The 115,343-nt window shown below is 52.3% G+C and carries 112 protein-coding genes, 5 tRNA genes and 1 rRNA gene; 97 read left to right on the forward strand and 21 right to left on the reverse strand.

Annotated elements, in window-relative coordinates; genetic code table 11:
* Nucleotides 1-93 (forward strand): 5S ribosomal RNA (gene rrf / locus BUC02_RS11775); the annotation flags it as partial.
* Between the two features lie 240 nt (nt 94-333).
* Nucleotides 334-1,476: an FISUMP domain-containing protein gene (locus BUC02_RS11780; protein WP_139261141.1), complete on the forward strand. Its 1,143-nt coding sequence runs from the start codon at nt 334-336 to the stop codon at nt 1,474-1,476.
* A 365-nt stretch (nt 1,477-1,841) separates the two neighbouring features.
* Here the strand turns inward: BUC02_RS11780 and BUC02_RS11785 are convergent, their stop codons facing one another.
* Nucleotides 1,842-2,852, reverse strand: a complete 1,011-nt coding sequence (locus BUC02_RS11785; RefSeq protein WP_073322825.1) for a hypothetical protein — start codon at nt 2,850-2,852, stop codon at nt 1,842-1,844.
* A 153-nt stretch (nt 2,853-3,005) separates the two neighbouring features.
* Between BUC02_RS11785 and BUC02_RS11790 the strand changes: the two genes are divergently transcribed.
* Together BUC02_RS11790 and BUC02_RS11795 are read left to right on the forward strand one after the other, a co-directional pair.
* Nucleotides 3,006-4,208: an exonuclease SbcCD subunit D gene (locus BUC02_RS11790; RefSeq protein WP_073322827.1), complete on the forward strand. Its 1,203-nt coding sequence runs from the start codon at nt 3,006-3,008 to the stop codon at nt 4,206-4,208.
* Entirely contained in the window at nt 4,205-7,012 is a 2,808-nt protein-coding gene (locus BUC02_RS11795; protein ID WP_073322829.1) for an AAA family ATPase, read from the forward strand. The genes BUC02_RS11790 and BUC02_RS11795 overlap by 4 nt, the downstream gene beginning before the upstream one ends.
* A 76-nt stretch (nt 7,013-7,088) precedes the next feature.
* Here BUC02_RS11795 and dnaN read toward each other — a convergent pair whose 3' ends face one another.
* Both dnaN and BUC02_RS16295 read right to left on the reverse strand, forming a co-directional pair.
* Entirely contained in the window at nt 7,089-8,201 is a 1,113-nt protein-coding gene (dnaN, locus tag BUC02_RS11800; protein WP_073322831.1) for a DNA polymerase III subunit beta, read from the reverse strand.
* Nucleotides 8,202-8,354, reverse strand: coding sequence for a hypothetical protein (locus BUC02_RS16295; RefSeq protein WP_163414572.1), 153 nt, complete (start codon nt 8,352-8,354; stop codon nt 8,202-8,204).
* A gap of 63 nt (nt 8,355-8,417) precedes the next feature.
* Here BUC02_RS16295 and BUC02_RS11805 point away from each other — a divergent pair, with 63 nt between their 5' ends.
* Together BUC02_RS11805 and BUC02_RS11810 are read left to right on the forward strand one after the other, a co-directional pair.
* A complete protein-coding gene (locus BUC02_RS11805) occupies nt 8,418-8,699 on the forward strand; it encodes a hypothetical protein (RefSeq protein WP_073322833.1) in 282 nt (93 codons plus the stop codon).
* Nucleotides 8,686-9,516: a M23 family metallopeptidase gene (locus tag BUC02_RS11810; RefSeq protein ID WP_073322835.1), complete on the forward strand. Its 831-nt coding sequence runs from the start codon at nt 8,686-8,688 to the stop codon at nt 9,514-9,516. The genes BUC02_RS11805 and BUC02_RS11810 overlap by 14 nt, the downstream gene beginning before the upstream one ends.
* A 2-nt stretch (nt 9,517-9,518) precedes the next feature.
* On the opposite strand, the gene BUC02_RS11815 is transcribed toward BUC02_RS11810, so the two are convergent.
* On the reverse strand, nt 9,519-10,286 hold the full coding sequence (locus BUC02_RS11815; RefSeq protein ID WP_139261142.1) for a lysozyme family protein: 768 nt from the start codon (nt 10,284-10,286) through the stop codon (nt 9,519-9,521).
* A gap of 210 nt (nt 10,287-10,496) precedes the next feature.
* Here BUC02_RS11815 and BUC02_RS11820 point away from each other — a divergent pair, with 210 nt between their 5' ends.
* A complete protein-coding gene (locus BUC02_RS11820; protein WP_073058309.1) occupies nt 10,497-10,889 on the forward strand; it encodes a co-chaperone GroES in 393 nt (130 codons plus the stop codon).
* Between the two features lie 127 nt (nt 10,890-11,016).
* Here BUC02_RS11820 and BUC02_RS11825 read toward each other — a convergent pair whose 3' ends face one another.
* A complete protein-coding gene (locus BUC02_RS11825; protein WP_073322839.1) occupies nt 11,017-12,885 on the reverse strand; it encodes an ABC-F family ATP-binding cassette domain-containing protein in 1,869 nt (622 codons plus the stop codon).
* Nucleotides 12,886-13,038: 153 nt separating this feature from the next.
* On the opposite strand from BUC02_RS11825, the gene BUC02_RS11830 reads away from it, so the two are divergent.
* Complete coding sequence (locus tag BUC02_RS11830; RefSeq protein ID WP_073322841.1) at nt 13,039-13,770, forward strand: CAP domain-containing protein; 732 nt, start codon at nt 13,039-13,041, stop codon at nt 13,768-13,770.
* Here BUC02_RS11830 and BUC02_RS11835 read toward each other — a convergent pair.
* A complete protein-coding gene (locus BUC02_RS11835) occupies nt 13,767-14,084 on the reverse strand; it encodes an XRE family transcriptional regulator (protein WP_073322843.1) in 318 nt (105 codons plus the stop codon). The two genes, BUC02_RS11830 and BUC02_RS11835, sit on opposite strands and share 4 nt — an antisense overlap.
* A 160-nt stretch (nt 14,085-14,244) precedes the next feature.
* On the opposite strand from BUC02_RS11835, the gene BUC02_RS11840 reads away from it, so the two are divergent.
* Nucleotides 14,245-15,231, forward strand: a complete 987-nt coding sequence (locus BUC02_RS11840; RefSeq protein ID WP_073322845.1) for an alpha/beta hydrolase — start codon at nt 14,245-14,247, stop codon at nt 15,229-15,231.
* Between the two features lie 12 nt (nt 15,232-15,243).
* Here BUC02_RS11840 and BUC02_RS11845 read toward each other — a convergent pair whose 3' ends face one another.
* The 4 genes from BUC02_RS11845 to BUC02_RS11860 all read right to left on the reverse strand — a co-directional run bounded on the left by BUC02_RS11845 (nt 15,244) and on the right by BUC02_RS11860 (nt 21,635).
* A complete protein-coding gene (locus BUC02_RS11845; protein ID WP_083564583.1) occupies nt 15,244-16,197 on the reverse strand; it encodes a GDSL-type esterase/lipase family protein in 954 nt (317 codons plus the stop codon).
* 82 nt (nt 16,198-16,279) lie between these two features.
* Nucleotides 16,280-17,968, reverse strand: coding sequence for a hypothetical protein (locus BUC02_RS11850; RefSeq protein ID WP_073322849.1), 1,689 nt, complete (start codon nt 17,966-17,968; stop codon nt 16,280-16,282).
* 197 nt (nt 17,969-18,165) lie between these two features.
* Nucleotides 18,166-19,935, reverse strand: coding sequence for a hypothetical protein (locus BUC02_RS11855; protein WP_073323006.1), 1,770 nt, complete (start codon nt 19,933-19,935; stop codon nt 18,166-18,168).
* Nucleotides 19,936-20,126: 191 nt separating this feature from the next.
* Nucleotides 20,127-21,635, reverse strand: a complete 1,509-nt coding sequence (locus tag BUC02_RS11860) for a hypothetical protein (protein ID WP_073322851.1) — start codon at nt 21,633-21,635, stop codon at nt 20,127-20,129.
* A 554-nt stretch (nt 21,636-22,189) separates the two neighbouring features.
* Between BUC02_RS11860 and tuf (BUC02_RS11865) the strand changes: the two genes are divergently transcribed.
* From tuf (BUC02_RS11865) to BUC02_RS12020, 32 genes are all read left to right on the forward strand, one after another.
* A complete protein-coding gene (gene tuf / locus BUC02_RS11865; protein WP_073058390.1) occupies nt 22,190-23,374 on the forward strand; it encodes an elongation factor Tu in 1,185 nt (394 codons plus the stop codon).
* Between the two features lie 9 nt (nt 23,375-23,383).
* A complete protein-coding gene (gene rpsJ, locus BUC02_RS11870) occupies nt 23,384-23,692 on the forward strand; it encodes a 30S ribosomal protein S10 (RefSeq protein WP_073057019.1) in 309 nt (102 codons plus the stop codon).
* A gap of 5 nt (nt 23,693-23,697) precedes the next feature.
* Nucleotides 23,698-24,315: a 50S ribosomal protein L3 gene (gene rplC / locus BUC02_RS11875; RefSeq protein WP_072980618.1), complete on the forward strand. Its 618-nt coding sequence runs from the start codon at nt 23,698-23,700 to the stop codon at nt 24,313-24,315.
* On the forward strand, nt 24,315-24,935 hold the full coding sequence (gene rplD, locus BUC02_RS11880) for a 50S ribosomal protein L4 (RefSeq protein ID WP_073057022.1): 621 nt from the start codon (nt 24,315-24,317) through the stop codon (nt 24,933-24,935). The genes rplC and rplD overlap by 1 nt, the downstream gene beginning before the upstream one ends.
* Nucleotides 24,935-25,243: a 50S ribosomal protein L23 gene (rplW, locus tag BUC02_RS11885; RefSeq protein ID WP_073322853.1), complete on the forward strand. Its 309-nt coding sequence runs from the start codon at nt 24,935-24,937 to the stop codon at nt 25,241-25,243. Before rplD ends, rplW begins: the two co-directional genes overlap by 1 nt.
* 2 nt (nt 25,244-25,245) lie before the next feature.
* The gene (rplB, locus tag BUC02_RS11890; protein ID WP_073322855.1) at nt 25,246-26,076 is read left to right on the forward strand and encodes a 50S ribosomal protein L2; all 831 of its coding nucleotides are present in this window, start codon (nt 25,246-25,248) and stop codon (nt 26,074-26,076) included.
* Between the two features lie 3 nt (nt 26,077-26,079).
* Nucleotides 26,080-26,364: a 30S ribosomal protein S19 gene (gene rpsS / locus BUC02_RS11895; protein WP_072980626.1), complete on the forward strand. Its 285-nt coding sequence runs from the start codon at nt 26,080-26,082 to the stop codon at nt 26,362-26,364.
* Entirely contained in the window at nt 26,364-26,711 is a 348-nt protein-coding gene (gene rplV, locus BUC02_RS11900; protein ID WP_072799941.1) for a 50S ribosomal protein L22, read from the forward strand. The genes rpsS and rplV overlap by 1 nt, the downstream gene beginning before the upstream one ends.
* A gap of 5 nt (nt 26,712-26,716) precedes the next feature.
* The gene (gene rpsC, locus BUC02_RS11905) at nt 26,717-27,376 is read left to right on the forward strand and encodes a 30S ribosomal protein S3 (RefSeq protein WP_072980628.1); all 660 of its coding nucleotides are present in this window, start codon (nt 26,717-26,719) and stop codon (nt 27,374-27,376) included.
* 2 nt (nt 27,377-27,378) lie between these two features.
* The gene (rplP, locus tag BUC02_RS11910) at nt 27,379-27,792 is read left to right on the forward strand and encodes a 50S ribosomal protein L16 (RefSeq protein WP_072980630.1); all 414 of its coding nucleotides are present in this window, start codon (nt 27,379-27,381) and stop codon (nt 27,790-27,792) included.
* Nucleotides 27,792-27,983: a 50S ribosomal protein L29 gene (gene rpmC / locus BUC02_RS11915; RefSeq protein ID WP_072799944.1), complete on the forward strand. Its 192-nt coding sequence runs from the start codon at nt 27,792-27,794 to the stop codon at nt 27,981-27,983. Before rplP ends, rpmC begins: the two co-directional genes overlap by 1 nt.
* An 18-nt stretch (nt 27,984-28,001) precedes the next feature.
* Nucleotides 28,002-28,256, forward strand: coding sequence for a 30S ribosomal protein S17 (gene rpsQ / locus BUC02_RS11920; protein ID WP_072980632.1), 255 nt, complete (start codon nt 28,002-28,004; stop codon nt 28,254-28,256).
* Between the two features lie 21 nt (nt 28,257-28,277).
* Nucleotides 28,278-28,646 (forward strand): 50S ribosomal protein L14, encoded by a 369-nt coding sequence (gene rplN / locus BUC02_RS11925; RefSeq protein ID WP_072799946.1) that lies wholly within the window; start codon nt 28,278-28,280, stop codon nt 28,644-28,646.
* Complete coding sequence (rplX, locus tag BUC02_RS11930; RefSeq protein WP_072799947.1) at nt 28,646-28,945, forward strand: 50S ribosomal protein L24; 300 nt, start codon at nt 28,646-28,648, stop codon at nt 28,943-28,945. Before rplN ends, rplX begins: the two co-directional genes overlap by 1 nt.
* A gap of 9 nt (nt 28,946-28,954) precedes the next feature.
* Nucleotides 28,955-29,494 carry a 50S ribosomal protein L5 gene (gene rplE, locus BUC02_RS11935; RefSeq protein ID WP_073322857.1) on the forward strand — a complete coding sequence of 180 codons (540 nt, stop codon included), beginning with the start codon at nt 28,955-28,957 and terminating at the stop codon, nt 29,492-29,494.
* 9 nt (nt 29,495-29,503) lie between these two features.
* Entirely contained in the window at nt 29,504-29,689 is a 186-nt protein-coding gene (locus BUC02_RS11940) for a type Z 30S ribosomal protein S14 (RefSeq protein ID WP_072980638.1), read from the forward strand.
* Nucleotides 29,690-29,702: 13 nt separating this feature from the next.
* Nucleotides 29,703-30,098 carry a 30S ribosomal protein S8 gene (gene rpsH, locus BUC02_RS11945; protein WP_073057028.1) on the forward strand — a complete coding sequence of 132 codons (396 nt, stop codon included), beginning with the start codon at nt 29,703-29,705 and terminating at the stop codon, nt 30,096-30,098.
* A 2-nt stretch (nt 30,099-30,100) separates the two neighbouring features.
* Nucleotides 30,101-30,640, forward strand: a complete 540-nt coding sequence (gene rplF, locus BUC02_RS11950; protein ID WP_073323008.1) for a 50S ribosomal protein L6 — start codon at nt 30,101-30,103, stop codon at nt 30,638-30,640.
* 9 nt (nt 30,641-30,649) lie between these two features.
* A complete protein-coding gene (gene rplR, locus BUC02_RS11955; protein ID WP_072799951.1) occupies nt 30,650-31,021 on the forward strand; it encodes a 50S ribosomal protein L18 in 372 nt (123 codons plus the stop codon).
* An 11-nt stretch (nt 31,022-31,032) separates the two neighbouring features.
* The gene (rpsE, locus tag BUC02_RS11960) at nt 31,033-31,515 is read left to right on the forward strand and encodes a 30S ribosomal protein S5 (protein ID WP_072799952.1); all 483 of its coding nucleotides are present in this window, start codon (nt 31,033-31,035) and stop codon (nt 31,513-31,515) included.
* 13 nt (nt 31,516-31,528) lie between these two features.
* Nucleotides 31,529-31,708 carry a 50S ribosomal protein L30 gene (rpmD, locus tag BUC02_RS11965; protein ID WP_072799953.1) on the forward strand — a complete coding sequence of 60 codons (180 nt, stop codon included), beginning with the start codon at nt 31,529-31,531 and terminating at the stop codon, nt 31,706-31,708.
* A 1-nt stretch (nt 31,709) separates the two neighbouring features.
* A complete protein-coding gene (rplO, locus tag BUC02_RS11970; RefSeq protein WP_072799954.1) occupies nt 31,710-32,153 on the forward strand; it encodes a 50S ribosomal protein L15 in 444 nt (147 codons plus the stop codon).
* Nucleotides 32,153-33,514 (forward strand): preprotein translocase subunit SecY, encoded by a 1,362-nt coding sequence (gene secY / locus BUC02_RS11975; RefSeq protein WP_073322859.1) that lies wholly within the window; start codon nt 32,153-32,155, stop codon nt 33,512-33,514. The genes rplO and secY overlap by 1 nt, the downstream gene beginning before the upstream one ends.
* Nucleotides 33,514-33,732 (forward strand): translation initiation factor IF-1, encoded by a 219-nt coding sequence (gene infA, locus BUC02_RS11980; RefSeq protein ID WP_014546098.1) that lies wholly within the window; start codon nt 33,514-33,516, stop codon nt 33,730-33,732. Before secY ends, infA begins: the two co-directional genes overlap by 1 nt.
* Before the next feature lie 28 nt (nt 33,733-33,760).
* Nucleotides 33,761-33,877 (forward strand): 50S ribosomal protein L36, encoded by a 117-nt coding sequence (gene rpmJ / locus BUC02_RS11985; RefSeq protein WP_014546097.1) that lies wholly within the window; start codon nt 33,761-33,763, stop codon nt 33,875-33,877.
* Between the two features lie 9 nt (nt 33,878-33,886).
* Complete coding sequence (rpsM, locus tag BUC02_RS11990; protein WP_072799956.1) at nt 33,887-34,255, forward strand: 30S ribosomal protein S13; 369 nt, start codon at nt 33,887-33,889, stop codon at nt 34,253-34,255.
* Between the two features lie 11 nt (nt 34,256-34,266).
* Nucleotides 34,267-34,707, forward strand: coding sequence for a 30S ribosomal protein S11 (gene rpsK / locus BUC02_RS11995; RefSeq protein WP_083564584.1), 441 nt, complete (start codon nt 34,267-34,269; stop codon nt 34,705-34,707).
* Nucleotides 34,708-34,725: 18 nt separating this feature from the next.
* Complete coding sequence (locus BUC02_RS12000; RefSeq protein ID WP_072799957.1) at nt 34,726-35,700, forward strand: DNA-directed RNA polymerase subunit alpha; 975 nt, start codon at nt 34,726-34,728, stop codon at nt 35,698-35,700.
* Between the two features lie 2 nt (nt 35,701-35,702).
* Nucleotides 35,703-36,167 (forward strand): 50S ribosomal protein L17, encoded by a 465-nt coding sequence (rplQ, locus tag BUC02_RS12005; RefSeq protein WP_073322861.1) that lies wholly within the window; start codon nt 35,703-35,705, stop codon nt 36,165-36,167.
* Between the two features lie 145 nt (nt 36,168-36,312).
* Complete coding sequence (locus tag BUC02_RS12010) at nt 36,313-37,482, forward strand: polysaccharide biosynthesis/export family protein (protein WP_073322863.1); 1,170 nt, start codon at nt 36,313-36,315, stop codon at nt 37,480-37,482.
* Between the two features lie 6 nt (nt 37,483-37,488).
* Nucleotides 37,489-38,691, forward strand: a complete 1,203-nt coding sequence (locus tag BUC02_RS12015) for a Wzz/FepE/Etk N-terminal domain-containing protein (protein ID WP_073322864.1) — start codon at nt 37,489-37,491, stop codon at nt 38,689-38,691.
* A gap of 3 nt (nt 38,692-38,694) precedes the next feature.
* A complete protein-coding gene (locus tag BUC02_RS12020) occupies nt 38,695-40,038 on the forward strand; it encodes an O-antigen polymerase (protein WP_073322865.1) in 1,344 nt (447 codons plus the stop codon).
* Here BUC02_RS12020 and BUC02_RS12025 read toward each other — a convergent pair.
* Together BUC02_RS12025 and BUC02_RS12030 are read right to left on the reverse strand one after the other, a co-directional pair.
* Nucleotides 39,979-41,211: an oligosaccharide flippase family protein gene (locus BUC02_RS12025; protein ID WP_073322866.1), complete on the reverse strand. Its 1,233-nt coding sequence runs from the start codon at nt 41,209-41,211 to the stop codon at nt 39,979-39,981. The two genes, BUC02_RS12020 and BUC02_RS12025, sit on opposite strands and share 60 nt — an antisense overlap.
* On the reverse strand, nt 41,184-42,176 hold the full coding sequence (locus BUC02_RS12030) for an acyltransferase family protein (protein WP_073322867.1): 993 nt from the start codon (nt 42,174-42,176) through the stop codon (nt 41,184-41,186). Before BUC02_RS12030 ends, BUC02_RS12025 begins: the two co-directional genes overlap by 28 nt.
* Before the next feature lie 107 nt (nt 42,177-42,283).
* Between BUC02_RS12030 and BUC02_RS12035 the strand changes: the two genes are divergently transcribed.
* From BUC02_RS12035 to BUC02_RS12080, 10 genes are all read left to right on the forward strand, one after another.
* Nucleotides 42,284-42,363 (forward strand) — tRNA-Leu (locus tag BUC02_RS12035).
* Between the two features lie 40 nt (nt 42,364-42,403).
* Complete coding sequence (gene tig / locus BUC02_RS12040) at nt 42,404-43,663, forward strand: trigger factor (protein ID WP_073322868.1); 1,260 nt, start codon at nt 42,404-42,406, stop codon at nt 43,661-43,663.
* Nucleotides 43,664-43,675: 12 nt separating this feature from the next.
* On the forward strand, nt 43,676-44,266 hold the full coding sequence (locus BUC02_RS12045; protein WP_072799965.1) for an ATP-dependent Clp protease proteolytic subunit: 591 nt from the start codon (nt 43,676-43,678) through the stop codon (nt 44,264-44,266).
* A complete protein-coding gene (gene clpX, locus BUC02_RS12050; protein WP_073322869.1) occupies nt 44,266-45,579 on the forward strand; it encodes an ATP-dependent Clp protease ATP-binding subunit ClpX in 1,314 nt (437 codons plus the stop codon). The genes BUC02_RS12045 and clpX overlap by 1 nt, the downstream gene beginning before the upstream one ends.
* A 217-nt stretch (nt 45,580-45,796) precedes the next feature.
* Entirely contained in the window at nt 45,797-47,566 is a 1,770-nt protein-coding gene (locus BUC02_RS12055; protein ID WP_073323010.1) for a pectate lyase family protein, read from the forward strand.
* Between the two features lie 80 nt (nt 47,567-47,646).
* Nucleotides 47,647-49,983, forward strand: coding sequence for an endopeptidase La (gene lon / locus BUC02_RS12060; protein WP_073322871.1), 2,337 nt, complete (start codon nt 47,647-47,649; stop codon nt 49,981-49,983).
* A 68-nt stretch (nt 49,984-50,051) separates the two neighbouring features.
* Nucleotides 50,052-50,831 carry a YggS family pyridoxal phosphate-dependent enzyme gene (locus tag BUC02_RS12065; RefSeq protein ID WP_073322873.1) on the forward strand — a complete coding sequence of 260 codons (780 nt, stop codon included), beginning with the start codon at nt 50,052-50,054 and terminating at the stop codon, nt 50,829-50,831.
* A gap of 103 nt (nt 50,832-50,934) precedes the next feature.
* Entirely contained in the window at nt 50,935-51,495 is a 561-nt protein-coding gene (locus BUC02_RS12070; RefSeq protein WP_073322875.1) for a LemA family protein, read from the forward strand.
* A 177-nt stretch (nt 51,496-51,672) separates the two neighbouring features.
* Nucleotides 51,673-52,725 (forward strand): M48 family metallopeptidase, encoded by a 1,053-nt coding sequence (locus BUC02_RS12075; RefSeq protein WP_073322877.1) that lies wholly within the window; start codon nt 51,673-51,675, stop codon nt 52,723-52,725.
* A 195-nt stretch (nt 52,726-52,920) separates the two neighbouring features.
* The gene (locus BUC02_RS12080) at nt 52,921-54,045 is read left to right on the forward strand and encodes an AAA family ATPase (RefSeq protein WP_073322879.1); all 1,125 of its coding nucleotides are present in this window, start codon (nt 52,921-52,923) and stop codon (nt 54,043-54,045) included.
* A gap of 41 nt (nt 54,046-54,086) precedes the next feature.
* Here the strand turns inward: BUC02_RS12080 and BUC02_RS12085 are convergent, their stop codons facing one another.
* Nucleotides 54,087-55,376 (reverse strand): replication-associated recombination protein A, encoded by a 1,290-nt coding sequence (locus BUC02_RS12085; protein WP_073322881.1) that lies wholly within the window; start codon nt 55,374-55,376, stop codon nt 54,087-54,089.
* 3 nt (nt 55,377-55,379) lie between these two features.
* Nucleotides 55,380-55,787: an acyl-CoA thioesterase gene (locus BUC02_RS12090; protein ID WP_073322883.1), complete on the reverse strand. Its 408-nt coding sequence runs from the start codon at nt 55,785-55,787 to the stop codon at nt 55,380-55,382.
* Between the two features lie 88 nt (nt 55,788-55,875).
* Here BUC02_RS12090 and BUC02_RS12095 point away from each other — a divergent pair, with 88 nt between their 5' ends.
* From BUC02_RS12095 to BUC02_RS12180, 18 genes are all read left to right on the forward strand, one after another.
* A complete protein-coding gene (locus BUC02_RS12095) occupies nt 55,876-56,817 on the forward strand; it encodes a hypothetical protein (RefSeq protein WP_139261144.1) in 942 nt (313 codons plus the stop codon).
* A 232-nt stretch (nt 56,818-57,049) separates the two neighbouring features.
* Nucleotides 57,050-57,122: transfer RNA gene (locus tag BUC02_RS12100), tRNA-Thr, on the forward strand.
* A 10-nt stretch (nt 57,123-57,132) separates the two neighbouring features.
* A tRNA-Tyr gene (locus tag BUC02_RS12105) sits at nt 57,133-57,215 on the forward strand.
* Nucleotides 57,216-57,260: 45 nt separating this feature from the next.
* Nucleotides 57,261-57,332: transfer RNA gene (locus tag BUC02_RS12110), tRNA-Thr, on the forward strand.
* Between the two features lie 22 nt (nt 57,333-57,354).
* The gene (tuf, locus tag BUC02_RS12115) at nt 57,355-58,539 is read left to right on the forward strand and encodes an elongation factor Tu (protein ID WP_073322887.1); all 1,185 of its coding nucleotides are present in this window, start codon (nt 57,355-57,357) and stop codon (nt 58,537-58,539) included.
* Between the two features lie 12 nt (nt 58,540-58,551).
* Nucleotides 58,552-58,704 (forward strand): 50S ribosomal protein L33, encoded by a 153-nt coding sequence (rpmG, locus tag BUC02_RS12120; protein ID WP_072801172.1) that lies wholly within the window; start codon nt 58,552-58,554, stop codon nt 58,702-58,704.
* 12 nt (nt 58,705-58,716) lie between these two features.
* Nucleotides 58,717-58,789: transfer RNA gene (locus tag BUC02_RS12125), tRNA-Trp, on the forward strand.
* Between the two features lie 19 nt (nt 58,790-58,808).
* Nucleotides 58,809-58,997 carry a preprotein translocase subunit SecE gene (secE, locus tag BUC02_RS12130; protein WP_072980610.1) on the forward strand — a complete coding sequence of 63 codons (189 nt, stop codon included), beginning with the start codon at nt 58,809-58,811 and terminating at the stop codon, nt 58,995-58,997.
* Between the two features lie 3 nt (nt 58,998-59,000).
* Entirely contained in the window at nt 59,001-59,540 is a 540-nt protein-coding gene (gene nusG, locus BUC02_RS12135) for a transcription termination/antitermination protein NusG (protein ID WP_073322889.1), read from the forward strand.
* Nucleotides 59,541-59,569: 29 nt separating this feature from the next.
* The gene (gene rplK, locus BUC02_RS12140; protein ID WP_073322891.1) at nt 59,570-59,995 is read left to right on the forward strand and encodes a 50S ribosomal protein L11; all 426 of its coding nucleotides are present in this window, start codon (nt 59,570-59,572) and stop codon (nt 59,993-59,995) included.
* A 39-nt stretch (nt 59,996-60,034) separates the two neighbouring features.
* Nucleotides 60,035-60,721 (forward strand): 50S ribosomal protein L1, encoded by a 687-nt coding sequence (gene rplA / locus BUC02_RS12145; protein ID WP_072980606.1) that lies wholly within the window; start codon nt 60,035-60,037, stop codon nt 60,719-60,721.
* An 8-nt stretch (nt 60,722-60,729) separates the two neighbouring features.
* A complete protein-coding gene (gene rplJ / locus BUC02_RS12150) occupies nt 60,730-61,266 on the forward strand; it encodes a 50S ribosomal protein L10 (protein ID WP_072801177.1) in 537 nt (178 codons plus the stop codon).
* 51 nt (nt 61,267-61,317) lie between these two features.
* A complete protein-coding gene (gene rplL / locus BUC02_RS12155) occupies nt 61,318-61,689 on the forward strand; it encodes a 50S ribosomal protein L7/L12 (RefSeq protein WP_072980602.1) in 372 nt (123 codons plus the stop codon).
* Between the two features lie 131 nt (nt 61,690-61,820).
* Entirely contained in the window at nt 61,821-66,092 is a 4,272-nt protein-coding gene (gene rpoB / locus BUC02_RS12160; protein WP_073322893.1) for a DNA-directed RNA polymerase subunit beta, read from the forward strand.
* A 1-nt stretch (nt 66,093) separates the two neighbouring features.
* Nucleotides 66,094-70,539, forward strand: a complete 4,446-nt coding sequence (gene rpoC / locus BUC02_RS12165; protein WP_073322895.1) for a DNA-directed RNA polymerase subunit beta' — start codon at nt 66,094-66,096, stop codon at nt 70,537-70,539.
* Between the two features lie 66 nt (nt 70,540-70,605).
* On the forward strand, nt 70,606-70,995 hold the full coding sequence (rpsL, locus tag BUC02_RS12170) for a 30S ribosomal protein S12 (protein WP_072980597.1): 390 nt from the start codon (nt 70,606-70,608) through the stop codon (nt 70,993-70,995).
* A 12-nt stretch (nt 70,996-71,007) separates the two neighbouring features.
* A complete protein-coding gene (gene rpsG, locus BUC02_RS12175) occupies nt 71,008-71,484 on the forward strand; it encodes a 30S ribosomal protein S7 (protein ID WP_072980594.1) in 477 nt (158 codons plus the stop codon).
* Nucleotides 71,485-71,732: 248 nt separating this feature from the next.
* Nucleotides 71,733-73,448 carry a glycosyl hydrolase family 8 gene (locus BUC02_RS12180; protein WP_254794210.1) on the forward strand — a complete coding sequence of 572 codons (1,716 nt, stop codon included), beginning with the start codon at nt 71,733-71,735 and terminating at the stop codon, nt 73,446-73,448.
* A 77-nt stretch (nt 73,449-73,525) separates the two neighbouring features.
* Here BUC02_RS12180 and BUC02_RS12185 read toward each other — a convergent pair whose 3' ends face one another.
* Complete coding sequence (locus BUC02_RS12185) at nt 73,526-74,674, reverse strand: glycoside hydrolase family 26 protein (RefSeq protein WP_073323014.1); 1,149 nt, start codon at nt 74,672-74,674, stop codon at nt 73,526-73,528.
* A gap of 133 nt (nt 74,675-74,807) precedes the next feature.
* Between BUC02_RS12185 and BUC02_RS12190 the strand changes: the two genes are divergently transcribed.
* From BUC02_RS12190 to BUC02_RS12205, 4 genes are read left to right on the forward strand one after another with little or no spacing between them, the layout of a single operon-like run.
* Nucleotides 74,808-76,127 (forward strand): GntR family transcriptional regulator, encoded by a 1,320-nt coding sequence (locus BUC02_RS12190; protein WP_073322897.1) that lies wholly within the window; start codon nt 74,808-74,810, stop codon nt 76,125-76,127.
* A 44-nt stretch (nt 76,128-76,171) separates the two neighbouring features.
* Nucleotides 76,172-76,978 carry a hypothetical protein gene (locus BUC02_RS12195; protein WP_139261145.1) on the forward strand — a complete coding sequence of 269 codons (807 nt, stop codon included), beginning with the start codon at nt 76,172-76,174 and terminating at the stop codon, nt 76,976-76,978.
* The gene (locus BUC02_RS12200; RefSeq protein WP_073322901.1) at nt 76,965-78,110 is read left to right on the forward strand and encodes a hypothetical protein; all 1,146 of its coding nucleotides are present in this window, start codon (nt 76,965-76,967) and stop codon (nt 78,108-78,110) included. The genes BUC02_RS12195 and BUC02_RS12200 overlap by 14 nt, the downstream gene beginning before the upstream one ends.
* A complete protein-coding gene (locus BUC02_RS12205) occupies nt 78,107-79,453 on the forward strand; it encodes a hypothetical protein (RefSeq protein ID WP_073322903.1) in 1,347 nt (448 codons plus the stop codon). Before BUC02_RS12200 ends, BUC02_RS12205 begins: the two co-directional genes overlap by 4 nt.
* 1 nt (nt 79,454) lies before the next feature.
* Here BUC02_RS12205 and BUC02_RS12210 read toward each other — a convergent pair whose 3' ends face one another.
* Nucleotides 79,455-80,324, reverse strand: coding sequence for a hypothetical protein (locus BUC02_RS12210; RefSeq protein WP_073322905.1), 870 nt, complete (start codon nt 80,322-80,324; stop codon nt 79,455-79,457).
* Between the two features lie 141 nt (nt 80,325-80,465).
* On the opposite strand from BUC02_RS12210, the gene eno reads away from it, so the two are divergent.
* The 6 genes from eno (at nt 80,466) to BUC02_RS12240 (ending at nt 88,048) form a co-directional block, all read left to right on the forward strand.
* On the forward strand, nt 80,466-81,875 hold the full coding sequence (gene eno, locus BUC02_RS12215) for a phosphopyruvate hydratase (RefSeq protein ID WP_073057359.1): 1,410 nt from the start codon (nt 80,466-80,468) through the stop codon (nt 81,873-81,875).
* 295 nt (nt 81,876-82,170) lie between these two features.
* Complete coding sequence (locus BUC02_RS12220; protein ID WP_073322907.1) at nt 82,171-83,994, forward strand: ABC transporter substrate-binding protein; 1,824 nt, start codon at nt 82,171-82,173, stop codon at nt 83,992-83,994.
* A gap of 17 nt (nt 83,995-84,011) precedes the next feature.
* On the forward strand, nt 84,012-85,388 hold the full coding sequence (locus BUC02_RS12225; protein ID WP_073057292.1) for an ABC transporter permease: 1,377 nt from the start codon (nt 84,012-84,014) through the stop codon (nt 85,386-85,388).
* A gap of 2 nt (nt 85,389-85,390) precedes the next feature.
* Nucleotides 85,391-86,236, forward strand: coding sequence for an ABC transporter permease (locus BUC02_RS12230; RefSeq protein WP_072979824.1), 846 nt, complete (start codon nt 85,391-85,393; stop codon nt 86,234-86,236).
* An 11-nt stretch (nt 86,237-86,247) separates the two neighbouring features.
* Nucleotides 86,248-87,246 (forward strand): ABC transporter ATP-binding protein, encoded by a 999-nt coding sequence (locus tag BUC02_RS12235; protein ID WP_073057289.1) that lies wholly within the window; start codon nt 86,248-86,250, stop codon nt 87,244-87,246.
* Nucleotides 87,236-88,048: an ABC transporter ATP-binding protein gene (locus BUC02_RS12240; RefSeq protein WP_073322909.1), complete on the forward strand. Its 813-nt coding sequence runs from the start codon at nt 87,236-87,238 to the stop codon at nt 88,046-88,048. The genes BUC02_RS12235 and BUC02_RS12240 overlap by 11 nt, the downstream gene beginning before the upstream one ends.
* Before the next feature lie 124 nt (nt 88,049-88,172).
* On the opposite strand, the gene BUC02_RS12245 is transcribed toward BUC02_RS12240, so the two are convergent.
* Nucleotides 88,173-88,832 carry a porin family protein gene (locus BUC02_RS12245; RefSeq protein ID WP_073322911.1) on the reverse strand — a complete coding sequence of 220 codons (660 nt, stop codon included), beginning with the start codon at nt 88,830-88,832 and terminating at the stop codon, nt 88,173-88,175.
* Nucleotides 88,833-89,014: 182 nt separating this feature from the next.
* On the opposite strand from BUC02_RS12245, the gene BUC02_RS12250 reads away from it, so the two are divergent.
* The gene (locus BUC02_RS12250; protein WP_073322913.1) at nt 89,015-90,742 is read left to right on the forward strand and encodes a glycoside hydrolase family 9 protein; all 1,728 of its coding nucleotides are present in this window, start codon (nt 89,015-89,017) and stop codon (nt 90,740-90,742) included.
* A 138-nt stretch (nt 90,743-90,880) separates the two neighbouring features.
* Nucleotides 90,881-92,587: a DUF4832 domain-containing protein gene (locus BUC02_RS12255; RefSeq protein WP_073322915.1), complete on the forward strand. Its 1,707-nt coding sequence runs from the start codon at nt 90,881-90,883 to the stop codon at nt 92,585-92,587.
* Between the two features lie 17 nt (nt 92,588-92,604).
* Here the strand turns inward: BUC02_RS12255 and rpe are convergent, their stop codons facing one another.
* The gene (rpe, locus tag BUC02_RS12260; protein WP_073322917.1) at nt 92,605-93,276 is read right to left on the reverse strand and encodes a ribulose-phosphate 3-epimerase; all 672 of its coding nucleotides are present in this window, start codon (nt 93,274-93,276) and stop codon (nt 92,605-92,607) included.
* Nucleotides 93,277-93,353: 77 nt separating this feature from the next.
* Between rpe and BUC02_RS12265 the strand changes: the two genes are divergently transcribed.
* The 5 genes from BUC02_RS12265 to BUC02_RS16300 all read left to right on the forward strand — a co-directional run bounded on the left by BUC02_RS12265 (nt 93,354) and on the right by BUC02_RS16300 (nt 98,569).
* Nucleotides 93,354-93,830 carry a glycogen-binding domain-containing protein gene (locus tag BUC02_RS12265; RefSeq protein ID WP_073322918.1) on the forward strand — a complete coding sequence of 159 codons (477 nt, stop codon included), beginning with the start codon at nt 93,354-93,356 and terminating at the stop codon, nt 93,828-93,830.
* A gap of 170 nt (nt 93,831-94,000) precedes the next feature.
* On the forward strand, nt 94,001-95,263 hold the full coding sequence (gene lysA / locus BUC02_RS12270; RefSeq protein WP_073322920.1) for a diaminopimelate decarboxylase: 1,263 nt from the start codon (nt 94,001-94,003) through the stop codon (nt 95,261-95,263).
* A gap of 251 nt (nt 95,264-95,514) precedes the next feature.
* Entirely contained in the window at nt 95,515-96,684 is a 1,170-nt protein-coding gene (locus BUC02_RS12275) for a ribose-phosphate diphosphokinase (protein ID WP_073322922.1), read from the forward strand.
* 218 nt (nt 96,685-96,902) lie between these two features.
* Nucleotides 96,903-97,712: a hypothetical protein gene (locus BUC02_RS12280; RefSeq protein ID WP_139261146.1), complete on the forward strand. Its 810-nt coding sequence runs from the start codon at nt 96,903-96,905 to the stop codon at nt 97,710-97,712.
* Nucleotides 97,713-97,876: 164 nt separating this feature from the next.
* A complete protein-coding gene (locus tag BUC02_RS16300; protein WP_175549862.1) occupies nt 97,877-98,569 on the forward strand; it encodes a hypothetical protein in 693 nt (230 codons plus the stop codon).
* Between the two features lie 146 nt (nt 98,570-98,715).
* Here BUC02_RS16300 and BUC02_RS12290 read toward each other — a convergent pair whose 3' ends face one another.
* The gene (locus tag BUC02_RS12290; RefSeq protein WP_073322928.1) at nt 98,716-100,398 is read right to left on the reverse strand and encodes a putative transporter; all 1,683 of its coding nucleotides are present in this window, start codon (nt 100,396-100,398) and stop codon (nt 98,716-98,718) included.
* Nucleotides 100,399-100,419: 21 nt separating this feature from the next.
* Nucleotides 100,420-100,986, reverse strand: coding sequence for an FISUMP domain-containing protein (locus tag BUC02_RS12295; protein ID WP_073322930.1), 567 nt, complete (start codon nt 100,984-100,986; stop codon nt 100,420-100,422).
* Nucleotides 100,987-101,104: 118 nt separating this feature from the next.
* Between BUC02_RS12295 and BUC02_RS12300 the strand changes: the two genes are divergently transcribed.
* Complete coding sequence (locus BUC02_RS12300; RefSeq protein ID WP_073322932.1) at nt 101,105-102,007, forward strand: LysR family transcriptional regulator; 903 nt, start codon at nt 101,105-101,107, stop codon at nt 102,005-102,007.
* Between the two features lie 70 nt (nt 102,008-102,077).
* A complete protein-coding gene (locus BUC02_RS12305) occupies nt 102,078-103,934 on the forward strand; it encodes a hypothetical protein (protein ID WP_254794212.1) in 1,857 nt (618 codons plus the stop codon).
* Here the strand turns inward: BUC02_RS12305 and BUC02_RS12310 are convergent, their stop codons facing one another.
* The gene (locus BUC02_RS12310) at nt 103,935-104,387 is read right to left on the reverse strand and encodes a c-type cytochrome (RefSeq protein WP_088657993.1); all 453 of its coding nucleotides are present in this window, start codon (nt 104,385-104,387) and stop codon (nt 103,935-103,937) included.
* 220 nt (nt 104,388-104,607) lie between these two features.
* On the opposite strand from BUC02_RS12310, the gene BUC02_RS12315 reads away from it, so the two are divergent.
* From BUC02_RS12315 to pyrF, 9 genes are all read left to right on the forward strand, one after another.
* On the forward strand, nt 104,608-105,627 hold the full coding sequence (locus BUC02_RS12315; RefSeq protein WP_254794213.1) for a GDSL-type esterase/lipase family protein: 1,020 nt from the start codon (nt 104,608-104,610) through the stop codon (nt 105,625-105,627).
* Between the two features lie 147 nt (nt 105,628-105,774).
* Complete coding sequence (locus BUC02_RS12320) at nt 105,775-107,103, forward strand: GGDEF domain-containing protein (RefSeq protein ID WP_073322938.1); 1,329 nt, start codon at nt 105,775-105,777, stop codon at nt 107,101-107,103.
* Nucleotides 107,104-107,246: 143 nt separating this feature from the next.
* Nucleotides 107,247-107,633, forward strand: a complete 387-nt coding sequence (locus BUC02_RS12325) for a hypothetical protein (RefSeq protein WP_073322940.1) — start codon at nt 107,247-107,249, stop codon at nt 107,631-107,633.
* A gap of 46 nt (nt 107,634-107,679) precedes the next feature.
* Complete coding sequence (locus BUC02_RS12330) at nt 107,680-108,522, forward strand: TIGR02147 family protein (RefSeq protein ID WP_072800019.1); 843 nt, start codon at nt 107,680-107,682, stop codon at nt 108,520-108,522.
* Complete coding sequence (locus BUC02_RS12335) at nt 108,519-110,225, forward strand: carboxypeptidase-like regulatory domain-containing protein (RefSeq protein ID WP_073322942.1); 1,707 nt, start codon at nt 108,519-108,521, stop codon at nt 110,223-110,225. Before BUC02_RS12330 ends, BUC02_RS12335 begins: the two co-directional genes overlap by 4 nt.
* 138 nt (nt 110,226-110,363) lie before the next feature.
* Nucleotides 110,364-111,251, forward strand: a complete 888-nt coding sequence (locus BUC02_RS12340; protein ID WP_073322944.1) for a polyprenyl synthetase family protein — start codon at nt 110,364-110,366, stop codon at nt 111,249-111,251.
* On the forward strand, nt 111,251-113,119 hold the full coding sequence (gene dxs / locus BUC02_RS12345; protein WP_073322946.1) for a 1-deoxy-D-xylulose-5-phosphate synthase: 1,869 nt from the start codon (nt 111,251-111,253) through the stop codon (nt 113,117-113,119). Before BUC02_RS12340 ends, dxs begins: the two co-directional genes overlap by 1 nt.
* Entirely contained in the window at nt 113,116-114,366 is a 1,251-nt protein-coding gene (locus BUC02_RS12350; protein ID WP_073322948.1) for a TrmH family RNA methyltransferase, read from the forward strand. The genes dxs and BUC02_RS12350 overlap by 4 nt, the downstream gene beginning before the upstream one ends.
* Entirely contained in the window at nt 114,366-115,259 is an 894-nt protein-coding gene (gene pyrF / locus BUC02_RS12355) for an orotidine-5'-phosphate decarboxylase (RefSeq protein WP_073322950.1), read from the forward strand. The genes BUC02_RS12350 and pyrF overlap by 1 nt, the downstream gene beginning before the upstream one ends.
* Nucleotides 115,260-115,343 lie beyond the last annotated feature (84 nt).

Raw genomic sequence — 115,343 nt, forward strand, 5'->3', positions numbered from 1 at the left:
TCATACCCGTTCCCTTTCCGAACACGGAAGTCAAGCCCCTCATCGCCGATGGTACCTGGCCCACGGGCCCGGGAGAGTAGGTCGCCGCTGGATTCTCGAGGCCCCTCGCCTAACGGCGGGGGGCCTCTTCGTTTTATATGACCGCTCGCGCTATCGTAACGGTGCAAGTCCGACCGGCGCTCGCTCTCGCCGCCACGGCCTGTCAGTACAGGCCGCTTGCGGCTCACGGCCCCTTGCCGTAAACGGCGAGCGGGGCTTTTTTTTTATACCCGCGGGCCGCGGTTTTTATCTATATTGTCGGTGCCTGATTTTGGGAATCGTGGAGGTATTCTTGTGAAATTTCTTATTGCGTCGTTGTTCCTTTTGGCCCTGCTCGCAGCATGTGGCGATGAATCTAGTAGCTCCGCTCCCGATCCAATCGGTGAAATCTCGTCGAGTAGCAATGACGATAACGGTTCTTCGGGTAAAGATAAAGACGCATCTTCGTCTTCACAGAAAGATTCTAAAAAATCTAATTCCTCGGCTGCAGAAAAGAATTCTTCTAGTTCTGTAAGCGGTAAGAATAGCAGCTCGTCGGTGGTCGAGTCGAGTAGTAGCGAGGAAGAATTTCGAGTGTGTGATGATGGGGATACCCTTTCTAGCGATGAGGCTAGTGGTGTGTATTATTACATTTGCAAAGATGGATGGTGGGCTCTCGACCATGTTCTTAATAGGGACTCGCTTGATTCTCTTGCGGCTATCGAAAAAAATAAAGAACACCCGAATATGGATAGCTTGTTTGCGGGTTACAATGGAAAATATTTTGAATTCGAAGACCCGCGTGATGGTCGCAAGTATAAGTATTTAAAATTTGAAGGCCGTTCAGAAGATTTTGATGCGTTTACAACTTTTTATGTAATGGCCGAAAATTTGAATTATGGCAAGATGATTCCTAGCGGCACGACAAAATTTGACGATAGTGTGACCGAAAAACTATGCTACGTAGACGACGAATGGTTCTGTGACAACCACTTTGGTGGTCTATATACATGGGCCGAGGCTATGAATTTGCCCAAGGTCTGCGATTCTGTTGCTGTAGATAGTAATGACGCGTGCAAGGCCATAACGGAAAAACGAGAAAGCAATCCAGGTGAAGAGTATTTGAATATCATTTGGCAGGGAATTTGCCCCGATGGCTGGCATATTATGAACCAGAGGGAGTGGAGATACGCTCGTGGCGATATTCGTTCGAAAATTCTGTGGGAAAAGAATGCTGGACGAAATTCTGATGGCTTGGCTATTATTCCAACTGGGGATGGATATAGTGGCATTCATGAGTTTACGTATATGTGGCTTCCTATGCCAGAAGGAAAATATACGTATACGTCTAGTTTTACAAAAAGTTCATCTGAAACGTCTATTGTTAAATGGGGGAAGGATTCTTTTCAGTCTATTCGTTGTGTAATGGACGAAGATAATCCTTTGGCCAAAAACTAGTCAATTAACCAAAAATTTTAACAAAAAAATTAGGGCGTGAGGGGCAGCGGTAGGCTTCCCCTTTTTTTGTTTGGCCTGCTTCCGGGACCTTCTTTTTTACTTACAAATTAATACAGAGTGGAATATTCCAATCTGGAACTTTGACAAAATGTCCATTGCAATTTTGTATCGCATGGGTTTTTGTCTAGTGCATATTGTACTTTGATAAATGGTTGGCAAAGCAATAGGGTGCGCCCTTTGCAAAGCGAGGTGTGTTATGGAAAACAACGAAGTCAAAATCAAGAAACTCGGTCCCATTGTCGAAACTATTTGGGGCGTCGTTATTTTTGTATCAAGTCTTGTGCTGCTGTTTGTAGGCTGCTAGCTTAGTTTGATTTCCAGAGCGAGGGAATCGGGCTCTGGGCGTCGTAGATGTCTTCGGCGTCGCGCATGGGTTCTGACTTGCTCTTGAGCGGAAGCATGCGGTGTGCGTCCTGGTTTGCCGTCGGGTGATTCACGACGGCTTTCTTGTACCAGCGGAGTGCCAGATTGTAGATGTGTGCGCGTTCCAGGATGTTTCCGATTGCGACGTAGAGACCGGCGAATGCCGCATTGTCGCAGTCGCTGAACTTGGCGAAACGTTCGAATTCCTGTTCCCAGTATTCGATTTCTTCGTAGCAGGGCGGCACGGCCGATTCTGCCACGCTGATCTCTTCGACCATGGCTGTCGAAAGCTTGGGGTCGGACTTTACGATATTCTGGATGGCCTCTGCAAGGCCCTTGCGGCCCGTTGCGGTCGCAATCTTGATCCAGGGGGCATAATAGCGTGCCATGCCGTAGAGGGCGTTCATGCGCTCCAGGGAATCGTTTGCGCTTGCACAGCCTGCGGCCTTTGCCTTTTTGTACCATTCGGCGGCGTGTGCATAGTCGCCGGCATTTTCGCAGCTCTGGCCGAACTGGTTTGCAAGCGTGCCGTTCTGGGTTTCTTGCAGGGCGGCACTTTCGGCAGCAGTGGTGTCGCCGATTTCGAATTCGTTTGCCTTCTGGTACATTTCGTAGCAGGCTTCAAAGCTGTTGGCCTGTCTAAAGTACTGCGCAAGGGCGAGGGCGAGTTTCTTGGTAATAGGCGGGTTTTGCACCACGTATCCGGCCCATTCTTCGACTTCGCCTGCGGGCGGCACGGTGCCGGAATCGTTGCCTGCGTTCACGGCGTCGGCATGTCCCTTGGCCTGGTTCATTTTTTCGAGAGCCTTGAGGCCTGCCGGAGTAGAGGTATCCGGGGCGGGTGCGTTCACGATAATGTCAAGGAGTGCGCGTGCAATCGAAAAGTGTCCCTGGTTCTTGGCCATGACCAGGCGGCTGTAGTAGCTTGGGATGTTCGACGGTTCCAATTGCATTATACCCTCTTGTTTTGCATGATCCTTCTGGAAGGCATAATAGAAATTTTTGTTTATTCGCAAATGAACGAAAATCGAAAAATGTCATTTTTTGGACTTTACAGAATTCTATATTGAATCGATAATTGAGATAGAACGTAACGAGGAGTTTTTGTGAAGTTTATCCATACGGCGGACTTGCATATCGGCAAGAGCGTGTGCGAGCATTCGATGCTCGACGAGCAAAGGCATATTCTGGCCGAAATCCTGAATGCGGTAGAAACTGAAAAGCCCGATGCGCTCTTGGTGGCAGGCGATGTTTACGACAAGTCGGTGCCGAGCGCCGAGGCGGTTGCCGTGCTGGATGACTTTTTGGTGCAGGTTTCTAGAACGGGTACGAAGGTGTTCGTGCTGAGCGGGAACCACGATTCCGCAGAACGTATCGCCTTTGGCGGGCGGCTGATGGAGACTCGAGGTGTGTACATGTCGCAGGTGTATTCCGGTGCCTTTACGCCTGTCACGCTCAAGGATGAATTTGGCGAGGTGGATGTGTGGATGCTCCCATTCGTGCGTCCGGCCGCCGTGCGCGCATGCCTGTCTTATGACGAGGAACGCGACCAGGTGACCGATTACACGTCTGCCATGCGTATGGCGATTGCCCAGATGCATTTGACGCCGGGGCGTCGCAATGTCCTTTTGGCGCACCAGTTCGTGACCGGTGCCGAACGTAGCGATTCCGAAGAAAACGTGGGCGGCCTCGACAACGTGGATGCTTCGGTTTTCGAGGGTTTTGACTATGTGGCGCTCGGGCATATCCACAAACCGCAGAATGTGGCAAAGGATTCTGCCGGAGTCGCCCGTGTGCGTTACAGCGGAACGCCGCTCAAGTATTCCTTGTCGGAGGCAAACCACAAGAAGTCTTTGACGGTTATCGAGCTAGGCGTGAAGACGGAAATGGGGCTTGGTGAAAGCGCCCTTTCTGAAATTGCAGTTCGTGAAATTCCCTTGATGCCCAAGCACGATGTGCGCGAAATCCGCGGAACTTTTGCGGAACTCGTGTCGCCGGGTTTCCAGCGCAGGCAACTGGCCGACGGGCTCAAGCTGGACGATTACGTTTACGTGAAGCTCACGGATGAAAACGACGTGCCTGACGCCGCCTTGAAGCTGCGCGGCATTTACCCGAACCTGATGATGCTCGATTACGACAACGAGCGTACCCGCAATCAAAAGATTACGGTCGGCGAAGGCAAGGTGGAACAGAAAACTCCGATGGAGCTTTTCTCGGAATTCTTTACAGACATGACCAAGCGCGAAATGAACGAAGAAGAATGCGAATTCGTGCGCGATATGATCGATGGTATCTGGGAGGCTAAATGAGACCGACTAAACTGATTATTTCGGCTTTTGGCCCTTACGCAGAACGCACGCTTATCGATATGGACAAGCTCGGTGCGAGCGGGCTTTACCTGATTTCGGGCGATACCGGTGCCGGAAAGACGACAATCTTCGATGCGATTACGTATGCCCTGTTTGGGCGGGCGAGCGGCGACAGCCGCGACGATTCCAAGCTGTTCCGCTGCCTGAACGCAAAGCCCGAAACGAAGACCGAAGTGGATTTGACATTCGTGTATGCGGGAAAGGAATACCGCATTGTGCGCAATCCCGAATACATGCGCCCGAAATCCCGCGGCGAAGGTTTTACGAAAGAAGCGGCTTCTGTCACGTTCTATTATCCTGAATCTAGTGGCAAGCAGGGGCCCGCGAGCCGTTCTGTGAGTAAAGAAAAGGATGTTGCCGCCGCAGTGCAAGAAATCATCGGGATTGATCGCGACCAGTTTACCAAAATCGCGATGATTGCCCAGGGCGATTTCATGAAGGTGCTGCTTTCGTCGACTGATGAACGCAAAAAGATTTTCCGCAAGATTTTCAAGACGGACAAGTTTAACGCCCTGCAAGATGAACTCAAGAAGCGGGCAAACGAAATGGATCGGCAGTGCAGCGACAGCGAATCGACTGCATGCACGATGATTGCACAAATCCAGTGCGGCGAAAATTCGGCCCAGGCAGACGCCTTGGAGCAGGAAAAAAATTTGGCGGCCCAGAGGCAGATTGCGGACTGGCAGGGTGTTTGCGATATGACGCAGGCTATTCTTGACGAAGACAATCTGTCGCTCAAAAAAGTCCAGGCCGAACTTGAAGAAAGCGCCAAAAAGCTTGCCGACATGGACAAGGAACTTGGCCGCGCACAGAATGTTCAAAAGACGCGCGATGCGCTCAAGAAGGCAAGTGACGAACTGGAAAGGATTCTGCCTTCGCTTGCTCCGCTGAAAGAAGCGAAGCTTGCTGCCGAAAGCAAGCAACCCGAACGTGACAGCTTGCAAGAAAGCATTACGACGCTCAGGAATTCGCTTCCGGAATACGACAAGCTGGAATTGTTCCGCGGCGAAGCGCTGAAAAAGGAAGGTGCCGTCAAAGAGACGGAATTAAGACTGCAGAAGAATCGTCAATCAGTCGAAGATATCAAAGCGGTCATTGTCAATTTCGACAAGGAGTTGTCGGAACTTGGCGATGTGGGCGCAAGGAAGCAGGAATTGGTTGCCCAGCTCGATAAGCTTTCGGGTAGGCAAGATGACTTGGTGAAGGTGGGCAAAAACGTCAAGGAATTGTCTACGCTGAACGATGCGTTCGAGAGAGCGAAAAAAGCGTACCTTGCTGCCGATGCTGACTACCAGAAAATCAGTGACGATTACGAGGCGAAAAACCGGGCCTTCTTGAACGAGCAGGCCGGAATCATAGCAGAGACTTTGGTGGATGACAAACCCTGCCCTGTGTGCGGTTCTACGCATCACCCGCATAAGGCCTGCAAGTCACTGGAGGCTCCGAGCCAGGCGGAATTGGAACGACTCAAGAAGGCCGTTTCGACGGCTGAAGCGGATCGCAACGAAAAGAGTGCGGCAGCTTCGCAGGCAAAGGGAAAGTTCGAGGAAAAACGGTCGGCGGTGCAGTCGCTGGTACAGGAACTTTTTGGAGAATGTACTCTGGAAGAAGCCCGCGAGCGTGGCAATACGGAGTATGCCGAGAATCGCGACAAGATGGCTGCGCTGACATTAGCGGTTGCCAAGGAAGAAGAGCGTGAAAAGCGGAAGACTTTCCTGGAAAAGAATATTCCCGAAAAGCGTGCGGAATTGGAAAAGTTACAATCGGCTGTAACGGATCAGGAAAAAGAAATCTCGGGCTTGAAGGCCGAACTGGTTTCGTGCAGGAATGCCATCGAGGAATTGTTGAAGAAACTCGCCTTCGAAAGCAAGGCCGCGGCCGAGAAGCAGATTCGCGAAACGCAGATTGCGCTCGACAGCTCCAGGCGCGAACTGGAAAAAGCGACGGCCGACTATACTGAATGCGAATCGCGCGTGAATGAATTGAATGCGGGCAAGAATGCGCTTGCCAAGCAACTGGAAGGCGCTCCGGAGTATGACCTTGCTGCATTGCAGGCGGGCCGCAATCAGGCCGCCGAGGCGCACAATGCGCTTGCGCATTCGCAGAACGAAGTTTCTGCCCGTCTTGCGGGTAACAAGAGCGCGCTCGAACAAATCGGCAAGACGGTCGGTGCGCTCGGCGAGCAGCTCCGCAAGCGCGCCTGGATCAGGAATCTGTCCGATACCGCAAACGGCGGACTTTCGGGCTCAAGCAAGGTGATGCTTGAAACCTACGTGCAGGCATCTTACTTTGACCGCATCGTGAGTCGGGCAAATATCCGTTTTCGCCTTCTTTCGAACGGTCAGTACGAACTAGTTCGCCGCAAGGATGCTTCCAATAACAGGAGCCAAAGCGGGCTTGACTTGAACGTGCTTGACCATTCGAGCGGCAAGGAGCGTGAAGTGAAAACGCTTAGCGGCGGCGAAAGCTTTTTGGCATCGCTTTCGCTTGCCTTGGGCCTTGCCGACGAGGTGCAGAGTTCTGCCGGCGGAATCCAGCTCGACACGATGTTTGTGGACGAAGGTTTCGGCTCTCTTGATGATGAAAGCTTGAAACTCGCTATCAATACGCTACAAAGCCTTGCCGGCGAAAATCGCCTGGTCGGAATCATTAGCCATGTGAATGAGCTCGAACACAAGATTGATAAAATCGTCCGCGTCAAGAAAGACGAAAATAAAATCAGTCGCGTGACGATTGAAGTGTAATTTGAATTCCGGATTATCAAAAAAGTGGCTCGCTTTTCGCGAACCACTTTTAATTTGTTTACAACCCGTTCAATCCTTAGTCGGCAAGGCGGAGCGGCATCAGCAAGAAGCTGAAGCCCATGTCGTCACCAACCGGTTCGATGATGCAGGCGCCAATCGGGGTGTTCATCTTGAGCACCACTTCTTCGCTCTTGCACATGCCGAGGATTTCGTAGAAGTAACGGCCGTCAAAGCCGATGCTGAAGCTGCCTTCGCCATTATGGGTCACGGCCAAAGCTTCGCGGGTTTCGCCACCGACATCCGGGTCGGTAGCGGAAAGTTCCATGTTGTTGCCGTCCATCTGGAAACGGATCTGGTGCGTACGCGGGTTGGCCATCGGCAAGATACAGTGGACCTTATCCAACAGTTCGGTTGCGTTAGCCTGAACGGTGCGTTCGAAATTCTGCGGAATCACGGCGCGGTAGTTCGGATACGGGCCTTCGATAAGCTTGGAGATAATCTGCGTTGCGCCGATGCGGAACAGCACGTGGGTTTCGGTGGTGCAGATTTCGACGGAGTCTTCGTTCTTGGCGAGGCGGAGCACGAGCTGTAGGACCTTCGGGAGAACGATTACGCCGGATTCGAGGTTTGCGCCTTCCTGTTCGATGCTTGCGCGGCCCATGCGGTGACCGTCGGTAGCGACCATGGAGATCTTGCCGTCCTTGGCTTCCATGAACACGCCGTTCAGGTTCTGGCGGGTGTTATCGGTAGAGACGGCAAATGCGGTCTTTTCGACCAGGAATGCAAGTTCGCTGGCGGCAAGCGTAAGGGTGTTGCCTTCGACTTCGGGGAACGGAGGGAAGTCGCTGGCATCGAAACTCGTAATGGAGGCCTGGCCCTTTTCGCTCCACTTGATGCGGGTCAAGTGATCCTGCACGTCGATGCTCACGTTTTCGCAGCTAGGCACGAGGGCCTTCACGAGGTCGGAGAACTTGCGAGCGTTGATCAAGGCTTCGCCGTCACGTTCGCCTTCGACTTCTAGCTTAATCCTCACACCGAGGTTCAAGTCGGTAGCGCAAATTTCGAGAGTGTTGCCTTCGAGACGCAGCGAGTAGTCGTTGAGGATCTGCAGGGTGGACTTATTGGGGATGGCGCTGATAGCAATCTGGAGCGCTTCCTGCAATACGGATTTCTTGATATTGAACTTCATTTATGCGCCTCTTTGGATAAGCATGGTTCCGACGAAGAAGATAACGGCAAGAGCGCCAAGGACTGCAATAATCTTCGGGTCCAGGGCATTGGCCTTTTTGGGTGTAAATTGCTTCGCATTTTGCTTTGCGCGTCTACGATCGCTACGACTCATAGATATTCTCCATTTTTTATACGCGTAAAAAACTAATTTTTTTACGGACAAAAGGAATTAAGCATGGCTGAAAAAACGCTAAATAAGTTAAAAAATACGGCATTGAATTATGCGTCCACCGCCCTTTTAAGGGTGGAACTGGCTGCCGAGGAATCTAAGCTCAAAAAACACTTCCAGGCTCTTGGACAAAAGCTCCACGGAGCCGTTCGCGATGACCTTTTGAATACCATCAAGGACGATCCGTCGGTCGTCGAAATCCTGGGCGCGATTGAAGAAGAAAAGCGCGTCATTGAATCCTTGCGCAACCGAATCGATAATACAGGGTCTGAACGTGAAGAAGCTTGAGGTCCATGTATTCCCGACCAAGACCACGTCGGGTAAAAGTTACGAGTTCTCGCTGATTGGAGCCATTGTTGCCGTAGTGGGCGTGGTGGCCGCCATCTTGGGATTTATTCTCTTTTCGCCGGGGCAGATTTTAGACAACATAACAAGCGGGAATATCACCAACGTATATAAGCAAAACGCGGCCATTAAAAAGGAACTCAAGGAAATCCGCGCCTCGGTCGACGAATCTATTTTGAAAGCCGAGGAAACCCGCGTGCTCCGCGACAGCGCCTTGATGGTGGGCGGCCTTGGCTTTGTGCTCGAAAGTGTCACCGCGATGGATGATTCGATTTTGCAAAAGCGCAAGAGCGTGAACGAAGTGGAAATGACATTCAAGAAATTCCTGGCGGCCCTGGAAAGCGATTCCGCGGCGGCCGAAAAGATTCCCGTGCTGCACCCGATGCGCAACAACCATGCCGTCAAGAAGCGTTTCGAGATCGTTTACGACCCCTTTACCGACAGCGAACTGCCGCACAGGGGCATTGACTACGTGGCAGCCGAAGGCGATACCGTATTTGCGACCGGTGCAGGCTCCGTGAGCGAAGTCCGCAAGCATCGCGGATTCGGCCTTGCTGTAAAAATTGACCATGGCCACGACGTGCGCACCTTTTACGCCCACTTGGGTCAGGCCCTGGTAAAGCAGGGCGAACACGTTCATCGTGGGCAGCCCATCGCCTTGATTGGCGAAAGCGGCACGCAGTCAAGCATTGGCCTGCATTACGAAGTCCGCATCGATGGTGTTTCCATCAATCCGGAAAGTTTCTACTTAACGAGATAGCGTCAGTTGGCGAAACGGTTTAAACCGTTTTCGTGGTAGAATTCCACGTCCGAAAGCACTTGGTCGACCCAGCTCTTGGTAAGGGGCGACTTGCTCCAGTTTTCGGGCTTGGAATTGATTTCGGGATCCGGGTAGAACGTAGCCACGGCGTTTTCTTGGCTCACGCCCACCTGAAACATTTTGCCCAAGCGTTCCGCCCCGATAAAGATCTGTTCGATTCCTTCGCCTTCCTTGAGCGAAAGAATGCCCCTGGAATCCTTGCGACCGCGGTAGCTAAAGTTGAAATTCGAGACATGCTGTATCAGCGACATCAATAGGGCCGGATCCAGGTGGTGGATTTGCGCGGCCTCCATCACGGGAAGCGCCGTGAGCTGTTCGGTATCCCAAGGTTCGCCGTCGTAGGTCACGACGAGCGTGTGGCTTGAACCTTCGCTCACGATTTGCGTCTTATAGCGCTTACCCAACTTTTTCTGCAAAAGCCTGTTCAGGCGAATACCCCTGTTCTTGAATTGCCTGTAGCCACTCATGGTGAAATAGAGCGTGTCGTCCAGGCGAGTTACAATAGGGGTAGTGGGCTTTTCTACAATCTCGTTGTAGGCGCCAACTATTAGCGGGAGCACGTAGGCAAGTTCCGGTTCCGGGTGCTGCATATTGCAATCGTTATCGACCTTGAGTGCCCCCACCGAATCCAGTTTCATGACAGCGACAGCCGCATAATCTTCGAACAGGCTCCTTTCACTGATCCGCGTTTCGACGGATTCAGGAATCATAAGATACGTGACGACAATAGCGGCCACTAGCGCTATACTTGCAATAATGGTACGCCAGACCCTGGGGGCTTTGAAAATCAATTTAAGCCAACTGCGTACCCTGGGACTTCTCCCAAGGTAAACAGCCAGAAAGGCGAAAATGATTGTCCACAGGATAACGAATATCACGCCTTACATTATAGCAAAGCGCGCAAATTCTATCTTTGGGGTATGCTGGATCCCTTGAAGAATATCGTGGTCATTGGTGACCGAATCTTGATTAAGCCCCTCGAAGCATCGAACAAGACCGGGAGCGGACTCTATCTGCCCCCGAGCGTTCGCGAACACGACGCCGTGCATACGGGTATAGTGGTCAAGGTAGGGCCGGGGTATCCGCTGCCTGTGACGCAGGACAGCGATGCCGTATTCCGCGGGGAATCTCCCGACGAAGTCAAGTACTTGCCGCTGCAGGTAAAAGAAGGCGACGAGGCCCTGTACCTGCATGCCAACGGTCATGAGATTGAAGTGGCGGGCGAGCGCTATGTCATTATTTCGCAGAACGCCGTGCTCATGGTCATGCGTCAAGACGTCCCCGACGACGTCTCCGGAATAGAAAATCTTTAAACATCATAATTAATGTAATAGAGCCAAACGGTCTTTGTGAGTAACAAAGACCCTGTTATTAAACAGGGGCGGTTACGAGAGCGAGGCGATATCACATTTTATTTTATGAGGCAGAGCCGAACGGTCTTTATAGTTTCCACTTGTCTTTGGCAGCTTCGAGCTCGGCGGACACCTTTTCCCAATCTTCGTAGAGTTGGTCGACTTTCTTCTTGTTGTCGTCCATGTCCTTTGCGATTGCGGTGATGGCGGCTCCATCGCCGGTTTCGGAGGCGGTCACGAGCTTGGCTTCGAGTTCGCCGCCCAAGGCTTCGGCTTTTGCGATGTCTTCTTCGAGTTTGGCAAGCTTCTTTTCGAGCGGCTTGATAATCTTGCTGCGTTCGGCGATGTAGTCGGCGCGGGCCTTGCGGTCTTCCTTGGCGCGCGGGGCACTGGTGGGTGCATCCGTCTTCACGTCGATGTTTGAAACCTTGATGTTTGCGGATTCAGAACCGCCCGGCTTCTTTTCGCTCGCCCAGCCCACCTTTTCCAAGAAGTCGGCGTAGGTGCCTTCGAACACGCGGCACTTGCCGCCGTCGAATACGACGAGCCTTGTGGCGAATGCGTGCAGCAGTTCTTCGTCATGGGTCACCACCATCGCGGTCCCTTCGTAATCTTCGAGGGCGTCGATCAGGCTTTCGATGGATTCCATGTCCAAGTGGTTCGTCGGTTCGTCAAGCAGCAACATATTGCAGGGAGTTGCCAGAATCTTTCCGAGGAGCACGCGGCTACGTTCGCCACCGCTCAAGACTTTCACCTTCTTTAACGCGGCATCGCCGCTGAACATCATGAGGCCTGCAAGTCCGCGGGCGCGGCTCTTCTGCGAAACTTCGACGATGGCCGAGGCGATTTCTTCTTCGACGGTGTTGTCCAGATTCAGGCGGTTGATGTTCGTCTGTCCGAAATAGTTAATCTGCACGTTCGGATTCGGAGCGATTTCGCCCGCGACAGGTTTGAGCTCGTTTGCAATCAGGTTCAGGAGCGTCGTTTTACCGCGTCCGTTCGGGCCAATAATTGCGATGCGGTCGCCCTTGAAGACTTCCATGGTGAGGTCGGTAATGAGCTCCGGGCCGTTTGGATAGGCAAAAGTCAGACCCTTGATCTGCAGCATGCGCTTGCCGGGGAACCCTGCCTCGGTAAAGCTGAAATCCAGGTTGCGTTCGTGAGTGAGGCGCTCGCCGGTAGCAAGCTTTGCCGCAGCCTTAATCTTGGACTGCACCATGGCGGCTTTTGCGGCCTTGTAGCGGAAACGTTCGATGACCTGTTCGAGCTGCGCCTTCTTTTTCGCCTCGTTTTCCTGCGTGCGCTGGGCGACTTCTTCTTCTTCGGCGATGGTTTCGCGGAGCTTTTCTACCGTGCCCTTCACCTTGCGCATCTTGTGGCGGTGAATGCCCACCGTGTGCGTGCAGACTTCGTCCATAAAATGGTGGTCGTGCGTAATCAAGAGCACTTCGCCCTTCCAGCTGCGCAAGAATCGGCTGAGCCAACGCATCGACACGATGTCCAGGTAGTTGGTCGGTTCGTCGAGCAACAGCATATCGGGTTCGCTTGCCAAGACCTTCGCCAGGTTCAGGCGAATCTGGAAACCGCCCGAAAGGAGCGAGGGGCTCTTGTGCATGGATTCTTCGTCGAAACCCAGACCGAACAGAATCGCTTCGACCTTGTGTTCCTCGATCCAGCCGTCTTCATTGGGCTTTAACACGCTGCAGGCTTCTTCGTGAACCGTGGCGTGCGTAAAGTTCAGGTGTTGCTGCAGGTAACCCAGCGTGTATTTCTTGGGAATGTCGATGGAGCCTCCATCGATGCATTCCTGGCCGAGAATCATCTTGAAAAGGGTCGACTTACCGCAGCCGTTGCGGCCCACGAGGCCCACGCGTTCATGGTCGCCTACAAGCATGCTGGCGCCGTCAAGCAGCACCTGCTCGCCAAAAGACTTCGAAATGTTCTGAATCTGAATCACGGGGATAAAAGATAGAAATATAGTAGGAAGTAGACAGTAGGCAGTAGGGAGTAGAACGAAGGTTGCTCATGGTTAAGAGGGAGGGCGCTTGCCAAATTCCTTTCAGAATTATATTTTCAGATAAAGAGCGGGTTTTCCGCAAAAAGGAGTTTGATGATGACCAAGAAATTCTATTCGATTGCAGTGCCATGCGCGTTTGCCATGGCATTCGGCCTTTCCGCCTGTTCCGACGATTCTTCCTCGGGTGCAGACGCCAATATCGATACCGGCGACGAAATCAATATCCCCGTTTCGGACAAAGTGTCGAGTGCCACGGACAAGAGTGTTTCCAGTTCCTCGAAAATCGACACGCTTAGGGTAGAAGCGTATGATTCCGAGGAATCCGGCTCTTCTGCAGACGCCGAGTCGAGCTCTTCTTCCGAGACTTCTGCAAAGGAAGACGCTGGCTTTATTAACGAGGGCTGGCGCGAAGACTGCCTTGCCAAAATCAACGAGTACCGCGCTACCGAAAACTTGAAGCCGCTCACGCTCGCGGCACAAGAAAAGCAGACTTGCGCCGACAAGCAGTCCGCCGATGATCTTGCCTCGAACAAGGCTCATGGCCATTTTGGCGATTGCGGCGAATTCGCACAGAACAGCGGGCCGAATTTCAACGCTAGCTGGCAGAAAAACGCCACTGCCGTTGCCGAATACTACCTCAAGATGATGTGGGAAGAAGAAAAGGCGCTTGTTACGAGTGGCGAACGCGATCCGAACAAGAGCGAGGATTACCCCTATATTGGCCACTACCTGAATATGAAAAACACAAGCTACACCAAGGTCGCTTGCGGAATCACCCTTTCTGAAGATGGCAAAACAGGCTGGTTTAACGTAGACTTCTTCTAGTCTTTCCTTTTGCCGTTCCTGAGCCTATTTTTATTGACGTAATCCAGTCCCTTGCTCCTTTCGGCGGCAAGGGCCATTTTTTGTTTCTTGAGGAAGTCGATATAGAGGTTCGCGCCCTCGTTAAGGTCTACCCCTGCTGCATCGAGCATATTGAAGAATAGCATGATCGAGGGGATCCTGTCGCCTTTTCCGAGCCGTCTTATGTATTCTCTGGAAACATCGCAGAAAAAGGCTATGTTTTTCTGGGTAGTCTTCGTCCTCAAAAACGCAATAAGCTCTTTTATGGCATTTTTGTGGACGTTTTCATCGAACATGCTGCAATTGTAAAAACGGAACCACGAAAAACGTGCCAACGATAGTTGGCATTATCAAATAAAAAAAAGCTTTATATGAAAAATTTATGTTTGCCCGTGGGCGCAATAAATTATATTGCCTCATTGTATGAGATTGTGTAGTATCGTCCTTTTTTCAGTTTTGGCCCTTTTTGCAAAGGATATTACGTGGGAAACCGATAAATTCCTCGGTGAACCCTTCAAAATGCATGAATTTGAGGCGGAGAACTTTCATGCAACGCTTGTCGGTTACCCATTCGATTCGGTAAAAGATTCTGTTTCTTCACGTGTTCCAAAAGCTGCTGTTCTTTACATACACGGGTTTAACGATTATTTTTTCCAACAGGAACTCGCCCAACAGGTAGATTCCGCGGGCTATTCTTTTTTTGCAATCGATTTGCACAAGTACGGCCGTTCGTATCGCTCTGGCGAGACGATTGGGGAACTTCGCGACATTTCGGAATACTATGCCGAAATCGACTCCGCAATCTCCATGATTCGCGAAGCCGAGGGCGATTCTGTTCCGTTTGTGTTAATGGGGCATAGCACCGGCGGGCTTATCGCATGTCTGTATGCCGCGGACAGGCGAAATGGCGAGGGAATCGCTGCCGTTGTCCTGAATAGTCCGTTTCTCGAAATGAACTACGTTTGGCCTGTGCGTCGTTTAGCCGTTCCCGTGCTTTCCGCATTGGGGGGCGTGTTTCCGGATATCGGTATTCCGCGTAGTGAAAACCTGAACTACGACAAGAGTCTGCACAAGTCCGAGGGCGGAGAATGGGATTACGACCACAATCTTAAAGTCCCGGGTAGCCTGCCAATCGATTTGGGCTGGCTCCATGCGATCCACCAGGGGCATGTCCGTATCCAACAGGGTTTACACCTCATGCCTCCAGTTTTGGTGATGCATAGCGGTTGCAGTTACCGCGACGACGACTGGAGCGAGGAATATACCTACTGCGACGGCGTGCTGGATGTGAAACATATCCATGAATACGGGGCGAACCTTGGCCCGAATGTGAAGCTCGAACAAATTGAGGGCGGCCTTCATGACCTTATTCTTTCGCATAAACCAGTCCGTGACACCGTTTATCAAAAGATGTTTGATTTCTTGGATAAGAACGTGAAATAAAAGACGCCAGGCTTATTCAGCCTGTCTGCCTTTTACATCCACTTTATGACGTAGCTTGCGCAGTTTCGGCTGCGCCGCGTTTTTATTGCCCTTGGCGATGCCTGTTGACCCGCCCAAGTCAGTCACTTCGATTTCTTCGCTTACTAGCCAGGAATCGTTGTCGTTTTCGACCTTGACGAGGGCCTTGTACTTGCCTTTTTCGCTGAGCGAAAGCTGTTCCTTGTTGGCGCCTTCGATCATCTTGCCGTCCCTGTACCAGCGGATACCATAATGCGTGCCATTTACCTGCAATGCCGACGTATTCTGGGTTAAAGTCGGCTTTGCCATGGCAATATACTTGTTCACGATTTTGGCGAGTTCCTGGGCGCCTTTGGTGTTAGGATGGACGCTATCGGCAAGGAACCAGTCCGGTGTCTTGAAAAGCGTATGCAAGTCGATGATATTTACGCCTTTTTCTATCGCGGTTTCCTTGATGAGCGGATTGATATACTTGACAATCGAGGTATCCATGATGCCCCATTCCACGTTGTTGGAATAAGGCTGCAGCGTGGCATAGATTTCGGGACTTGTGGGCAGGTGGGCAAAGGTGTCGAGCAGGTCCTCGTAAGAGGGCTTCAACATGTCCACCGTGACATTGTAGTAGGTAAAGTAGAATAGCTTGCTGTCATTGGTGCCAAGCTCGATCACCACGATATCGGCGGGGAAGGCTAGCGCTTCCTTGATTTTTCCCTGTACCCAGTAAGATTCACCACTCTCCTTGTAGAACATCTTTCCCGATGTCCCGAAGTTTGCGACGGAATCGCCCGGCTGCATCAGGTCTTGCAAGTGGTCGGGGTATTTCTTTACGCCCCAGTCAATGCCGTAGCCCTCGGTAATGCTGTTGCCGACGCAGGCAACATTGGCGGCAATCGTGCCAGATGCAGCCAAGGATACAGCCAAAGATATGACTTTTAATTTTCCAAACATCCGAAAACACTCCTTTATGCTTTAAATATAAAAAAGCCCGTCGGCAAAAGCCAACGGGTGTTTCTCTCAGCTTAAGAAAAAATTAGTACTTGCTCTTAAGAACTTCGGGGCATTCCACTTCAGTGTAGTTGTGGGTCGGATTGCCTGCTGCTTCCATAAAGTTAGCAAGGAAGAGGCAGCCCTCCTTGGCCTGCGTGTCGCTGCCGAAAGAGGAGTTGCACTTTTTAATAAGGCATTCCTTGCGCTTGTTGGTGACATCGCCTGCAGTACCGGCTTCTTTTTCGCAATCGGTCAAAAGTCCGCCGTATTGGGCGCCCTGAGATCCCCAGTTGTAGCCGGAGGTACCATTGTAAAGGCCAACGCCGCCGCCCGGAATCATCACGTCGAACTGGCCCTGGTTCACATCGGCACCGATGTTTGTGACCATGATGATGAGCTTCTTGCCTTCGAGTTTCTTATGGTTGCCCTTGGTTTCGTACTTGCCCTTGCCGGTAAAGGTAAGCTGGAAGCACTTGCCGCACTGGCCACCGTTAGATGCAGGAACTGCTGCAAAGGCGAAACCGATGTTGTCGCAACCGTCAATCGTGAACGGAATCTGGCTTGTGCAGGTAGCGGCGCCACCACCGCTACAGACACTCTGTTCGTCGTAATTCGTGCTAGCCGTTTTGCCGTCTCTGCTGCACTGCTTTGCAGGGCCTGCGCTACCTGCATTGTTCTTCCAGGAACAGCTCGGTTTGCAACCGTCCCAATAGCGGCTTGCAAAGCCGGAACCGCTTGCGCCACCCTTAGTCTTGATGGTCGGGCAACCCGTTGTGACAACCTGTTTACTGCTGGAGGAAACCGGCTGGACGCTAGAGGAGGATTTTGCCTGCTGGCTAGAAGAGGATTTGGCCTGCTGGGAGCTGGAAGATTTCTGCTGTTGCTGGCTGCTGGAAGACTTGGAGGTGCTTCCGCTGCCGGCCTTGGTCACGGTAATCTTGAATTCGTAATCCTTGCCTTCGACCTTGAAGAATTCGCTCACTTCGCCGACTTCAAAGTATTCGGGCACGGTGATTGCCTTGATGGTGTAGGTGCCGTTGCTGTAGCTGGTTTCGAGGAAGTAGGCGTTCCAGGAGAGGCGAGTCGGTTCGTTGGAAAGACCGCTGAACTTGATTTCGCTCGTAGATGCCTTCTGGGCGACCGTCTGGGTCAGGCTACCGGTAATCGTGACCTTGCCGTCGGTAATGGGGGTCTGGGTGGCCGAAGAAGTCGCAACCTGCTTTTCTTCAGAAGATGAGCTCTTGTCGTTGTTTGCGGCCGTTTCGCTACTGGTCGGAGTGGTTCCAGTGCTGCTCGAAGAAACCGTCGGAGTCACGTCTGCAGACGAGGCCGGGGTTTCGATGGCTGCGGAAGAAGACGGCGGCAAGGCCATGGAGGCTGTTGCGCGGGTAACGACAGTGAGGTTATCCAGGGCGATGTTGTTCAAGATGATGGTAGAACCGTCGGCGGCAATCATGTTGCCGGTTGTATAGTTTTCATCGGTAAATACGAATGTCGCGACCGGATTTCCCTTGAGGTCCGTCACGATACCTGCGGGGTAGATGAGGTAGGGCTGGTCGGCGTTGATGAGCCAACAGGGATCGTCTGCCGGCATGGCACTTGGATCGTTTTCCGAAGGTTGATTAGCGTTGGGATCGAGGTTGCTGATGACGTCAGTAGCATCATCGGTGCAGTTCACGAATGCCAGAACGGATCCCAGGATCAGAGCGGACTTCAGGAATTGGTATTTCATAAGTGTCCTCAAATAAAACTAATGAGACTTTCATTTGAAAGTCCTTCCAATTCCATCCGACGCAAAAGATAGTTTAATTGTCAAGAAAATTCACGTAAAAAATTGAAAGTCAATCAATTATGCGATTTGGCTCACAAAAAAATAAGGCCCCGGCGCTTGCCGGGACCAAAAGTTTCAGCGTTTTGGCACCTATGGGATTAGTATTTCGCCTTGAGTGCCTGCGGGCATTCCACTTCCTTGTAGGTGTGGTTCGGGTTGCCTGCTGCTTCCATCCAGGTTGCCAAGAAGAGGCAGCCTTCCTTGGCTTCGGTGTCGTTTGCGAAGGCGCTGTTGCACTTCTTGGTAAGGCATTCCTTGCGTTTGGAGTATACGTCGCCGTCGTAGCCGGATTCGTTTTCGCAGTCGCTGAGGAAACCCCCGTATGTCGTGGTGTTGCTCGGGATATTCCAGCCCATCTGGGCGCATCCGTTAAAGGCTCCGAATCCGCCACCCGGAATCATCACGTCAAACTGACCGCCGGCTACATCGTAGCCGATGTTCGATGCCATCACCACAAGTGTCTTGCCCTTGAGTTTCTTGTGATTTTCCTTGGTTTCGTACTTGCCTTCGCCCGTAAAGGTGAGGGCGAAGCACTTGCCGCAGGTGTTGTCGTTACCGGGAGTTGCCGCGAATGCGTAGGCCAGCTTTTCGCTCACGATAATAGGAATCTGGCTGGTGCAGGTGGCACCCTGTCCGCCTTCTTGACAGATATTTTTGGTGCTGTTGTTGTCTATGACAGTCTTTCCCCCATTGGCGCTGCAAGTCCTAGCCGTGCCGCCGTGTGCGGGTTGTGCGCAGTGGGGCATGCAGCAGTCCCAGTAGCGGGTTGCCCATCCTGGTTGTCCTCCTACACCTGCGTTGAGGTACTTGGCTTCTTCTGCAGAGGCGTTGGTATTGGTGTTCTGCGAACTGCTGGACTTTACGCTGCTCGAAGACGGGGTGACGGAGCTAGAAGATTTTACGACAGAGCTGCTTGACTTGGGCTGCTGCTGAGAAGAGGATGACTGCACGCTGTTGGAGGACTTGGACGTACTGCTGGAGCTTTTTGCCGTAGCGGCGCCGTCAACGGTCAAGACGAAGGAGAACTTCTGGCCGCCGATAGTGATTTCTTCGGTTGCCTTGGCCTGGTCCCAGTAATCGGGGACAGAACCTTCCAGCGTGTAGGTCTTGGCGTTCTTGTCGTAGTTTGCTTGCAAGAAATGCAGTGTCCAGCTTCTTTGCGGTTCTGATTCCACGCCGCTGAAGGTGACCTTGCTGATAGATCCGCCCTTGGCGACAGTCTGGGTCAAGTTTCCGGTTACGGTGATATTGCCTACGGTCTGCTGTGTATTCGAGTTGCTGCTCTGGCTTTGCTTTTGGCTAGACGAGGAGTTTGCGGAATTGTTCACGCTCGAAGAAATGCCCGGCTGCACATCGGCGGAAGATGTCGGCTGCACGTTAGCCGAAGACGTTCCCGGCAGATCCGTTGCAGAAGAGAGCCCCGGCAGTACGCTTGCGGAAGAGAGCGGGTCGGGGGTAGTTGTTGCATTTGCCGAAGAGGTCTGGGTGCTTGTTGTCGCCGAAGATGCGGGAATACTGGTGTTACTTGCCTTGACTTGTTCAAGCGTGGTGATTTCCAGCAAGCTTACGTCAATGTTGTCGACGATAGGAGTGCCGTCCGGGGCGGTGATGCTTCCGGTGTGGCCGTCTTCGTTGAACGTGATTGTTCCGACGACGCTGCCGTTAGCGTCGGTTACGATGCCTGCAGGATAAATCAGGAGGTCTTGTCCGATATCGAGAAGCCAAGCCACGTCATTGGGCTGGACCTGTTCGGTTCCATTATCGGCATTCAAATTGTTGTTGATTGCGTCGGTTGCTTCTTCGGAGCAATTGACAAAAGCCAAAACTGCGCTCAAGGCCAGTGCGGACTTAAGGAATCGGTTTTTCATAAACATCCTCAAACGTGTTGAAAATAAGACTTCCGTATCGAAAGTCGCTCCAATTCCATCCGACCTATAAAATAGCTTATTCAGTCCCAAAAGACACGTAAAAAAAAATAAGTCAAAAGGGGAGTTGATCTGCTGAAAAAAGCCCCGGCGGCTTGCCGGGGCTAAATGTTTCAGAATTTCACGCTAGTGGATTAGTACTTTTTCTTGAGAACTTCGGGGCATTCCACTTCCACGTAATTGTGTTCGGGGTTGCCTGCTGCGTTCATCCAAGTGGCAAGGAAGAGGCAGCCCTTCTTGGCTTCTTCGTCGTTTGCAAAGGACTTGTTGCACTTTTCGGTCAGGCAACTTGCCATTTTGCCTGCGTTGTAGTTGTGTTCCTTTTCGCAGTCGGAGAGGAGGCCGCCGTATTGCTCGCCCTGCGCGCCCCAGCCCATATTGGCGCAGCCGTTGAACATACCGACGCCGCCACCGGGGATCATGATGTCGAACTGACCCTGTTGTACATCACCACCAATGTTTGTTGTCATGATGATGAGTTTCTTGTTCTGGTTCTTGAGTTTCCTGGTGTTGCCGTTCGTGGAACTATAGTGGCCTTCGCCAGTGAAGGTCAACTGGAAGCACTTACCGCAGTCGCCACCGTTAGAGGCCGGCACTGCCGCGAATGCAAAGCCGTATTCCTCGCAGCCGTCCACCGTAAACGGAATCTGGCTTGTGCAAGCTGCGCCACCGCCGCCGGAGCAGACGCTGCCGCTACCGTTACCGATAGGGTTCTTGCCTCTGGAATCGCACACCTTGGCTTGGCCGCCATGTTCGGGCCATGAGCAGTGGGGCATACAGCAGTCCCAGTAACGGGTGGCCCAACCGCTACCGCTTGCGCCGCCACTTTTGACCTTGATAGCCGGGCATCCGCCGCTTCCGCCGTTAGAAGAGCTGCTCTTTGCAGAGGAACTGCTGGACTTGGCGGAACTCGAAGAGGACTTTGCGGCAGAGCTCGAAGATTTCGTTTTCGAAGAACTGGACGTAGAATTCGTTTTCGAGGAGCTGGAGTTGCCCGGGTTCTCGACAGAGCTAGAAGAGGTGAGGACAGGGCCCGGACCCGGGTTGTCGTTGCTCGAAGAACTTTCGACTGGCACCGGAACCGGGTTCGTGTTGGGCTGGTAAATGTTGAGGTCATTCAAGTCGACGTTGCCGACGAGGACGTTTCCTTCCAGGTCGACGATATCGCCGACAGTCGTGGGGACGCCATCGGAACCAGTCTTGAAAATCATCGAGCCGATTGCTGCTCCAGAAGCGTCCGTGACGATAACGACGCCATGCTGGTTCATGGGGTGAATCACGTAGTTCTTGTCGGCGTGCAAAACCCACGCGGCTTCGGTAATGATTGTCGGTGACAAGATTTCCAGTTCGGCGAAATTGACGTTTTGCGCAATAATGGTCCTCTGGCTGTCCAGGGCCACAATCAGGCCGGTTGCAATATCGGCAAGCGCGATCGTGTCGCCGGCTTCGTTAGTCACAAAGCCGTAGGCGTCGATAATGTAGTTGGTGTCGCCATCTCTATACAAAAAAGAGGGCTGGCTGACAATGATGGGGCGACTGCTGTTACTGTTGTTGTCGGCATTGATTACGGCGTCGTCGCCGCAATTGCAAATCAAGGCGACCGCTGCTGCAGACAGCAATAGCGTAAAAAGTTTCTTCTTCATAAAGTTCCTCATGCTCCCATAAACACTCAAGGCACAAGATAGATAAAAAAATCAAAAAACGATGTAAAATTATATAGTACAATATATTAGTGTTCCTCGGCCGTTCCGAAACGTGAGGAGAAGTTTACAGGGACGTCTGCAATGTAAATTCTTGTTAAGTAAAAATCTTTTTACAAAAAAGTTGTTGATAAATCGAGGGTCTGTCTAGCTTAAGGGTGACGCTGTGTTTAAATTGTTGATAAGTTGGAGTTTATGTAGGATTAAAATATTGAACCTTTGAAATTGGGCTAAAAACGCCATTTTCTGTAAAAAGGGGTTTGAGGCTTGCGTTGACTTCCAGAAGGCCGAAAACGGCTCGATAATGGTCAAAATCCGCGTTTTTGGGCGAAAAACAAAAAAATATGCTTGAAAAATTCCTTGAATTTGCTAAATTTGTTCGGCAAAATTCGCAAAGTACCGCTTCCTATGCTTTGCGAAATAACAGGAATATGCGTTTAACCCGCGCCGTTCCTAGGATTCGAAGCGATAAACCTTCTGCTGAAGAAGAGGAAAAAATGGCAAAAGAACATTTTGACAGAAGCAAGCCGCACTGCAACATCGGCACCATCGGCCACGTTGACCACGGCAAGACCACTCTGACCGCCGCAATCTGCACGACCCTCGCTGCACGCGGCCTCGCCGCCGCCAAGCGTTTCGACGAAATCGACAACGCTCCCGAAGAAAAGGCCCGCGGTATCACGATCAACACCTCCCACGTGGAATACACCACTGCAAACCGTCACTACGCTCACGTCGACTGCCCGGGGCACGCCGACTACGTCAAGAACATGGTGACCGGTGCTGCCCAGATGGACGGCGCCATCCTCGTCGTGGCTGCTACTGACGGCCCGATGCCGCAGACCCGTGAACACATCCTCCTCGCCCACCAGGTTGGCGTGCCGAAGATCGTCGTGTTCATGAACAAGGTTGACATGGTGGACGACGAAGAACTCCTCGACCTCGTCGAAATGGAAGTCCGCGACCTTCTGTCCAAGTACGGATTTGACGGCGACAATACCCCGATCATCCGCGGTTCCGCCCTCAAGGCCCTCGAAGGCGACCCCGCCTACCAGGACAAGATCATGGAACTTATGGACGCCTGCGACAGCTACATCCCGCTGCCGGCCCGCGAAACCGAAAAGCCGTTCCTGATGCCGATCGAAGACGTGTTCACCATCACCGGTCGTGGCACTGTCGCCACCGGTCGTATCGAACGCGGCGTCGTTCACCTGAACGACAAGGTCGAACGCGTCGGTCTCGGCGAAACTGCCGAATACGTGGTCACCGGCGTGGAAATGTTCCGCAAGCTCCTCGACGACGCCCAGGCAGGCGACAACGTCGGTCTGCTCCTCCGCGGCGCAGAAAAGAAGGACGTCAGCCGCGGCCAGGTGCTCGCAGCCCCGAAGTCCGTCACTCCGCACGCCGAATTCAAGGCTGAAATCTACGTTCTTACTAAGGACGAAGGCGGCCGTCACACTCCGTTCATGAACGGCTACCGTCCTCAGTTCTACTTCCGCACCACCGACGTGACTGGCACGATCCAGCTTCCGGAAGGTGTCGAAATGGTGACTCCGGGTGACACCGTGACCATCCACGTGAACCTGATCGCCCCGGTGGCAATGGAAAAGCAGCTCCGCTTCGCAATCCGCGAAGGTGGCCGTACCGTTGGCGCTGGCTCCGTAACCGAAATCATCAAGTAAGGAATTATCATGGCTGGTGAACGCATTCGTATTCGCTTGAAGAGCTTCGACCATCGTATGATCGACCGCTCCGCTCAAGACATCGTGAATACAGCTAAGAACACTGGGGCACGCATTGCCGGCCCCATCCCTCTTCCGACGAAGATCCAGAAGTATACGGTGCTCCGCTCTCCGCATATTAACAAGACTTCTCGTGAACAGTTCGAATCCCGTACGCACAAGCGTCTTATCGACATCCTTGATGCTACGCCGCAGACTGTAGATTCCCTCATGAAACTTGACTTGCCGGCAGGCGTTGAAGTCGAAATTAAGGTTTAATAACAATGAACGGTATTCTCGCAAAGAAATTGGGAATGACCCAAGTGTTCACGGAACAGGGCGAACGCGTTCCTGTAACGGTTCTCGAAGCCGGTCCGTGCGTGGTCGTTTGCCATAAGACAGAAGAGAAGGACGGCTACACTGCTGTCCAGATCGGCTTTGGTCTCAAGAAAGAACAGCGTGCCAACAAGGCAGAAATCGGCCACTTCAAGAAGGCTGATGTCGCTGTTCGTGAACACCTCGCTGAATTCGATGTCGCTGATCTCGAAGCCTGGCCGGTTGGCAAGGAATTCGGTGCAGCTGACTTCGCCGATGTGAAGATGGTGAATGTCTCTGGCCTCTCCAAGGGTCACGGCTTCTCCGGTACCATCAAGCGCCATAACTTCCACAGCGGTCCTCGTTCTCACGGTACGCACAACATGCGCGAACCGGGTGGTACGTCCGCTCACTCTTATCCGGGCCGCGTTTTCCCGGGCAAGCGTATGGCCGGTCAGTTCGGTAACAAGAAAGTGACCGTGAAGCACCTCCAGGTCGTCAAGGTTGACGGCGACCGCAACCTGATCTTTGTCCGCGGCGCAGTTCCCGGTGCAAAGAACAGCATCATCGTGGTGAGGAAAGACTAATGGCTACAGCAAAGCTTTTCGCCGCTACTGGCGATTTCAAGAATGATATTCAGCTCCCGGCCATGTTCGATCAGGAAGTCAACAAGGTCTGCATGTACTTGCATATCAAGGCTATCCTGAACAACAACCGTCAGGGCACTGCCCAGACCAAGAACAAGTCCGCCGTTAGCGGTGGTGGTCAGAAGCCCTGGAAGCAGAAGGGCACGGGCCGCGCTCGTTCCGGTCAGAACACCTCTGCTGTGTGGGTTCGTGGTGCCAAGGCTCATGGTCCGAAGTCCCATGACTACTTTGAAAAGGTGAACAAGAAGGTCAAGAAGATCGCTTTCCGCTCTGCTCTCGCTGCTAAGGCTGCCGAAGGCAAGGTGCAGGTGTTCGAAGCTCTCGCTTTCAACGCCCCGAAGACTAAGGATCTCCTCGCCGTCCTCAACAAGGCCGGTCTCGAACAGCGCAACGCTCTCTTCCTCGTGAGCGAAGCTGACAAGAACCTTTACCTCTCTTCTAACAACATTCCTTGGTGCCGTTGCGCACGCGTTGCCGATGTCAACACTTACGACATCGTTCGCGCCAACAACGTCGTCATCTCCCAGGCAGCTCTCGCCGAACTGGAAGGAGGCCGCTAATGAGTGAACTTCACGAAATTCTCGTTGCACCGCACATTACCGAAGCTACCGCCCGTCTGATGGCTGCTGTGCGTAATGACGTGCACAAGTATGTATTCAAGGTTGCCAAGACCGCAACGAAGACCGAGATCAAGGACGCTATCGAAAAGCGTTTCGGTGTCAAGGTCGATTCCGTCAATACCCTTATCAACCGCGGCAAGATGAAGCGCGTTCGTATGGGCATGGTCGCCGGCAAGAAGTCCAACTGGAAGAAGGCCTACATCACGCTTAAGGCCGGGCAAAAGATTGCCGAGTTCGAAGGAGTATAATCATGGGTCTGAAGTCTTATCGCCCGCTTACCCCGACGCTGCGCTACAAGCAGATTGGTGACCGCAAGGAAATCACTGCGGAAAAGCCGTACAAGCCGCTCACCGAAGGCATCAAGCGTAGCTCCGGCCGTAACAACGCCGGTGAAATCACCTCCCGCCGTCGCGGTGGTGGTCACAAGAAACTGTATCGTATCATCGATTTCAAGCGTCAGTTCGCTGGCATCCCCTGCACTGTCGAAACGATCGAATACGATCCGAACCGTTCCGCTCGTATCGCTCTGGTCAAGTACCTGAACGGCAAGCGCTGCTACATCATCGCTCCGGCTGACGTCAAGGTTGGTGATGTGCTGAATTCTGGCGAAGGTGCCGAATTCCGCGTCGGTAACGCTATTCCGCTCCGCGATATTCCGCTGAACACCATTATCCACAACATCGAAATGAAACCGGGCAAGGGCGCTCAGATCGCTCGTTCCGCTGGTGCAGGTGCAGAACTCGTCGCTAAAGACGGCAAGCTCTGCCAGGTCAAGCTCCCGAGTGGCGAAGTTCGCTACATTCCGGAAGATTGCCTCGCCGTCGTGGGTCAGGTTTCCAATATCGATCACATGAATGAATCCTCGGGTTCTGCAGGCCGCTCTCGCTGGCTCGGCATTCGCCCGTCCGTCCGTGGTGTCGTTATGAACCCGGTCGATCACCCCCTTGGTGGTGGTGAAGGTCGTACCTCTGGTGGTCGTCATCCGTGCTCTCCTTGGGGTAAGAACTCTAAGGGTGCCAAAACTCGTAACAATAAGCGTACCGATAGGTTTATCGTACGTCGTCGTCAGAAGAGGGCCTAATTCATGTCCAGATCCCTTAAGAAAGGTGCTTTCGTGGATTCCCACGTTTTGAGCAAAGCCCAGGCGATGGCCGGTTCCGACAAGAAACAGGCTATCAAGACCTGGTCCCGTCGTTCCACCATCATTCCTGATATGGTCGGACTTACGTTCTCCGTCTATAACGGCAAGCAGTTCATCCCCGTCTACGTGACCGAAAACATGGTCGGCCACAAGCTGGGTGAATTCTCCATGACCCGCACTTTCCGCGGTCACCGTAAGACTGAAACCGCTGCTGGAGGAAAGAAATAATGCAAGCTGTTGCTAAAGTGAAAAACGTCCGTTACGGCGTTCGCAAGCTCCGTCGCGTTGTCGACCTGGTTCGCGGCAAGTCCGTTGCAGAAGCATTCGCAATGCTTTCTATTCTCCACACGCAGACCAAGGGTGCTCCGCTGGTCGAAAATGCTCTGAAGTCCGCTGTCGCTAACTTCAAGCAGAAGGCCGCTGGTGCCGTTGCCGCCGAAGAACTGGTCGTCAAGACCATCACTGCCGACGGTGGTACCATCATGAAGCGTATTCACCCGCGTTCCCAGGGCCGTGCTTTCCGTATCGAAAAGCCGCTCTCTCACATCACAGTCGTTGTGGCCAACAAGGAGTAATTAAAATGGGTCAGAAAACTCATCCGAATGGTCTTCGTCTTGGCGTTATCCGCGGCTGGGAATCCAAGTGGTATGCCGAAGACAAGTTTGCCGATCTTCTTTATGAAGACATCGTGCTCCGTCGCTACTTGATGAAGCGTTTTGAACATGCCTCCCTTTCCAAGGTCGGCATCGAACGCACCGTCAAGAAGGTGAACGTGAACCTCTTTACCGCCCGTCCGGGTATCGTGATCGGCCGTAAGGGCGAAGAATTGGAAAAGCTCAAGGGCGAACTCCAGTTCCTCACCGGTAAAGAAATCTATATTAACGTCCAGGAAATCAAGCGCCCGGAAACGGATGCCAAGCTGGTTGCCGAAAACATCGCTCGTCAGCTCGAAAAGCGTATTTCCTTCCGTCGTGCCATGAAGCGCGCTATCCAGTCCGCTATGCGCATGGGCGTTGAAGGTATCAAGGTGCAGTGCGGTGGCCGCCTCGGTGGTGCCGAAATTGCCCGCGTCGAAAAGTATGCCGAAGGCCGCGTGCCTCTGCACACTCTCCGCGCCGACATCGATTACGCGACTGCCATTGCCAAGACCGTCTATGGTGCCATCGGTATCAAGGTGTGGATCATGCACGGCGAAAAGATTGGCAAGGACGTCATGAACGATAACAAGAGAGAGAAGTAATTATGCTGAGTCCTAAAAGAACATTACATCGTAAGCAGATGAAAGGCCGCATGAAGGGCATTGCCTCCCGCGGCAACTCCATCGCCTTCGGCGAATTCGGCATTCAGGCTCTTGAAAAGTGCTGGCTGACTGCTCGTCAGATTGAAGCCGCTCGTATCGCCATGACCCGTAAGATCAAGCGCGGTGGCCGCGTTTGGATCCGCGTCTTCCCCGATAAGCCGGTTACCCGTCACCCTGCTGAAGCCCGTATGGGTAAGGGTAAGGGCGCCGTCGAATTCTGGGCAGCCGTTATCCTCCCGGGTCGCATCATTTTCGAAATGGGTGGTGTCGAACGTGAACTGGCCATGGAAGCTCTCCATGTCGCAGCACAGAAGCTCCCCCTCAAGTGCAAAATCATCGAAGAATCGGAGATCTAATGAAGGCACGTGAATTAAAGGAACTGGGCGTTGACCAGCTCAAGGAAAAACTGGCTCAGTTGAATCTCGATTTGTTCAATTACCGTATGGCTGCCAAGCTCGGTAACTTGGAAAAACCCTCTTCGATCCGCAATACCCGCAAGGATATCGCTAGGGTCAAGACCATCCTCACCGAAAAGGCCAAGGCATAAGCCGGGCAGGAGCAGGAAATGGATAGAAACCTTCGTAAGGTAAGACAGGGTGTCGTCAGCTCTGACAAGATGGACAAAACCATCACCGTCGTAGTTGAAAACCGTAAGCGTCACCCGGTGTACAACAAGATCATGACCACCACCAAGAAGCTCAAGGCTCACGATGAAAACAACGAAGCCGGTGAAGGCGACCTGGTGGAAATCATGGAAACTCGTCCGCTCTCTGCAACGAAGCGCTGGCGCCTCGTTCGCATTGTAGCTAAGAAGAAATAATCGTTTTGGAGTAAGGCGAATATGATTCAAGAAGAAACCAGACTCGTCGTGGCCGATAACAGTGGAGCCAAGGAAGTCGCCTGCATCCGCGTTTTGGGTGGCACCAACCGTCGCTATGCCAGCATCGGTGATGTCATCAAGGTTGCCGTCAAAGACGCAATCCCCCAGAGCAAGGTGAAGAAGGGTTCCGTAGCTGACGCCGTCGTCGTGCGCACTCGCAAAGAAATTGCCCGTCCGGATGGCACGTTCATCCGTTTCTCGGACAACGCCGTGGTTCTCATCAACAAGGATGGCGAACCTCGTGGAACCCGTATTTTTGGACCGGTGGCTCGTGAGCTCCGCGACAAGAAATACATGAAGATCATCTCCCTCGCACCTGAGGTTCTCTAATGGCAAACATCAAGAAGAATGATAACGTCAAGGTGATTTCCGGTGCCAACAAGGGCAAGACCGGCACCGTGATTAGTGTCAAGGGCGGTAAGGTGACCGTTTCGGGCGTGAACGTCCGCAAGCGTCATGAAAAGCCGTCTCAGACCAATCAGACTGGTGGCATCATCGAAAAGGAACTGCCGATCGACATTTCCAACGTGATGCTCCTCGAAGGCAACACTCCTGTCCGTACCCGTATCGTGCGCGAAGCCGGCAAGAAGGCTTCCCGCGTGAGCGTCAAGTCCGGCAAGGCTATCTAGAGGTAACACATGAACCAGATGAAGCAATTTTATCTCGAAAAAGTAGTTCCGGCCTTGCAGCAGAAGTTTGCTTACAAGAACGTGATGGAAATTCCCCGCCTCCAGAAGATCGTGCTCAACATGGGTGTCGGCGCTGCCGCCTCTAACCGCAAGATCCTGGATGAAGCCGTCGATACCCTGACCGCTATTACCGGTCAGAAGGCTGTCGTCACCAACGCCAAGAAGGCTATCGCTCAGTTCCATCTGCGCGAAGGTATCGGCATCGGTGCTAAGGTCACCCTGCACGGCGACAACATGTGGGACTTCCTCTTCCGTTTCATCAACATCGACCTCCCGCGTGTCCGTGACTTCCGTGGTCTCGCACGCCGTGGCTTTGATGGCATGGGTAACTTCACCCTCGGCATCAAGGAACAGACGATCTTTGTTGAAATCGACATCGACAAGATTTCTCGTACCTTCGGTATGGACATCTCCTTCGTGACCTCTGCAAAGACGGACGAAGAAGGCCGCGCCCTGCTTGAAGAACTTGGACTCCCCTTCAGGAAGTAAGGTAATACCATGGCAAGCAAAAGAATGATTGAAAAATGCAAGCGTACTCCGAAGTATACCGTTCGTGGGTACAACCGTTGCAAGCGTTGCGGTAGGCCGCACGCCTTTATGCGCCGCTTTGGCCTTTGCCGTATTTGCTTCCGCGAAATGGCACTCGCCGGCGAAATCCCCGGTATCACAAAGTCGTCTTGGTAAGGAGAGTATACTCATGGCAATGACAGATCCTATCGCCGATATGCTCACCCGTATCCGCAATGCCGCTTCGGCAAAGCTCCCCGTGGTGGACATTCCTGCCAGCAACTTGAAGCGTGAAATCGCTCGCGTGTTGCAGGAAAAAGGTTTCATTAAAAAGTTCGTCGTCGTCGATGACGGTAAGCAGGGCATCCTCAAGGTCCTCCTCCGTTACACGAAGGGCGAATCCGCTATCCAGGGCATCCAGCGCATTTCTTCGCCTGGTCTGCGTCACTATGTCGACGCTGCTAAGCTTCCGCGCGTCCGCAACGGCCTTGGCTATGCTATCATCTCCACATCTAAAGGCGTGATGACCGACCACGAAGCCCGCAAGGAAAACGTGGGTGGTGAAGTCATCGCAAAGGTATGGTAAAGATGTCCCGTATCGGTAAAGCTATTATCAATATCCCGGCCGGCGTGAAAGTCGCCGTCAATGGTCAGAACATCAAGGTTGAAGGTCCTCTCGGCAAGCTCGAGACCGACGTTCATGAACTGATTGCAATCAAGCTCGAAGGCAACCAGCTTTCCTTCTCCCGTCCTGACGATCAGAAGTTCACCCGTGCCATCCATGGCACTACTCGCGCTCTCGTTGCCAACATGGTCGAAGGCGTGACCAAGGGTTTCCAGAAGACGCTCGAAATCGTCGGCGTTGGTTACCGTGTGGAACAGAAGGGCAAGGACCTCAACCTGGTTCTCGGCTTCTCTCATCCGGTTGTCTTCAAGGCCCCGGAAGGCGTTGAACTCAAGGCTGTTGACCCGCTGAAGATCTCTATCAAGGGCATCGATAAGCAGAAGGTCGGCCAAGCTGCGGCAGAAATCCGCAAGTACAGGAAGCCTGAACCGTATAAGGGCAAGGGCGTCAAGTACGAAGGCGAAATTGTCCGTCGTAAGCAAGGTAAGAAGACAGGTAAATAAGGGTAAACTATGACTGCAATTGCTAAGAAAAGAATCCAGTCCAGAATCGCACGCCATGAACGTGTGCGCAAGTCTGTTGTCGGAACTGCAGAATGCCCTCGTTTGGCTGTTCGCCGTTCCTTGTCTCACATGGTCGCCCAGATTATCGATGACGAAAACAACAAGTCTCTCGTCCAGCTCACCACGACTGCCAAGGAATTCCAGGCTAAGTTTGGTGAAATGACGAAGTCGGAACAGAGCAAGCAGCTCGGTATCCAGATTGCTGAAGTCGCGAAGTCCAAGGGCATTGAATCCGTGGTCTTTGACCGCGGCGGTTACATCTATCACGGTCGCGTTCAGGCTCTCGCTGAGGGAGCTCGTGAAGGCGGACTCAAATTCTAGTGAGGTACACTTTGGAACGCGAAGCTCAAGTTTCTGAATTTGAAGACAAGGTTGTACACATCAACCGTTGCGCTAAGACCGTCAAGGGCGGTCGCCGTATGTCCTTCTCCGCTCTCGTTGTCGTTGGCAACAAGAACGGCAAGGTCGGTGTTGGTCTCGGTAAGGCTAAGGAAGTTTCCGAAGCTATCCGTAAGGGTACCGAAGCCGCCCAGCGTAACATCGTTGAAGTGCAGCTCCTCGACGGCACCATTCCCCATGACATCGAAGTCAAGAGCGGCGCAACCCGCATCCTCTTGATGCCGGCTGCCCCGGGTACTGGTGTTATCGCCGGTGCCGCTGCCCGTGCCGTTCTCGAACTGGCCGGTGTGCGCAACATCCTCACCAAGATTCACGGTTCTTCCAACCCGAGCACTGTCGTGAGCGCCTGCCTCGAAGGTCTCTTGGCTCAGAAGAACAAACAGGACTGCGCCGCTCTCCGCGGTGCCAATGCCTAAGGAGTAATACACGATGAAGAAAGTTCGTATTACTTTGATTAAGGGTACTGTCCGCCGTCTCCCGATGCACCGCGCTAACGTGGCTGCTCTCGGCCTCCGTAAGATCGGACAGTCTGTTGAACACGTTTTGACCCCCAGCATCCAGGGCATGATCAATGCCGTGGCTGACATGGTGAAGGTCGAGGAGATCTAAGATGGAACTCAATACTCTCAATCCTGGCAAGGCTGCCAAGGGCAAGAGCCGCAAGCGCATTGGTCGCGGTCCGGGTTCCGGTTGGGGCACCACCGCTGGCCGTGGCCAGAAGGGTGCCGGCGCTCGTAAGAGTGCACAGGCCGGTCGCGTCGCCTTCGAAGGCGGCCAGATGCCGATCCACCGTCGCATCCCGAAGCGTGGCTTCAAGTCTCACTTCGCCAAGGACACGCAGATCGTTAACCTCAAGAAGCTTGCTTCTTGCAGCGTGACGGACTTCGACGCCCAGGCAATGTTTGACCAGGGTTTCATCAAGAACATCGAACTGCCTATCAAGGTCCTCGCATTCGGTACCATCGACAAGGCAATCAATGTAAAGGTTAACGCCATCAGCGAAAAGGCCAAGGCCATGATCGAAGCTGCTGGCGGCAAAGTCGAGATCGTCTAATGGAAGCTCTCAAGAAAGCCCTTGATGCGTTCGCTAATGCGTTCAAGATCGAAGACCTGCGTAAAAAGCTCCTTTTTACGCTCGGTGTCTTGATCATCTATCGCCTTGGCGCACACATCACTATCCCCGGAGTGAATTCTGCCGTTCTGGCGGAGTTCTTCCGTAACTCGAATAATTTGTTCGGTCTGTATGACTCCTTTACGGGCGGTGCATTCGCTAAAGCGACTATCTTCGCCCTAGGTATCATGCCGTACATCAGCGCGAGCATTATCATCCAGTTGATGGGCTCCGTGATTCCCGCTATCCAGATGCTTCAGAAGGAAGGTCAGGAAGGGCGCGCCAGGCTGAACCAATATACCCGTTACTTTACGGTAGCTCTCGCTGCCTTGCAGGGATGGGGCATTTCTGTGTGGCTTTCGTCCCTTAAGGTGACAACCGCTACCGGTGCCGGAGTGTCTGTCTTGGCTGATGACTTCGCTACGGGCGCCGGAAACATCGGTTTCCGTTTACTAGCTACCCTGACCTTCACCGCCGGTACGATCTTCGTGATGTACCTGGGCGAGCAGATTACCTCGCACGGTGTGGGTAACGGTATTTCTCTTATCATCTTCGCCGGTATCGTCGGCGGCCTTCCGCGGGCTGCCCTTGCCGAAATTGAAATGTTTAAGGAAGATATCCAGCCTCTCGCCATCGAGATCTTTATTCTCGCTGTCGTCGTGCTGATTATCGGCTTTATCGTATTCGTCGAGCAAGCGAACCGTCGCATTCCACTCCAAAGTCCTCGCAGGACCGTAGGTTCCAAGGTCGTGGGCGGCCAGTCCAGCTATCTGCCTTTCAAGGTGAATACCGCTGGCGTGATTCCCGTGATCTTCGCAAGCTGCATCATGTTCATTCCGGCCATGATCGCTTCCTGGTTCCCGAACGTTTCTGCGATGCAGTCCTTTGCGGCTGCGTTCATCCCGGGTCACATTACCTATAGTGTGATCTTCGCTCTCCTGATTATATTCTTCACCTACTTCTACACGGCAATCCAGTACAACCCTAACGACATTGCCGAAAACCTCAAGAGAAGTGGTGGATTTATTCCGGGAATCCGTCCGGGTAACGAAACTGCAAAGTACATAGACCACGTTCTCACGAGAATTTCTTTGCCTGGATCGCTTTTCCTCGCTTTAATCAGTGTTGGTCCGCTCCATCTCAAAGACGCACTCAATATGAGTTTCTATATTGGGGGCACCTCGGTACTTATCGTGGTCGGTGTGGCGCTGGATACGCTCCGTCAACTCGAAGCCCAGTTGCATACCAAGAATTATGAAGGTTTCCTCAAGCATGGCCGCATTCGCGGCAGGATGGCGTCTTAGTGGCTAAAGAAGAAGGAATACAAGTAGAAGGTGTTGTGTTGGAAGCTCTTCCCAACGCCTTCTTCCGTGTCCAACTCGGAAATGGCCACGAGATTCTCGCTCATGTTTCAGGAAAAATGCGTCGGCATTTCATTCGAATTTTGCCGGACGACAAAGTGTTGGTAGAGATTTCTCCTTACGATCTCAATCGTGGGCGAATCACATACCGTTACAAGTAATAGGTATTTTCAAAGAAAGGTCAAACCTATGAAAATCAAAGCCTCCATTAAACCCAGATGTGAAAACTGCAAGATCATCCGCCGTAAGGGTGTATTGCGCATCATCTGTTCGAAGAACCCCCGTCACAAGCAGAAGCAGGGATAAGGAGATCGTATGGCACGTATCGCTGGTGTCGATTTACCGAAAAACAAGACTGTTGAATACGGTCTGACGGCAATCTATGGTGTCGGTCTGTTCACCGCTAATAAGGTCTGTGCTCAGCTGGGCATCGACAAGAACAAGAAGTGTGACGACCTGACTGAAGAAGAACAAGGTAAGATTCGTCATCTCCTCGAAGACGAATACTCCGTGGAAGGTCAGCTCCGCGCAGAAATCACCTTGAACATTAAGCGTCTGCAGGATATTGGCTGCTATCGCGGCATCCGCCACCGCAAGGGTCTCCCCGTTCGCGGTCAGCGCTCCCGTACCAATGCCCGCACTCGTAAGGGCCCCAAGAAGACTGTGGCTAACAAGAAGAAGTAAGGAGATTCATCGTGGCTGAAGAAGAAATTAAGGAAACTGCTGCCGCTGCCGAAGCTCCGGTCGCTGCTGCTACAGAAGAAAAGGTCAAGAAGGGCAAGAAGCGTATTGACATCCAGGGCATCGCCTGCGTGTTCGCTTCCTTCAACAATACAATCGTTTCTATCACCGATGCTCGCGGCAACGTGGTCGCTTGGGGCTCTCCGGGTAACTCCGGTTTCAAGGGCTCTCGTAAGAGCACTCCGTTTGCTGCCCAGCTCGCCGCTGAAGTCGCTGCCCACAAGGCTTTCGACCTCGGTATGCGCAAGGTAGATGTCCGCGTCAAGGGCGCAGGTGGCGGTCGTGAATCCGCTGTCCGCGCTATCAAGAATGCGGGCCTCGAAGTTCTCTCTATTCGAGACGTGACGGGCGTTCCGCACAATGGTTGCCGTCCTAAAAAGAAGAGAAGAGTCTAATTAAAAGAGGTATCGCCAATGATGTGGAAATCACTTCAGATGCCGCGCAGCTTCCAGAAAGTGGAAACCGGCGAAGATGGTCGCTACGCCAAGTTTGTCGTAGAGGCTTTGGAACGTGGCTGGGGTATTACCCTCGGTAACGCCCTCCGTCGTTCGCTCCTTTCCTCTCTGCAGGGTGCGGCTATTGTCTCCGTGAAAATTGAAGGCGTCGATAAGGAATTTTCGACGATTCCGGGTGTGAAGGAAGATGTCACTGATATCATCCTGAATCTCAAGAGCATCCGCGTGAAGCTCCTGTCCGACCACGACGAAACGCTCCGCTTGGACATGTCCGGCGAAGGCGAAGTCACGGCCAAGGACTTCATGGACAATCCGAATGTCGCCATCTTGACTCCGGACGTCCATATCGCTACCTTGAACGGTAACGCATCGCTCTCCCTGGAAGTGAAGATTTCCAGCGGTCGCGGCTACGTCACTGCCGACGAATTGAAGGACAAGGACGCTCCGATTGGCGTTATCGCCATGGACGCCAACTTCAACCCGGTGCAGAAAGTCGCGATGCACATCAGCGATACCCGCGTTGGCCAGAAGACGGACTACAACCGTCTGGAACTGGAAATCACGACTGACGGTTCCATCGATCCGGAAGACGCTCTTGCATACGCTGCAAAGCTCCTCATGGACCACCTGGAAATCTTCATCAACTTCGAAGGCGATCTCGAAAGCCCCGAAGAACTTGAAATGGATGAAGAACGTCAGCGTATCGCCCAGCTCCTGCGCACCCGCGTGGACGACCTGGAACTCTCCGTTCGCTCCAGCAACTGCCTCCGTATGGCTAACATCCATACCGTCGGCGAACTTGTGCGCAACAAGGAAAACGATATGCTTAAATACAAGAACTTCGGTCGGAAGTCCTTGGTGGAACTTAACGAGGTGTTGACCTCCATGGGCCTCTCTTTTGGCATGGACGTCGATGACTACTTGAAGGATTAAACATGAGACACGGTGTAAAAAACAAGAAATTGGGCGTGAATGCCCAGCACAAGCGTGCCATCCTCCGCGCTCTTACCACTTCTATTCTTGAGAAGGGCATGGAAGCCGAGCAGAGCAACCGCTACGTGCGCACTACTCTCCACAAGGCTAAGCTCGTCCGCAGCTGCGTGGATCGCATGATCACTTATGCAAAGAAGGGTGACCTTTCTGCACGTCGTGAAGCTTCTCGCTTCGTGATGAGCCCGAAGGCCGTGCAGGACCTGTTCGCAACGATCGGTCCTCGCTATGCTGGCCGTAACGGCGGCTACACCCGCATCATCAAGCTCGGCCCGAACCGCGCTGGTGACGCTTCCGAAATGGCTCTCGTCGGTCTCGTCGAAGACGAAATCGTCGTGAAGGCCAAGAAGGCTAGCGAACAGCCCAAGTCCGAAGCTGTGAGCATGGTCGAAGGCGAAAGCAAGGCATAATTGATCTTTGTGCAAAAGATTGGAGATGGGGGCCGATGTATGTCGGCTCCCTCTTTTTTTGATATTTGACCTTGGATAAAAAATCCTAGCAACTATTAACTATCGACTAGTATCTTTACTCTTTAATTTTGTATTTTATAGAGACATGCGTAACTTTATACTATTCATAGCTTTACTTTGCGTTAGCCTTTTTGCTGATGACGATCTTTTTGGCTCGGGACTTATTTCTTCGAAGAAGGGTGGGATCTCGTCGCGCAGTTCGGCCGTGATGCAGCCGGCTTCTGCTGAAGCCCCTGTTGATTCGAGCTACGTGCTTGGCCCCGGCGATTTTTTGGACTTGATGCTCGAAGACAATTATTTGACTGTACAGGTGTATCCGGATGGATCTGTCGCCATTGAAGAATGCGGTGGCGTTATTGTGGGTGGCAAGACGCTTGCCGAGGCGCGAGAACTGATTCTGGATCTTGCAGCCAAGCGTTACAAGCGTGACCAGTGTTTTGTGCAGCTTTCCGTGCTCAAGAAATTCAAGGTGAATGCCATGGGTGCCATTTCGGAAGTGGGCCAGCAGCTGGTGGAACCGCAGACGAGACTGAGTATGTTCTTGCGCAAGGTGGGCGGAACCCTTTTGAGCGCCGACATCGAAGATGTGCAGGTGATTCGCGGTAAGGATACGATTCACGTGGATTACAGCGCCATGGCGACGAAGGGTGAATTCGATAACGACATCATGCTGGAACAGGGCGACAAGGTTTATGTGCCGTTTGTGAAGATGGGCGAAAACGTTTCGTTGATTTTCCCGGGCTACAGGACCAGTGCCGCCTACCAGGAAGGTCGTACCTTGCAGGAATACTTCGACCTAGTCGGAGGCTACCGCTTGCATAACTACGGCTACAAGGCCGCTTGCGTTCGTGAACCGGGCAAGGCTCCGCGCTGGATCGATATTTCCGAAATGAGCAAGACGACTGTTGCTCCGAATACCGAAGTGGAATTTTCCGTGCAGGAAATGCTTGTATATGTGGGCGGTGCCGTGAACTACCTGGGTCGCTATCCTTACGACCCGTCGTGGCATGCCATTGATTACGTGGCGGCGTCTGGCATCAACACGATTACGGGATCGTGGAGCCAGGTCAAGGTATGGCGTGGCAAGAGCCCTGAACCTTTGAAACTGAGCGTGACCGAAGACCAGATTATGCCGGGCGACTATATCGAAATCCCGAAGAGCCATTATGAATCTTTCAAGGATTTCACGTTGTTCTTGGCGTCGCTCCTTACGGTGATTTCTTCGGCATTCATCATTTACGTCAACTATAAGTAGTTTTGTATGGAAAAGCAGGAATCTGTCGGTTTTATCGAAGTCTGCCTTCGCTTGCTGAATAACGACTTGAAGCATTTCAAGTTGTGCCTAGCGATTGTCCTTATTCCCACGATTGTCGCCTTTGTGCTTGTCATGTGGGTCATTAAGCCCGTGTATGCGGCGACGGCCGTGGTGACTCCACCGTCTTCGTCTCAGACGTCGTTGAGCGGTTTGAGTTCAATGCTCGGTGGCGCTTCCGGCATGGGCGCGCTTCTTGGGCTTTCCAATAGCGACGAAGATGAGAACGCTGTCTGGACGATTTTCAATTCGTGGGAATTGCATGACCAGGTGATTAGGGAATTCAATCTGGCGGAGCATTATGAATTCGATGGCGATTTCCATGCGGACTTGTTGAAGGAATTCCGCAAGAATTTTGCGGTAGAAGTCAACAAGGAGGACATGTTCGCCGTCTCCATGGAAGACGAAGACTTTAGGCTTGCCGCAAAGATTGTAGCCTTCATGCTTGAAAAGGCGGACTCCGCATTTAACGCCTTCAAGACGGCGCAGGCTAGGCAGTCAAGAATTTATTTCCAGAGCAGGCTCGATTCCTGTGAAATGGCTCTGGATTCCTTGATCAAGGAATTTGTGAAGTTCCAGGTGGATAACAATTTCTATGACCCTGATGTTCAGCTTGAATCGACAATCAAGTACTTGGGTGCCTTGCAGGCTAAGCGCGAAGAGGTGGCGATTGAAATGGCTTTCGAAAAGGCTGACCGCGGTGAAAAGAGCAAGCGCTATGACGAACTTACCAAGCGTTACCAGGGCGTGAATTCGGCCTTGCACGGTGCCTTGAAGGGTCGCCACGAGAACATGGGCATGGTCGCCCTCAAGAAGTCTCCGGAACTTGCCGCCGAATACATGCGCCGCGAAACAGAGATTCGCGTGCAAGAGGCCATGTACAAGTTGCTTCGCCAGCAGAGCGAACAGATGCGCATGGAAGAAGCGAAGATGCTTACGAACTTGCATGTGCTTGAACCGCCTTGGGAAAACGACAAGAAGATTTACCCTCTGAGAGGTGTCACCCTGGTGTTCGTGTTTTCTGTGGCCTGCATTATTGCGACTATTGTCAGCAACTTGCTTGGCTACCTGGCCAGCGAATCGAAGCGCGGGTCCTCGGTAGCTATGGAATGGAACACCTTCAAGGGATTCTTTAAAAAGAACAAGGGCTAGCCCGTGTTTTCGTGGATAGTAGAATATCCGGTCAGCGCCGCCCTTCTTCTGGTAGTCATTTTTTGCCTATTCCAGTCTTGGTGGTTCAAGAAGGATTTCTTTAGTCCGCTCAATGTCTATTGCTTTGCGCAGTGCATTACCCTCGCTATCTCATATCTGCAGATAAACAGGGCGATGAGCGACTTTAAGCTTTATACCTGGGGCGTGTGGCTTCTCGGATTCTTGTCGTTTGCAGGCGGCTGTATTATTGCGAGGCTTCACGCGAAGTCGAAGGGATTGCCGGTCAACGTTGCAGAGCCTGTGGCTCCCAGGCGTTATAACTGGACTATTCACCTGGTGCTTTCGTTCGGCGTGTTCTGCCTGTTCCTTGTGGGCGTTTATGGCGTATACTCGGTGGTGGGCAACCTGATCATATTCACGGATAGCCCGGCCAAGTGGATGACGAAAGATATCAACTACGGCTATTACACACTCCTGTTCAATAGCGGTCCGTTATGTGTACTGCTTTTCGGCGTAGCGTCTTTTAAGAAGTTCAACGACGTGCGGTGGGTACGCCATGTAGCCTTTGTCATGGTGTTTGTAACGATCGCCGTAAACCTGATGACGTACCCGAACAGAACGACTCTGTTTTTCAATGCGGGTTTCTTCTTGATTTTTGTGAACTACCTGTACAAGCGGATTTCGCCGATTGTCATTACGACACTTTTGGTGATTGCCATTGTGGTGTTCGTGTCGATTAGCAGTCTTCGTGACCAGTATGGTGGCAGTTCCGCTGAAGGCAAGGCGATGGATGTGGTGCTGGAACTGCCCTACAAGTACCTGGCGAACAACTACTGGAACCTGGATTATGCGCTGAACCCGCCGACCGACCGCGAAATACACCCACACACCTACGGTATCGACTTCTTTAACGGCATATTCGAATACGCAAGACTCACGGGTTCGTTCAGGACCAGTTTCCGCTGGGATGACGCCTTTAATGACAGAATCCAGAAGGTGGAAGGGTTCAATACGGTGAACTATCTATGGGAAGTTTATAAGGATTTCCACTTGCTCGGCGTGCTCCTGTTTCCGCTCTTGTGCGGAATCGGCCTCACGGTGCTTCATTTGCGTTTGTGCAAGCCCTTTACCCCGCGGCAGATTCTGATGTATACCTACTTCATCTACTTTGTGGGGTGGTGGTTCTTTACGGCGGGTTACAAGCAAGGCATTTTCTGCATCTGGGGTGCGATTATCTATTTCGTTTCTACCGTGTGCATGTGGCAAAAGCGCGGCACGGAAAAAGAATTACCAGCGGAACCTGCGGTTCTTGGCAAAGTAAGCGAGCAAGAACAGGCTCAGGCATAAATCGCCCGAAAGGGTGAGCATCGGAATGTAGGGCGCCTTGAGCAGGCTTGCGCCACCGATACAGACTGCAATATTTATCACGCCGCCAATGGTAATCATGATGCCGTAGAGCCATGTGCGTTTTTCCTTGAGCAAGGTCGAAATCATTCCCATGCGTGTCGCTTGCAGAATCAGGGAGCAGGCGAGAATGCGCAGGCAGTAGCAACTGGTTTCAAGGACGTCGGGTGTCCAGGGGGCGGCAAAGAAAACGATGCGGAGCGTGTATTGCGGGAACAGCCAGAAGGGTGTCGTGACCGCTACGATGAAAAGCGTGAATACGGCCTGGTCGCGCAGGTGGAGAACGCGTGTATCGGTCTGGTGCAAGGTAATGAGGCTTGACGAAATGAAGTGCACCATGAGGCTTGAGGCGAGAATGACAAGCTTGTGCGAGAAATTGTAGGCACCCAGGAACTCGGGCGTTGTAAAGTGCGCTATCGTGTAAAGGCCAACCGGTAAGTAGGCGAAGCTTGCGATGCTCGAAAGCGCATAGGGACATGCCGATTTGAACATGAGCTTGAAGAACTTGACCGTGTGCAAACCGATGCGGAAAATCTTGAAGGTGAACGCTTGACCGACACCGAACCCGAACGCAGGCAGGGCTGCAATCACCATGGCAAGCGCAATCAGGGGAATGGAATCGAGTTTGAGTACCCAGAGGGCGATTCCCATGACGGTACAGTAAGACAGTGTGTGGAGAACTTTTGAAATCAGGAGCTTTTTCCAGAAGTTTCCGCAAATGAAGTACCAGTCAAAAAACGCATGCTGAAGAAGCAGGCCAAGTGCAAGAACCAGTTCGCCTTCAAAGATATCGCTCCCTCTTCGGACGGTGAATGCGAAGACGACCATGGCAATGGCTGTCAGCGCCGTCATAAAGAGTCTCAGTTGCAAAACGTTGGTGAACAGGGTACCGTTTGTCGCGCGCTTGCCGAAAAAGGCTAGAATCAGCGTTGCCATGCCAAAATCGGCGAGGGCGCAGAAAATGGTGTAATCGCTTTGCAGGATTCCGAAGGATCCGAACTTGACAATTCCCAAATTGTTCGCGATAAGGTTCTGGACAAGGACAGAAACTCCCTGGATGAGGATATTGACCAGAGATATGAAAACGCCTATCTTGATGTTTCTGAGTGCTTGCATGATTTGATGCGTTTCCGGATAAAGACGGTGAGGGGGAGGATGATTCCGCAAGCGAATGTATAGAGCGCAATCTTTAATTCAGTGGAGGCGTCGGGCAGGACTCTTTTGACGACAATCGAAACGCACACGATGACGAGCCAGTGCAAAACGTAATAGGTCATGGAATCCTTGCCGATGGCTTGCAACCTTATTTTTTCGAGTAGGCGGATTTTGGCGATATGGTCGAGGATGACGATGCCTGCAAGCGATGCGGGGAACCATAAGAAATATAAACCGCTAGAGACATGGTGGAGTCGCATGTCTACTTGCGGGTTGTTGGAGGCAAAGATGGCGATGAACGTTACGATGGCGGCTATAAGGACGGGACGCTTGAATTGCTTGTCTTTTAAGAAATGTCCGGCAGCAAGGAAGAATAGACCTGCAGGGATGTTTCCGAAATAATGGGGCAGGTCCAGGGGCGCGTGCATAAAGGCGCAGGCGGCAAGGAATCCGATAATGGCGATGATGTGGTCGGGCAGTTTTTTGAAGAGAATGTTGAAAATGATTCTTGCGAAGAAAAGGCTGAACAGGAACCAAAGCGGCGGGTTACTTTCGAGGGCGCCGCCCATAAGGAGGGCGTGCAGGTTGTCTCGAATGAAGCCTACGGTCGTAAAGCCTTCGTGGCTCATTTTGGCGGCGTATTCGAGGCAGGCGCCGAGGAATGAAAATAAGGCAAAGGGAACCAGGAGCCTTTTGGCCGAAGCCTTGATTTCGACGAGGGTCGGTTTTTCGCGAAAGAACATTCCGGCCTTGAAGAAAAACCAGGGCATCATGAAAAATATCAGGCTGCACCAAAAAGTGTACAGGGATTGTTGCCCTTGCCACAGTCCCGCATGTTGCGTGATGTGGCCGAATACCATATGGATAATCAGAAAACCGCAGGCGATATCGGGGTAGAGTTGTCTTTTGGTCGGTGTGATTTCCATGACTAAAAATTAGCATCTTTCTTTTGCAAAATCGCCCTTCCTAACGATAAATAAGGTGAATGGAGGTATCGGTAAATGAAAAATTTTGTATCTTTGGGTGCAAAATCGCGAGAGTGGCGGAATTGGCAGACGCACCAGACTTAGGATCTGGCACTTCGGTGTGAGGGTTCGACTCCCTCCTCTCGCATGTTTTTCAATACTTTTTTTAACCGACTCTCGGAGTTCATATGAGCGTAGAAATCAAAGAAACAAGCGCAACCGTGCGCACCCTCGAAATCACCATCCCGCAGGCAGACCTCACGGCTCCCTTCGAAAAGAAACTGGGCCAGTACAAGAAGCAGGTCTCTATGAAGGGTTTCCGTCAGGGCATGGTGCCGAAGGCTATGATCCTGAAGCAGTTTGGCGGCGCTATCCGTCAGGAAGCCGTGGACGAAGTCGTGAACAAGCTCGTTCAGGAAGCGCTCAAGAATGCAAATATCATCCCCGTCGGCCAGATGAAGGTCGTTGACTTCAAGGACGACAAGGAAAACGACATCGCACTGAAGGTCGAAGTCGAAATGGACCCGGAAATCGACATCAAGGGCTATGCTGACACGGGTGTCACCGTTCCGGAAACCGCCGTTCACGAAGAAGAAGTCCAGGCCGAATACGATCGCTTGATCCAGATGTGGAGCAAGGATGAACACGTGGACCGTGCAGCCAAGAAGGGCGACGTGGTGGTCGGTAACTATATTGAAGTCGTGATCGACGGCGAAAAACAGGAACTCCCGGAAAACAAGGAATTCCGTAGCCTCCTTGGTGAATCTGCCTCTCCGGGATTTGACGAAGGCCTCACCGGTGCAACCGCTGGCGAAGTGAAGGAAATTAATTTCAAGTACCCGGATGACCACAAGGACGAACGCTACCGCGGCAAGACGGCCCAGTTCAAGGTGGAAATTACTGACGTGCGTGAAATCGTTCCGCCGACCATGGACGAAGAATTCTGCAAGCAGATTGGCGTGAAGGACGTCGAGGAACTCAAGCAGAACCTCGCCGAAGGTCTCGCTAACCAGAAGCAGGATGCCGCAAAGAACAAGGCTATCAACGAAGCTATCGACAAGATCATCGAACAGAACCCGTTCGAAGTGCCGAAGGCTCGCGTTTACGACCTCATCAAGTGGACCTTGAACCGCAATGCCCAGAGCGAAAAGGACGTTGTGGAACCGACCGAAGAACAGCTGAACGGTCTCACTCCGGAAGCTATCCGCGAAATCAAGAAGCACCGCATTCTCGACTTCGTTGCTACCAAGGAAAAGATCAAGCCGGCTCAGGCTGACGTCGATGCTCGCCTGAAGCAGATGGCCGACGCTTACCACGTGGACTTCGAAACCCTCAAGGGGCACTTCCGTCAGTCCGGCCGTATCAACCAGCTCCGCGACGAACTCCGCGTTCAGATGGCTGCCGACTTCATCGTTGGTATCCGCCCGGCTGCTGAAGAAAACAAGTAAGAGGTATACTGAATGATCATCCCTACCGTCATCGAGACCACCGGACGCGGTGAACGCGCTTACGATATCTATTCCCGTCTCCTTAAGGAACGCATTATCTTCTTGGGCACTCCGATTAACGACGAAGTGGCGAACAACGTCATGGCCCAGTTGATTTTCCTTGAATACGAGAATCCGGAAAAGGATATCACGCTGTACATCAACAGCCCGGGTGGTTACGTGTCGGCAGGGCTTGCCATTTACGACACCATGCAGCATGTTCGCCCGAATATCGCGACCATCTGCATTGGTAACTGCGCCTCGATGGCTGCAGTGTTGCTTGCGGCAGGTACCAAGGGCAAGCGCTATGCGCTCCCGCACTCCCGCATTATGCTTCACCAGCCGTCTGGCGCTGCTACCGGTCAGTCGACCGACATCCAGATTACCGCAAAAGAAATCGTGCGCACCAAGGAAACCCTGGCCGAAATCGTTGCCAAGCACACCGGCAAGTCGATTGACGAAGTCCGCGAAAAGACCGACCGCGATTTCTACATGGGCCCCGAAGAAGCGAAGGCCTTCGGTGTCATCGATGAAATCTTTGTTCCGCGTAAAGAGGGCATTTAATGTATCGTAGCGGGAAAAATCACCCGACGGTTACGTGTAGTTTTTGCGGCAAGCCTGCAGAACGTGTCGAGAAGATGATTACAGGCGCAGGCGTGCAGATTTGTAGCGACTGCGTTGCGATGTGCCACCGCATTATCGAAGAAGACCGCGTGCGTGCCAAGCAGGAATCTGCCGCTGCCGAAGCTTCCTCGAAACCGCTCCCGCTCCCGACCGAAATCAAGGCGCACCTGGACGAATACGTGATCGGCCAGGACCAGGCGAAGACCGCCCTTTCTGTGGCGGTGTACAACCACTACAAGCGCCTGCGTTACAAGCAGGCCCATCCCGACGCGCAGGAAGTCGAGAAGTCCAACCTGTTGCTGGTGGGTCCGACCGGTTCGGGAAAGACGCTTTTGGCGCAGACCATGGCTCGTTTCCTGGATGTTCCCTTTACCATTGCCGATGCGACCGTGTTGACCGAAGCCGGTTACGTGGGCGAAGATGTGGACAGCATTATTGTGCGCCTGTTGCAGGCTGCCGACTATGACGTGGCCCGCGCCGAACGCGGTATCATCTTTATCGACGAAATCGACAAGATTGCGCGTAAGACGGCGAACCCCTCCATTACCCGCGATGTGAGCGGCGAAGGCGTGCAGCAGGGGCTCCTCAAGCTTTTGGAAGGTACCGTGGCTGCTGTGCCGCCGAAGGGTGGCCGTAAGCACCCGGAACAGCCGCTCGTGCAGGTGAATACCAAGAATATTCTGTTCATTTGCGGTGGTGCCTTCGAGACGCTCGACAAGATTATTTCCCGCCGCGTGAATACGGGCGGCATGGGCTTCGGTGCCGACATCCGCAGCGCCGAGGAAAACTCGCTCAGCGAACTTTTCAAGATGCTCGAGCCCGATGACCTGATCCAGTTCGGCCTGATTCCTGAAATCGTGGGCCGCTTGCCTGTAGCCGTAGCTCTTGAAGAACTCGACGAGGCTGCGCTCCTGAATATTCTGACCCAGCCGAAGAACGCCCTTGTCAAACAGTACAAGAGCCTGTTTGAAATGGACGGTATCGAGCTCAAGTTCGAAGACGACGCCCTCAAGGAAATCGTCCATGAAACGATGGCCCGCAAGACAGGTGCCCGCGGGCTCCGCTCCGTGATGGAAAAGACCTTGCAGCGCGCCATGTTCGAGATGCCGGGCTCCGGCAACAAGGAATTCGTGGTGACCGCCGAAATCGTGAAAAACGGTCTCAAGGCTCCTGAAAAGAAGTCTGCTGATAAGACCGTGGTTCTCAATGCTGGTGTCGAAACGGTAAAGAAAACCCGCAAAAAGGCTTCGTAGCTAATTGTAAAATATATTTTTGAGAACATTTTAGAAATGGCGATTTTTGTTTAAAATCGCCATTTTCTTGTTTTATGTGCTAGAATAGCGAAAAAAGTGCATTTTATTTTTGAGGCACCTATTGACTTTTGGTTATTTTGATTATAAATTTTGAGAAGAAATTTGAGAACATTTTCGAGCGTGGTGGCTTGAAATGACAAAATAAGGGATGGATGATATGGTTAAAACACAGAAAAACTGGTCTAGAACTCTTGCCGTAGGCGCAGCATTGGGCGCAGCCCTCGCAACTTCCGCGATTGCGGCCACGTCACCTGATTTTCCGCTGACGGGCTGGGCGACCCAAAACGGCAGCACCACTGGCGGAGCCAATTACGGCACAGTCACCGTTGACAACGTCAGCGATCTTAAAAGCTACGCCAAAGCGGGCAACAAAACAATCTACATCAAGCCTGGTACTTATGCAGGTACCGTGGAAGTCGGTAGCAACGTTACCCTTTACGGCTATCCTGGAGTCACAATCACTCAGCCGTCCAAAGGAAGCGGTATCAAGATTTCCGGCTCCAAGAACGTGATTCTTCGAAACATTTCTGTGCAAGGTGTTGGTGCGGTTGATGAAGATGATGAAGACTGCTTACAAATAAACCATGAAGCAAAAAACATTTGGATTGACCATGTTCATGTCTACGACGGGCACGACGGTAACATGGACATTGTAAACCAGTCTGATTATATTACAGTCTCGTGGAGCAAGTTTACCTACTCGTCCAAATCTAAGAACCATCAATTTTCCAATCTTTTCGGCAATAGTGATTCAAAAACCGCAGATGCTAACGCCTTGAAGATTACCGTACACCACAACTGGTGGGGTGATGGTGTAAAGGAACGTATGCCCCGCGTGAGATTTGGCCAGGTTCATGTGGTCAACAACCTCTACACAAGCTCTGCCGCAAGCTATTGCGTTCGTGCCGGCATGAAGGCAAACATCCGTGTCGAAAGCAATGTGTTCATCGGCGTAAAAAATCCTTTGGATTACAACAATCAGTCCAAAGAAGATGCCAAAGTTTCGATGATTAACAACTATTACGAAAAGACCTCCGGCAACACAACAGGCCAAGGAACTGCGTTCACGCCGCCATACCAAATGAGCGTTACCGACGTGAGCACGCAGGCCAAGGCTTACGCGCTCCGCGATTCCATCCAGGCTTACGCTGGCCCAACGCTCCCGGCTCCGGGTAGCTCGCAGGTGACACCGGTTTCTTCTTCAAGTATTGTGGTGGCATCCAGTTCTTCGCAGGCGAAGTCCAGCAGCAGCGTTGTGCTTGCATCGAGTTCTTCTGCCAAGTCCAGCTCGTCGCAGACGCCTGTCGCGGGCGAGGCTAGCCTCACCAAGCACGGCTCGGGCAGCGCAAATCAGGAAGTGGCCCAAGGCGCCTCCATCGTGGAATTCTACTACACGATTGACGGTGCTACCGGTGCAACGGTAACGGGACTTCCGCAGGGTGTAACGGGCACGCTCAAGGGCCTTGACTACTACATTTCGGGCACGGTGGCATCTACTGCCGCGGCGGGTGCATACAAATTCACCGTCACCACGACGGGTGCTACGACAAATGTGTCTAAGAGTGGAACGATTACCGTAACGGGCGGCGGCAATATCGAACCGAAGTCCAGCTCTAGCGAAACGGCCGCCGTCTCTTCGAGCAGTGAAAAGTTGTCGAGCTCCAGCGAAGTGGCAGAACCGTCTAGCTCTTCTGAAACGGCGCAGGGCATTCAAGCTATCGTGCTGACTCGCGTAAATCTCTCGGTCTCTGGCAACGAACTTTCGATCATGGGCGCCATGGCGAAGCCGATTACTGTCTTCGATATGCAGGGCCGCTTGATCTACAGGAATTTCTCCACCAGCAATCAACATGCGGTAACGCTCCCTGGCGCGGGCGGCTACCTGGTGCGCGTGGGCTCCGAGAGCCACACTGTTCGAATTCGATAGTGACCTCCTAACCAAACCATAAGCCAGTTTGCAACTAAATGCAGACTGGCTTTTTTTTAAAGATACTATCTTTGTAATGTATGGCTTTAGACACTTCAAAAACGTATCCGTTGCTCCCTCTGAGGGACGCTGTTGTATTTCCGCACACGACCCGCCGCATTTTGGTCGGCAGGGATATTTCTTTGCGCGCTCTTGAATATGCTGAATCGCACGATGGACAAATCATTCTTTCGGCTCAGAAGAATATCGAGCAAGAAGAACTTGAAAACCCGATGCTCGACCTTTACTCGGTGGGCATTCTCGCACACGTAAGCAATGTAATGCCCTTCCCGAATGGTTGCGTGAAGGTGGTGCTCGAAGGGGACTGCGTGGTGGATTTGCGTTCCATCACGACTAAGGACAACTTCTTGATGGTGACTGTTTCAGCTCACAAGCCCGCGATTACAAATTCTGACAAGAGTCCTCGCTTTGAAACGGTTCTGACGCAGTTCAAGGAATATTCGCTGCACAGGAATATTTCGGAAGGCATGGTAGATGCCCTGTTTACCATGGACAGCCAGATTAACGCTTTTTATGGCATGATTCCGTTCTTGCAGATTTCGATGGACGAACGCCAGCGCTTGCTCGAAATCGGTGAAATCGATGAACTTGCGGAACGTCTGGTCGAAATCATGCAGGTGGCTGCCGATACCGACACCATGATGGTCAAGGTACAGCAGAACGTACGCCAGAAAATGGCCCAGCAGCAAAAGGAATGGTTCATTAGCGAACAGATTCGCCAGCTGCAAGATGAACTCGATGGCGAAAGCGGAAATTCTTCGGAACCGGATCAGCTGCTCAAGAAAATCAAGGCGAAAAAGTTCTCGGCCGCGATTCAAGAAAAGCTTGAAGATGAAATTGGCCGCATGAAGCTGATGCAGCCGACGTCTCCGGAATATGCCGTGAGTCGCAACTATTTGGACTGGTTCCTGACGCTCCCGTATGGCGAATACACCGATACCGTTCTCAACATGAAGAAGGTGAAGAGCGAACTCGATTCCAAGCACTTTGGCCTCGACAAGGTCAAGGAACGCATTATGGAATACGTGGCCGTGCTCAAGCTGACTGGCACCGAACGCCGCGCTCCGATTCTTTGCTTGGTTGGTCCTCCGGGCGTGGGCAAGACGACGCTTGTGGAGTCGATTGCGAATGCCATGCAGCGAAACTTTGTGCGTATTACTCTTGGTGGCGTGCGTGACGAAGCCGAAATCCGTGGCCACCGCCGTACCTACATCGGTGCCATGCCGGGTCGCTTTATCCAGGCGCTTCGCCGAGCCAAGTGCATGAATCCGATTATCCTGCTCGACGAAATCGACAAGATGGCGAGCGACTTCCGCGGTGACCCCGCCAGTGCCATGCTCGAAGTTTTGGACCCCGAGCAGAACCACGACTTTACCGACCACTTTATGGAAGTGGGGCTTGACTTAAGCCGCGTGCTGTTTATCGCGACGGCGAACAACGAGGCCGAAATTCCGGAAGCCCTACGAGACCGTCTCGAAATGGTGCGCCTGCCCGGCTACTATCCGCACGAAAAGTTGCAGATTGCAAGCAAGTACCTGGTGCCGCGCATTTGCGAACGCACGGGCATCGAAAACGGCAAGGATGTCGCTTTTGACGACGGCATCATTTCGAAGGTGATTCGCGAATGGACGCGTGAAGCGGGCGTGCGCGAACTGGAACGCACCCTCGAAAATGTAGTGCGTCACCGTGCAAAAGACAAGGTGATGGGCAAGAAGTACAAAACCGAAGTCAACGAAAAGACTTTGCAGGATTACTTGGGTGCTCCGCGTTATCTCGACAACCAGCTGCCTGCAGCGGGCCGCCCGGGTGTAATCGTTGGCCTTGCGTGGACAAGCGTCGGTGGCGAAATTCTGCCCATCGAATGCATGCTCTTGCCTGGCAAGGGAACGCTACTCATGACGGGTAAGCTTGGCGATGTGATGAAGGAATCGGCTCAGATTGCTTTGAGCCTTGTGCGCGAACGCCTGAGCCGCTTTGGCATTGACCCGAATATCGTGAAAAAGACGGACATCCATATTCACGTGCCCGAAGGCGCTGTGCCCAAAGATGGTCCCTCTGCGGGTATTGCCCTCACGCTCTGCTTGCTCAGTGCGTTTACCAAGCAGCCGGTTTCGCCCGAAATCGCCTTCACTGGCGAGGTGAGCCTCACGGGCGCATGCCTTGCGATTGGTGGCCTGAACGAGAAGGCTTTGGCTGCACTCCAGGCCGGCGTAAAGACCTTGCGACTCCCCGCGCAGAACCAGAAGGACGTGAACGAACTCCCAGCACCTGCGAAGAAGGGCCTCAAGATTTACACGCACAAGCACATCGACGAAATCATCAAGGTGCTGTTCAAGGAAACGAAGGCCAAATCGTAATAACTTGATTGCTGTCTACTTCCAACATCCAACTTCCTACTGTCTACTTCTATCTTCCTACTGTTACTATGGAATTCACACTCGAAGAAATGCGCGAGCACCTTGCAGCTCTCGAAGCAAGGATTAGCGAAGCCTGCAAGGTTGCGGGCCGTAGCCGCGACTCGGTTAAACTTGTTTGGGTGAGCAAGTTCCACCCGGCAGAAGCGGTGGTAAATGCCATTAGCCTTGGCGCAACCGATTTTGGCGAAAACCGCGTGCAAGAAGCCGAACTCAAGTTCTCCGAACCGCGTATTGCAAAAGACGGAAACCGCGTGCGTTGCCACGTGATTGGCCCCGTGCAGAGCAACAAGTTAAAGAAGGCGGCGATTGTCGCTGACTGCATCCATTCCATCGCAAGTATCGAAGCGGTAGAAAAACTGGAGAAGGTCTGCGCTGCCCAAAACAAGGTGCTTGATATCCTTTTCCAGGTGAATGCCGGCGAAGAAGAAACGAAGAGCGGGCTCGACGTGCATGAGGCCGAAGCGTTCCTGAACGGGCTTGCAGAAAAAGCGGGCGCCGCTTCCGACGGCAAGAGCGAAAACTTCCCGCATTTGCGTTTCCGCGGGCTCATGACCATCGGGAAGAACACGGGCAACGCCGAAGACAGCCGCGAATGCTTCGCATTCCTTCGTAACCTGCAGCAAAAGTTCTTGGCCAAGGGTGGCGTTTTCGCGAACTTTGACCAGCTTTCGATGGGCATGACGGGTGATCTTGAAGTCGCTATTGAAGAAGGCTCTACCATGATTCGCGTGGGAACGGCCCTCTTTGGCGAACGCGACTACAGTAAACCGGTCAATGATCCTGTCTAGAGTCAAAAGACGCTCTTTTGGGGCGTAAAAATGTCATCCCGGGTTTGACCCGGGATCTTTTTTTTATATAGATTTCTTACTAAGAAACAGAAAGGAGTAAAATATGACTATTGGAATTGTTGCCGGCATTGTCGTGGTGGTGCTAATCGCCTGGTTCATTTCGATGTATAATGGACTTGTAAAACTTCGCAATAACCGTGAAAATGCATTCGCAAATATCGATGTGCAACTCAAGCAGCGTTTTGATTTGGTGCCGCAGCTGGTGAGTACTGTCAAGGGCTACGCCACTCATGAAAAGGAAACGCTTGACAAGGTGACCTCGGCTCGTGCCGCCGCCATGAATGCAACGACTGTCGACGAAAAGGTCGCTGCCGACAAGGCGCTTTCCGGTGCGCTTGCCGGGCTCCGCATCTCGCTCGAAGCTTACCCCGAACTCAAGGCCAACCAGAACTTCTTGCAGTTGCAGAATGAACTTGCCGATATCGAAAACAAGCTCTCTGCCGCCCGCCGTTTCTTCAATTCTACCACTCGCGAATTGAACAACGCCTGCGAAGTATTCCCGAGCAACATCGTCGCCGGAATGTTCGGCTTCAAGCGTGCCGCCATGTACGAGGCCACCGAAAGCCGCGAAGACCTGAACAAAGCACCCGAGGTGAAGTTCTAGAGGTATGAGCGGTGAGGTCGGGCTACGCCCTTTGGGGGCGGCTTGCGATGCAAGCCTTTGAGCTAAAGTAGCGTGCTTTTGGTGCGGTTCTGAAAGCCTCATACCTCAAAGGGAACCCTGGAGCATAGCGATAGGGTGACCGTGCCCACACCTCAAAGCACCGAAGGTGCGACCTGTATGAAATACGTCGGACTCCAGACCCAGATTTGGCGGAACAACCGCAACAGCATCTTGCTGTTGTGCCTGTTTCCCGTTATTATCCTGGCGATGGTGTTCGTAGTCATTTTGAGTCTTGACTATTTCGGTGTGCTTTGCCCGATTGTCGAAGGCGGGTGCCCCGAAGGCCACGCCACCTACATGAAATACGGCATTTTGCACTGGCCCGAAGTGCGGCACAGCTTCTGGGAGGTGCTTCCTTACACTTTGCAGATTGTCGGCGTGTGGTTCATTATCGCCTATTGCGCGAATACCGCCATTATACGCCATGCAACGCATGCGAAACCCCTTGAGCGCAAGGATAACCTGCGCGTCTACAACATTGTCGAGAACCTCTGCATTGCAGGCGGAATCGAGATGCCGCAGATTAACATCGTCGAGGATAACGGCCTGAACGCGTTTGCGAGCGGAATCGACATTCCCTCGTTCACGATTACGCTCACGACCGGACTTATAGACAAATTAAACGATGCGGAACTCGCCGCCGTCGTGGGCCATGAACTCACGCATATCAAGAACCGCGACACGCGACTCATGGTGGTGTGCATCGTGTTCGTGGGAATTTTTTCGACCATTCAGATGGTATCGATGAAACTGCTTTCGGCAATGTTCCGCGGCCCCCGCAATCATTCCCGCAGCAGGCGCGGCGGGGGAAGCGGCGGAGTTATCATCATCTTTGTGCTGATTCTTGTTTTGATCTGGAGCACAATCGGCTACATTTTCAGCTGGCTCACGCGCCTTGCCATTTCGCGCTCCCGCGAGTACGTGGCCGATGCGGGCGGCGCCGAACTCTGTGGCGACCCGTGGGCGCTCGCTTCTGCCCTGCAAAAAATTTCGGACTATCCGGGTCTTGATACCGTGCGCCGTAGCGACGTGGCGCAACTTTATATTATTCACCCCGACGAAGAATTCGATAACGACATGAAACTCAAGGGAATCATCGCGAAGGCGAACATCATGTTCTGCACCCACCCCGATACGCCCGAGAGAATTCGGTTGTTGAAGCAGTTCTAGATTAAATGCAAACTCCTTCCTCAATTTTAATGCTCCGGATGGTGTCAATATCTTCTGGACCTCGTGAATGGGCGGATTGTGCCGGGTTCCACAGAAAGGGCAGTGTTGTATTGTTTTCACGAGAAACTTGGGCAGTTCACTGTTGACTTTTCGTTTAACATTTTGTATATTACAAAATGTTGAATGGAGGTGCCTATGGAAAATCCCTTTGTTTTGCGTCCTTACGAAAGTGCTGAGTTTTTTTGCGATCGCGAAAAAGAAACACGGGATATTATAGACGATTTGGAAAACGGCGTCAATGTGACGCTGATTTCTCCGCGTCGTTATGGCAAAACAGGGCTGGTCTACCATGTTTTTGATGAATTTGCCAAAAAGCGCCCCTCCATGACGCTCTGTTATTGCGACATTTACTCGGCAGACAATCTGGAGGACTTTGTCAAGCTCCTTTCGGAATCCATTGTGGCTAATGTGAAGACCGAGCCTACTTTGAAGAAGTTCTTCTCATTTTTTTCGGGAATTCGTCCATTGGTGTCGTATGATTCTGTTTCGGGTTCGCCACAGGTAAGCATTACGTACCAAAATGAGGGACAGAAACTTTCTACGCTCAAAAGTATTTTTGATTTCCTAGGTTCCCAGAAGAAGACGTTTGTCATTGCATTTGATGAATTCCAAATTATCCGCAATTTTAAGGGAGTGAATATGGAGGCGCTGTTGCGCACCTATATCCAGCCGCTAAAAAATGTACGCTTCGTGTTTTGTGGAAGCCAAAAGCATATCATGACCGATATGTTTGTGAACGAAAAAAGCCCGTTCTACGAAAGTACGCATATTGTTTATCTCGACAAAATCCAGCCGGATGTTTATGGCGATTTTATCAAGAAACTGTTTGGTATGGGGAGTCGTCGCATCGATGATGATGCTCTTGAGTTTGTGTTAGAGTGGACCCGTTGCCATACCTTCTATGTGCAGTATCTTTGCCATCGCTTGTTCCGTGATGCTGGCAGGAAAATTACTTTGGCCGATGTTCGCCTGTCTTGTGCCGAAATCTTGCGCGAGGGGATGAACGGCTTCTTGGAACGCCGAAACTTGCTGACGGATAAACAGTGGCAGTTCTTGAAAGCCGTTGCCAAGGAAGGCTCCGTTGCACAACCCACGGCGGGTAGTTTCTTGAATAAGTATAAACTGGGAACCCCAGCAGCTGTCAAGCGAATTGTCACGTCGCTTGTGGAAAAGGAGCTTTTGCTTGAAACACTCTCGCTAGAGGGCAAAAGCTACTGCGTTTATAATGTATTCTTGAGCCGCTGGCTTGAATCTAATTAACATTTTGTAATATACAAAATGTTAATTGACGATGTTTACGCTTACTGAGCGTTCTTCTTCTCTCGCTTGATCTGCTTTAATTGCGCAAGCCTTTCGCCGAGTTGCTTTTCCTTGCCGTAGGGCTTGGGCTGGTAAATCTCGGTGCCTTCGAGTTGCTTGGGCAGGTGCTCTTGAGCAGAATATGCGCCGGGGCTGTCGTGGTCGTACTGGTAGTCGATTCCGTAGCCCAATTTTTCGCCGACCTTCGTGACGGAATTGCGGAAGGCGCGAGGTACAGGGAGCGTGCCTGTCTGCTTCACGATTTGGTCGGCTTTCATTCCCGCCAGTTCCACGCTGTTGCTCTTGGGGGCAAGCGAAAGGTAAATGGCGAGCTCGTCGAGCGCGATGAGTCCTTCGGGGATTCCCATGAAGTCGTAGGCTTCGCGGGCGCTTGTGGCAAGCAAAAGTGCGTTCGGGTCGGCAAGGCCGATGTCTTCCATGCTCATGCGCATGAGTCTGCGCAGAATGAATCGCGGGTCTTCGCCGCCTTGCAGCATGCGGTGCAGCCAGTAGAGGGCGGCATCCGGATCGCTTCCGCGCACCGACTTGTGCAGTGCCGAAATCAGGTTGTAATGCTCTTCGCCGCCCTTGTCGTAGCGCAGGGGCTTCTTGTACTGGAATTCTTCCAGGAGCTTTTCGTCGATGACTTTTTTGTCGCCTAGATTCTTGCCGATCCATTCAATCTGATTCAACAGGAATCGTGCGTCTCCGTCGGACTGCGCGATTAACTTGTCTACAACAGCTTCTTCGACTTCAACATCCTTCAGCTGCAGGCCGCGAGGGTGGTCGCGAAGCGCGCTAAAAATCAGCGTGCGCAAGTCTTCTTTGCTCAAGGGCGCAAATAAAATCAGCTGGCAGCGGCTAAGCAAGGCGCTGTTGACCTCGAACCCCGGGTTCTCGGTGGTGGCGCCAATGAGCGTCACCGTGCCGTCCTCGACGGCACCCAACAGCGCATCCTGCTGTCCCTTGTTAAAGCGGTGGATTTCGTCGATAAAGAGGATTGTGTCCTTGAACATCGCCTTCATCTTGCGGGCATCCGCTAGGACTTCCTTGACTTCTTTGACGCCGCTTGCAACGGCCGAAAGCGCCACGAACGCCTTCTTGGTGTGCTGGCGAATCACATGGGCGAGGCTCGTCTTTCCGCAGCCCGGCGGGCCCCAGAAAATCATGCTCGGCACGCTGTCGTTTTCGAGACTCTTGCGCAACAGACTCTGCTCGCCCAGAATCTTGTTCTGGCCTAAGAACTCATCGAGGTTCCTGGGGCGTAATCTTTCTGCGAGCGGCTGGTCCATAAGTTACTCGGTTACGAATTCGAACTTGCTAAAGCCGCTGGGCAGTTCGCGGGTGGGCCTGCCGTTTTTGGTCATGCAGTGTAGCGTAGAACCCAAAGTGCACAGGTTGCCGTTTACAAATACTTTGTATTCAAAGCGGACCTTGAGGCCTTCGCGAATCATCGAGGTTTCGACATCTACGAAATCGCCGTAGCGGGTGGGCTGCTTGAACTTGACATTGAGCTCAAGGACGGGGGCCCCGAAACCTTCGGCTTCCATGTCGGCGTAGCTTGCGCCCGCGGTGCGGAAATATTCGGTACGGGCCTGTTCGAACCACACGGCATAAACGGAGTGGTGGACAATTCCCATCTGGTCGGTTTCCGCATAGCGGACTTCGATATGGGCGGTATGCTTGTAGGTGCAAATTTCCATGCCCAAAATATATAAAACTCGTCAAATTAACTTGTTGCCAATGCCGAAAAAAAGACTATATTGTAGAGCATAATATTGAGGAGGATTAATGAAAGCGATTTCTATGGTCAACTTTTTCAAGATGGGTGTAATGTTCGCCCTTTTTATGTTTGGGGCTTGTTCTACGGAAGAATCGGATGGCTGGCTTGAACGCCCTGACAATTTTGGCGAAAGCTTGTACGAACGTCATTTAAAGAAGGGAACCAGTGCGGCCTTTGAATGCACTGTCTATTCCCGTGATAACCATGTTTCGCTAGAAATGAACCTGGACTTGGTGGTGTATCAGTCCGAACTGAGCGCCGTGTACGATGTGGAAGTGGGGGAACCCACCTATTACTATGTCGATTTGGCGTTCACGGGCATGTTCCAGGACGAAGCGCCGGATTTTTGCGAAGGTATAAAGAAATCGGTAGATGGCATGAAGACGTCTTGCTCGAAATCCTCTGTAAAGGGCAAGGCCAAATTGGCTGATGTGAGCGCGGCTGCGTCGTCTTTAATGCTTGGTAATATGGTGACGGCGTTAAAGAGCCAGTGTGATGATTTCTACGATGCTTATAAGGAGCAGATGGCCGAGTTTCCCGGAAGGTGGAGTTACGGCGATGGTTCTGAGGTTACTGAACCGGCCCTGCTCTGTGATGTCAACGTTTCTGCCGACACTCTTTATATGAATGTCGACTATTCGACGAGGTCTATGTCTATGGTAGTTACCCATTATAATTATAATGGCGCGCCTACAGGATCGTTTATGGTTTTGGAATCCTATGCCGGTGTTTCCCCGGATACGCTTGCAAAGGTTTGCAACGCCTATCGTCAAGAATCCGATATTTCTGGCGTATATTGCGAAGGTTCGACCATATCTTACTTGGCTCCCGAAGCGCAGGAAGGTCAGATTTTGACCCTCGAAGACATGGCCGTAGTCTATAAAAAGGAAGTTTGCCCGGGCCTTTTAGACGGTTCACTCAGCATGGAAGACTTGTGGTTTAATGACTAATCTATAACTAGTTGTTATTGAATACTTTAGACCTCTTTTCCTCGGAAAGGGGGTTCTTTTTTGGCCTTTCAAAACTATTCACAATCTATTCACACTCTTTTATCTAGTATGTAGACAGATTTATTGAAAAAAATGAAAAATTTTTGCTTTTTTTGACGATTTTCGTTGACAAAACCCAATAAAACTTATTAAATTTGGCTCACTCCTATGTTCAGTAATGAAACTAGGGTGTGCCAAAGTAGCTCAGCTGGTAGAGCAGCTGATTTGTAATCAGCCGGTCGTAGGTTCGATTCCTATCTTTGGCTTAGACATAATGGGTCGTTGCCCGAGTGGTTAAAGGGGACGGACTGTAAATCCGTTGGCTTACGCCTACCGTGGTTCGAAACCACGACGGCCCACGATAAACGCCTGCTGAAGCAGAGAGCGCTTCAGCAGGCTATTAAGCCCAGGTAGCTCAGTGGTAGAGCACTTCCTTGGTAAGGAAGAGGTCTCGGGTCCGACTCCCGATCTGGGCTCTCACTAATTGGAGATAGAATCATGGCAAAAGAACATTTTGACAGAAGCAAGCCGCACTGCAACATCGGCACCATCGGCCACGTTGACCACGGCAAAACCACTCTGACCGCCGCAATCTGCACGACCCTCGCTGCACGCGGTCTCGCCGCCGCCAAGCGTTTCGACGAAATCGACAACGCTCCTGAAGAAAAGGCCCGCGGTATCACGATCAACACCTCCCACGTGGAATACACCACTGCAAACCGTCACTACGCTCACGTCGACTGCCCGGGGCACGCCGACTACGTGAAGAACATGGTGACCGGTGCTGCCCAGATGGACGGCGCCATCCTCGTCGTTGCAGCTACCGACGGCCCGATGCCGCAGACCCGCGAACACATCCTCCTCGCCCACCAGGTTGGCGTGCCGAAGATCGTCGTGTTCATGAACAAGGTCGACATGGTGGACGACGAAGAACTCCTCGACCTCGTGGAAATGGAAGTTCGCGACCTTCTGTCCAAGTACGGATTTGACGGCGACAACACCCCGATCATCCGCGGTTCCGCCCTCAAGGCCCTCGAAGGCGACCCTGCCTACCAGGACAAGATCATGGAACTCATGGACGCCTGCGACACCTACATCCCGCTTCCGGCCCGCGAAACCGAAAAGCCGTTCCTGATGCCGATCGAAGACGTGTTCACCATCACCGGTCGTGGCACCGTCGCCACCGGTCGTATCGAACGCGGCGTCGTTCACCTGAACGACAAGGTCGAACGCGTGGGTCTCGGCGAAACCGCCGAATACGTCGTTACCGGCGTTGAAATGTTCCGCAAGCTCCTCGACGACGCCCAGGCTGGCGACAACGTCGGTTTGCTCCTCCGCGGTGCAGAAAAGAAGGACATCAGCCGCGGCCAGGTGCTCGCAGCCCCGAAGTCCGTGACCCCGCACGCCGAATTCAAGGCAGAAATCTACGTTCTGACGAAGGACGAAGGTGGCCGTCACACGCCGTTCATGAACGGCTACCGTCCGCAGTTCTACTTCCGCACCACCGATGTGACTGGCACGATCCAGCTTCCGGAAGGTGTCGAAATGGTGACTCCGGGTGACACCGTGACCATCCACGTGAACCTGATCGCCCCGGTGGCAATGGAAAAGCAGCTCCGCTTCGCAATCCGCGAAGGTGGCCGTACCGTTGGCGCTGGCTCCGTAACCGAAATCATCAAGTAATCGGATAATAAAATGCCCAGAGAACTCATCACGCTCGAATGCACCGAATGCAATCAGCGCAACTATGACTGCGACAAGAACAAGCGTCTTCATCCCTCCCGCGTGGAGTACAAGAAGTACTGCCCGTTCTGCCGCAAGCATACTGTTCACAAGGAAACCAAGTAAGGAAGTCCGAATAGGTCGGTAGCTCAATTGGTAGAGTCACGGTCTCCAAAACCGTTGGTTGGGGGTTCGAGTCCCTCCCGACCTGCTCACTTCCTGGAGTCATTATGCGCAAGATCCAGCAATATGTCAAGGAATCCATCGAGGAACTGAAGAAAGTTACTTGGCCTACTTGGGAAGAACTTAAGGGTTCGACTTTGGTAGTGATGCTTTTCAGCGTCATTATGGGTCTGTACATTGCCGGACTCGACGTTGGTTTCTCTTGGATCATTGACAAAATTATGGGAAGAGGTTAATGTATGCTTTGGTATGCCATTCACACCTTTTCCGGTCAAGAAAACAACATTAAGAAACGTATCGAGCAGATGATTGAACGCGAAGGCGTTCAGGAAAAGTTCGGCCGTATCATTGTTCCGACCCGCGAAGTGGTTTCCACCGTTCGCGGTCGTCGTCATGTATCGGTGCAGAACGCAATGCCCACTTACGTTTTCATCGAAATGGTGCTGGACGAGCTCACCCAGCATTTGGTGATGAACATCAATGGCGTCACCCATTTCTTAGGAATGACACCCACCAAGAGGGTGGCTATTCCTTTACAACAGAGCGAGGTCGATCGTCTTCTTGGAGTTGATCCTAGTGGCTCCGCGGAAGGCGAGATCCAAAATCCGTACACAATTGGCGAAAATGTCCGCATCAAGGAAGGTCCTTTCAAGGACTTTGTGGGCGTCGTAGACGAAATCATGGAAGACAAGACCAAGATCAAGGTCATGGTCACGGTCTTCGGTCGTTCTACGCCTGTCGAACTCTCCTACAACCAGGTAGAATCCGACATCGCTTAAGACTACGGTTTTGAAACGGAGATAACACAGTGGCAAAGAAAATCACAGGTTATATTAAGCTCCAGATTCCTGCAGGCGCCGCAAACCCGGCTCCTCCGGTGGGTCCCGCCCTTGGTCAGAAGGGTGTGAACATCATGGAATTCTGCAAGCAGTTCAACGCAAAGACCCAGAACGACAAGGGCATGGTTATCCCGGTCGTTATCACGGTCTATGCCGATAAGAGCTTTACCTTCATCACGAAGGTATCGCCGGTTCCGGCCCTCATCAAGAAGGCTGCCGGCATTGAAAGCGGCTCTGGCGAACCCAACCGTAAGAAAGTTGGTAAGCTCACCAAGGCCCAGGTCCAGGATATCGCCCAAAAGAAGATGCCGGATCTAAACACAATCGACCTCGAAGCCGCTATGCGCATGGTCGCGGGTACTGCTCGCTCCATGGGCGTTGAAGTGGTTGACTGAGGCAGGTAATTCACCGTTACGTATCTGACAGGAAACACCATGTTCAGAGGAAAAAAATACAAGAAGATTGCTGAAAGCATCGACCGTAACAAGGCTTACGATCTTGCCGAAGCAGTCCAAATCCTTAAAAAGTCCGAATTGAAGTTCGACCAGACGGTCGAAATCCACTTCAATCTCGGTGTGGACCCAAAACATTCCGACCAAGTGGTTCGTGGCACTGTCGTGCTGCCGCATGGTACCGGTCGTCAGGTCCGCGTCTTGGTTTTCTGCAAGGACAATAACCTTGAAGTTGCAAAGAACGCAGGCGCAGACTACGCTGGTGGTGCTGACTTGGTTCAGAAGATTCAGGAAGGCTGGCTGGACTTTGATTCCGTCGTTGCTACTCCCGACATGATGCCGGTGATTAGTAAGGTCGCTAAGGTCCTCGGTCCTCGCGGTTTGATGCCTTCTCCGAAGGCCGGCACGGTTACGGTTAACGTGGCCCAGACGGTTAAGGAACTCAAGGCTGGTAAGATTCAGTACCGCGTTGACAAGGGCGCCAACGTCCATGCCCCCGTAGGCAAGCTCTCCTTCGGCGTCGACCAGCTGGTTGAAAACACCAAGGCTGTGATCGATTCCGTCGTCAAGAACAAGCCTCAATCTTCTAAGGGCACCTACATTAAGAGCCTTACGTTGTCTGCAACGATGGCTCCGGGCATCAAACTTGATATGGCACTGACGCGATAGGAGACACCATGAAAGCTGTAGTTAAAAAACAACAGACTGTGGATTCGCTCGTCGAGTCCTTCAATGGCGCTACCGCCGTTTATCTGCTCAATTATCAAGGCATGACCGTAGAAAAGGACAATGCCCTTCGCAAGGCACTCGCATCTAAGGGTGTGAAGTACCACGCTGTGAAGAACACTCTTCTCAAGCGCGTGCTCGCTGCTCTTAAGGTCGAAGGTCTCGATGATTTGCTGACCGGCGCAACTTCTGTGATGGTCGGCTTCGAAGAAGATCCGCTTCTGCCTGCTCGCGAAATTGAAGCATTCCACAAAGCAAACCCCGATTTCTTGGTTGCCAAGAGCGTGTACCTTGATGGCAAGGCGATGCCTGGCTCCGAAGTCGTGAACCTCTCCAAGATCCCGGATCGTAAGGGCATGATCGCTCAGATCGTCTCCATCGCTCTCGGACCTGGCTCCACGATCGCCGGTCAAATCAAGACACTCCAGGAAAAGCTGGAAAAAGAATCGGGCTCCGAAGCTGCTCCCGAAGCCGCTGCGGAAGCTTAACAACAAACCACAAACCAAAAAATTTAAACGGAATAATCGGAGAAACACATCATGGCAACTGATATCAAGGCACTGGGCGATCAAATCGTTGGTCTTACCCTTCTCGAAGCCAAGGCTTTGGCTGACTACCTTAAAGAAACCCACGGCATCGAAGCTGCTGCCGGTGGCGCCGTCGTAATGGCCGCCGCTGCTGCCGCTCCTGCTGAAGAAAAGACTGAATTCGACGTAATCCTCGTCGAATGCGGCGCTAAGAAGATGGACGTCCTCAAGGCTGTCCGCGCCATCACCGGTCTGGGCCTCAAGGAAGCTAAGGACCTGGTCGAAAAGGCCAACAGCGTGGTTAAGGAAGCAATGCCGAAGGCCGACGCTGAAAAGCTCAAGAAGGACCTGGAAGATCTCGGAGCAAAGGTCGCTCTGAAGTAATGCTTTCACTTCATTGACTTATTATATGCCAACTGCCTGCACTGTATGTGCGGGCTTTTGGTGTATAATGTTTGTCACTATTTTTTGCTATTTTTAGATAAAAAAGCTCTTCACCGGATGAGGTATTTCAAATGACCACGGAGCGAAAAAGCTATTCCTCCAATAAGTTCCAGCTGGAACTCCCGTACCTGATCGAAGTCCAGAAGGCTTCGTACGAGCAATTCCTCCAGAAGGAAATCTCGCCAGAAAAACGTCTCAAGGTAGGGCTGGAACGCGTGTTCCAGGATATTTTCCCGATCACTGACGTCAAGGGTCTTTATTCCCTTAATTATGAAGGTTATTATTTCGGTATCCCGAAGTACAGCATCCCCGAATGCCGTGAGCGTGGTCTCACGTATTCCATGGAGCTTTACGCCACTCTTTCTCTTCAGATTTTCGAAGAAGATGGCGAAGATCGCAAGCTCAAGGAAGAAGTCAAGAACGACGTCCTTATTTGCGAACTCCCGATCATGACTGAAAACGGAACGTTCATCGTCAATGGCGCTGAACGCGTTGTCGTTTCCCAGTTGCACCGTTCCTACGGTATTAGCTTTGACGAAGAACTCCAGCCCAGCGGCCGCTCCGATTACAAGAGCCGTATTATTCCGCACCGTGGTGCCTGGGTGGAATTCAATACCGAAGGCGACACCCTTTACCTCATCATCGACCGCAAGAAGAAGCTCGCCGCAACGACCATGCTCCGCTGCATCGGTTTCGAAACGACTCAGGAAATCCTGAAGCTGTTCTACAAGAAGAGCGAAGAAGTTTCCGTTAGCGACCTCTCCAAGGAATTTGACGAAAATGGCGTTTGCGTCCTCATCGACCGCATCATTTTCGAAGATGTGATCGACAAGGATTCCGGCGAAGTTATCGTTCACGCGAACGACGTGATCGACGAAAAGAAGCTCGAATGCCTCATCGAAAACAAGGTGGAAACGGTTGTGCTCCTCTCCAAGGACGAAGACAACCTCCTCATCCACTACACCCTCGCTGCCGACAAGTCCAAGTCCCGCGAAGACGCCCTCAAGGCTATCTACTCCGTGACCCACCAGCAGCAGGACGAAGCTCCGGATATGCGCACTGCCGAACTTTACTTCGACAGTCAGTTCATTTCCGACCCGCACAAGTACGATCTCGGCGAAGTTGGCCGTTATCGCTTGAACGCTAAGATTTACAGCAAGCCCGAAATCTTGAAGGTCCTCGAAGAACAGGGCGACGAATTCAAGATTCCGTCCCTCACCACGATGACCATGAGCAAGGCTGACTTCCTTGCCATCATCGAATACATGGTTGGCCTCTACAGCGATACCGAAGGTTACACCCTCGACGATATCGACCACTTGGGCAACCGTCGTACCCGTTCCGTGGGCGAACTCCTTGCTAACCAGATTTCCGTGGGCCTTTCCCGTATGTCTCGCGTCATCCGCGAGAACCTGAACCTCCACGGCGAAGACGAACAGACCACTCCGCGCGACCTCGTGAATACCCGTATGGTCAGCTCCACGGTGCAGTCCTTCTTCGGTTCTTCTCAGCTTTCCCAGTTCATGGACCAGATGAACCCGCTTTCTGAACTTACTCACAAGCGTCGTCTTTCCGCTCTCGGTCCTGGTGGTCTTTCCCGCGAACGCGCAGGCTTCGAAGTCCGTGACGTGCACTACACGCACTACGGCCGTCTCTGCCCGATCGAAACACCGGAAGGCCCGAACATCGGTCTTATCAACTCCCTCGCTTCCTTCGCCGTGGTGAACCACTTCGGCTTCATCGAAACCCCGTACCGTATTGTGGGTCTCATTGACTTCAAGGATGCCAAGGGCAACATTGTGAAGATTCCGGAAGCCAAGTGGCACTTCGGTATCTTCAAGGCTTTCGTGCATGACCCGCACCTCTTCCTGGAACTTGAACTTTCCAAGAAGCAGATCGATTCCGTGCGCATGAACCTCGACATCAAGCAGCGCGACCTTTTCGAAGGTTTCGTGAACAAGGTGTTTGCGTTCAAGGATGCCGAAGGCAACGTGACTTACTACCGTAACGGTTTCACTGTCGATGATTTTGGCGGCAAGGCCGATTACGAACAGGTGGGCACTGTGGTCGAACAGATCGTGTCTGACTACATCACCTTCCTCACCGCCGACGAAGAAGACGCTTTCAAGGTGGCTCCGGCTTCTACCGAACTCACCGATGACAACCGCTTCAAGGGCGACATGGACGGCTACGTGATCGTCCGCGACAAGAGCGAATACCCGCACCTCATGCGCCAGGACAGCTTCGCTCTCGACGATACCGAAACCGAACGCATTGACCTCATGGACGTGGCCCCGATGCAGATCGTGTCTGTGGCTGCAGGTCTTATCCCGTTCCTCGAACACGATGACGCTAACCGTGCATTGATGGGTTCTAACATGCAGCGCCAGGCGGTGCCTCTGCTCCGCGCCGAAGCTCCGATCGTGGGTACGGGTCTCGAACGCCGCGCCGCACTCGACTCGGGTACGGTCGTCCGCGCCAAGCACGACGGTAAGGTGACCTTCGTCGATGCACGCAACATCACCGTGCAGCGTGGCAACATGGTCGACGGCAACTTCGTGCCGCTCACCGGTCTCGGCGAAGACTACGAATTCCTCGGCAAGGATCCGATTGACAACTACGTTCTGCGCAAGTTCGAACGTTCCAACCAGGATTCCTGCATCAACCAGAAGCCTATCGTGGATGTGGGCGACTTCGTCAAGGCTGGCGATGTGCTCGCTGACGGTGTGTCTACCGACCACGGCGAACTGGCTCTCGGTAAGAACATCTTGATCGGCTTCCTCCCCTGGAACGGTTACAACTACGAAGACGCCGTTATTATTTCGGAAGAACTTGCCATCAAGGATACCTTTACTTCTATCCATATCGAAGAATACGAATTGGAAGTCCGCGACACCAAGCGCGGTCCGGAAGAACTCACCCGCGAAATCCCGAACGTCGGCGAAGATGCTTTGCGCAACCTCGACGAAAACGGCGTGATCCGCGTGGGTGCCGAAGTTTCCGCTGACGATATCCTCGTCGGTAAGGTGACTCCGAAGGGCGAAACCGAACTCTCTCCGGAAGAACGTTTGCTCCGCGCTATCTTCGGCGAAAAGGCCGGCGACGTGCGCGATTCTTCTCTGAAGGCTCCTCCGGGAATGAAGGGCGTCGTGCTCGAAACCCGTATCTTCAGCAAGAAGGACAAGGCCGACAAGAACAGCAAGGAAAAGGATCAGGAAACGATCAACGAAATCCGTTCCAACTTCCAGGCCCAGATCGACAAGATCAAGGCTTCTTGCTCCGAACACTTGTTCGAACTCTTGGGCGGCAAGGCTGCCGGTAAGGTCATGGACAACGAAACCCATGAACTCCTGATCCGCGAAGGCCAGACTTATACTGAACAGAACCTCTCCGTCATCGACGTGACGAAGGTTTCTCCGGCTTCCACTTTCGTGGTGGGCGACGACGAACTCCAGGAAAAGGTTCTTTCGCTCGTGCTCGTTGCACGCGACAACCTGGATACGCTCACCCGTACCATGGAAAAGGAAATCGACAAGGTCACTAAGGGTGACGAACTCAAGCCGGGCGTGCTCAAGAGCGTGAAGGTCTACATCGCCAAGAAGCGTTGCCTCTCTATCGGTGACAAGATGGCAGGTCGTCACGGTAACAAGGGTGTGGTCTCCAAGATCGTGCCTGTCGAAGACATGCCGTTCACCGAAGACGGACGTCCGCTCCAGATTCTTCTGAACCCGCTGGGCGTGCCTTCCCGTATGAACATCGGTCAGGTGCTCGAAGTCCACTTGGGCTGGGCTGCAAAGACCCTCGGTTTCAAGGTTTCCACTCCGGTGTTCGACGGTGCCAAGTTCGAAGACATCTGCAAGGAACTCGAAAAGGCTTACCAGAAGAACCCGATCGTGAACTACGAAATGGATCCGGACAACAACAAGATTATCGGTAAGGCAAAGCTCTATGACGGCCGTACCGGTGAAGCATTCTTGAACCCGGTTACTATCGGTTACATGTACTACCTGAAGCTCGGTCACTTGGTGGACGACAAGATCCACGCCCGTTCTATCGGTAGCTACGCGCTCGTGACGCAGCAGCCTCTCGGCGGTAAGAGCCAGTTCGGTGGCCAGCGCTTCGGTGAAATGGAAGTGTGGGCTATGGAAGCTTACGGTGCCGCTTACACGCTGCAGGAACTCCTCACCGTCAAGTCTGACGACGTGCAGGGCCGTTCCAAGGTGTACGACGCTATCGTACACGGCCAGAACACTCCGAAGCCGGGTGTTCCTGAATCCTTCAACGTTATGATCCGCGAAGTTCGTTCTTTGGGTCTCAATATTCAGACCAATGGAGATAAGTAATATGGTCGAAGAAATTGAACGCGACAATTCTGGCGATATTTCGATTCACCTCGCCGCTCCGGAAATGATCCGCAGCTGGTCCCATGGTGAAGTGACCAAGCCCGAAACCATCAACTACCGTTCCTTCAAGCCTGAAAAGGATGGTCTTTTCTGCGAAAAGATCTTTGGACCGGTGAAGAACTGGGAATGTAACTGCGGTAAGTTCAAGCGTATCCGTTACAAGGGTGTCGTTTGCGACCGTTGCGGCGTGGAAGTGACTCACTCCAACGTGCGCCGTAAGTACATGGGCCACATTGAACTTGCTATTCCTCTGACTCACACCTGGTTCGTCCGTAACCAGCCGTGCGTCATTGGCGCTCTGTTGAACCTTTCCACCAAGGATCTCGACAACATCATCTATTACGAAAAGTATGTTGTGATCGATCCGGGTGACGCTGACCTCGAACCGAATGCCTTGATCGATGAAGCCCAGTACCAGGACCTCACCAACGAAGGCCGTACGTTCGACGCCAAGATGGGTGCCTCCGCTATCAAGCAGCTGCTTGACCGCGTGGACCTCACCGCCCTTTCTGCAGAACTCCGCACTCAGGCTATGTCCAAGTCCAAGACCAAGCAGGAAGACGCTTTGAAGCGCCTCAAGGTCGTGGATTCCTTCCTCAAGTCTCAGCGCGACAGCTTCCGTAGCTACTACGAAGATCCTGTCAAGGCCATGAAGGCCGACAGCCAGCAGCCCTGGCTCCGTGGCCTCGCCGAAGCCGTTGCCGAATTCAAGGCTAACTACGAAGCCAAGCACGACAACTTTGTGGTTGCCGACGCTTACGAAGAATTCCGCAAGATGTACCCGAGCGAAGCACGCCTTCTCGCTAACCAGCCGTCCTGGATGATTCTCGACGTGCTTCCGGTGATTCCGCCTGATCTTCGTCCGCTCGTACCGCTCGAAGGCGGCCGTTTCGCAACGTCCGACTTGAACGAACTTTATCGCCGCGTCATCAACCGCAACAACCGTTTGAAGAAGTTGATTGACCTCCGTGCGCCGAACGTGATTCTCTGCAACGAAAAGCGTATGTTGCAGGAAGCCGTTGACCAGCTGTTCGACAGCGGCCGTCGCACTGCCCGTACGGGTTCTGCACGTCCGATGAAGAGCCTCGCCGAACTCCTGAAGGGTAAGCAGGGCCGCTTCCGTATGAACTTGCTCGGTAAGCGCGTGGACTACTCCGGTCGTTCCGTGATCGTGGTGGGCCCGGAACTCCGCATGCATCAGTGCGGTCTCCCGAAGCGCATGGCTCTCGAACTTTACAAGCCGTTCATCATCCACCGTTTGGAAGAAGAAGGTATCGTTTATACCCTCAAGTCCGCTAAGAAGTACGTGGACGCCGAACGTCCGGAAGTGTGGGATATCCTCGAAGAAATTATCGAAGACCACCCGGTGATGTTGAACCGCGCCCCGACGCTTCACCGTCTGGGTATCCAGGCGTTCTACCCGCGCCTGATCGAAGGTAACGCAATCCGCCTGCACCCGTTGGTCTGTACTGCATTTAACGCAGACTTCGACGGTGACCAGATGGCATGCCACCTTCCGCTGTCTTTCGAAACGCAGCTCGAATGCCGCGTTCTCATGCTCTCTTCGAACAACATTCTTCACCCGGCTTCCGGTCAGCCGATCGCTGTCCCGGGTCAGGATATCGTGCTCGGTCTGTACTACTTGACCAAGCCGCGTCCGGCTCGTAAGGGTGAAGGCATGCACTTCTTCGATTCTGCCGAAGCCGTGCGCGCTTACGAAAACGGTGTTGTCGATCTGAACGCAATCGTTTACTTGAAGCTTAAGGCTGGTCAGAAGATTTACATGGGCGCCCTCGAAAAGGATGCCGTGTGCCTCCGCGAATCTGCCGACGATAACGGCAATATCGAACAGGCTGTCAAGGCTGGCGAAAAGATCAAGTTCCTTACCCTTAAGGAAGACAATGTTATCAAGACGACCGTCGGTCGTATCATCTTTAACGAATTTGTTCCGAAGGAACTTGGCTACGCCAACGAAACCTTCGGCAAGAAGGTGATTGCGAAGTCCATTGACGACCTGTACCGCCGCACCGGTAACCGCGTGACCGTGGATTACCTGGATGACCTGAAGGCCAACGGTTACAAGTGGGCTACCCGCGCCGGTTCTTCTGTGGCTATCGCCGAAATGGTGATCCCGAAGGAAAAGCAGGAAATGCTCGACAAGGCTGCCGAACAGGTTTCCCGCATCCGTAGCCTCTATGAAGACGGTGTGATTACCGACGGTGAACGTTATAACCAGACCATTGACGTGTGGTCCAAGACGACCTCCGAAGTTGCTGCCAAGCAGTGGGACTTGCTCTCCAGCGACCGTGACGGCTTCAACCCGGTTTACATGATGGCCGACTCCGGCGCTCGTGGTAGCCGTGAACAGATTAAGCAGCTGTCCGGTATGCGTGGTTTGATGCAGAAGCCGATCAAGCAGCTCGGTGGTCAGGAAGTTATTGAAAACCCGATTAAGTCCTGCTTCCGTGAAGGCCTTAACGTGATGGAATACTTCATCTCGTCTCACGGTGCTCGTAAGGGTTTGGCAGATACCGCTCTTAAGACGGCTGACGCTGGTTACTTGACTCGTCGTCTCGTGGACGTGGGCCAGGACCTCGTGATTACCGAAGAAGACTGCGGTACCACGAACGGCATCGAAGTGTCCGCATTCAAGGACGGCGACGATACCGTGATCGCTCTTGAAGAACGTCTCCTCGGTCGTGCTCCGGTGGACGACATCAAGCACCCGGTGACTGGCGAAGTGATCGTCAAGGCCGGCGAACTCGTGACCGAACGCGATCTTCCGAAGATCTCCGCTACGGGTCTTGAACACATCAAGATGCGTTCCGTGCTCACCTGCGATTCCCGCAATGGTGTCTGCTCCAAGTGCTATGGCCGTATGCTTGCTTCCGGTCGTCCGGTTGACCTGGGCGAAGCCGTGGGTGTGCTCGCTGCACAGTCCATCGGTGAACCGGGTACGCAGCTTACCCTCCGTACCTTCCACATCGGTGGTGCTTCTTCTCGTCTTACTGTCGAAAGTGACAAGAAGGCAACCGTCGATGGCCACATCGAACTCGAACAGGTCGAAACTGTTGAACACGAAGGCCAGAAGGTCGTTACCAGCCGCATGGCTGAACTCGTTATCTTTGACAAGACCGGCATCAACAAGGGTCGTTACCAGATTCCGTACGGCTCTATCCTCCATGTCGAAAACGGCGCCGCAGTTACTACAGGCCAGGTAATGTTCGAATGGGATCCGTATAACAGCCCGATTATCAGTAACGTTTCTGGTAAGGTTGTTCTTACGGACATGGTTGAAAACCGCACCTACCGTTCCGAAACGGACGAAGTCACTGGCGTGGAAACCTGGACCGTGATTAGCGACAAGCAGCACGGCAAGAAGGACCTCCACCCGGCAGTTACCATCGTTGATTCTTCTAACACGAAGATTGGTAACTACATGCTTCCGGATGGCGCAATCCTTACCGTTAAGGCTGGCGAAATGGTGAGCGTCGGTCAGACTGTTGCAAAACTTCCGCGCGCTGCCGGTAAGACCCGCGATATTACGGGTGGTCTTCCGCGCGTGGCCGAACTCTTCGAAGCTCGCGTTCCGAAGAACAAGGCGTTCATCGCTCCGATCGACGGTCTGGTCGAAAAGATCGAAGAAGTCCGCAACAACCAGGTAGTTTATATTAAGATGGATGACCAGGAAGAGAAAGTGCTGGTTCCCCGCGGCGTCCATCTGGCGGTCAACGAAGGTGACCGTGTCCACATTGGTCAGAAGATCAGTGAAGGCAGCGTGGATCCCCACGATATCCTCGACGTCCTTGGTCCTGAAGAGGTCCAGCGTCACTTGGTGAACGAAATCCAGGCGGTGTACCGCCTGCAGGGTGTGGCTATCGCAGATAAGCACATCGAATGTATCGTCCGCCAGATGATGCGTAAGGTGAAGGTCAAGGATTCCGGAGACTCCGAACTGCTTCCGGGCGAAGAAATTTCCAAGGCCCGTCTCCGCGCAGAGAACGACCGCTTGGTCGCACTCGGCAAGACTCCGGCGACCTTCACGCCGATGCTCCTTGGTATCACGAAGGCATCCTTGGCGACAGACAGCTTCATTTCTGCCTGCTCGTTCCAGGAGACCACCAAGATCCTTACCCGCGCTTCCATCGAAGGTAGCGTCGACCCGCTCCTGGGTCTTAAGGAAAACGTGATTATGGGTCGTCTTATTCCGTGCGGTACTGGCGCACGCCACCTGAGGAACGTCCAGGTGGTGGATGCCGATGCCGAACTGGATGCCGCGGCTCGGCCTATGGGTATCCAGGGCGATTACACTGAATCCGACGATAGCGCCATCCAGATGCTGGATAACGAAATCGGTATCAATGACGAGGAAGATTCGGATAATTAACCCGAGATACTTGAAAAAAATTGGAAAAGAAACTATATTTGCACTCCAAAATCTAGGAGATTAACAGTGCCAACTATTCAACAGCTCGTCCGCAACGGACGTGAACAGATCAGCAACAAGACCGCTTCCGTGGCCTTGAAGTCCTGCCCCCAGAAGCGCGGTGTTTGCACCCGCGTGTACACCAGCACCCCGAAGAAGCCGAACTCCGCTCTTCGTAAGATCGCCCGTGTGCGTCTTTCCAACAAGATGGAAGTGACCGCATACATTCCTGGTGAAGGCCACAACCTCCAGGAACACTCCATCGTGCTCATCCGCGGTGGTCGTGTGAAGGACGTCCCCGGTGTTCGTTACCACATCATCCGTGGTACTTTGGATACCCAGGCTGTGAACGGTCGTCAGAACGGCCGCTCCAAGTACGGTGTTAAGAAGAAAGGTGCCGCTCCGGCCAAGAAGTAAGGAAGGTAGAATATGTCTAGAAGAAGAAAGGCTCTCCATCGCTCCATCCTCCCGGATCCGCGTTACAAGTCCACTCTCGTTACCGAACTCGTCGGTGTCGTGCTGAAGCAGGGCAAGAAGACCATCGCTGAACAGATCGTCTATACCGCTCTCGAAAACCTCGGCCAGAAGCTCGAAGGTCCGGAAACTCCGCTTGAAAAGTTCGAACTCTGCCTCGAAAACATCAAGCCGCGTCTCGAAGTGAAGTCCCGCCGTATCGGTGGTGCCAACTACCAGGTTCCGATGGAAGTTGCACCGGACCGCGCCAAGGCCCTCGCTCTCCGCTGGCTCCTCGATGCAGCCCGTAACCGCAACGAAGCCAACATGGCTGACCGCCTTGCTGCAGAACTCGTTGCCGCCAAGAACGGTGAAGGCAACGCTGTCCGCAAGAAGAACGACACGCACAAGATGGCCGAAGCCAACAAGGCTTTCGCACACTTCCGTTTCTAATTCTTGCATTAGCACGGAATTATCCTAGAGGAAGGCTCCGCTTAAAAGCGGAGCTTTTCTGTTTTGTGCAGTTAGGGTTTGCCGGAACACATACGTAGACTAAAATTCTAACACAAAAATGCCGAAATTTTGCGTAATTAGGCGTTTAAAACCGTACAACGCAAATAGTCGGACTTTTATTGCTTTTGTATACAGCGGGATTTATCTTTGCGGTAAAGGGTAAAAACAAAACACTAATGGGAGTGAAAATGAAAAAACACCTGAAATCCTTTGCCGGCATTTTGGCATCTGCCGCTTGCCTTGGCGCATTCGCGACCACCACATCGATGGCTGCAGAAACCTACGCGGGAACCTTCTTTGACGAAAACGGAGCCTATTACGGTCCGGATTGCGACAAGGATAAAAACTATTCCGGTGCCTATTATACGGGTAATTACGAAAGCCCGTTCAAGAAGATTTTGGGCAAGACTGACGCCGAAATTCAGGAAAAGATGGATGCCCTTTGGAATCATTACTTTAAGGGTGATGATAATTCCAAGGTTTATTATGACAAGGGTAGCGAAGCCTACATCAAGGACATCAACAACAACGACGTCCGTTCCGAAGGCATGTCTTACGGCATGATGATTGCCGTACAGACGGGTCACAAAGAAGAATTCGACAAGCTCTGGAACTGGGCGAAGAACCACATGTGGCACAAGGGCGGTGGCTGGGACGGCTACTTTGCATGGCAGCGTAACGACAGCGGTACTGGTGGCGATGACAACTGCGCACCTGATGGCGAAATGTACTTTATGATGTCTTTGCTTTTCGCAGCCAATCGCTGGAACGACAGCAAGTACATGGAAGACGCCCAGTACATCTTGAAAAAGATGTGGGACAACGGCCAGCATAGCCTTTTCAACCCGCAACACTACGTGATTACATTCCAGCCGCAGGGCAACGAAAACAACTTCTCTGACCCGTCTTACGACTTGCCGGCATACGTCGATCTTTTCGCCCGTTGGTCCACCTCCAATCAGGACAAGTGGTCTAAGGCCGCGAAGGCAACGCGCGATCACTTGTACAAATCTTCTAACCCGAAGTCCGGCTTGTTCAGCGACTATAACAACTTTGACGGAACCCCGCACGGCGTAAGCTACAATAGTAACGCCGAAAAGTACATGTACGACGCCATGCGCTGCGCTATGAACTTCGGTATGGACTACTACCTGTTCGGTGTTGATTCTGCTCGTCAAGAAGAAATGGCCCGCCGCATTATCGATTTCTTTGAAAAGGATGGCTACAAGCACGCTCGCTTCAACTGGGATGGTTCTAATCCGCAGGAACAGTATACGCAGGGCGAAGCCGGTGCAAATGCAGTTGCAGCCATGGCCTTGATTAACGATTCCAAATACGATGCCGCCGTCAAGAAGAACTTGGAGTTGGCATGGGATACTAAGTTCATGACCGGTCAGTACCGCTACTACGATGGCCTGGTGCATTACCTTGCCATGCTCCACTTGAGCGGCACCTTCAAGATTTGGAAGCCGAAGCCGACTGTCGAATCTGAAGAAAAGACCATTACCGAGACCGAAATCAACGGCGTGACCTATAATGACGGCGACAAGGTTGATTACTTCGAAGGTTGCAAGCTTTACAAGGCGACCATCAAGGCTCCCGCCCAGACTGGCCCGGGTAATGATTCTACTGTTACCAACCCTGATTCTACCGTTGCTAACCAGGATACTACGATTGCAATTCGTACAACCGTTGCCTTGAACAATAATGTTCGCGTGTGGTCCACCAACAGCGCAATCGTTATTGAAAACGCACCGGCAGGCACCAAGTATACGGTCACTGATCTCAACGGTCGCGTGCTGACTGCATCGAAGACTGCGACTTCGACCCAGGAAGTCCGCCTTGCCAAAACGGGCCCGATGCTTGTCATTGTCGGCAACAAGGCATACAAGGTCGTGAAATAGTAAAGCTTCTATTTAAGGCTTGTATATAAAAAGTCCCGGAAGGAAAATCTTCCGGGACTTTTGCTTTTGTGGATTGGTTATTTCTGTATGTGGAGCCTGTACATGCTTCGCGCATGGGTGCTGGGAGCATCGATAGCGTGTACGCCCGGGGTGAAGTGCTGTACGGCGCTCTGCCACAGGATGCGCCCCTGGTAGTCGAACTGCACGACGCTTGCCTTTAATGCTTTGTCGGTTTGCATGTAGAGCTTGCCGTCTTGCAGGCGAAAGGAGTTGCCGGCGGCCCTCCCGGTAAGCTTGATAGCCGTGTTACTCTCCAAAGCCTTCATTTTGGCGATGCCGGCCTTCCAGGCGTCAACGGCGGCCTGCGAGGTGTTGAGCGCCCAGTCGCCTTCGTTGGCTTCCTTGCTCTGGCTGAACCACATCACCGCAAATACGCGGGAGAAGTCCGTGGCGAAGTGCTCGAACATGTCGGTAATCCATTCGGCCTTGTTTCCGCCGAGTTCGGAGCTCGAAATTTCGGCGATGAAGAGCGGCTTGTCGATGTTCGCGAGCGCGTTGTACGCCTTCTTGAAAACCTGCGAGAACGTCTGCCAGCTGGACCAGCTCTGGCATTTGCCCCAGTTGTAGCCGTCGATGGAGATGTAGTCGACGTATTCGTCGCCGGGGTAGTTGCCGGTAAGCGTGGAACCCTTTCCTGCGTTCGAGGCGTTAGTGGTCCAGACCCACTTGACGTTTTCGACATTTTCTTCGCGGAAGATTTTCACGATGTGGCGGAATGCTTCGGCCACGTTTGCGTCGGTGTTGCCGGCACCTTCTTTACCCACGCCCCAGTCGTACCAGTCGCCGTTTGCCTCGTGGAGGGGCCTGAGCCAGATTTCTTCGCCGTAATTCTTGACGCCCTTGGCGTAGTCACGGATGTATTCGTCGGCCTTGCCGTTCACCAGTTCCTGCGCATTGTAGCCGTTCGCCATCCAGGTAACCACCAGCGTGGAGCCGTTTTCCTTGGCGACGTTGGCGTATTCTTCGGTCGCGTTCCAGTCGTTGATGTCGAAGAGTGCAAAGTAGCTGATAAGGTCGAGGTGCGTGCCCTGCAAATCCTGGAACGCCTGCACGTTCTGCTGCGTGGGCTGCGGATACTGACCCGGGCCACCGACCCATGCGCCGACCTGGAATGCCATGGCCGCGACAGGTGCGACACACATAGAGAGGAATAATTTCTTGTTCATATAAACCCCGATAGGCATTAAATGCCAGTTGATGTTGTTTTACGTTTTTAAAGATATGTTCGGGATTTTGCGAAAGACGTTTTAGTTGTTTATATTTATATTAAAGTGTATCTAGTGTTATGGCGGAGGCCCGATGACTGTCGATGAATTTTGCAAGTGGATAGAATCGTCCGGATTCAAGGATGGTGCAAGGCTTCCATCTGTGCGCAAGGTAGCTGCGTCGCAGGGGGCTTCGACCTTTACCGTTTTCCAAGCGTATAAGCGCCTAGTAGAACAAGGCAAAATCTACGGAGAGCACGGCAACGGTTACTTTTGGGGCCAAAAGCCCGAAATCGTGGTAGACGCAAGCGAGCACGAGACTGAACGCCTGGAACGCCTGCTTTTAGAAGACTGGAAATCCGGCAAGATTTCGGTGGACAGTACGCTACCGTCGATTAAGGACTTGTGTTCGGTTTACAGGACCACGTCGGGTTCCATGAGCCGTACCCTTGAAATGCTGCGTGAAAGGGGAGTGCTCGACCGCAAGGGCCGCGGGCGTTACTACTTCAAGAATACAAGGTCGTCTGCGGTCAACTTGAAGGAAATCCTCTTGATTATGCGTTGCAATCCGAACGGGGATTTTAACGGGCTTGGCGAACGTGAACTTACGTTCATGCAGAAGGTGTATGCCGAGGCGCGCCGCAACAAGCTTAAAGTCAAGGCACTCGGGTATTATGAGAACGCGGGGCTTTTTCTAGATGCCGCCGGAAACCGGGTCAGGCTGGAGGACTGTGGCGAATACTTCGGTGCCGTCGTTTCGACCATGCTGGTGTTCAACATAAGCAAACTCTTTGCCCTGCTTGCCTGCACGCGGTTCCCGATTTCGGTGTGGTGGGAACACCCGCTGTACGATATTCCCCGCGCGTTAAAAAAAGAAAAGCGCTACGCGTTCTTCAATTTGGCCTTTGGTGATTTCCCGGGGCGCGCGGTGGGGCATTTCTTGAAAGAAAAGGGAATGGAGCGTGTCGCCTTTATTTCGCCTTACCACATGAGCATGTGGTCGAGGGACCGCCTGAAAGGACTCAAGAAGGTGGGGCTCGAGGTAATCGAAGCGACCGATGCGAGCCATGCGAGCCATTTTGATTTTATGCAGGAGAAGGGGGCGCATGAACATTTTAGCCGTATTTTGCTTAAGCTGGTGAAAGAGATTCCGCCTGTAGATGCGTGGGTCGTGTCAAACGACAGGGTAGGGGTGGAACTTTTGTCGCTCGTGGAGCAGGGCAAGCTCAAGCGCCCGCCTTACATGGTGTCTTTCGACAATTCCAACGACAGCTATCGCAACCGCCTGGATTCCTTTGAGTTCAGCCTCGATGCCCTTGCGGAACAGTCCGTATTCCACTTGATTTCTCCTGGCGTTACTTTGTACAAAAAAGACGATTTCCGCGAGCTTTCGGGGCATGTCGTGGAAAAATAAGCCTTTTTCTTGAAATTATATTTTTGTATGTTATATTTATAAACGTGCAACGTGATTCGGGGAATAGGTTGATGGGTGGATTGAAGCTTCTTTGGATTGTGATTTGCTTAGCGATTGTTGCTGGCTTCGCAGGAATGATAAGAATTCCGCAGGGCGCTAAGGATATTTTTCCGTGCTATGAGCCTCACGGTCATTTTTGCAAGATTGCGAATTACGCGAGTTCCACGACAATGCCGATGGATGGTGCTTTGGAATTTGTAGAGAACAAGGTGGATTGTTTTTATGGCGAAGGTCATGCGTATATAATCGCTAGGAGCAATGCCCCGGAACAGATTCGCGATAGCGTTTTTTGGGGAAGCAAGTCGCGTTGCTACGATGATAACATGAATTGCGGCAATCTCGGTGAAGATGTGGAAGTGCCTCGTTATACAAAAAAATCGGGACTTTATTTTTATTCGTGTAAGAATTCGAAAGCGGCGCCCAATGGCTGCAAGCCTGTGGAAAAGGGAATGGAAATTCTTGAAACGGAAGATTTAAAAATATCGAATCTTTCACGAGATGCCTTGCTATACTATTTCAAGGCGAGTCAAAGGAAAAGTTTGGATTCCTTGATGGCCTGGCTTTTGAAAAATCATAGATTACAGGACTTTTACCAGACATTGCCGTGGGGCTTGAAAGATGAAGATGTCGTGAAGGCGGGGAATTCCGCTGCGCCCAGGTGGACGGGAATGGATTTCTATTTGCGGACAAAAAAGATCGAAAGTAAATCTTATAAACGGGGAAACTTTTCTTCTTTTGCTGACGTAATGAAAGCCTGTAAGGACTGGGGGATGGCGCATGAAGCTCCTTAGTATTTGCATAGCCGGTCTTTGTTTTTTTTGTGGAGCGTTTGCAGAAACGCCCCGCATTGCGGAATACTGCGCCAAGATTCTGGATGATAGTACATACGTTCCTTTGCTGATAAAGGACCTTGATGAACCAATCAAAGAGTGGAATTATCCTGATTCAATTCCTTGCGAACACACTCCGTGCCATGCCAATTGGAAAACGAAAAGCAAGGTCTTTTTCCCGTACGATATTGAGTGCCGTGAAGATGGTTTAGTGGGTTTGTTGGGTGGCGGTGGCGGAGGTATAGCCGTTTGTAGTCATTGCCCTAAGTATCCTATAAAGCTGGAACGTATTTGGAAACTTAGATTGTATGGTAGTAAAGATGAAGATGCTTGCTGTAGAAAAAGTGAAGACTATGAGGATAAGGCTACATTCTATCTTCGCAACGCCCGCGAATCTCTGAAGCCTTTTTATGGGCAAGTTTTCAAGGGCCGTTGGAAAGGCGAATGGGATACCAATGGCAATGGAGAATTTCCCCCGATGAAGCGAGATTTTTTGGCGCGGCTTGTGGGTGAATGTAACGATACGATTCCCGTTGTGGAATATTGCGTCAATGGCGGGAAAAATGCGGAACTTCATTTGACTAATTATTACGATGTATTGCCGAAGCTTACTTTTGCTGATGGCAAAAAGATGAAGTGTGAAGGCGCGATGCGTGTCGAAAAGTCGTATGAAATGGATTTTGCAGAATATGGAAAACGAAAGTTGGCGCATTTCGTGGAGCAGGATACTTGCAACGCGACTAGTGTTGTTGCGACCAAGGTCTATCTGCCCATTCCTAAGTATATCGGTGCGGATGCACTCAAGGGCATTCCGATGAAAAGTTTATACGGGAAGAGTATTCCTGTTATGTCAAAGAATGTACTGACCTGTAATTTTAACTCCATCGAAAGAAATGTATTACTTTATGTCCGTGTCGGCGGCAAGTGCACTAAGCATGATTTGCAGGAGAAAAAGAAACAGAACATTTTTGAATTGGAACAGGTCGAAGACATTCAACTCCATACAAAAAGCATAGTGGGACATTGGGAAACTTGCGGTGACGGTTATATATGTCCGGCCAAATGCACCGAAGTAAAGGATCTTTTGCCATGAAGACCGTGAATATAATTCTGCTTCTGATGTTGCTGCTTGTGGGAACTCTTTTGGCAAAAGAACCTGCGATAATGCATTTTTGTGTTTCGTCATTTGATGAAACTGCGGACGATTTTGATTTAGGCATAAAGGCTATTAAAAGAATTAATCCGAATTCGAAATGGAAATGGCCTGACTCATTGACGTGTGGACGTCCTGTTTGGAATAATAAGTTCGTATTGAATTTCGAGGGTCGGCAAATTGAAATGGGCGGGGAATATGACGGAAATCCAGATGAATTTAGTTGCAAAGTGTGCTCGGATACGGAGCGATTGCAAAGGAGAAGCGTGACGAGTCCGTTTGTTGACGAATTGAACGCGAGGGAGGGCGGCTGTCTTTGCAGAAACGAAAAACCGATAGATTCTACATCGGTCAAAAAACTTTATGGGAAAAAATTCAAGGCGGATTGGGAAACGACTCTTTCATGTTCATGCCCGTCTTATCAGTCAATAACATTAAAGACGACGTTAAATGTCGTTATCGACGGCCCGTGTGCTTCTGTAGAAGTTGCCTTCAAGAAAACCGAAACGGAATCAATGGAAGACGATATTCTTGGTGAGGATTCCGCAGTGACGGTATGGGAGTGTCGCGGAAAAGGCTGTTCCTCGGAAGAACCGAAAGAGGATACAGTGCTAGCAGAAGGGGTGTTTCCATGCTATTATAATAACGCAAATGAGAAACACCATCCTGTTGAATCTTATGGTAGCACTAAACGGATGAACATGGTCGATAAGCCCGAGGCGTCAGAAGAAAGCTTGGAGTGCTTTGAAGTGGATGGAAAACGCTATTTAGTATTTGGGTCGAATGTACCGAGTCAATTTTATTCTGAACATATTTATTATAGCGAATATGAATATATGACAAGTTTTTGTTATGAAAGTATAAACGGATTTAAGGAAATGAAAAAGCGGGAATCGCCATTTTATTCTTGCGAAAAAGAGATGTCATCGCCGAAAGGTTGCAAGGCGAAGGAGCACGGTCTCGATTTCGTGATGAACGGAAAAGGCGAATTTAGCGGTTGGGATCGCAAAGCGCTTTGGCTGTATGCGCGATTGAGGGAGGCGAAAGATGCGGTTTCGTTTATGGACTCTTTAAAATACAGCGAACTTGAGAAAGAAATTCTGTTGCCGGCCAATATATCTAAAAAGACCGTGCAAAAGCTGGGCGACGAAGCTGCACGGAAAACAGCAGGCATGTCGTTCTACAAGGGAACGCGGAGAGCCCGCTATGAGAAATTTGGCAAGAATCAGTTGAATTCGATGAAGGACGCTCTTGACAAGTGCAATGCGTGGGATAATCGCTAGGTTACTTTCGGAACGCTTCTATTTTTCGCATCGTTGGAACGAGTTCTTTTAAGGGAATGTTTGAATCCGGATAGAAACCGATGTGCTTGTCGCAGGCTTTGCTTTCCAATTGTCTTTTTATACCCATGCTGTCAATGTAATTCCATAATTCTGGCTCATTAAGGAATTTTCGCGGATCCCCCTTGCGGGGGAATATAGATTCATGGATGTACATATAATAAAATAATGAATCATTTTCTTCTTTGACATAAATGGAAACTTCGGGCCAGCGGCATTTGTTTAAATCATAGAGAGCCATTTTTCTGTGCGACTCGTTCAATGTGCGTAAGTCGAGATTGTCTTCACTTACACCTTTTAGTTCTAAACGAATAATGCTGGCAAAAAGGCTCGCTGTTATAGGAGATTGTTTTATTGTGAAGTAGGGAACTTTGAATGGGTTCTTGAAATCGTCTCCGATAACGTATTCAATTTCTGATATGCTTGCTATGCGGATAGCTGTTAAAACCCTATGGAGTGCTTTGTAAGGGAGATTTTCGTCAAAATGTATGCGAACTCTTTCTTCTGGGGCAGGCTTTTTTAATTTGTCGTTATACCACATCTTGTTGAAATTCTCTTTTGTTCTGAATATCTCTATAATGGCTTTTGCGGAATCTTTGCCGTTTTCGATGAGGTCTTTGTCGGTGAGGCCTATTTTCGCCCCGTTTACGGAATAGAATTTTGGAGTAACATCCATAAAGCTTTCGTCTTCTGAAAACGTTACGGGCTTTTGCTCTTTGTTACATGCTACTAGTAATAGGACCGTGACAAGAACAATAATGCATTTCATCTTGTTGTAAATGATAGTATTTTCCCAACTTTTTGCTGATTTCATCTAAGTTCTAGGTTTTAATTTCTGCCAGCGAACCACTAATCACTAAATCTTCACATTTTTTCTTCCTACTGTCTACTTCCTACTTTCTACTTTTTTATATTTAAGGCACAAAAATTTTCACTTTAACAGAAGGTTAATAAAATGGCTAAAATCGCTAAAGTTTGGGCTCGTCAGATCCTGGATTCCCGTGGCAATCCGTCTCTCGAAGTCGATGTTACTCTTGACAACGGTATCGTTGGTCACGCTGCTGTTCCGAGCGGCGCTTCCACCGGCGAACGCGAAGCTTGCGAACTCCGCGACGGCGACAAGAAGACTTACTGCGGCAAGGGCACGCTCACTGCTGTGAAGAACGTGAACACCAAGATTGCCAAGAAGATCATCGGCATGGATCCGTCCAAGCAGACCGAAGTCGACGACGCCATGATCGCTCTCGACGGCAACCGCATGCTCAAGAACAAGCTCGGTGCAAACGCTATCCTCGGCGTTTCCATGGCTGTTTGCGTTGCTGCCGCTAAGGATGCTGGCCTTCCGCTTTACCAGTACATCGCCAAGCTCCATGGCACCAAGAAGCTCACGCTCCCCTGCCCGATGTGCAACGTGATCAACGGCGGTGCTCACTCCTCCGCTCCGATCGACTTCCAGGAATTCATGATCGCTCCGGTTGGCGCCAAGACTTTCTCCAAGGGCCTCCAGATGGTCACCGAAATCTTCCACGCCCTCAAGGCTGTGCTGAAGAAGGCCGGCTTCGACACCACCGTTGGTGACGAAGGTGGCTTCGCTCCTGGCGTTTCTATCAAGCCGGCTAAGAACAAGTTCGGTTACGAAATCACTGGCGTGATGACCCTCGAAAAGGCTCTCGACGCTTTGAAGGCTGCAACCACCAATGCCGGTTACAAGTTCGGCACTGACATCAAGATCGCTCTTGACGTTGCTTCTTCTGAATTCTGCGACAAGAACACCAAGGCTGGCAAGCCGGAAACCTACACCTTCAAGAAGAGCACCAAGAAGACTGTCAAGTCTGCCGACATGGTGAAGCTCTACGAAAAGCTCATCGACAAGTACTCCATCTTCTCCATTGAAGACGGTCTCGACGAAGCTGACTGGGCTGGCTGGAAGGTCATGACCGATAAGCTCGGCGGCAAGATCAACCTCGTGGGTGACGATCTGTTCGTTACCAACCCGACCATCTTCGACGAAGGCATCAAGGCTGGCATCGCTAACGCCATCCTCATCAAGGTGAACCAGGTGGGTTCTGTGTCCGAAACTCTCGCCGCCATCAAGCGCGCTCAGAACGAAGGCTATGCCCCGATCGTTTCTCACCGCTCTGGCGAAACCGAAGACACCTTCATTGCTGACCTCGCCGTCGGTACCGCCGCTGGCCAGATCAAGACTGGTTCTCTCTCCCGTACGGACCGCGTTTGCAAGTACAACCGCCTCCTCCGCATCGAAGAAGAACTCGGCAAGGCTGCTGTCTATGCCGGTGACCCGCGCAAGGCTTGCAAGGCCCCTGCTAAGGCTTGCAAGAAGTGCGGCTGCAAAAAGGCCAAGTAATTTTCTAAACCATTAGAATTACTAAGAGAAACCGTTCCTGGTTAACGACCGGGGCGGTTTTTCTTTTGTATGCAATGACTGTTAGTTTGTGTAAAATACGTCGAAAAAGGGTTTGTTTCTAGTGAGTGTAAATTTCCGTAAACATCAATAGTCGCAAGGGCTGTCGCCTTGCGCTTAAAAGCACGATTGTAAACACTATTTTTGAAAATCGAAGGAACAAACAAATCTTTTAAATCTATATTACGAGAGAATTTTTTCACACTAAGCTTTTTATAGCTATAAAAAGAGGACACACATGATTGGACTTAAATCGATTGCCAAGACGGCGCTTGCGCTCTCGGCATCCGGTGCTCTCCTTTCGGGTTGCGGCGACGCTTCTTCGGAAGGTGATCTGGGTGGCGCGCTTCCCCGTCAACAGACGCTATACTTGTCGGGCCAGCAGAACGATGCGCCGGGTTCTTTCAACCCGCTTGCAGAAAGCTGGATGGCTTCCTGGCCGGTAGGCGGACGCTTCAACCTCATGTACGAACCGCTCATCACGTACAACTCCTTGAACGGCAAGATCGAACCCCTTCTGGGTACCTTGGTCGAGGATCTCTCCAATAACGACTCTATCGTTGTGGACCTGAACCCCGCCGCCAAGTGGAGCGATGGCAAGCCGGTGACCTCCGTGGACGTGACCTTCATGTTCCTGCGCGGTTCCATCAACTCTACCGAACAGATTTCCGCTATCCATATCGATTCCCTGAAGGGTGCCGATGGCGTCATTACCGAACGTCTTTCGTTCATGGTCGCCAAGGACAAGCGTAACAACCCGCTGACCGTGCGCGACATGTTGCAGGCAACCCGTATCGCACCGTCTCACGTGTTTGAACCGCTCATCAAGGAAAAGGGCCTCGACGAAACGAAGAAGCTCCCGATGGACCAGAACCCGGTGGTTTCCGGTCCGTACAACCTGCGTAGCGCCGACCCGAACAAGATTATTCTTGAACGTCGTGACGACTACTGGGGCAACGCCGCCCTCCATGACGGCAAGCTTCCGGCTCCGAAGTTCATTGTTCACCCGATTTACAAGAACAACGAACACAACACGATTGCTATGCGTGAAGGCAACCTCGATGCCTCCCAGAGCTTTATTCCCCGCATTCAGCGTAAGGCTTCTGCAGGCGTCCACACCTGGTGGAACGAACCGCCTTACTTCCGTCCGGGTGCAATGCCCATGCTCGTGATCAACACCCTTAAGGAACCCTTGAACGACAAGCGCTTCCGTCGTGCTCTTGCAACTGCAATCGACTACAACGCGCTTCGCCAGTTCGCCGTTTCCAACTACACCTCTACCCTCAAGGCCGGCCTCATCATGCCGACGGACCTCGAAGGCAAGTACATTGTTGACGAAGACCTCGAAAAGTACGGTGTGAACCTTGGCATCAGCGATGAAGCCGAACGCCTCGCCGCAGTGAAGCAGATTCTTTCCGAAGCGGGCTTCAAGTCCGTGTTCAACGACGACGGTACCTTGGACCACATGGAAAATGCCAAGGGCGAACGTCTCCCGACTCTCTACATCACTAGCCCGAACGGCTGGACCGACTGGGAAGCCATGGTGACTATCGCTGTCGAAGGCATGCGCAAGGCCGGTATCGATATCCGCGAAGGCTTTGTGGACGGTGGTTCCTACTGGCCGGCTATGGGTCTTGGCAACTTTGACCTCGTGATGCACAAGCCTGTCGCCGACGTGACTCCGTCTCTTCCGTGGAGCCGCTTCAACGAAATCATGGCAAGCCGCGATTGGCAGCCGCTTGGCGCCTGGGCCGGTGTGAACATCGGTCGTTACAACCAGCCGGGTACCGAAGGCTTCCGCCCCGAAGTCGACCAACTGTTGTCTGCTATTCCTCTGATGACGGACTCCGTGGAAATTGCGAAGGCCTACCGCGAACTCAACAAGATCTTCATGGAAGACCAGCCCTCTATTCCGCTGGTTTACCTGCCTGAACAGTTCTACGAATTCAGCGACCGCGTGTGGACGAACTGGCCCACCGCCGAAAACCCGTACGCTCCGGCTCAGCTGCCGTGGGTGGCTTCGGGCACCAAGATCCTCTGGAACTTAAAGCTTGCTAAATAAAGGTTAAAGGAATACAAATGCTTAAACAATATCCTATGCTACGCTATGTCCTGCAGAAGGGGTTCTGGTATCTCCTGACCTTCGTTTTTGCAGTGGCATTGAACTTCGCCTTGCCGCGTCTTGGCGATAACAACCCGGTCGACATTATCATGGGTCAGGCCGGTAAGGGTCTTTCTCCGACTGAAGCCCAGAAGAAGAAAGCCGAACTCCTGGTGTCCTTCGGTATGGCCGAACTCGACGATCAGGGCAACGTGATTTATGAACCGGAAGTCGACGAAAATGGCCAGATGGTTACCCGCAAGGTGCCCAAGCTCGACGATGCTGGCAATCCGGTTCTTGTGACTGTGAAGGAAGTCAACGAAGACGGCACCCCGAAGATGGTGGAACGCCAGAAGGTTGACGCCGAAGGTAAGCCGGTCTTCGAAGAAAAGCCCGTGCTCGACGCCAAGGGCAAGCCCGTAATGGAAAAGAAGGGCAAGAAGAAGGTCGCCAAGGTTGAACAGGTCGCTGTCATGGAACAGGTCCAGGCTGAACGCCAGGACACCGTGATGGTGGACGAAGTCGTCCTCAAGACCGACCCGAAGCTCAGCTCCGCATTCTCCCAGTTCCTCCGTTACATTGCCAACGTGTTCAAGGGTGACCTCGGTCTCTCTTACCAGAACAACGAACCGGTGACCAACGTGATCAAGAAGTCCCTCCCGTGGACGCTCCTTATCCAGGCTCCGACGATTTTGCTCGGCTGGATTATCGGTAACTTGCTCGGTGCCTTCGCTGCTTACAAGCGCGGCATCTTCGACAAGGTGTTCTTCCCCTGCGCCATGTTCTTGAACGGTGTGCCGTACTTCGTGTTCGGTATGCTCTTGGTGGCCATGTTCTCCATCACGCTCGGCTGGTTCCCGGCTATGGGTGCTTATAGTTCCGACATTCCGGAACTCACCTTCTCCTGGACCTGCATCAAGAGCGTCGCTTGGTACTACATCCTCCCGTTCTTCAGCTGCTTCCCGATTCTTCTTTCGGGTCAGGCAACGGGTATGCGCTCCATGTCCATTTATGAACTCGGTACTGACTACATGAAGTACGCCAAGTGGCTCGGTCTTCGCGAAGGCAAGATTATTAGCTACGTGTTCCGTAACGCCATGCTTCCGCAGCTCACCGGTCTTGCTCAGTCCCTGGGTGCCATGGTGGGTGGCGCACTCATTACCGAAATGATCTTCTCTTATCCGGGCCTCGGTATGGCTATGCTCAACGCCATCCAGAAGAACGACTACGCAACGATTCAGGGTTGTACGCTCATGATCTCTACCTGCGTGCTCGTGGCCAACTACGCCGTTGACGTGCTCATCGCCGTGTTCGATCCGCGCGTGAAGGCCGGTCTCCAAATGGGAGGTAAGTAATTATGTTGAAACTCTTAAGAAACCTTCTCAAGTCCCCGATGTTTGTCATCGGTATCTCGATCTTCGTGCTCACGCTCCTGATCGCGCTCTTTGGACCTCTCTTCTACAACGTCGATACTCACGCCCGTGACATCCTCGCTGGCCCGTATGCAGGTTCTTCTTCTGAACACCTGCTCGGTACCGACCACCTCGGTCGTGACTACGTGTCCCTGCTGATTGCCGGCCTCCGCAGCTCCCTCTATGTGGGTTTCGTGGCCGGTATCATCGCGACGACAATCGGTGTGCTTATCGGTCTGTTCGGCGGTTTCCGTGGCGGCTGGATCGACGAAGTGCTGAACATGTTCACGAACCTCTTCATCGTGATTCCGCAGTTCGTGATTCTCGTGCTCATCAGCTCTGCCGTGAAGGATGGCCGTTCGCTGACCCTTATCGGTCTCATCATCGGTCTTACCGCATGGAGCTGGTCTGCCCGTGCCGTGCGTGCCCAGGCATCGTCCCTGCGTAGCCGCGACCACATCGCGCTTGCCCGCATCAACGGTGCATCTACGCTCACGATCGTGATCAAGCATGTGCTTCCGTACTTGCTCTCCTACGTGTTCATGGTGTTCATCATGCAGGTGGGTTCGGGCATTCTTTCCGAAGCTTCCATCTCCATGATCGGCCTTGGCCCTGTCGATACCACAAGCCTCGGTATCATCTTGAACCAGGCGAAGGACAACGGCGCTCTTGCCGACTCCATCTGGATTGCCTTCATTCCGGCAACCCTCGTGGTGACCCTTACGGTGTTTGCCCTTTACCTCATCAATACTTCTATGGAAGGCGTCTTTAACCCGCGTCTGCGCAAATAAGAGGTAACGAAATGTCTGAAAATGTATTTGAAGTAGAAAATCTCGGCCTCTATTACCTTGGCCGTTTCGGTGACAAGACTCATGCCGTGACGGATGTATCCTTCTCTATGAAGAAGGGCGAAATCCTTGGTATCGCAGGTGAATCCGGTTGCGGTAAGTCCACCTTGGTGTCTGGCCTTATGGGCATGTGCATTCCGCCGCTCTACCCCGAAAAGGGTGACGTGCGTGTGCGCGTGGGCGACCACATGGAATCCCTGATGCACCGCAAGCTCGAAGATGTTCGCGCCAACGTGCTCGCTCAGCAGGTCTCCATGATTCCGCAGGGTGCATTCAACGCCCTGAACCCGGTGCGTAAAATCAAGGACATCGCCGCCGACGTGATTGCTGCTCACCAGCAGCCGGGCAAGAAGCTCGACCACAAGGAAATCTACGACCGCCTTTGCGAACGTTTCGACCTGTTCGGCATGGACACCAAGCGCGTGCTGAACTCCTACCCGATTCAGCTCACCGCCGGTGAACGCCAGCGTTCCGTGATCGGTATCTCCACCTTGCTCAACCCGCAGATGGTGATCGCTGACGAACCGACTTCCGCTTTGGACGTGTCTACCCAGAAGGAAGTGATCAAGATGATCTTCGATCTTCTTGACAAGGGCATCTTCTCCACGATGATCTTCATTACCCACGAGCTTCCGCTCCTGTACCACGTGGCAGACAACATCGCCATCATGTACGCCGGCGAAATCGTGGAATACGGTACGGCTGACCAGGTCGTTAAGGACCCGCGTCACCCCTACACCCAGGCTCTGATGGGCGCTATGCTTTCTACCGAAGCATCCCAGCGTACCCGTCATCCGGTGGCTATCGAAGGTGCTCCTCCGAGCCTGAAGAACAAGATCGTGGGTTGCCGCTTTGCTCCCCGCTGCAAGAAGGCATGCCCCGACTGCAAGAAGAATACCCAGAACATCCGCATTGTAGGCGACCGTCAAGTGAGGTGCGATTATGCTGTCTGATAAACCCATTGTATTTTCCGCCAAGCGCATCAGCAAGGATTTTGGTGCCGGTAAGACCCTGAAGACCGCCGTGAAGGATGTGTCCTTCGACATCTATGACGAAGAATTCATCTCGATCGTGGGTGGTTCGGGTTGCGGCAAGTCCGTGCTCGCCAAGATCATGCTCGGTCTTTATAAGCCGACTCGCGGCCAGTTCCTGTATCGCGACAAGCCCATCAAGAACCTGAAGGCTCACTGGAACGAAGTGCAGTTCGTGTTCCAGGATCCGTTCGGATGCTTCAACCAGTTCTTTACTATCCGTAGCCAGCTGGAAGATGCCCTGAACATCCTCAAGGACAAGCCCTCCAAGGAAGAAGTCCGCCGCCGCGTGGACGAAGGCCTGATGGCTGTGAACGTGAAGCCTGAAGATATCGAAGGCAAGTACCCGTTCGAACTTTCCGGCGGTCAGATGCAGCGTATGCTTTTGGCCCGTATCTTCGCTCTCCGTCCGAAGGTCTTGATCGCTGACGAAGCTACCTCCATGGTGGACGCCTGTGTGCGTGCAAACATCCTCGATTACTTGCGTAAGTTGAAAGACGAACTCAAGATGACCGTGGTGTTCGTGACTCACGATATCGGTCTTGCAAACTACGTTTCTGACCGTATCTTCATTATGCACGACGGTAAGATCGTGAACCAGGGTACTCCGGAAGAAGTGCTTGACAACACGACCGAACCGCACACGCTCAAGCTGCTCGACGATATTCCGGAAGTCCACAAGACCGAATGGATCAAGAACAGCCACAGAAGCAAGAAGGGCTAATAAGCTAAGCTTTCAATGGAAAAGGCCGCAGCGGAATCCGCAGCGGCCTTTTTCGTTCGTCACTAAATGACGATAAAAAAAGAGCCCGCGAATGCGGACTCCTTTAAAAGCGCTTTAGGCTCGATTACATGAACCAGTAGGTTGCACCGATGGACAGCTGCATGTTTTGCAGATCGCTTTCGAAGGTGTAGTCTTCGGTCTTGACATCTTCGTACAGGTTGGTGAGGCCAATGGCGAAGCGGAAGTTCACGTCGAGGTTCGGCAGAACGGAGTAGCCGAGGCCGAAGGCGAGGCCGAATTCAAAAGTGTTGGCGTCTTCGCCCGCGCCCGAGCTGCCTGCATCATCAAGCATATCATCAAGATCTATACCGTAATCGCTCAGGTTGTAACCACCAAAGTCTGCATCGTCAAAGGACGGTTCGTCATATTCAACGTCGTTGCTGAGGATGAAGCCGATGGTCGGACCGGCTTCCACATAGAGGTTGGCAACCGGGCTGATGCGGGCGAGAACCGGGATATTCAGAACCCAGAAAGAAGCGGTGGCTTCGTCGTCGGCAATGCGGCGGAAGTCGATGCCGACTTCGGGAACGACGGCGATCATTTCGTTGACGTTATACTTGGCGGCGACACCTGCGTTGAAACCGACGCCCCAGGGAGCGTCATCGCTGTCGTCACCCTTGAAGGTGCTCATGGTACCGGCAACGCGTCCACCGACATGAACCTGAGCGAAAGAAAGGCCAGTTGCGAGCATAACTGCAGCAACGATGAGAGATAACTTTTTCATTTGTTTTCCTCTTAATTTAAGGTTAGTAACCGAAATATAACAAAAAGTTTACGAAAGCGGAAGTTTTTGTTCAAAAAAATCATTTATTTGTATTTTAGTGAGTCCCTTTCTGGTTTCCCTTGAAAACAGAAAATGGTTGGTTTTTCTCGCTCTTAGGCGCGCTTTTTAGGTATATTCTAGGTATGAATTTCTCTAAAAGCGCATTTTTTGCAGGAGCGGCTTCTGTAGCCGTGTCTTTTTCGTCTGCTTTTGCAGGCCCCCTCGTAAACCAGCTGGGTTTTGCCCCCGATGCCGAAAAGATTGTCGTTTACCCCGGTAGCGATGCCAACGGGCTCGAAGTCCGTGACCTTAACGGAAAGACTGTCTTGAAACTCAAGGCCCCCATGGTCTATGATTGGGAATACAGCGGCGAAGAAGTACAGACTTTCGATATTTCTGCAGTCAAGAAACCTGGCACTTACCGCCTTTTCCGCGGCAAGGAATATGTGGGTACTCCCATCGTAGTGGGCAAGAACGTCTATGACGACTTGGTAAAGGCTAGCCTTAAGTGGTTCTACTACCAGCGCGCCAGCATGCCGCTTGAACCCCAGTATGCGGGCAAATGGGCCCGCGCTGCAGGCCATAAAGACAATCGAGTGATCGTTTACGGCACAGACAAGGCGACTGGCGGCAAAGGCAATGGTCAAGTAATCAAATCCGACCGAGGCTGGTACGATGCCGGCGACTACGGCAAGTACATCGTGAATTCCGGCATTACCGTATTTACTTTGCTCGAAGCTTACGAAAACTTCCCGAAGTACATGGATTCGCTCACCTGGAACATTCCGCGCGAATTCCCCAAGTACCCGGAACTCCTCGAAGAAGTCCGTTACAATCTGGACTGGATGCTGACCATGCAGGACAAGGACGGCGGCGTTTACCACAAGGTGACTACGCTTAAGTTCGGCGGAAGCGTATTGCCCGAAAACGATCGCGACGCCCGTTATGCCATTATCAAGAACGTGACCGCAACACTCGACTTTGCCGCCGTGATGGCCCAGGCAAGCGTTGTTTACAAAACAATCGACAAGGCCTATTCCGACAAAGTGCTCAAGGCCGCAGAAAGTGCTTACGCTTGGGCCAAGATGCATCCGCAGCAGTTCTACAAGCAGCCGGCCGACGTGCAGACGGGCAACTACATGCATGATGGCGAAGATGGTAAAGATGAATTCCGCTGGGCTGCCGCTGAACTTTTCCGCGCCACCAAGAAGCAGTATTATCAGGATGACTTGAAGCAGAACCTGTTCACACCCGATGGCGCCTGGTGGGGTAACGTGAACATGCTTGCCGCCTTCCGCGTGGCACTGGATTCCGCCGACTTCGACAAGGAAGTTGTCGCTGCAGCCAAGAAGACTGTCTTGGACGAAGCCAACAACCTCCGTACCGTGGGCGACACGAGCGCCTACCGCTTGCCAGCATTCCCTTGGAGCTGGAACTGGGGCTCTAATAGCGCCATGGCAAACAACGGCATGGTGCTGGTGCACGCCTACCTGCTTACCAAAGACAAGAGCTACCTGGATGGCGCACAACAGTGTCTTGACTACTTGCTCGGCAAGAACCCGCAAGACATGACTTACGTGACCGGATTCGGTTACAGGAGCCCGCGCAATCCGCACCACCGCCCGAGCGAATCGGACATGGTCGACGATCCGGTGCCGGGAATGCTCGTGGGTGGCCCGCACTTAGGCAAGCAGGATATTAACCTGGATGGCAAGGAAAATTGGAAGTGCCCGAACTATGCCGCCGCAGACAAACCGGCACTTGCCTATATCGACAACCGTTGTAGCTACGCGACCAACGAAGTGGCCATCAACTGGAACGCTCCGCTTGCATATCTCGCCGCCGCCCTCGAAGCGATTTATAACAAGTAGGCAGTAGACGGTAGGAAGTATGAAGGATTTGTTGTAAAAACAGCATTCTACTTCTAACTTCCGGCTTCAAACTTCCTACAAAAATATATATTACGGATATGGCTTAAGGCTGTGTCCGTTTTTTATTAGGGGGTGTCGATGAAGAAAATTTCTGTGATTACGCAGAATGTCGTGCAGATTGCCGTGCTCGGCATTTTCCTGTTTACGCCAGCATCGCTCTTTGCGGCGGGTCTTGTGAAGCAGTCTATCGACACGACTGATGCGATGGCGACGCTCGAAAATTTTGACCGCGGGTTCTATACGCCGCAGGTTTTGCATTTAAAGCCTTCGGGCGGTAAGCCGATTGAAAAGCCGTACGGCAAGCTGTTGCACCTGCGTGCGGAAATTTCGGAATTCAGCAGTAACGCATGGCTCTCGATTGATACGACAGGCGGAAAGCGCGATACGGTGCGCGGCGTAAGCCAGGACCTGACTGAAGATGCACTGAATGTGTTGCAACAGACGTTTGACAATATCCGCACGAATAAGGGTTTTGTGATTGTGCGTATCTGTTATGACCCGTGGTACAATGGTCGCAGCAACGTGACCCCGGAACACAAGTGGGTGTTACGCCATGTGGAACAGCTCGCGCCTGTGCTTTCGAAAAATACCGATGTGATTGTCGCGCTCGAAATGGGCATGCACGGCGCCTATGGCGAAATGCATTCCGACACGAGCATTACTTACGACCGCGTTGCCGAAGCGACGAACCTGATGCTCCGCAATACGCCTCCCGAACTCAAGATTCTCACGCGAACGGGAAACTATTCCGCGAAGGTACTCGGCTTTGATAACTGGGGCGTTGACTTCCACATTGACGGCGAGAAGTTTGCGGAGATTGCGAAGGCCAAAGGCGACACGATGTATCGCGTGGGAATGTTCAACGACGGCTACTTGGGAACGCAATACGATTACGGCACCTGGGGCGCGGATTGCAAGACTTCTATCTGCCGCGAAGAGGGGGTGGCCTGGCTCGAGAAGTACAGCGTCAACACGCCCTATGGTGGCGAGGCACTCACGACGGCAGGCGGTTTCGAGGTCATCAATACGCCGGAGTTTCTCTCTTACGAGGGCTTCCGCACGCATACAAGCTATTTGAATGTTCAGTGGAACAACAACCTGATTGACGGCTGGAAAAAATCGCAGTTTGAAGGGAAAGATTTTGAATATGATGGTTCGAAAATAGATTCGTTGACAGGTTTCAAGTACGTCAACGACCACCTGGGTTACCGCTTTGTGCTGCGCGAATCGTGGATGAGCGATACGGTGGGTTTTGACCATGTGCTCCATGCAAAATTCCGCGTGCAGAACGTGGGCTTTGGCAACCTCACTTGGAAGGCTCCGGTAAAGCTTGCCGTTTTGGAAGACCTGGAAGGTAGCGATTTGGATATGTGCCCTGACATGGATTATGTGGACCTGCCTGATGTTGATTTTCGAAACGTCCATAGCCGCACCATTTCAATTGCGTGTGGTGATACTGTGATGACTTTTGACGGTAACAACGAAATTGAGGTTTCCGTTAAACTGGGCAAACTTCGTTATCGTAATTATCAGGTGTATTTGAAGGTGGGCAACATTGAGTTTGCCAATGATAAGCCTAGTGGAAAGGGAACTTGTGGCCTAGAACAGCCTGCCGCTTATTTGGGCAAGTTCTATTTTGATGAAAGTGTAAAATCCGCAATTCCGCACACCTTCCCGGCTGCGACCCAAAAGAAAAACGCCCCCTTCGTTCAGAGGGAGCGCAATAGCGTGATTGTCCGCGACGGTGAAAAGCGTTATAAGGCAAATGGAGCTACGCTTAGGTAGATTTTTTTCGATGGCGCTTAACGGCGTTCGTCTACTTGGTAGGCTCCTACCTTGACCACGAACTCGTGACACACGGCTTCGGGATCGGGTTTGCCGAAGATGGCGGAACCGACCACAAAGATATTTGCTCCGGCTTCCTTGCAGGCGAGGATGTTGTCGAGCTTGACGCCGCCGTCAATCTGGATGTTGAGTTCCGGCTTCATCTGGCGAAGTTCGCGAATCTTGTCGAGGCAATAGGGGATGAGACTCTGGCCGCCGAAGCCCGGATTCACCGACATGATGAGCACCATGTCCACGATGTCGAGCACGTACTTGATGCTTTCGAGCGGGGTTGCCGGGTTGATGGCCACGGCGGGCTTTACGCCGAGTTCTGCAATCTGGTGCAGCAGACGGTCCAGGTGATTCGTGGTTTCTGCGTGCACGCTGATGATGCTTGCACCGGCCTTTGCAAATTCGCCCACGTAGTTTTCGGGGTTTTCGATCATCAGGTGGCAATCGAGCGGGAGCTTGGTTCCCTTGCCCACGCAGGCCGAGATGCCCGGGCCAAAGCTGATATTTGGGACAAAGTGTCCGTCCATGATGTCGAGGTGAACAAGGCCGGCGCCACCGTTTTCGATAGCCTTGAGGCCGTTGCCGAGTTCGAGGAAATTTGCGTTCAACACGCTGGGGGCGATAATTTGCTTGAGCATGGCCCAAATATAGCAAAACTAGACAGGTTGAAAAAAATTTACTATTTTTGGCACCAAACAAAGCAAGGAGATCAACAATGTCTAAAGGAACAAAAACTGTAGTTGCCAAGGCCTCCGCCAAGAAGGTTGCCGCTAAGGCTGCTCCGAAGGCCGCCGCTAAGCCGGCTGCCGAAAAGAAGGCTCCCGCTAGCGCTGCCAAGAAGACCGCCGCTAAGCCGGCCGCCGAAAAGAAAGTTGCTGCTGCCAAGCCGGCTGCTAAGAAGGCTGCTCCGAAGGCTGCCGAAAAGAAGGCCCCCGTCGCTGCCAAGAAGACCGCTGCTAAGGCCGCCAAGAAGGTGACGGTTGTGTTCGAAGCCAACTGCCCGCTCGCTACGACCGTGTCTGTCGCAGGTTCCTTCAACAACTGGGCTGTCGACAAGGACATGCTCAAGAAGGACAAGAAGACTGGTCTTTGGACTGGCAAGGTGACTCTCGATGCTGGCGATTACGAATACAAGTTCGTTTGCGATGGCCAGTACTGGGACGAAGGCGACAACAAGGTCAAGCACGTCTAATCGCTTTTATCGCAATTGAAATGATGCCGGGCTGATCGCTCGGCATTTTTCATTTTGTGTAAAAACGTCGCGGAGCCACCCCGCGAATTGCTGATACACGCTTTTATCCTTTCGCCGAAACTTCCTACTGTATACTTCCTACTTCCTACTATTTTCTAAATTTTCTCCGTATGACAAATTATTCTATCCCTCAAGAAGTTTTTGTGAAGGCTGCCGAACAGTACGGCACCCCGCTCTGGATTTATGACCGCGCTACGATTGAAAAGTGCGTGAAGGATGTCCAGGTTTTTGACACCGTTCGTTTTGCCCAGAAGGCATGTCCGAACCTTTCTGTGGTTTCGCTTATCCGCAAGCTCGGCTGCGTCGTCGATGCCGTCTCCGCTGGCGAAATCGTGCGTGCCCTCAAGGCCGGATTCAAGGGCGGCCAGCAGAAGGGCAAGACTCCTGAAATTGTCTACACCGCAGACATCTTCGACAAGGACGCTCTTGAACTCGTCAAGGAACACAACATCGCCGTGAATGTGGGTTCGCCCGACATGATCCAGCAGCTCGCCGATTTCGGCGTGAAGTCGGAACTCACCATCCGCGTGAACCCGGGTTTTGGTCACGGTCATTCCCGCAAGACCAACACCGGTGGCGACCTTTCCAAGCACGGCATCTGGCACGAACAGATCAAGGATTGCATCAAGCTCGCTCAGGCTAACGGCATGTGGATTACGGGACTGCACATGCATATCGGTTCCGGCACGGATTTTGAACACCTCGCTCAGGTGTGCGATGCCATGGTCGACGCTAGCCGTCGCCTGGGTAGCCACTTGCGCACCATCAGTGCAGGGGGCGGCCTCCCGATTCCGTACCATGAGGAAGACAAGGGCAACCGCATCGACGTGAACGCTTACTACAAGCTGTGGGACGATGCCCGCAAGCGCATTCAGCAGAGCATTGGCCACGAGGTTCACCTTGAAGTGGAACCCGGTCGCTACCTGGTGGCCGAAAGCGGTTACCTGATGGCCGAAATCCGCGCTGTCAAGAAACAAGGCGACAACTTGTTCTACCTGGTGGACGCCGGCTTTACCGACCTCGTTCGTCCGAGTTTCTACGGTAGCTATCATGCCATTTCCATCATCGCCCGCGACGGCCGCGAACTGAACGAAACGGTCGATGCCGTTGTCGCTGGCCCGCTCTGCGAATCCGGTGACGTGTTCACGCAGGAAGAAGGCGGCTTTGTCGTGACCCGTAAGCTCCCGAAGGCGCAGGTCGGTGACTTGCTGATTCTCCATGATGCAGGCGCCTATGGCGCGGCCATGAGCAGCAACTACAACAGCCGCCGCTACGCCGCCGAAACCATGTACACGAACGGCGAACTCAAGGTCATCCGCGAACGCCAGACGTTCGAGCAGCTTCTGCAGAACGACAGGATTATTGATTTATAAACGGCGCATTACGGCGTTGCTCGCTCCCTCACGTACGTTTTAGTACGCTACGGGAGCTCGCGCCTTGTCCTGCTTGTTTCTAAATCAATATCAAAATGTGAGCATCATTTTATTTTTAAGGCTTTCGTCAGAAATGGCGAAAGTCTTTTTTTTGAAAAGTCGCCTATTGTAAGACGGCCTTGAATTTGGGTATCGAATTATTCTATATTTGCCCATACCCAATGGTTCAACCTCAACATCAAGGCGTAATTATGTCTGATCGTTTTATCGTGACCGGAAACTTCACCGATGACCCGTTTGCCATCGACATGGCCCAGTACATCGGCCTCCGTGAAGATATTTCCGACGTGGTCTCCTTGAAGACCTTCGCAAACTCCGAATTCTGCCCCCGCTACATGCTGGACGTGGACGATATGGAACATATCGGCCGTCGCTTGGAAGGCAAGATCGTTTTGATTTGCTCGGTTTCGAACCATGAACGCAGCCGTAACGACTACGCCATGCGTAACTGCATTTTGGCCCGTGCCGCCAAGGATAACGGCGCCGAACAGGTGGTGCTCGTGGAACCCGATTTGTTCTACAGCGCCCAGGACCGCGGTCCGCACCGCATCGGTGAACTCGAAAAGGACCGTCCGGATGTCGACCTCAAGAAGTTCGATGGCCAGGCCTTCACGAGCCTTCTTTATGCCGAACTTTTGAAGAAGTCCGGTGTCGATGCCGTGGTCACGGTGCACAACCACAGCATCAAGGTGCAGAACCTGTTTGCCGAAATCTTCGGCAAGGACAATTTCCATAACCTGATTCCGACGGACGTCTACGCCCACTACATCAAGAACAGCAACTTTGTTCAGACCGGCAAGGACGGCAACAACCTCGTGATCGTTTCCCCGGACAAGGGCGCACGCCCGTTCATGAACGCCGTTTACGAAGCGCTCGACCTGCCCGAATGCAAGCGAGTGGTGATGGACAAGGTTCGTACTGGTGAACGCGAAATCAGCATGACCTTCAACCCGGAACTCTCCGACATCAGCATCGAGGAAATTGAGGGCAAGGACGTGATCGTGTTCGACGACATGGTGCGTACGGGTACCACCATCGTGCAGTGCTGCGAACATATCAAGAAGGGTAACCCGAACCGCGTGTGCTTCGGCGTGACGCACTTCCACACGAGCCCCGAAGCCCGTGAAAAGCTCAACAGCCACGCAATCGACGAAATCCTCACGACCTCGACTCTCCCGGATATCATGAACCGCGACTGCCAGGGCCGCCTCCGCAAGAAGCTCACCGTGATGAAGCTCGGCAAGTGGATCGCACGCCACGTGATGCAGATGTACGGCTTGGATGACGGTCGCTTCGAGAAGGACTTCTACAAGATCGATATGTCCTCGAAGAACCCGCGTTGGCCGCCTCAGTTTTTCTAACAGAGTTGTGAGCAACGAAATGTGAGAACTCCGAAAGGATTAGTCACTCGTTGCTCACCCTTCGCTCTGACAACAGGCTATATGCCTGTTGCCTACGCTCGGCATAATTTTAAGAAGTGAGCAACGAATAAAGCGAACTTTAAAAAGATTGAATTCCCCTGATGTAAATCAGGGTTTTTTGTTTATATTTAGTTTGAAGAGTTATACAAGGAGTTCTAATGAAACATTTGAAATATTTAATGCCTGTCGCTGCATTTGCGCTTGTGGCCCTTTTCGGTTGCGATAGCGACAGCTCTACCGAAGCCAATGTCAACCGCGATAATACCAAGTGGTATGCCAATAATACAACGGAACCTGATTCCGTTGAAAAGAATTTCGAGAATGCCGTTTCTACGCCGGACAATTCGACAGGGAAAGATGAACCTGCTAAGCAGGATTCTAATCAAGATACGTATGATGGTTCTACGGGCTTGATTTCGTGCTATTACCAAATGGGCGATGCCTTTAGGACTCGCTCCTGCATCGAGGCTAATATGGCCTTTGCCGATTCCGTGAGGATGATATGCACGACGGAAGCTGAAGGTGCCGAGGGGATGGTTGTTTCTGCCTCATTGGGGAATGGCTGCCCGTCCGGTGCAACAAAGGTCTGTTCCGACACGGACAAAAACGGAACGGACTCGGCCAAGGTTTATTACTATGGCGCTTTATTTGCAAACTTTAGCTGTGCCGAACTCATGGAAGACGAGGACGAGAACGAGCTAAAAGATGTCACGCCGTCTGACAAAAAAGAAACGGATCCTGTAGTTGTTTCGAGTGGTGATTCTTTTGCATGCTATGACGCTGAACTTTGTGGCGTGTTTCCGTCAGACAGGTATCAACCTTCTGATTGCGATGATGATGATGCCGTTATTGCGGCAGAGTGCCCGGCAGGTGGAACAAGGTGTGACGATGTCATTGACGGGATACAGTATTATGTTTATCCTGGCAGCTACATTGATTGCGAAATGATTCACGAACTGGCAGAATAAGAAAAACAGCGCTATTTTGTATACAGACGTTTACAAAACGACGCTGTTTGCAAAAATCGTTGTTTTGTAACACAGCAAAAATCATTTTTTGTTTAAAAAAAGCAACCATTTAAAAAAAATTGGATATATATTAGGGACTACCTAATTCATTATAAGGAGACAAAATGTTTACTAAAAAAGTTATTCTTCCTGTTGCTGCTCTTGCTATGACCGCTCTCGTGGGTTGCGGTGACGACAGCTCATCTTCTGGTCCGTCCAGTAATGTTGCTCCGGCAAGTGTCCCGACACTTGAAGACGCTCTCAAGCTTACCTGCTCTGCAACCGAAAATTTCTGTGCGAAGGTTTTTGTCGAAGAAGAAATGATTCGTGATACCATGCAGTGCGATGGCAAGGCGTTTACTCCGATGATGCTCGGTAAGCCGGTCGCAGGTTGCGAAAATGCCGCTCCGGCAGATCCGGCTGCCGAAACTCCGGCTGACCCGGCCGCTGAAACTCCGGCTGACCCGGCTGCCGAAACTCCGGCTGACCCGGCCGCTGAAACTCCGGCTGACCCTGCTGCCGAAACCCCGGCTGACCCGGCTGCTGAAACTCCGGCTGACCCGGCTGCCGAAACTCCGGCCGACCCGGCCGCTGAAACTCCGGCTGACCCGGCTGCTGAAACTCCGGCTGACCCGGCTGCTGAAACTCCGGCCGATCCTGCCGCTGAAACTCCGGCTGACCCGGCTGGCCCGGCTGCTGGTGGTGCAACCTGCTACATGGCAAGCGATATTCCGGATATGGCTGAATGCATTCCGGTTACCCAGGAACAGTGCGCAACGATCGCGGGCGAATGGGTTGAAGCTTGCCCGGTGAATTAATATGAATGTGAGCAACGAAAAGAGAGAACTCCAAAAGGATTAACTAGTCGTTGCTTATGGAAAAAGGCTCCCCTTTCGGGGGGCCTTTGCTGTTTCTAGATGGAGTACTCTTAAAGGTTTAAAGGCTGTTCAGCTATTCGTTTCGCTTACATCGCTTGCAGCAGGAGTATCGCGAGCACCTGGCCGCTTAAGATTCTTAGCAGCATGGTGAGCGGGTAAACGGAGGCGTAGCCGATGTTGACTGCTTCGCTGTTCGCTTGGCCGTTGGCAAATGCGAGTGCGGGCGGGTCGGTGGTGGCGCCTGCAAGTACGCCGCAGAGCGAAAGGTAGTTGACTTTGAAAACCAGGTGGCCGACGGTAGCGACAATGGCAAGCGGCAAGAAGGTGATGAGGGTTGCCAGCGCCATATAGTGGAGACCGTCACCGTTCAAGAGAACATCGAAGAACTTGATTCCTGCATTCAAACCGACGCAGCTTAAGAAAAGCGTGAGGCCGAATTCGCGGAGCATGAGGTTCGCGCTGTTTGCCATGAAGAAGTTCAGCGGGCCGATTTTGCGCTTGCGGCTGAGGAGGATGGCGACAATCAATGGACCGCCGGCAAGACCGAGCTTGAGCGGGGTAGGCATTCCGGGGATTGCGATAGGAATGCTGCCCACGATGACTCCGAGGAAAATGCCCAGGAAGGCGGGGAGAATTTCGGGGTGGTCAAGAGCGGTGAGCGAATTGCCCAGTTCCTTCTCGGCGGCCTCGATGCCTTCGGCGGTGCCGACAACCATAAGCTTGTCGGCGAACTTGATTCTCAAATCGAGGCGGCCTGTAAACTTGAATCCACTGCGCGTGACGCGGCTGATGTTTACGCCGTAGCGTTCCGCAAGAGCCAAGGAACCGATGGTGCGGCCGAGAATCTTCTTGTTTGTCACGAGAATCGTCTTGACGACAATCTTCTTGTCGGTGTTGCTGGTTTCAAGCGTAATCGGTTTTTCCAGACGCTTGCCGATAATTTTTTCCATGGCGCAAACGGCTTCGGGCATGCCCACAATGTGCAGCTTGTCGCCTTGTTCAATCACCGTACTCCCGTTCGGGGTAAAAATGTTTTCGCCGCGCAAGAGGCGGGTGACGACGACTCCGCTCGAAATCAGGTTCGGAATGTCCTTGAGCTGGATTCCGTAAAGGTTCTGGTTTTCGACGGTAAGACTGCAAGATTCAATTTCTTTGCTGTGGGCGGCGATTTCTGCCGTATAATTTTCGGCTGCCTTCGCGGGGTCTTGCCTAAAGACGAGGCGCACAAGAATCATGACCAAAATAATTCCGATAACGCCGAACGGATATGCAACAGCGTACCCGATACCCGTGAGAGATGTATCCACCCCGGCCGCGGCAAAGGCTGAGTTGGCGGCTCCAAGGGAAGGCGTGTTTGTGACTGCGCCACAAAGCATTCCTATGAGTACGGGTACGTTGTTATGCATATCTGTAAAGAAGTACAGACAGAGCGTTACAATAACGCCGAGTAGCACAATGCTTGTCGAAAGGATATTCAGTACAAGGCCATGACGGCGAATGGAATCCATGAATCCGGGGCCCACCTGCATGCCTATGGTGTAGACAAACAGAATCAAGCCGAATTCCTGAATGAAGTGGAGAACGTTCGGTTCGACACGGAGTCCCAGGTGGCCAAGGCCAATGCCCACAAAAAGTGCGCCTGCGCTACCGAGCGCGATTCCCTTGACCTTGATTTTTCCGATCATGAGGCCGAGTGCGGCGGTGAGCGCGATTGCCAATACTTGTTGCCCTACCGAGGGCTTTGCGAATAAATCGATTAGCCAGGTCATTTTATCCCTCCGTCATCAAATTTACTCTTTTACGCAGCGGACCGAGGCGGCAATGTTCTTGTTGAAGTGCTCGTAAGTGATGGTCGAATCGGTGGCGCGGACGAGGTAGGCTCTGGAATCGTCGTAGCTGTCGCTTGTCCAGAAGCTTGCGCTTGCGCCCTTGTCGGCGAATTTGCCGTCAAAATAGCGGAAACCGGCGAATTGCATGTTGAAGGAGGCGCTTTCCTTGAGTGTTGCCGAAGTGGCTCCGCCAAAGGCCTTCCTGAAATCCTCCTGCGAGGGGAGTGTCCAGCCTTTCGGACAGAGACCTGTCATCGAGGCGCTCCAGGTGTAGAGTCTTCCCATGTTTTCGCAGTTCACGTGTTCGTTGCCGTAGCAGACACTGGAGTCGGGAATGTAGGCGGCAATGTTTTCTGCCATCCAGACTTTACCGCCGAGGTTTGCGGTCTTGTAAGTCTTTTCGGAGCAAGAAAGCGTGTTGGCGGCCTCATCGTACTTGCAGGTGTTTGCCTGGTCGCATGCCGAGAGAATTGCGGCGGCGCCCAGTGTAATGGTGGTGAGTGCGATGGTCTTGAATGTCGGTTTCATAAGTACTCCTTGTTGTTTTCGTGTGCAAATTTAGAATCGGCGATTCATATTGTCTAATAGATTATTTATATTTAATTCATCAATATTTTTGATGAATTGTTTTAGATAAGAAAATTGTATGGAACTTACGCATTTGAAATATTTCTTGGAGGTGGCCCGCACGGAGCATGTCACGCAAAGTGCGAAAACCCTATGTATTGTGCAGCCTGCGCTCACGCACGCCTTGCATAAACTCGAAGACGAACTCGGCGTAAGGCTCTTCAAAACGCAGGGAAGAAACATCAAGCTGACCGAAGTCGGGGAATATTTTTATAAGAAAGTGAAACCGCTTTACGAGGATATCGAAGCGCTTCCGGCGCAGTTACGTGCTATGGAAAACGAACAGTCTGCGACTTTGAACCTGAATGTCCTGGCGGCTTCGACGTTTGTGACCAATGCGGTTATCCTGTACAAGCAGAATGATCCGGACTTGCGATTCAACTTGGTGCAGAACGAAGAAACGACGCTTTACGATATTTGTGTTCGCACGTATGCAGACTACAAGGCGTCTGCGCAAAAATACAGTTCCGGGGACGAAGAAAGTTTTGTCTGCTCCGAAAACATATTCCTGGCAGTTCCGAATGTGGCGCAGTACCGCAAGCGTGACAGCATCAGTTTAAAGGAATTGCAAGAGACGAACTTTATCGGGCTTTATGGATCCAAGCAATTGCGCAATATCTGTAATGAATATTGTGAACGCGTGGGCTTTAAGACTCATATTATTTTTGAAAGCGATAACGCCCTTGCCGTAAAGGATGCTATCGCCAGCGGAATCGGTGTTGGATTCTGGCCCGAATATTCTTGGGGTCGCGTGAATAACCGCCGGATACGCCTGCTGAAAATTACAGATGCCGAATTCAAGCGCGATATCGTGATTACGCTGCGCCGGAACAAGCAGGACAATTCGCGTTCAGAAAGATTTTTCCTTTTTTTGACGGGTTTATTGAAAAGGACGGAGAAACGTAAGAATCCGTTAAGGTGAATTTTTTACTATATTTGGCTCCCCAATAAAGGTTGATTTGATGTTTGATTTGAATGCTTTTTTTGAAGGGATGTCCAAGCCGCTGCTTCGCAATGCTCATGCGAAGGCTTTTGGCCACAAGGGTCTGTTGAACAACGCCCTCATCCAAGATGAAACGCTCGGTTTTTATAACGACAAAGAACGTGTCGCAGGCCTGTTCCAGAAAATGGAACCGTGGCAGCGCCACTGCATGACTTTGATTTACAATAGTGCATCTAGAGGTCTTACCTTTAACGAACTTCGACTGACGGTTCCTGTGAGCAAGTGCCGCGACCTGCAGACCTTCTTGCTCGAAATGTGCCGCGAGTATGTGCTCTGGCGCAGTCCGTCTACAAGCACCTCGGTGTATTACGGCTTTGCGAACTTCCTCGGTATCTTTGATGAACCGCTTGTGGAAGCTCCCGCTGTAAAGGGTGCGGACTTGTTCTACCAGAACCTGATTGACTGGCATATTTGCGAAGTGCTCGCCTTGGCCATGACCGGCGACCTGAAAGTCAATAACAGCAATGCATTGCACCGTCGCAGCTACCAGATTTGCACCGAAGCGTTTGCTTCTGCAAGGCGCATCTCCGAAAAGACTGCCGAAAACGAAGTCTCCCTGATTTTCAGTTTCCTGACCGGTAACGGTTGGCTGGAACAGGAAGACGCATGCCTTGTCCCTACAGAGAAGGCTCTTGAATTTATCCGCAAGAACGGTTTCCGCCTGCATCAGGACTTGGTTTCCTGGTGGCTCAAGGAACGTTTCCGCGGCGACCGCAGCCATTGCGTGCGTTTGCTTCGAATGCTCGACAAGCCGCGTACGGCTCTCTTTGCTTCTTCTATTTTCTGGGTGCTGGATCCGACGTTCCGCCTGCAAGAAAAAGATGGCCTGATTGCCTGGGAATACTTGCCGCGCCCGCTGCGCGAACTTTGGCTCTTGGGCCTTGTCCGCTTTACCATGGTGGGCGGCAAGGTGGCGGCTGTTACGCTTGAACAGGCCGGCCGCGACTGGCTGGAATCATCGATTGCGTCGGTGCCGGAACAGAATATCTCTTGCTTGCCGAACTTTGAATTGATCGCTTCGACTGGAACCTCGCCGCGCGTGCTTTTGATGCTTGCCTGCCTTGCGAAGGTTGAAAACGATGAAGTGTATTTGCGCTTCTCGCTGAATCGCGAAAGCTATCTCCGCGGTCTCAAGTGCGGTATTGCCGAATCCGAAATCGAAAACTTCAAGGGTTGGATTAAGCCGCCGGTCAACGTGGAATCGACGATTACCGAATGGAATACGTCTTATTACGGCGCCCGCGTGCAGACGGTTCGCTTGCTCAAAATCGAAAACGCCGACGTGTTGAACGAACTTTCCAGGTTCCCGCAGTTCATGGAATGCGCCAACGAGTACATTGCCGGCTACGGCTTTGTGCTCAAGCCCGAAATGGAATCGCGCGCCTTTGAAATTCTTACGAACTACGGCTATTGCCCGTTCGTGGAACGCAAGAACGTGAATCGCTCGAGCGCTCCGACCGAAGAATGGCGCAAGGAATTTGTGGTCGCCTGGCCCGAAGCGAAGGCTCCGGATTACGAACTCAAGGACACCGCCAATTCGGAAACCTTGCAGACGGCGCTCAATTCGACGAAGTACGGCAACAACTACCAGAAGTTGAGCACGTTTGACTTGGTGAAGGTGTTGCGCTATGCAAAGACCGTGGGCGCTCTCATTGGGGCCAAGGTCAAGAACCCGACCAAGCGTGGCGACAACGAAGTCGAAAGAAGCTTCTTTGTGCATGCATTGAAGCTTGCGAAGTCCCCGCAGACAATTGAGATTCAACCGTACGGAAGCGAAGTCCCCGAATTGTTGGAACTTTCGTTTATTCAAGAAGTCAAGGTCTATAACGGCCGCCAGCCGCAGTGATTACGGCAGCGTTTGGGCAAAGCCTGCAATGTCGATGAGTTCTTCTAGCGTGAACTCGTCGATGTAGGCGGCCATGCCGCGTTCGCTATCGCCAAAGTTGACATGATACCAGAAAGTCGGCATTTCTTCGCGGGCTCGGTCTCCTAGGAAAGCCGGCTTTTCGTAATAGGGGGAAAAGTTGAAGCGCCTGCCGTCGTTGCCGTGGCACGGTCTGCAGTTTTGCATGAAGAGTTCTTCGCCGCGTTCAAGGTTCGCGCCCTTGATTTTGCCGTCTTTGTCGAGCAACTTGTACACAAGCAGCGCCATGCGGGCATCTTCGCGCGTGAGCGTGTCGCCCGGGGAACCTGGTTCGGGCTTTTGCGTGGCAACAGTCTTTCCGTCTTGCGGTTTTGCGTTCGTATCGCCTGCAAATGCCGAAACTCCGAGCAGCAACCCGTAGGCCGCTAAAGCCAAGATTCCTGTAGATGCTAACCGAGCGAACTTCATGTCTTGCAATGTAGAAAATAGATCTTAGAACTTAGATTTTAGAACTTAGATAACTCTTCTAAGTTCTGCGAACTAAGCTCTACCAACTTTTTACTACTATTCCCCTATGCGTTGTTTGAATTGGATTTGTTCGACATTGGCGGGCCTTGCCCTCATGTCATCATTCTCGTTTGGAGCGGAGGTCTCCGTGGATCAGTTCTCTAAGAATCTGTTGTTCAGCGGTCGCTGGGAACATGGAAATGCTTATAGCCGTACAAGTGCTCCGGCTGCCATGGTGCAGTTCAAGGCGGCGGCCAAGTCGCTGGAATTTGAATTGGAAGGTGAAGCCAGATTCCGTGTCGACGAAGACGGAAGAGAGATTGCCGTGTTTACAACAAACACACGGAATGTGTATAAAGTAAAAACGACCGGCGGTGCAGGTTCGCACCTTTATCGCCTCATCAAGATCAGCGAAAGCAATCCGGGCGGCGTCCGCCTGTATAGGGTAGCCACCGACAAATCGGGCAAATTTGACGAACCTCCGAAGGCGTCTAACCGCCGCATTGAATTCATTGGCGACTCGTTTACCGTGGGCTTTGGCGACGAAGGCCAGAACGGTCAGGACGAATCCCTGGTGTTCGAAAAGACGAACGCTTCCAAGAGTTTCGCATTCCTGATTGCCGATGGTTACAAGGCCGATTTCCAGGTGAATGCCTTTAGCGGGCGTGGACTTGTGCGCAATTACGACAACATCGTGCCGGAATGGCCGATTCCGCGTTTGTATGACTTTACAGTACCGGGTGAAGCCCCGGGGGATCTTGCAAACGGTGTTTCCGAGCAGTCCATTCGTTACGATTTTGACTCTTTCCATCCGCAGGTCATAGTCCTTTTCATTGGAATCAACGATTTCCAGGGGAACCCGCCTTACGCAAAGTATGACGCCTTCAAGAAGGCCTATGCCGAACTTCTCGACAAGCTCCGCAAGGCCCATCCGGGAGTCAAGTTCCTGCTTTTGTCGACCAAGGTGTGGCCTAACGATGACTTGACCCCGACTGTCAAGGCGATTTATGACGCCCAAAAGGCGGCCGGAAAGTCCGACCTGGAATTCATGACGCTCACGACGGCGAATGTGGGACTCCTGGGACACCCCGACATACATTCACACGAAGACATGGCGAAGGCGGTTCGACCCCTGATCGGGCGCCTCGGAAGGTGGCTTTCCCGCTAGTTTTTTGTGCAAAGGGTCCTTCTTTTCATACAAAAGACCCTTTTTTGCGCATTATTGCGTAAGTATCAACACTCTTTTTTACAGAGATTATTGCTTTTTTTGTCTTTTTTGTATATTTAAATTGAGGATTTTGGTAGGATAGTTCCCATGTCTAGGATACTTGAGAAGATATACGTTCTGTTCAGGATGAACATTCTGATTTTCGTGCTTTTGGCAATCACCGTCATTGCTCTTTTTGCGCATCAGAATGGCCTAGACGTGATTGAGCCTTTGTACCTGCATGACTATCCGTATATTATTGCCGAGACGGACTCTGCAGATGGCGGTGCGTCGGCTGTAAAGCTTTCCCGTACCGATTCTTCCATTATCGTGGACTACGAACTGAAGGAAGGCTACGCCTACCCGTATGTGGGCGTCAAGATTTTCTTGGGTGACGGCAAGACCCGCGGTAAGGACCTCTCCAAGTTCGACAGTATTTTTGTATGGGTGAAACCCCGTGGCGAAGGAACCGTACGTCTTTACATGCGCGGCTACGACAGCACGTTCTCCCGCCCCGACGATGAACTTTCGCTTAAGTTCAACGAAATTGAATTCTTCCCGCTGGAAGAAACCTACCCGGCCGTGTTCGTTCCGCAGGAATTCCGCGTGGCCAGCTGGTGGGTCGCCCAGAACGGTGTTAACGTCCATAACGCAAGGGTCGACCTTTCGAACATTCCGCTGATTGAAATCCAAACGGGTACGAATGCTCCGCTTGGTTACGGAACGCTTGAAATCAAGGGTCTCTGCTTCAAGGGCAAGAAGATTTCGAAGGCTGAACTTTCGACGGCTCTCGTGGCCCTCTGGTTCATTACCTTCTTCGTGATTTTGATGATCCGCTTCTTTGATTACAGCCGCGAACGTACGGCAAGCAAGAAGAAGCGTGAAGAACTTGAAAAGAACTTGCGCGCCCTCGAAATCGAGAAGAGCGAATACGAAAAGTCCAGCAAGGAAGACCCGCTTACGGGTTGTCTGAACCGTGCCGGCTTTAGCAGCGTGCTCATGCGCGAACAGGAAAACCTGCAAAAGAACGACAGTCCGGTGTCCTTCGTGATTCTGGATATCGACCATTTCAAGCATGTGAACGATACTTACGGCCACATGGTGGGCGACGAAGTCCTTGTGAACCTCGCCAAGCTCATCCAGAGCAAGATCCGTAATACCGACGCCCTAGTGCGTTGGGGTGGCGAAGAATTCGTGATTCTGTGCGGCGATACGCCGATCCAGAATGCCCAGTTCCTTGCCGAAAAGCTCCGTATGGCAATCGAGAACTCGCAGCTGATCAAGCAGCAGAAGATTACCTGCTCCTTCGGTATTGCCGAAATGATCGCCGGCGAAGACCCGAAGCGCCTGTTCGAACGCGCCGACAAGGCCCTTTACGCCTCTAAGGAAAACGGCCGTAACCGCGTCACGAGTGCAACGTTCCGCCATACCAGGTAAGTTCGGAATTCGGAATTCAGAATTCGGAAAAAATGAAAAATAAACGTGTCATCCTGAGCTATACAACACTTGGGACTGAGTCCCTTAGTGGCTGTTATCCACCTTGTGGAGAAGGGCGTAGCCCGAAGTCGAAGGATCCAGTTTTGCGTTTATTTGTTGCTTTTTGTCTCTTCGTTTTATCTGTTCTCCTCCTGTCGGGTTGCGCAAAGAAGGAACCGGAAGTAGATTTCAAGCCGCTCCAGATGCATTGGGTCTTGGCCGAGGGCGAAGATGAAACCCTGATGCCCCGCAAGGACGAGTGTGTGATTTTGCTCACGGCACGCCTGATGGCCGAACCGCCGGTGCAGGCCTCTAGCGCCGGCGAACTGAGCTACAAGGTCACCTACGGCCGTAGCCCCGAAAACCCCAAAATCCTCAAATTTGACGGAATTTGCAAGGATTTGTCCATAATGGACAAGCCGGAATGCCGTTGGGAGGCTACCTGTGATGCCGATTGTAAAGTCGTTGTAAACTTCCACAACGGAGATTGATTCTGTGGCATAGAGTTTTGATAGTCAATGATTTATCTTTATAGTTATGAAGAAGATTTTTGAATATACGGACTATCGCGAATGGTTGAGGGATGCTTTTGAGGATTTTAAGCAGCGTAAGACTGTCATTTCGTGGCGCTACATGGCCATGAAGATGGGCGCTGATCCTGGCAACCTTCTTCGCGTATCGCAGGGCAAGATCCACTTGCCCCTTAGTCTGATTAAGCCCGCAGCGGAATTCTTCGAACTTGAAGGCAAAGAAGCCGACTATTGGGCTGAAATGGTGTATTTCGGCCGCGCCAAGACCGACGCCGACGCCTTGCAACACTACGAACGCATGCAGGCCCTGAAGGGTGTTTCTCTTAAGTTGTTGCAAAAGAAGGAACTGGAATTCTACCGTCACTGGTACTACAATGCCATACGTTCCGTGATTGGCATTTGCAAGTTCAAGGACGACTACCAGGGGCTTGCCGAAAGCTGCACCCCGAATATCACCGAAAAAGAAGCCCGCGACGCCGTCAAGCTGCTTGCGGACCTCAACATGATTTCGACCGACCGCGACGGCTACTGGAAGGTGAACGACACCTTTGTATCGACGGGGGGGAACTGGCGTTCTCAGGCTGTACGTGCATTCCAGCACGAAACAATCCGCCTTGCCGACGAATCCCTGGACAGGCACCAGCCGTTCCTCAGGGACATTAGCACGGTCACCATGACTTTTTGCATGGACGATATCCAGCTCCTGCGCGAAAAGATTAACGCTTTCCGCGAAGATTTACTACGTTTATCCCAAGAAGGGACGGATGACGATACTGTATTCCAGTTGAACATCCAGATGTTCCCCTTGGCATTCACCAAACCCCTGAAGGAAAAGGAGAAAGAAAAATGAGAAAATCGCTCTTTCTTTTGCCTTTGCTCTCGCTGTCGTTAGCGGGTTTGGTTGCCTGTTCCAATAACAAGGATGACGTGGCTGGTGGTCCGGGTAGTATTACTACGAACGGACTTGCTCTTATTGATGGCCAGCCTGCATCTTATGCGACTGTGGCTCTCCGTAAGGTGGACTATAAGGAATCGTCCGCTGACGAAGTGAATGCCCTCGTGATTGCGGATTCCTATGCCGACGAAAAGGGCAACTTCAAGGTTGAAATCCCGGCTGACGGCAAGTATCGATTGACGGTGGTTCGCGACGGTGTGGCCTATTCCAGGGTTTTGACCCGCAATGAATTTGCAGAAGCGGGTGTTTCGCTCAAGCCAGATACCGTGCGCCTCGAACCGACCGCCGTGCTTACCGGTGTCGTGGATGTTCCTGAAGGATCGTCTACGGTGTGGGTCGGTATCGTGGGTACCGATGTCTTGGTGAAGACCGATGAATCCGGTTGGTTCGCGCTTTCATCTATTCCGGCCAATGACTCCTTGCAGCTGTACTTCGTGAACGAGGACTTCGACAAGAGCTTGGGCGAAAAGGACCTCTTTGTATCTCCGATGGAATCGATTATGCTGGATTACCGCGAAACTGCGGCCCCTGAAGATACGACTCCGGAAGATACGGTTGAACCTGAAAAGCTGCTGCAGGTCTTGGCTTTGCTCAAGGACGGAACTCCGGCAACGTATGCAACGGTCGCCCTGCGCGCCGCCGATGCCAAGGTTGAGGATTACGCCGTGCAGAACACGATGGTGGAATCTGACCTGCGTACCGACAAGAATGGCCGTTTTGAAATGGAATGGCCCGACTCGGGCAATTACCGCCTGACGGTTACCAAGGACGGATTTGCATACTCCAAAGTCTACAAGGCCAAGGACCTCGCGAAGCTCGACACGCTCCGCCTGGAAGCGACTGCCTCTATTTCGAGCAAAGTAACGCTCCGTACCGGTGAAGAATTCCTGTGGGTGGGCGTTTACGGCCTCGATTTGTTGGTCAAGACAAATAACGCGGGCTCTTATGTGTTGCCCAGCGTGCCGGCAAGGGATTCGCTCGATATCTACTTTGTGATGCCGGATAGCGCAAAGACCCTGTATGCCGAATGGAAGGCGATTGCCGAGCCGTACAATACCAAGTTCACGAACCCCGTGATGGTGCTGCAGGACTTTGAAGACGGTATCAAGAGTTGGTACGTGAATACGGACGCACTCTTCAAGGGTACGACGCTTACGCCTTTGGCGAAAAACGTGGCCGACGGCATTGTATACGATTCGACTCGCAAGTCCAAGGTGTTCCATGGCGAATACAAGCTTGCCGATGACGATTACGCCTGGGTGCTTGTCGGAACGACCTTCGAACACGAGATGAATTTCTCCGCGATCGATTCCGTCGTGTTCGACGTCAAGGGCGATGGCAACATTCGCCTTTCGCTTGAAAACTACATCAATGACACCAAGAGCCTGAAGGCTGCTACCGATTGGATGCCTATCACTGAAAAATGGCAACACATTAACGTGAACCCGGCAGAACTCTGTGTCGGAAACGCCAAGACGGAAACTTGCTTTACCTCTTGGAGTGGCGTAAAATACTTGGTCAAGCAGCTCCACATTTTCCCGCAGGACGGCACCGAATTCTACATCGACAACGTGACGATTTACGGTGCTCTGTTCTAAGGAACAAATACAATTTTCTTACAAGTAAAAGCCGCCTTAAAAGGGCGGTTTTTTTATGTGTTTTTTCGCATCTTGCGGGCTTGTTTCGCTCTGTTTAGTCTTGTATACAATCACGAAATTAAGTATCTTTGGGGTTATATGGAAACCCTTGAAAAAGAAGCGGCTGTTGCCCTTGATTACCTGTCCCGCATCTCGAAAGAAGCGGAAAAGAAGTTTGATGAATTTTTGCCGCCCGTAGCCGACCGTCCGGAAAGGCTCCACGAGGCGATGCGTTATTCGATGTTTGCAGGCGGCAAGAGGCTCCGCCCGGCACTGGTGCGTGCTGCTTTCGACATGTTCGGCGGCAAGGGCGAATCGGTGGACTACGCCATGAGCGCCCTTGAAATGATTCACACCTTCTCCCTCATTCACGATGACCTGCCCTGCATCGACAACGATGACTTTAGGCGCGGAAAGCCCACGAGCCATAAGCAGTTCGGCGAAGCCACCGCCGTCATGGCGGGCGATGCCCTTTGCGTTTTGGCTTTTGAACTGATGGGCAAGACGGGCAATGCGAAGGCGATCGAAGTGCTTGCGCACCTGCTCAGCACCTACGGCCTTATCGGTGGCGAAATGATCGACATCGAGTGTGAAGGCAAGAAGGTGGACCTTGATACGGTCGATTACATCCATTACCACAAGACGGCGGCCCTCATCGAGGCGGCTCTCCAGGTGGGTGCGATGCTTGCCGGTGCCGACGACAAGTCTATCGAGGCTATTCGCGACTATGGCCGTTCCATCGGCCTTGCATTCCAGATTGTGGACGACATTCTGGACATTGTTTCTACGACCGAAGAACTGGGCAAGGATGCCGGTTCCGACATCGAAAAGGGGAAGGCGACATACCCGGCTCTCGTGGGTCTCGACAAGTCCCGCGAGCGTGCACACGAACTGTACGAGGAATCGCTCAAGGCTTTGGATGGCCTCAAGTGCGACACCACGATTCTGCGCTCCATTGCCGCATTCATCATTACCAGGGTTAACTAATGGACCTTAAGAATATCAAGTCCCCCCAGGACATAAAGCATTGCTCTGTCGACGAGCTTTATCACCTGGCGTCGCAGATCCGCGAGACCATCATCGGTCAAGTGGCGAAGCATGGCGGTCACCTGGCTTCTAGCCTGGGTGTCGTGGAACTGACGCTTGCCTTGCATTACGTGTTCAATGCTCCTGACGATAAAATCGTGTGGGACGTAGGGCACCAAGCTTACGTGCACAAGCTTTTGACGGGACGTTTCGACCGTTTCGATACGCTTCGCCAGCAGGGAGGCATTTCCGGATTCTTGAAGAGGAACGAAAGCGAGTACGACTGCTACGGCGCCGGACACGCGACGACCTCTATTTCTGCAGCCCTCGGCTTTGCCGTGGCGCGCGACCACCTCAAGCGCAAGAACAGCGTGGTCGCAGTCATCGGTGACGGCTCCATGACGGGCGGTATGGCTTACGAAGCCATCAACAACGCCGGTCTTTCGAAGCAGAACATGACCATCATCTTGAATGACAACAAGATGAGCATCGCCCCCAACGTGGGTAACTTCAGCAAGTACCTGAACCGCGTGATTTCGGACCCGGTCTACAACAAGATGCGTTCGGACTTGGACCGCCTGATGAAGCGCCTTCCGGGAATTTTGGGATCGCGTTTCCGTGACTTGTTCTTGCAGGCGGAACGCGCCGCGAAGACTGCGGTAAAGCCGGGACGCTTCTTTGAAGATTTGGGCATTCGTTACTTTGGCCCGATCGACGGTCACGACATCAACGAGCTGATTATGCTGTTGCAGCGCGTCAAGGAACAGCCGGGCCCGTGCTTGGTGCATATCTTGACCGAGAAGGGACGCGGGCTTGATGCGGCCGTGAAGAACCCGACCAAGTGGCACGGCATTGGACCTTTCGACCCTGAAAGCGGACTCCCGCTTGCTCCGGGAAAGCCGAACCCGTCACTCACGCATGTGTTCGGGCAGACGTTGCTTGAACTCGCGAAGAAAGATGACCGCATTATCGGCATTACGGCAGCCATGCCTACCGGTTGCGGTATGGATATTGTGGCGAAGGAACTTCCGGACCGCGTGATTGACGTGGGCATTGCCGAAGAGCATGCGCTCACGTTTGCCTCGGGTCTTGCCTGCGACGGCGTGGTTCCGGTGGTCGCGATTTATTCGAGCTTTATGCAGCGCGCCTACGACCAGATTATGCACGACATTGCCTTGCAGAACTTGCATGTGGTGATGGTGCTTGACCGTGCGGGCCTGGTCGGTGCCGATGGCCCGACCCACCATGGCGCGTTCGACTTGTCATTCTTGCGCACGGTGCCGGGTATCACCATCTTGGCGCCGAGCAACGAAAACGAACTGCGCGACATGGTGAGCGCGTCTATCGACATGAAGGGCCCTGTCGCAATCCGGTATCCGCGCGGGACCGCACTGGAAGAACACCTGAAACCCGCTCCCGAAACCGTGGACGTGAAACTCCCGAAAGTTCTGGAAGAAGGCAAGGACATTTTGCTCCTGGGTGCAGGATTCATGACGAACGAACTCAAGAAGACGGCTGCCGTTCTCCGCGAAAACGGCAAGAACCCCACAGTGGTCGATGCCCGCGTTATCAAGCCGCTGGATACCGAGGCTTACCGCAAGCTCTTTGACGCCCACAAGGTGATTGTGACGCTTGAAGACAATACGCTGGTAGGCGGTTTCGGTTCTGCCGTGGCTGAACTCATTGCCGATCTCGGCTATACCGACAAGCGCCTGTTGCGTTTCGGCCTGCCGGATCATTTTGTGGAACAGGGCGAAATTCCTGCCTTGTTCAAGCTTTTGAAAATTGACGGGGAATCCGTCGCCAAACAAATCATGGAAAAAGTATGAGCGAAGAAAATAAAAACCGCACCGTAAAAGTGACTCTGGACCGTAAGTTCGGAGTGAGCGAAAAGCCTGAACGTCGTCCGCGCCGTGACGATGACCGTGAAGAACGCGGTGGCCGCGAAGGCCGTTCTTTTGACCGTGGCGAACGTAAGTTTGGCGACCGTAAGCCGTTTGGTGACCGCGATCGTGGCGACCGTCGCTTTAACCGTGATGGTGAAGGCGAAGGCCGCTTTGACCGTGAACGCCGTCCGCGTCGCGACGGTGATGACCGTGGCTCCTTTGGTCGCCGCCCGTTCGGTGACAGGGGTCGCTTTGGTGGCGACCGTCGCCCGCGCCGCGAATTTGCATCTGCAGGTGCTCCGATTTACCGCCAGCGTCCTGAAGAACAGAAGGAAGAAGTCGAAGAAGTATTGGACGAAGCTGCACTCGAAGCACGCGTGGCCCAGGCCGAAGCCAGCGAAGATTCCAACTTCAACCCGCCCTGGTACAAGAAGCTTTTGGCTCTCACAACCGAAAAGGGCCGCGAACGCGAAGGCAAGTTCCTTGGTGAAGGCGTGCATGTGGTGCAGGAACTCGTGAGCAATCACCGCGAACTCGTGATGGGCGTCTATGTGACGGAATCCTTTAACGACGAAGCCTTGATTGAACAGATTAACGAAGCCGAAATCAGACTGAACGTGCTCACTGACGAACAGATGAAACGTCTGTCTTCGACCATGACCACGCAGGGCGTGATTGCCGTAGCCCGCATCGCAAGCAAGAAGCCGGTTTATGAATCGAGCCGCAGCGTGATTACGCTTGTGGACGCCGTGCAGGATCCGGGTAACCTCGGAACGATTTTCCGCACGAGCCTCGGCTTTGGTTCCGATGGCATGATTCTTGGTCGCGGTACCGTGAGCCCGTTCAACCCGAAGGTGGTGCGCGGTTCCTCGGGCACCTTCCTCCGTGTGCCTTTTGAATTTGACGTGGATCTCGTGGACCAGATTAACTTCTTGCGCAGCAAGGGTTACACCATTATCGCAACCGATTTGCATGCCAAGCAGTCCCTGCGCCAGATTCCTACGAACAAGCTTCGCAAGATGGCTTTCCTCGTGGGTAACGAAGGTGCTGGCACCAACCCGTACTTCATTGAACTCGCCGACGAAACGGTGAAGATCCCGATGAGCAGCGAACTCGAATCCCTGAACGTCGCTGTCGCTCACGGTATCCTCAGCTACGAAGCTGCACAGATTCAAGAGGAACTTAAGTAATGAACTTCCAGGCTCGCTTAGAAGAACGTATCGCCAAGTGCGGTAACCCGATTTGCCTCGGCATGGATCCGGTCATGAAGCTGATTGACCCGTGCTGCCCTGAAGGTACTGCCGAAGACAAGATTAAGCGTTTTTATTCCGAAATTCTGGAATGCTGTTTAAAGCGTAACGTGACGCCCGCCGTGGTGAAGCCGAACAGCGCTTACTACGAATGCGTGAGCGTGCAGGCGATGCTCGTGTTGCAGCAGCTGATTGCCGACTACAAGAGTGCCGGCATTCCCGTGATTTTGGATGCAAAGCGTGGTGACATCGGTAAGTCGAGCGCCGCTTATGCAACCGCCGCTTACGATGTGTACAAGGCCGACGCCGTGACGGTTTCCCCGTGGATGGGGGCTGATTCCGTGGGTCCGTTCATTCGCGAAAATTCTGAAAACGGTGCTTATGTGTTGCTCCGCACGAGTAACAAGGGCGCCCACGACTTCCAGGATTTGCCGGTGTCCCGTAGCGATGATCCACGCGATGTTGCCGAAGCCTTCTATTCTGTAGCTGACAAGATTATGGAATGGGACGCCAACCTCGGTTACCTCGGTGCCGTGGTCGGTGCAACGCATCCTGAAGAACTCGAAAAGATTACCGCTTACACGGTGGCCCACAAGCACGAAATTCCGTTCCTGATTCCGGGTGTTTCTATTCCGGGTGTTCCGGGCGGTCAGGGCGGTGACGCCAAGACGGTGCTTACGGCAATCGCCAACGGCGGTGGCAAGCGCAAGTTCCACGTGCTCAACAGCTCGAGCGGACTCAACTTTGCCTACCAGCGCAGCGGTCATCCTGAAAACTTCGCAAACGATTGCGTTGACGCTCTGGAAAAACTCGCGGAGGCCTGCCAGTTATAATTCAGAATTATGAATTCAGATTTCGGAATTAATTTATATTAACCATTGAATTATTTTCGACTCTGAATTCTGAACTCTGAAATC

Source organism: Fibrobacter sp. UWOV1, assembly GCF_900142495.1.
Taxonomy (GTDB): domain Bacteria; phylum Fibrobacterota; class Fibrobacteria; order Fibrobacterales; family Fibrobacteraceae; genus Fibrobacter.

Coding starts and splice junctions, on each gene's coding strand:
- BUC02_RS12075 (WP_073322877.1), top strand. CDS start 51,673: ATGAAATACGTCGGACTCCAGACCCAGATTTGGCGGAACAACCGCAAC.
- BUC02_RS16295 (WP_163414572.1), bottom strand. CDS start 8,354: ATGAGTCGTAGCGATCGTAGACGCGCAAAGCAAAATGCGAAGCAATTT.
- dnaN (WP_073322831.1), bottom strand. CDS start 8,201: ATGAAGTTCAATATCAAGAAATCCGTATTGCAGGAAGCGCTCCAGATT.
- tuf (WP_073058390.1), top strand. CDS start 22,190: ATGGCAAAAGAACATTTTGACAGAAGCAAGCCGCACTGCAACATCGGC.
- BUC02_RS12300 (WP_073322932.1), top strand. CDS start 101,105: ATGGAACTTACGCATTTGAAATATTTCTTGGAGGTGGCCCGCACGGAG.
- BUC02_RS12080 (WP_073322879.1), top strand. CDS start 52,921: ATGGAAAATCCCTTTGTTTTGCGTCCTTACGAAAGTGCTGAGTTTTTT.
- rplF (WP_073323008.1), top strand. CDS start 30,101: ATGTCCCGTATCGGTAAAGCTATTATCAATATCCCGGCCGGCGTGAAA.
- BUC02_RS12200 (WP_073322901.1), top strand. CDS start 76,965: ATGAAGCTCCTTAGTATTTGCATAGCCGGTCTTTGTTTTTTTTGTGGA.
- BUC02_RS11805 (WP_073322833.1), top strand. CDS start 8,418: ATGGCTGAAAAAACGCTAAATAAGTTAAAAAATACGGCATTGAATTAT.
- rpmD (WP_072799953.1), top strand. CDS start 31,529: ATGAAGAAAGTTCGTATTACTTTGATTAAGGGTACTGTCCGCCGTCTC.
- BUC02_RS12240 (WP_073322909.1), top strand. CDS start 87,236: ATGCTGTCTGATAAACCCATTGTATTTTCCGCCAAGCGCATCAGCAAG.
- BUC02_RS11830 (WP_073322841.1), top strand. CDS start 13,039: ATGATGACCAAGAAATTCTATTCGATTGCAGTGCCATGCGCGTTTGCC.
- BUC02_RS12290 (WP_073322928.1), bottom strand. CDS start 100,398: ATGACCTGGCTAATCGATTTATTCGCAAAGCCCTCGGTAGGGCAACAA.
- BUC02_RS12275 (WP_073322922.1), top strand. CDS start 95,515: ATGTCTGATCGTTTTATCGTGACCGGAAACTTCACCGATGACCCGTTT.
- BUC02_RS12320 (WP_073322938.1), top strand. CDS start 105,775: ATGTCTAGGATACTTGAGAAGATATACGTTCTGTTCAGGATGAACATT.
- rpsM (WP_072799956.1), top strand. CDS start 33,887: ATGGCACGTATCGCTGGTGTCGATTTACCGAAAAACAAGACTGTTGAA.
- BUC02_RS11795 (WP_073322829.1), top strand. CDS start 4,205: ATGAGACCGACTAAACTGATTATTTCGGCTTTTGGCCCTTACGCAGAA.
- rplV (WP_072799941.1), top strand. CDS start 26,364: ATGCAAGCTGTTGCTAAAGTGAAAAACGTCCGTTACGGCGTTCGCAAG.
- BUC02_RS12255 (WP_073322915.1), top strand. CDS start 90,881: ATGAAGAAAATTTCTGTGATTACGCAGAATGTCGTGCAGATTGCCGTG.
- rplR (WP_072799951.1), top strand. CDS start 30,650: ATGACTGCAATTGCTAAGAAAAGAATCCAGTCCAGAATCGCACGCCAT.
- BUC02_RS11855 (WP_073323006.1), bottom strand. CDS start 19,935: ATGAAAAACCGATTCCTTAAGTCCGCACTGGCCTTGAGCGCAGTTTTG.
- BUC02_RS12205 (WP_073322903.1), top strand. CDS start 78,107: ATGAAGACCGTGAATATAATTCTGCTTCTGATGTTGCTGCTTGTGGGA.
- BUC02_RS12000 (WP_072799957.1), top strand. CDS start 34,726: ATGATGTGGAAATCACTTCAGATGCCGCGCAGCTTCCAGAAAGTGGAA.
- BUC02_RS11850 (WP_073322849.1), bottom strand. CDS start 17,968: ATGAAATACCAATTCCTGAAGTCCGCTCTGATCCTGGGATCCGTTCTG.
- rplO (WP_072799954.1), top strand. CDS start 31,710: ATGGAACTCAATACTCTCAATCCTGGCAAGGCTGCCAAGGGCAAGAGC.
- BUC02_RS12235 (WP_073057289.1), top strand. CDS start 86,248: ATGTCTGAAAATGTATTTGAAGTAGAAAATCTCGGCCTCTATTACCTT.
- rplB (WP_073322855.1), top strand. CDS start 25,246: ATGGGTCTGAAGTCTTATCGCCCGCTTACCCCGACGCTGCGCTACAAG.
- BUC02_RS12250 (WP_073322913.1), top strand. CDS start 89,015: ATGAATTTCTCTAAAAGCGCATTTTTTGCAGGAGCGGCTTCTGTAGCC.
- BUC02_RS12295 (WP_073322930.1), bottom strand. CDS start 100,986: ATGAAACCGACATTCAAGACCATCGCACTCACCACCATTACACTGGGC.
- BUC02_RS11845 (WP_083564583.1), bottom strand. CDS start 16,197: ATGTTTGGAAAATTAAAAGTCATATCTTTGGCTGTATCCTTGGCTGCA.
- lon (WP_073322871.1), top strand. CDS start 47,647: ATGGCTTTAGACACTTCAAAAACGTATCCGTTGCTCCCTCTGAGGGAC.
- BUC02_RS12230 (WP_072979824.1), top strand. CDS start 85,391: ATGTTGAAACTCTTAAGAAACCTTCTCAAGTCCCCGATGTTTGTCATC.
- BUC02_RS11820 (WP_073058309.1), top strand. CDS start 10,497: ATGCTGGATCCCTTGAAGAATATCGTGGTCATTGGTGACCGAATCTTG.
- BUC02_RS12190 (WP_073322897.1), top strand. CDS start 74,808: ATGACTGTCGATGAATTTTGCAAGTGGATAGAATCGTCCGGATTCAAG.
- tuf (WP_073322887.1), top strand. CDS start 57,355: ATGGCAAAAGAACATTTTGACAGAAGCAAGCCGCACTGCAACATCGGC.
- rplL (WP_072980602.1), top strand. CDS start 61,318: ATGGCAACTGATATCAAGGCACTGGGCGATCAAATCGTTGGTCTTACC.
- BUC02_RS11860 (WP_073322851.1), bottom strand. CDS start 21,635: ATGAAGAAGAAACTTTTTACGCTATTGCTGTCTGCAGCAGCGGTCGCC.
- rplN (WP_072799946.1), top strand. CDS start 28,278: ATGATTCAAGAAGAAACCAGACTCGTCGTGGCCGATAACAGTGGAGCC.
- BUC02_RS12180 (WP_254794210.1), top strand. CDS start 71,733: ATGAAAAAACACCTGAAATCCTTTGCCGGCATTTTGGCATCTGCCGCT.
- BUC02_RS12095 (WP_139261144.1), top strand. CDS start 55,876: ATGAAAGCGATTTCTATGGTCAACTTTTTCAAGATGGGTGTAATGTTC.
- rpoB (WP_073322893.1), top strand. CDS start 61,821: ATGACCACGGAGCGAAAAAGCTATTCCTCCAATAAGTTCCAGCTGGAA.
- rplE (WP_073322857.1), top strand. CDS start 28,955: ATGAACCAGATGAAGCAATTTTATCTCGAAAAAGTAGTTCCGGCCTTG.
- rpsC (WP_072980628.1), top strand. CDS start 26,717: ATGGGTCAGAAAACTCATCCGAATGGTCTTCGTCTTGGCGTTATCCGC.
- BUC02_RS12185 (WP_073323014.1), bottom strand. CDS start 74,674: ATGAACAAGAAATTATTCCTCTCTATGTGTGTCGCACCTGTCGCGGCC.
- BUC02_RS12030 (WP_073322867.1), bottom strand. CDS start 42,176: ATGGAAATCACACCGACCAAAAGACAACTCTACCCCGATATCGCCTGC.
- rpmJ (WP_014546097.1), top strand. CDS start 33,761: ATGAAAATCAAAGCCTCCATTAAACCCAGATGTGAAAACTGCAAGATC.
- rplD (WP_073057022.1), top strand. CDS start 24,315: ATGGCTACAGCAAAGCTTTTCGCCGCTACTGGCGATTTCAAGAATGAT.
- BUC02_RS11815 (WP_139261142.1), bottom strand. CDS start 10,286: ATGATTCCTGAATCCGTCGAAACGCGGATCAGTGAAAGGAGCCTGTTC.
- BUC02_RS12065 (WP_073322873.1), top strand. CDS start 50,052: ATGGAATTCACACTCGAAGAAATGCGCGAGCACCTTGCAGCTCTCGAA.
- rplJ (WP_072801177.1), top strand. CDS start 60,730: ATGAAAGCTGTAGTTAAAAAACAACAGACTGTGGATTCGCTCGTCGAG.
- rplW (WP_073322853.1), top strand. CDS start 24,935: ATGAGTGAACTTCACGAAATTCTCGTTGCACCGCACATTACCGAAGCT.
- BUC02_RS12055 (WP_073323010.1), top strand. CDS start 45,797: ATGGTTAAAACACAGAAAAACTGGTCTAGAACTCTTGCCGTAGGCGCA.
- pyrF (WP_073322950.1), top strand. CDS start 114,366: ATGAACTTCCAGGCTCGCTTAGAAGAACGTATCGCCAAGTGCGGTAAC.
- BUC02_RS12335 (WP_073322942.1), top strand. CDS start 108,519: ATGAGAAAATCGCTCTTTCTTTTGCCTTTGCTCTCGCTGTCGTTAGCG.
- BUC02_RS12015 (WP_073322864.1), top strand. CDS start 37,489: ATGGAAAAGCAGGAATCTGTCGGTTTTATCGAAGTCTGCCTTCGCTTG.
- secY (WP_073322859.1), top strand. CDS start 32,153: ATGGAAGCTCTCAAGAAAGCCCTTGATGCGTTCGCTAATGCGTTCAAG.
- eno (WP_073057359.1), top strand. CDS start 80,466: ATGGCTAAAATCGCTAAAGTTTGGGCTCGTCAGATCCTGGATTCCCGT.
- BUC02_RS12305 (WP_254794212.1), top strand. CDS start 102,078: ATGTCCAAGCCGCTGCTTCGCAATGCTCATGCGAAGGCTTTTGGCCAC.
- dxs (WP_073322946.1), top strand. CDS start 111,251: ATGGACCTTAAGAATATCAAGTCCCCCCAGGACATAAAGCATTGCTCT.
- rplA (WP_072980606.1), top strand. CDS start 60,035: ATGTTCAGAGGAAAAAAATACAAGAAGATTGCTGAAAGCATCGACCGT.
- BUC02_RS12070 (WP_073322875.1), top strand. CDS start 50,935: ATGACTATTGGAATTGTTGCCGGCATTGTCGTGGTGGTGCTAATCGCC.
- BUC02_RS11785 (WP_073322825.1), bottom strand. CDS start 2,852: ATGCAATTGGAACCGTCGAACATCCCAAGCTACTACAGCCGCCTGGTC.
- BUC02_RS12265 (WP_073322918.1), top strand. CDS start 93,354: ATGTCTAAAGGAACAAAAACTGTAGTTGCCAAGGCCTCCGCCAAGAAG.
- BUC02_RS12090 (WP_073322883.1), bottom strand. CDS start 55,787: ATGGAAATTTGCACCTACAAGCATACCGCCCATATCGAAGTCCGCTAT.
- BUC02_RS12010 (WP_073322863.1), top strand. CDS start 36,313: ATGCGTAACTTTATACTATTCATAGCTTTACTTTGCGTTAGCCTTTTT.
- BUC02_RS12025 (WP_073322866.1), bottom strand. CDS start 41,211: ATGCAAGCACTCAGAAACATCAAGATAGGCGTTTTCATATCTCTGGTC.
- secE (WP_072980610.1), top strand. CDS start 58,809: ATGCGCAAGATCCAGCAATATGTCAAGGAATCCATCGAGGAACTGAAG.
- lysA (WP_073322920.1), top strand. CDS start 94,001: ATGACAAATTATTCTATCCCTCAAGAAGTTTTTGTGAAGGCTGCCGAA.
- BUC02_RS12340 (WP_073322944.1), top strand. CDS start 110,364: ATGGAAACCCTTGAAAAAGAAGCGGCTGTTGCCCTTGATTACCTGTCC.
- BUC02_RS12085 (WP_073322881.1), bottom strand. CDS start 55,376: ATGGACCAGCCGCTCGCAGAAAGATTACGCCCCAGGAACCTCGATGAG.
- BUC02_RS11940 (WP_072980638.1), top strand. CDS start 29,504: ATGGCAAGCAAAAGAATGATTGAAAAATGCAAGCGTACTCCGAAGTAT.
- BUC02_RS12220 (WP_073322907.1), top strand. CDS start 82,171: ATGATTGGACTTAAATCGATTGCCAAGACGGCGCTTGCGCTCTCGGCA.
- BUC02_RS16300 (WP_175549862.1), top strand. CDS start 97,877: ATGTTTACTAAAAAAGTTATTCTTCCTGTTGCTGCTCTTGCTATGACC.
- rplP (WP_072980630.1), top strand. CDS start 27,379: ATGCTGAGTCCTAAAAGAACATTACATCGTAAGCAGATGAAAGGCCGC.
- BUC02_RS12350 (WP_073322948.1), top strand. CDS start 113,116: ATGAGCGAAGAAAATAAAAACCGCACCGTAAAAGTGACTCTGGACCGT.
- BUC02_RS12210 (WP_073322905.1), bottom strand. CDS start 80,324: ATGAAATCAGCAAAAAGTTGGGAAAATACTATCATTTACAACAAGATG.
- rpsH (WP_073057028.1), top strand. CDS start 29,703: ATGGCAATGACAGATCCTATCGCCGATATGCTCACCCGTATCCGCAAT.
- tig (WP_073322868.1), top strand. CDS start 42,404: ATGAGCGTAGAAATCAAAGAAACAAGCGCAACCGTGCGCACCCTCGAA.
- rpsS (WP_072980626.1), top strand. CDS start 26,080: ATGTCCAGATCCCTTAAGAAAGGTGCTTTCGTGGATTCCCACGTTTTG.
- rplQ (WP_073322861.1), top strand. CDS start 35,703: ATGAGACACGGTGTAAAAAACAAGAAATTGGGCGTGAATGCCCAGCAC.
- BUC02_RS12245 (WP_073322911.1), bottom strand. CDS start 88,832: ATGAAAAAGTTATCTCTCATCGTTGCTGCAGTTATGCTCGCAACTGGC.
- rplC (WP_072980618.1), top strand. CDS start 23,698: ATGAACGGTATTCTCGCAAAGAAATTGGGAATGACCCAAGTGTTCACG.
- nusG (WP_073322889.1), top strand. CDS start 59,001: ATGCTTTGGTATGCCATTCACACCTTTTCCGGTCAAGAAAACAACATT.
- rplX (WP_072799947.1), top strand. CDS start 28,646: ATGGCAAACATCAAGAAGAATGATAACGTCAAGGTGATTTCCGGTGCC.
- BUC02_RS12280 (WP_139261146.1), top strand. CDS start 96,903: ATGAAACATTTGAAATATTTAATGCCTGTCGCTGCATTTGCGCTTGTG.
- rpoC (WP_073322895.1), top strand. CDS start 66,094: ATGGTCGAAGAAATTGAACGCGACAATTCTGGCGATATTTCGATTCAC.
- rpsQ (WP_072980632.1), top strand. CDS start 28,002: ATGGATAGAAACCTTCGTAAGGTAAGACAGGGTGTCGTCAGCTCTGAC.
- BUC02_RS12045 (WP_072799965.1), top strand. CDS start 43,676: ATGATCATCCCTACCGTCATCGAGACCACCGGACGCGGTGAACGCGCT.
- BUC02_RS12330 (WP_072800019.1), top strand. CDS start 107,680: ATGAAGAAGATTTTTGAATATACGGACTATCGCGAATGGTTGAGGGAT.
- rpmG (WP_072801172.1), top strand. CDS start 58,552: ATGCCCAGAGAACTCATCACGCTCGAATGCACCGAATGCAATCAGCGC.
- rpsJ (WP_073057019.1), top strand. CDS start 23,384: ATGGCTGGTGAACGCATTCGTATTCGCTTGAAGAGCTTCGACCATCGT.
- BUC02_RS12225 (WP_073057292.1), top strand. CDS start 84,012: ATGCTTAAACAATATCCTATGCTACGCTATGTCCTGCAGAAGGGGTTC.
- BUC02_RS11835 (WP_073322843.1), bottom strand. CDS start 14,084: ATGTTCGATGAAAACGTCCACAAAAATGCCATAAAAGAGCTTATTGCG.
- rpmC (WP_072799944.1), top strand. CDS start 27,792: ATGAAGGCACGTGAATTAAAGGAACTGGGCGTTGACCAGCTCAAGGAA.
- rpe (WP_073322917.1), bottom strand. CDS start 93,276: ATGCTCAAGCAAATTATCGCCCCCAGCGTGTTGAACGCAAATTTCCTC.
- rpsG (WP_072980594.1), top strand. CDS start 71,008: ATGTCTAGAAGAAGAAAGGCTCTCCATCGCTCCATCCTCCCGGATCCG.
- clpX (WP_073322869.1), top strand. CDS start 44,266: ATGTATCGTAGCGGGAAAAATCACCCGACGGTTACGTGTAGTTTTTGC.